Raw genomic sequence first — 112,499 nt, 5'->3', positions numbered from 1 at the left:
TCGTTTCGGTAAAATCATCAAGCCGTTTTCAGAGCTGACGATCAAAGTGCGTCAAGTTGAGGAGCAAGCCTAATGGGTCATAAAGTCAATCCAATCGGCATGCGCCTTCAGGTAAATCGTACCTGGGACAGTCGCTGGTACGCCGACACGAAAGATTACGGTGATCTTCTGCTGGAAGACATCAAACTTCGTGAATTCATCAAAGAAGAATGCAAGCAAGCCGGCATCAGCCGTGTGATCATTGAACGTCCGCACAAAAAGTGCCGCGTCACAATTCACACAGCCCGTCCCGGTGTCATTATCGGCAAGAAAGGCGCGGACATTGAAACGCTGCGCAAAAAGCTGGCTGATATGACCGACAGCGAACTTCACCTGAACGTCGTCGAGGTGCGCAAGCCAGAGCTTGATGCGCAGCTTGTGTCTGAATCGATTGCGCAGCAGTTGGAACGCAGGGTGTCTTTCCGTCGTGCCATGAAGCGTGCTGTGCAAAACGCCATGCGTATGGGTGCCCTGGGCATTCGTGTGAATGTGGCGGGTCGTTTGGGCGGCGCTGAAATCGCACGAACGGAATGGTATCGCGAAGGTCGCGTTCCGCTGCACACACTGCGTGCGGACATCGATTATGCGGCATCAGAAGCCATGACGGCTTACGGTATCATCGGCATCAAGGTCTGGATCTTTAAAGGCGAGATCATGGAACATGATCCGCAGGCCCGCGACCGTCGTCAACAGGAACTCCAGGATGGTCCTGCGCCCCGTGGCGCTGGTGGCCGCCGCTAAGGAGGATTAAGGAATGCTGCAACCAAAACGCACAAAATTCCGCAAGATGCACAAAGGCCGTATTCGCGGCGAAGCAAAGGGTGGCAGCACCCTGAACTTCGGCACATACGGTCTAAAGGCAACGGAACCGGAACGCGTCACTGCGCGTCAAATCGAAGCCGCACGTCGTGCCATGACGCGTCATATGAAACGTCAGGGACGCGTCTGGATCCGTATTTTCCCGGATACCCCGGTGACCTCAAAACCAACTGAGGTTCGGATGGGTAAAGGGAAAGGCTCGGTCGATTTCTGGGCTGCCAAGGTCAAGCCTGGCCGCGTGATGTTCGAAATCGACGGTGTGAACGACGCTGTCGCCCGCGAGGCCCTGCGCCTGGCTGCGATGAAGCTGCCGGTCAAAACCCGTGTCGTGGTGCGCGAAGACTGGTAGGTCTCAGGAAGAATAAATGTATCTTATAAGAGAACCCGGCGATAATTTGTCGGGTTTTCTGTTTAATAACAAAGTTTTTTATTTCATACTAACTCTGTAACTAAGCAGTTCATTTGAATGTCTTAAGAAGAAATTCTTGATTTTGATTAGTTAAACTTTTGGTAATAGAACTGATTATAATTTATTTCTTTTCTAAAATATAACTTATATCATGAATATGGGTGTTTAATGGAGCTTGCTAGGTCGATTTGATGCTAAAAGAAACGGCAATAACTTTTGGAAAACACTTGTTCATTCAAGTCGGTATAGCAATAGCAACTATTGTGGCCACTGCTAGCGCGGTTTTACTAGTAATAAATTCTCAGAATTCTCGACTAGATGATATTGCTAGAACAGTTGGGGTATTGGATGCTCGTATTAACTCAAATGATGATCGCCAAGATTCTAAAATTGACAAAATTGATAACAAGCTCACTGAGGTGCGTTTGGATTTACAAAACCTAAACAATTCGGTTGATGATATATCTGAAGATGTAATTGCGATCCGAAAGGACCTAGGCAATGCTGTTGAAGCTTTAGGTGAAAGCATTGAAAGGATAAATCCTACAGCTGCTAAACCGCTAGCGATATGGGAAAAATCATATCTTGCAAAGTTATCGATTGAAGAAATTTACCAATCGTCAAACGGCGCAGATGAATCCCTTAATGCACCGATTGGTTCTGGATCGCTTAGAAAGTTTTCTCTTATGTTCCAAAATGATCTAAGTGAGGCAGAAGAAAATCTTTTTAAAGCAGATATTTGGAAAAATTTAAGTTCGTCTGATGCAAAATTGCTTTCTGGTGAGGAAGTGCTTTTATATAGTGATGACCGTGCATTTATGTTTCGCGGAAAATCAAAGAGTCATCACTTGAAGGTTTGAAATTAGAAACAGGAGTAGGAATATTAGTATTCGATAAGGAATACATTCTTGAGTTCGTGGACAGTAACGGTATGTCTCTGCAATAAATTTAAAAAAGTCATATTAAGACTGGTTCTCCCTATACCTAAAACGCACCAAAACCTATTCCTCTTCCGCCATATCCCCCAGCCTTAAGCACATTTCAAATGTTCATGCCATAATAGCCAAGGGCCTCTTCAAGTTCGGTTTCTTCGTATTTGAAATGGCTTTTGACGGCGGCCAATAAGGCTTCGAAGATGTTAGCGGCGGCTTGAAAGTTGTTTTCTGAGGGTGTGTGGTTAAGCCTTTCAGCGGATTCATAAAGGCGTTCGATGAGTGTGTGAACAACTTTATGTTCCTCTTTCAGACGCTCGATTATGGCCAGAAACCCTGTTGCGGCGCGTGCTTGCAATGTTGGAAACATATGCGTTTCTTCAATATTATGGTGCATATCCAGGACCAGGCATTGTTGGCCACAAAGATTTCCGAAAGCGCGGTAATTTTCCGACATCTCCATCGACAGCACCACTTGCTTAAGCCGTTCGGGCGGTTCGTCGCCTGCCTGTATGCGTTCCAGAATTTTATGCAGCCGCGCAAGATCCATCAGATAGTGCCGGTGGATCGCAGCAAGGTGGCGACCCGATTGGCGCTGCGTCTCTGTCACCTGCTTCAATCGTGGGGCCGTGGGGCGCTTGCCAAAATCGACGGTTAACTCGGATAGGGGTGTGTCGTTTATTCCCATTTGTAATTGAAACTCACCGAAATGCGTTCTTCTTCGACCATATTCATCGGGACTTCGTGGCGCAGCCAGCTTTCCCACAGCAGAATATCCCCAACAGCCGGGGCGATATAGATGAACTGCTGCAGATCCTGGGGCGCGTCTTTCGCGCGGGCAGGGGCAGCCATCATGAAGGGCAGGCGAGGGTCTTCGAATTTGATCGCACTGGTCCCCGGCGGCATCGCAACATAGGTCGTGCCTGAGATCACAGAATGCGGATGGATGTGCCCGGTGTGAATGCCGCCTTCGGGCAGGATGTTGATCCAGATGTCTTCAAGCACCAGCTTTTTGTCACCCAGATCAAAATGCACGTCTTTGGCAAAAGCCGCGACGTGTTGGTCAATCACACCTACCAGATCCTTGAAGATCGGAAACCGCCAGGGCAGGTCGGTCAGCGACGCATAGGACGTATAGCCGGGATAGCCGTGTTCCTCGCACCAGTTCTGGCCTGCCTCGTCATCATCAGAAATTGTGATGCAGGATGCTTGTAGTTCTGCCTTATCAATACCGCTAAGCTGCGCGTGATAAAGGCGGGTGGCGAAAAGGGATTTGATCGTTTTCATACGGCTTGATAACGCGCCCGTGGCAGATGGAAAAGTGTTTTCAAAGATGCGCACCTGCACAACGCCCCTGAGGTCCCGGATCAGGTCCGGGACTGCGCAGGTGGATCATTTACCGCATTGGGACAAAGCCCGGGGTCAGGCCGCTTTGCGTCGAATACAATCATTCAATGCGTCGGCACCCGCTTGTGTGCCGCCGTCGCCTGGAACAACAGTTGGGCTATTCAGGTCGGTGGATTCATATGTACCCGGTGGTTTGACCTCAAACATACATGATGTCACCAAACCTGGCTTGGGCGATCCGCAGGCTGCAAGCAGCAACAGGATCATAAGCAGTAGTCCGTTTTTCATTATAAAATCTCACTAGATATAGTTTTCATGAAGTCTCATAGAAAGAACTCAAATCATATTCAACTTGAACGTGCGTTGGCGACTTTACGTTAGCTGGAAATTATACGATCCCAGACGCCAATACAAATAAACCAAATCAAGGCGAAACAGCTAACTTTGTGCTTGCTATACTTGTTTCGTAGCCCTATATGAGCGCTTCATCATGAACTCCACTGGAATCAGGGTGACCCTTTGCGGGGCCTACCAGTGATGTTGAAAGGAAGATGGCGATGAACGCCCAGGAACTACGTGATAAAACACCTGATCAGCTGCGCGAGGAGCTGGCCAATCTGAAAAAAGAAAGCTTTAACCTGCGATTTCAGCAGGCCACAAGCCAACTTGAGAATACTGCGCGCATGAAAGCGGTTCGCCGTGACACTGCACGCGTCAAGACAATTCTGAACCAAAAAGCGGCAGACGCCGCAGCGGAGGCTTAAGATATGCCCAAACGCATCCTCCAAGGTGTTGTGACAAGCAACCAGAACGAACAGACTGTCACCGTTTCAGTCGAACGTCGCTTTACGCACCCGGTTCTGAAAAAGACCATTCGTAAGTCCAAGAAATACCGGGCGCACGACGAAAAGAACGCTTTCAATGTTGGTGACGCAGTCCGCATTCAGGAATGCCCGCCAAAGTCGAAAACGAAACGCTGGGAGGTTATTGCTGAATAAGCAGTAATCTTTCGGTTTAATCGAAACCCTGGGGACAAGGCAAAAGCCCCCCACAGGTCGGGAGAAACCAAATGATCCAGATGCAGACCAATCTGGATGTTGCTGACAACTCTGGCGCGCGCCGGGTTCAGTGCATCAAGGTTCTGGGTGGTTCCAAGCGTAAATACGCGTCCGTTGGCGACATCATTGTCGTATCGGTCAAGGAAGCCATTCCACGTGGCCGTGTGAAAAAAGGCGATGTCCGCAAGGCTGTCGTTGTTCGCACCGCCAAGGAAGTTCGCCGCGAAGACGGCACAGCGATCCGTTTTGATCGCAATGCAGCTGTCATTCTGAACAACAATAACGAACCCTTAGGTACACGTATCTTTGGGCCGGTTGTTCGTGAATTGCGGGCGAAAAACTTTATGAAGATCATCTCACTCGCGCCGGAGGTGCTGTAAGATGGCTGCTAAGTTGAAAAAGGGTGACAAGGTCATCGTGCTTGCTGGCAAAGACAAGGGTAAAGAAGGTACAATCACTTCTGTGAACCCAAAGACCGGCAAGGCCATTGTGGACGGCGTGAATATTTCGGTTCGTCACACAAAACAAAGTCAGGCAACTCAAGGTGGCCGCGTTCCACAAGCGATGCCCATTCAGTTGTCAAATCTTGCAATCATCGACAAAGACGGCAAGCCGACACGTGTTGGATTCCGTATGGATGGCGACAAGAAAGTGCGCTTTGCCAAAACGACGGGGGATGTGATTGATGCTTGATACTGCAAATTATACCCCGCGTTTTAAGGCGGCTTTTGCGGAAACCATCCGCGCCGCAATGAAGGAAGAGTTCGGCTATAAGAACGATATGATGATCCCACGTCTGGACAAGATCGTGTTGAACATCGGTGCCGGATCAGAAGCAGTCAAAGACAGCAAGAAAGCCAAATCGGCCCAAGCTGATCTGACAGCGATTGCAGGCCAAAAGGCCGTGATCACCAAAGCCAAGAAATCCATCGCGGGTTTTCGTGTACGTGAAGACATGCCTTTGGGCGCGAAAGTCACGTTGCGCGGCGATCAGATGTATGAATTTCTGGATCGTCTGATCACAATCGCTATGCCCCGCGTCCGCGACTTTCGCGGCGTTTCCGGCAAATCGTTCGATGGTCGTGGCAACTATGCCATGGGCCTGAAAGAGCACATCGTATTCCCCGAGATCGATTTTGATAAGATCGATGAAGCTTGGGGTCTGGATATTGTTATCTGCACCACCGCGAAAACTGATGCGGAAGCAAAGGCGCTGTTGAAGCTTTTCAACATGCCCTTCAACAGCTAAGCGGCGGGGAGAGAGAGTTATGGCTAAAAAAGCAATGATCGAACGCGAGAAGAAGCGTCAACGTCTGGTGGAAAAATACGCCTCCAAGCGCGCTGAGCTGAAAGAGATCGCGAATGACGAAAGCAAGCCCATGGAAGAGCGTTTCAAAGCGCGCCTGAAGCTTGCTAAACTGCCGCGCAACAGCTCGGCCACACGTTTGCACAACCGTTGTCAGCTGACCGGACGTCCTCATGCTTATTATCGTAAGCTAAAGGTATCACGGATTGCGCTGCGGGAACTTGGCTCGGCGGGCCAAATCCCCGGTATGGTCAAGTCAAGCTGGTAGGGGGTATAAATTATGAACGATCCTCTTGGTGATATGCTTACACGGATCCGCAACGCACAGATGCGTGGCAAATCGACCGTCATCACACCTGCGTCCAAGCTGCGTGCTTGGGTTCTGGATGTTCTGGCCGACGAAGGTTACATCCGTGGCTATGAAAACACGACAGGCAAGGATGGTCATCCGGCTATCGAAATCAGCCTGAAGTATTATGACGGCACTCCTGTTATTCGCGAACTCAAGCGGGTGTCAAAACCCGGTCGTCGCGTTTACATGGGCGTCAAAGACATTCCGCAGGTCCGTCAAGGTCTGGGTGTGTCGATTGTCAGCACACCCCGCGGTGTGATGTCGGATGCAAGCGCACGCACCAACAATGTTGGCGGCGAAGTGCTTTGCATGGTCTTTTAAGGAGTTTTGGCAATGTCTCGTATTGGTAAGAAACCGGTCGAGCTGCCATCGGGTGTCACCGCATCCGTGTCCGGCCAGACCGTAGAAGTCAAAGGACCCAAAGGGACCCGCAGCTTTACCGCAACTGACGATGTCACACTGACTGTCGAAGATAATGTTGTCACCATTACGCCGCGCGGCAAATCCAAGCGTGCGCGTCAGCAGTGGGGCATGAGCCGCACGATGGTTGGCAATCTTGTCACCGGCGTCACAGATGGCTTCAAGAAAGAGCTTGAGATCAACGGCGTTGGGTACCGGGCGCAAATGCAGGGCAACACCTTGAAATTGCAGCTTGGTCTATCGCACGAGGTCAACTTTGAAGTCCCACAGGACGTCACGGTTACAGCCCCCAAGCAGACTGAAATCATCGTCGAAGGTATTGATGAACAACTTGTCGGCCAGGTCGCGGCGAACATTCGCGAATGGCGCAAGCCCGAGCCTTACAAAGGCAAAGGCATCAAATACAAAGACGAATATATCTTCCGCAAGGAAGGCAAGAAGAAGTAAGGAACGCAACAATGGCAAACAGCAAAAGAGATCTGTTCTTGAAGCGCCGCCTGCGCGTTCGGAACAAATTGCGGAAGCGGAACACAACTGGCATGCGCCTGTCCGTTCACCGTTCAAACAAAAACATCAGCGCGCAGCTGATCGACGATGTAAACGGCGTTACTGTCGCTTCGGCCTCGTCCTTGGAAAAGGATCTGGGCGTGGTTGGCAAGAACAACGTCGAAGCCGCCACCAAAGTTGGTGAGGCACTAGCAAAGCGCGCGAAAAAAGCCAAAGTGTCCGAGTGTTACTTTGACCGCGGTGGCTTCCTCTTTCACGGTAAAGTCAAGGCCCTGGCCGAAGCTGCCCGTGAAGGCGGATTGAAGTTTTAAGGAGTAAGAGATGGCAAGAGACCAAGGAAACCGGGGCCGTCGCGACCGCGAGGAAGCTCCTGAATTTGCCGATCGCCTTGTTGCGATCAACCGCGTGTCGAAAACCGTAAAAGGTGGTAAACGCTTTGGCTTTGCAGCCCTTGTGGTTGTCGGCGATCAAAAGGGTCGTGTCGGTTTTGGCAAAGGGAAAGCCAAAGAGGTGCCAGAGGCGATCCGCAAAGCAACGGAACAGGCCAAGCGCCAGATGATCCGTGTGCCGCTGCGCGAAGGTCGGACGTTGCACCACGACATGGAAGGCCGTCATGGCGCCGGTAAAGTTGTGATGCGCGCTGCCCCCCAGGGTACGGGTATCATCGCTGGTGGTCCAATGCGTGCCGTTTTCGAAATGCTGGGCATTCAGGATGTTGTTGCGAAATCAATCGGGTCGCAAAACCCCTACAACATGATCCGCGCCACAATCGACGGTCTGCAAAAAGAAGGCAGCCCGCGTATGGTGGCACAGCGTCGTGGCAAGAAGGTGGCTGATATCCTGAAAAAAGATGATGCCCCATCCAAAGCGCCAGCTGAAGAAGCTGCGGTTGAAGCGTAAGGAAACGAAACAATGGCAAAAACCATCGTCGTCAAGCAGATCGGAAGCCCGATCCGCCGCCCCGCCAAACAGCGCGCTACGCTGGTTGGTCTGGGTCTGAACAAGATGCACAAAACCCGCGAACTGGAAGACACCCCTTCGGTCCGCGGCATGGTGAACAGCATTTCCCACCTCGTCGAGATCATCGAAGAGCGTGGGTAAATAAAAACGCGAGGCTTTCGGATCTGATCCGGAACCTCAAATTTAAAGGCACCCTGGGAAACCACGGTGTCTTTTTTGATGTTTAAACTGCGATAGAAAAAGCCTGACGATTTCTGCGTTGCGCTATATAGACAGTTTATGACGCAGAAAGACCAAACCAGTATTATCCGCATCGCCCGTGAAAACGGAACCGAAACCCATGTTGAACCTGTTGATCTGGGCCAGCGGGTTCGCGATTTGCGCAAAGCACGCGCGTGGACGTTGGAACAGGCGGCCAATCAGGCGGGGTTGGCGCGGTCTACTTTGTCAAAGATCGAAAACGGGCAGATGTCCCCGACCTATGACGCGTTGAAGAAACTGGCAGTTGGGCTTGAAATCTCGGTTCCGCAGTTGTTTACGCCGCCCAGTCAGGACCAGGTAACCGGGCGCATGACTGTCACCAGATCGGGTGAAGGCACATCGCAGGCCACCACGACTTATGAACACGACTTGCTTGGCGCCGCGCTGACGAAGAAAAAGATGCTGCCCTATCGCGCACGCGTCAGGGCCAGATCGCTTGAGGAATTTGACGGTTGGGTGCGTCACGATGGCGAAGAATTCTTGTATGTTCTGACTGGCACGATCACCTTGTTCACAGAATTTTACGAACCCGCGCTTATGGGGCGGGGCGACAGTGCCTATTACGATGCGACGATGGGGCATAATGTGATTTCGACCAGTCAGGAAGATGCGATGATCCTTTGGGTGACGTCGCTGTCTTAGCTGTCGAAGATCGAAAGTTATGTTCTTTGCGTCGGGCTTTTGACACAAGCCGTGAAGGGGTAGATGTCGTTAAACGCCCTGTGGTGATCAATGCTGCAAACACAGTCAAAGTCCAGTTAATTCCAATCAGGTTAACCGTTTTAGCCATTTGTGGCTTGGATGATATGACGTGAGCCAAGCACGCAGATTTTCGCGATCATTAACTAATAGCGTTGGCAAGACAGCTTCAAAATCATGATCATCCTTTGCTCTGCAATGCTTGGCTTTGAACAAAAGGACATTAGCCGGCGCCAGATATCTGATCCCATCAGAATTGATCTGTATTGCAGTATTACGCGATTGTTCCAATAATGGCTGACGCTTGTACCTCCAAAGCTCGGGGGTCCCGCGTTCTAACATCATGTCCACACGCCACCGCCCGGCGCTTAAATCTGCACCCCAAAATTGCCAAGCGTTGTTATCAACCGGATTACTTTGGTCCCAATTCTTGAACTGACCAGCTCTTGCTTCGTAAAAGGTCAATTCAGCAAGATGAGATGCTATTTTTGGGGCATCTTCAGGCAAAGTTGCAAATTCCAAGTCTTCATGCGCGCGACTTTGTTCACCAAGCCAAAGATCAATTGCCCACCCGCCCACGATGTACCAATTCGCAGTCAGGCCACTCAGTTTTCCGGCTAACTGACCTGGAGACCATGCATCCCAAGCATTTTCATCTGGCGGTGTCATGTGTTCTAAGTGTCCGAACAGTAAAGAAAGAAACTAACAATTTGTAGTTTATACTTTCAGAAGCCGCCATTGGTTTTTGCACTGTTAATGGTAACGATGTCTCATTAAGCAACTACAGGATTAGAAACACCTGACCATTGATCCAAGCCTGCGTAACAGACCAATTCCACCCAATTCGAATATAAAGTTGTCGAACGGTTCGCATCATATTATCGACCCGTTCTGGCGCGCCAATCGGCCCAGTCTTCAGGCGTGTCCAGATCGCAGCGCGCGTGATTGTCGGGCAGGGGAACAAGGGCGACGTTTTCGCCTGCCTTGCGAATAACTGCTTGCCCGCCGCTATCGCCGGACAAAGTTTCAAAATCATCAAAGACGGATGCATCAAACAAAATGGGATGCCCCGGTTTGCCGTCTGCGGTCGCACCGCGCCAGATAACAGCATTTGGATAACGCAATGGGCTTTGCAGCACCGTTTCGATATCTGCCAAAGTGATTTCGGGCAGGTCGGCCAGCAACAACAAAATGCGACCCGCGGTTTTTCGCAAAATTGAAATTGATTTCCTAAGGGTGCCTGACATGCCTTCGGCGCTGTCGGGGATCGCAATGGCGGTCACATCCAGATCGTGGATCACATCAAATCGTGGGTGTGGCTGCGGGGGCAGGGCCACGATTACCTCAAGTCCGGTCAATGTGCATTTAAGCGCCTGAGCACGCAAAAGGGGTGTGCCATCAACGAGTTGTAATAGTTTATCGGCCCCGTTCATTCGGCGCGACACCCCTGCGGCCAGTATCAAAATCTTTGTTTTCATCACCGCACCATAAGGTGCTTTTGGGGTCAGGAAAACACTGCATTAAATTTTAGCATTTCCGATATGTTGCCTAATTCTCCAGCAAATGGTCTGTTGAATTTCTTGACTGTGCCAACCGCTTTGATAGCGTTGCGGTGTGCAATCTATTCGCGCCGATGTGGCGCAGCAAAGGAAGTCCCATGGCGCTTGATCAAAAACAGCCGAATGATCTGTCGGCCTTTTGGATGCCGTTTTCGGCAAACCGGCAATTCAAGAAGAACCCACGCATGTTCGTTTCAGCCGATGGGATGTTTTACAAAACCTCGGATGGGCGTGATGTATTGGATGGCACGGCGGGTCTTTGGTGTTGCAACGCCGGTCACAAGCGCCCCAAAATCGTCGAGGCGGTTCAAAAACAAGTCGAAGAAATGGACTATGCCCCTGCGTTTCAGATGGGCCACCCCAAGGTGTTCGAACTGGCCAACCGCTTGCGCGATATGGCGCCAGAGCCGTTTAATCATGTGTTTTTCACGAATTCCGGCTCCGAAAGTGTTGAAACGGCTTTGAAAATCGCGCTGGCCTATCATCGTGCCAAAGGGGACGGGGCGCGCACCCGGCTGATCGGCCGTGAACGTGGCTATCACGGGGTGAACTTTGGCGGTATATCGGTCGGGGGTATCGTCAATAACCGCAAAATGTTCGGTAGTTTGCTGACGGGTGTTGATCATCTGCCGCACACACATCTGCCTGAAAACGCCTTTTTCAAAGGGCAACCAGATCATGGCGCACATCTGGCGGATGAGCTTGAGCGCATTGCAGCGTTGCATGGCCCTGAAACGATTGCCGCAGTGATTGTTGAGCCGATGGCAGGATCGACCGGGGTGCTGTTGCCGCCGAAAGGATATCTGCAGCGCCTGCGTGAAATTTGTACAAAACACGGTATTTTGCTGATTTTTGATGAGGTGATCACTGGATTTGGGCGCCTTGGGTCGGCGTTTGGGGCAGACCATTTCGACGTTATGCCTGATTTGATGGTATGCGCCAAAGGGTTGACCAACGGTGTCATCCCGATGGGGGCTGTATTGGCCACGTCGGAAATTCACGACGCCTTTATGCAGGGCCCTGAACATATGATCGAACTGTTCCACGGTTATACCTACTCTGGCAATCCGATTGCCAGTGCGGCCGGGTTGGCCACGCTTGAAACCTATGTCGAAGAGGGGCTGTTTCAGCGTGCTGCGGATCTGGCGGGCTATTGGGAAGATGGTTTGCACAGCTTGCGCGACTGCCCAAATATCATCGATATCCGCGGAATGGGGCTGATTGGCGCGATTGAGCTAGAGCCGATCGCTGGCGAACCCACCCGCCGTGCGTTTCAGGCGTTTCTGGATTGCTATGACAAAGGCAGCCTGATCCGCACCACCGGCGACATCATCGCGCTATCACCACCGCTGATCATTGAAAAAGATCATATAGATCAGCTGTTTGGCACGTTACGAGACGTATTGCAGAAACTGCAGTAGGCGCGGCCCCGGACACGCTCTGGGGCCTTGGGATAACAACAAGAGGTTCCGGATTGGGTCCGGGACGGGACAACGGGGAAAATTGAAATGACTGCACCAGGCGAAAACCTGAAGATCAACGGCGAACGTCTGTGGGACAGCTTGATGGACATGGCCAAAATTGGCCCCGGTGTGGCGGGCGGTAATAATCGCCAGACTTTGACCGATGACGATGCCGAAGGTCGTATTTTATTTCAGCAATGGTGCGAAAAGGCTGGCATGACCATGGGCGTCGACCAGATGGGCACCATGTTTGCCCGCCGCGACGGCACCGACCCTGATGCCTTGCCCGTTTATGTCGGCAGCCATCTGGATACGCAACCAACGGGCGGCAAATACGATGGCGTTCTGGGCGTGCTCGGTGGGCTGGAAATCATCCGCACCCTGAATGACCTCGACATTAAAACCAAACACCCCATCGTCGTCACGAATTGGACGAACGAAGAGGGCACGCGCTTTGCCCCCGCGATGCTGGCCAGCGGCGTGTTTGCCGGGATGCACGACAAGGAATGGGCCTATGATCGGGTGGATGCCGACGGGCTAAAATTTGGCGAAGAACTGGGGCGCGTCGGCTGGAAGGGCGATGAAGAGGTCGGAGCACGTAAAATGCATGCCTTCTTTGAACTGCACATCGAACAAGGCCCGATTTTGGAGGCTGAGGGTAAGGACATCGGCGTCGTCACACACGGGCAGGGGCTATGGTGGCTGCAGGTCACGCTGACGGGCAAGGAAAGCCATACCGGATCGACCCCGATGAACATGCGCGTGAATGCGGGGCTGGGCATGGCGCGGATCACAGAACTGGTCCACCAGATCGCGATGGATAATCAACCGGGTGCCGTGGGTGCCATTGGCCACTGCGATGTCTATCCCAACTCGCGCAATGTGATCCCCGGTAAGGTGGTCTTCACCATCGACTTCCGGTCGCCCGATCAGGCGAAACTGGACGGTATGAAAGCACGGCTTGAGGCCGAAGCCCCCAAAATCGCCGCCGATCTTGGACTGGGGTTTGAGATTGAGGATGTCGGCCACTTTGACCCTGTCACCTTTGACGACGGCTGTGTGGCGGCCGTACGTAACGCCGCTGAACGTCTGGGATACAGCCATATGAACCTGATCAGCGGTGCGGGCCACGACGCCTGCTGGATCAACCGCGTCGCCCCCACCGCTATGATCATGTGCCCCTGCGTCGACGGCCTTAGCCATAATGAGGCCGAAGAGATCAGCCTCGAATGGGCCGCTGCTGGCACAAATGTGCTGTTCCATGCTGTGGTCGAGACGGCGGAGATTGTGGGGTGAGGTTTCGAACTGCGATTTTAGCTGCTATAATATCGTTTGGGTTTACTGCTGTCGTTGCACAAGACATACAGCCGCTATCTAAAATGAACTCTTCAAAATATGAAGAAACTTATCCATTAGTGCGGTGTGCAGGTTTCTATCTTGCTAACGTTGAGTGGTCAGGCCAAATCATTGAAGAACCTATTTTTCAAGAGTTGCAGTTAACAATTCGAACTTTGGTTGCTGTGGCAGCGTTACAGCGCAATAGTAGAGCCAACTCAAGCTTAGAACATCAAATAAATACAGCTGAAATGGATATGCGAACTATAGCTGACATCTATCTGTCCAACTATCGACAGAGCTATGCGCTAACTGGTTCTGCTTGGAGCGAAAACCCTATTTGGAATGGCGACGCCGCTACATGTAAGAACATTGCAGAAACTGCCTTCGCATATAAAGCAGTACTACAAGGAGCTAACGATCAATGACCAAAGTCATCAAAGGCGGAACAATCGTTACCGCAGACAGACAGTTCACCGCGGATGTGCTGATTGAGGGCGAAAAGATCGCGCAGATTGGCGAAAACCTGACGGGCGATGAAACGATTGATGCCGAAGGCGCCTATGTCATTCCCGGCGGGATCGATCCGCACACACATCTGGAAATGCCCTTCATGGGCACCACGGCGGCCGAAACATTCACATCGGGCACCTTTGCTGCGGCGGCAGGCGGCACGACGATGTTGGTGGATTTCTGTCTGCCCGGCGAAGACGGTAGTTTGTTGAGCGCCATTGATGATTGGGACCGTAAATCCAAGGATCAGATCTGCACCGATATCTCGTATCACATGGCCATCACCGGATGGAATGAAAGCATTTTCAATGAGATGGAGCAGGTTGTTAATGCGCGCGGTATCAACACCTTCAAGCATTTCATGGCCTACAAAGGTGCGTTGATGGTCGAGGATGACGAGATGTTCGCGTCTTTCAAACGCTGCGCCGAACTGGGCGCGCTGCCGCTGGTACATGCTGAAAACGGTGACATCGTGCAAGAGCTGCAGCAAAAATATCTGGCCGAAGGCATCACTGGCCCCGAAGGTCACGCTTATTCCCGCCCGCCCGAGGTCGAGGGCGAAGCCGCGAACCGCGCCATCATGATTGCCGACGCTGCGGGCACGCCGCTTTATATCGTCCACGTCAGCTGCGAACAGGCGCATGAGGCGATCCGGCGCGCACGACAAAAGGGAATGCGCGTCTATGGCGAACCGCTGATCCAGCACCTGACGCTGGATGAGACCGAATATTTCAACAAAGACTGGCAATACGCCGCCCGCCGCGTGATGTCGCCGCCCTTCCGGTCCAAGGATCATCAGAACAGCCTGTGGAACGGCCTGGCCGCCGGGTCTTTGCAGGTCGTCGCCACCGATCATGCTGCGTTCACAGACAAACAAAAGCAGATGGGTCTGGATAACTTCTGCATGATCCCCAACGGGACAGGCGGGCTTGAGGAACGCATGGCGATGCTGTGGACAACCGGTGTCGAAACGGGCCGTTTGACGCCCGAGGAATTTGTGGCCGTGACATCGACCAATATTGCCAAAATCCTGAACATCTATCCGATGAAGGGCGCGCTGGTGCCCGGGGCGGACGCCGATGTGGTGGTCTGGGATCCGACAATCAGTAAGACCGTTGCGGTCAGCACCCAGAAATCTATCATTGATTACAATGTCTTCGAAGGGATGCAGGTCACCACCCAACCCCGTTACACCTTGTCGCGTGGCGATGTGGTCTGGGCGTATGGCCAAAACAGCCAACCTCAACCGGGTCGCGGCAAATTCGTGCGCCGCCCTGCCTTTGCCAGCGCGTCTAAAGCGCTAAGCAAGTGGAAAGCCCTGAACACCCCGCGCAAGATCGACCGTAACCCGATGAATATTCCGGCGGGGGTCTAACATTGATTATCAAAACACCGGACAGGATTTTCACAATTCCACGTCTGATCATGGCTTTAATTCTTTTCGGCGTTGCTGCTTTTGGACTGCAAATCAATCCATGGGTGGCTGTGGCTTTTGTTCCTCTTGCCTATTTTATGGGTATTTCTCAACGCAGCAAACCACAGCAAAACCCACCTCAACACCTGGATTTACGGCGTAAAATGACACCGCATACGGTAAGACCGTCTGATAGTGTGACGGCCGACACACTACCAGCGTCGCTGATGGCTGAGTTAGAACCAATTTTGAAAAGCGGAAGCAAGCTGACTGCGATCAAGATGGTGCGCGAGCATTGTAAGATCGGCCTGAAAGAAAGCCACGACATCGTAAGTGAACTGGTTGCGCGCAGAAATGGTTAAGATATTCGATACGTGCATGATTAATAAGAATACGAAAACCATTTGTATTGGAATAGAATGAATACAATTAACCCGATCATCACCGCCCAAGCCCTTGATCTGACTTTTCAGACAAACGATGGTCCGGTCCACGCGCTGAAAGATGTGAACCTGCAGATCGACAAGGGCGATTTCGTCAGCTTTATCGGCCCCTCTGGCTGTGGCAAGACGACGTTTTTGCGTGTGTTGGCAGCCCTTGAACATCCGACAGGCGGCACGGTGACCGTGAACGGCATGACCCCGGATCAGGCGCGTCAGGCGCGGGCGTACGGCTATGTGTTTCAGGCCGCCGGGCTGTATCCCTGGCGCACGATTGGCGGCAATATCCGCTTGCCGCTTGAGATCATGGGATACCCCAAATCTGAACAAATTGACCGCGTGAAAAAAGTCATGCAACTTGTTGATCTAGAAGGGTTTGAACACAAGTATCCTTGGCAGCTTTCTGGCGGTATGCAGCAACGCGCCAGTATCGCCCGCGCGTTGGCGTTTGATGCCGATATTCTGTTGATGGACGAACCTTTTGGCGCGCTGGACGAAATTGTGCGTGACCACCTGAACGAACAGCTTTTGGCGCTTTGGGCGCGGACAGGCAAGACAATCGGCTTTGTCACACATTCTATTTCCGAAGCCGTTTACCTGTCGACCAAAATCGTCGTGATGAGTCCCCGACCAGGCCGGATCAGGGATGTGATTGTAAGCCCTTTGCCTAAAGAACGACCCCTTGATATCCGCGACACACCTGAATTTGCGCAGCTGGCCCACCAGGTCCGCGAAGGACTGCGCGCAGGGCATGATACGGCCATGGCGTAATCACGATGGCATGCCTTATTTCTTTCCAGGACACCCACATCCAACTTAGCAATCGGCATTTCGATACGCTTTTGGAATTCACACTTGAAATTTGTGCCCGAAGCGATCTATCGGGCGCCGAACTGGATGAATATCGTAGAATAAAAGACCAGTGGGACCAAGGGCTTTTTTGGTCAGGTCGTGGTCTGACGATCGAAGAAGATATGCCAGACATTCACCAGCAAAAAGTTTGGGCCCGTATGTTTGCCGACACGGCACGCGCCATTTTCTTGCGACAAGTCGGTTATCAGGGAAATACGTGCTGGCAGACGCGCGCTATTTATCAGGCCATACGGGTGTCTGATCTGTTTATTACGGCTGTACGTGTCGGTGAAAAAGGTTGGTATCCTGAAACGCAGGATCAGATTGAGTCTCGTGAATTGCTATCACGCCAAGAAAGCCATTCATGAAGAAGTTGATGGATATTTCAAGCGCAAGCCATATCAGGTTAGGACGGGTTTGCGAGGCCGAAGCATGTGCCGCGATCCTGAATGACTGGATTGATGCGACGTCGTGGATGCCGCGCGTTCATACACATGACGGGGTTGCGCAATATTTCGAAGATGTCATGTTTTTGCAGCATGACGTTTTTGTGCTGGGCCGCCCCATCAACGGATTTCTTGTGCTGTCGCCAGAAGGTCTGGTGATGGCGCTTTATGTGACGACACCCGGTTGCGGGATCGGATCGAAATTATTGACACACGCCAAAACGCAGCGCGCCCATTTGCATTTGTGGACGTTTCAACAAAACGTCGATGCGCAGCGCTTTTACAAACGCCAAGGGTTTTACGAAGTCCGGCGAACCAACGGGGATAACGAAGAAGGTTTGCCAGATATTCTTTACGAATGGACACGCGCCGCATGAGGTCGATTATCCCGGTTTTGACAGTGATCGCTGTGATCATAGGGCTTTGGTATCTGGCCGTGGTTCCGATGAACATAAAAGAGGCGTTGACCCAAGCCGAACGGGCAGGGGCCACCGTCACTCCGCCGTCGGCTCGCGATCGTCGCGATGCAGGGGCTTTTGGATTGGTGATGCAAAACAGCTTTGCCATCGGCGCGACGTTCAATCAGGATCGGCCCCGTTTGCCTGCGCCGCATCAGGTGATGGCGGAATTATGGGACACCACGGTTGATAAACGCATCACCAGCAAACGGTCGCTGGTCTATCATAGCTGGATCACCCTAAGTGCGACATTGCTGGGCTTTGCCATCGGGACTGGCTTGGGCATTCTGCTGGCCGTGGGCATCGTACATAGCCGTGTTATGGATCTAAGCGTGATGCCTTGGGCCATTGTCAGCCAGACCATCCCGATCATTGCCATAGCCCCGATGATCATCGTGGTGCTGTATTCCATTGGCGTGCAGGGTCTGTTGCCCAAGGCTGTTATCAGCGCGTATCTCAGCTTTTTTCCTGTTGTTGTTGGTATGGTCAAAGGTTTGCGCAGTCCCGACGCGATGCAATTGGACCTGCTGCGCACCTATAGCGCCACGAAAACCCAAGGGTTCTTCAAACTGCGGCTGCCTGCCTCAATGCCCTATCTGTTTGCCTCGCTGAAAATCGGTATTGCGGCATCGCTTGTCGGCGCCATCGTGGGCGAACTGCCAACCGGTGCCCAAAGCGGCCTTGGCGCGCGGATGCTGACGGGCAGTTATTATGGCCAGACGATCCAGATCTGGTCGGCATTGTTCGCCGCCGCTATCGTGGCCGCGGCATTGGTGGGCTTTATCGGATTAGTACAGAAAATGATGCTGCGACGGATGGGGGCAGGGGCATGATCGTGACAGCGCAGCTTTGTCTGGTCTGGGCGCTTGGGTGGGGGGCGAATGTTGCTTTGTCCCGATCGGGTCACCGTATCGCCAGGCTTTTGGTTCCGATGATCTTTGGTCTGACGCTGCTGATCTTGTGGCAAATTGCTGTTCGGGGTTTTGACATTCCCGGTGTTATCCTACCGGCGCCCACCGACATTGCGGCTCGCTTTTCCACAAGCTTGCCAATCCTGTGGGCCGATCTTGTTCAGACCTTTTTCAAAGGCGCATTGTCGGGCTATGTCATTGGCTGCGTTGCCGCGTTTCTAACGGCCATTCTGGTGGATCGTTCGGGTTTTCTGCAACGCGGCCTGCTGCCCGTGGGCAACTTTATCGCAGCGCTTCCTATCGTGGGGACCGCGCCGATCCTGGTGATGTGGTTCGGCTTTGACTGGGAATCCAAAGCGGCTGTTGTGGTTGTCATGGTTTTCTTCCCCGTATTGATCAACACTGTCGCTGGCCTGCAGGAAACCACAGCCATGCAGCGCGATCTGATGCAGACCTATTCGGCCAGTTATCTGCAAACCCTGATCAAACTGCGCCTGCCTGCCGCCATGCCTTTTATTTTCAACGGGCTTAAAATTTCAACAACATTGGCGCTTGTGGGGGCAATTGTCGCGGAATTCTTCGGATCACCCACGGTTGGCATGGGGTTTCGCATCTCAACTTCCGTGGGGCAGCTTGCATTGGATATGGTCTGGGCTGAGATTGTCGTTGCGGCTTTGGCCGGTTCGGCATTCTATGGGGTGATTGCGGCAATAGAAAAGGGGGTCACATTCTGGCACCCCTCGCAACGAAAATAACAAGGAGGTACGATAATGAAAAAACTACTGATGACGGTCGCATTCGCGATCAGTGCAACGGCCGCGGCCGCGCAAGACGAAGTGCGCCTGCAACTTCAATGGGTCACGCAAGCGCAATTCGCGGGCTATTACGTGGCCCTGGACAAGGGGTTTTACGAAGAAGAAAACCTTGATGTGACCATCCTGTCCGGTGGTCCTGACATAGCCCCACCCCAGGTTCTGGCGGGCGGCGGCGCAGACGTGATGCTGAACTGGATGCCCTCGGCGCTTGCGGCGCGTGAAAAGGGTCTGCCGGTGGTCAACATCGCCCAACCCTTCAAGACATCCGGTCTGATGCTGACCTGTTGGAAAGACACCGGCATCACATCCCCGCAGGATTTCCGCGGCAAGACCATCGGCGTCTGGTTCTTTGGCAATGAATACCCTTTCCTAAGCTGGATGAGCCAAGAGGGCATTCCGACCGAAGGCGGTGAAGACGGCGTGACCGTCCTGAAACAGGGCTTCAACGTTGACCCGCTGCTGCAACGCCAGGCCGATTGCATCAGCACGATGACCTATAACGAATACGGTCAGGTCCTGGATGCAGGCGTTGGCGAAGACGAACTGATCACCTTCAAATACGAAGAACAGGGCGTCGCCACATTGGAAGACGGCATGTATGTGCTGGAAGAAAATCTGGAAGATCCGGCCTTTGTCGATAAAATGGTCCGCTTTGTCCGTGCCAGCATGCGTGGCTGGAAATATGCCGAAGAAAATCCGGATGAGGCCGCCGAGATCGTGCTGGAAAACGACGCCACCGGCGCGCAGACCGAAGCGCACCAAAAGCGCATGATGGGCGAGATCGCCAAACTGACCGCCGGATCGAACGGCGCGCTTGATCCGGCCGATTTCGACCGCACCGTACAAACCTTGCTGGCGGGCGGTTCTGATCCCGTGATCACCAAAGCCCCCGAAGGCGCCTGGACCAGCGCGATCACAGACGCAGCACTGAACTAAATGCACCTTGAGGTCCCGGATCAAGTCCGGGACTTCATCTGTTATTTCGGTGGCGACAATTCGTACAGGGTTGAATGCAATAACTGCGGGCGTTCGCCAAAGCGCACAACGACCATGTTATTCTCAGGCAGCAGGTACAACATCTGACCGCCGTGCCCCATGAAATAGGCGAATGGTCCGGCCAGTGTTTCGCCGTCCCGGTCCAAAACGTCATGCCTTAAATGCCATCCATAGGTACTTTCGTGCCGCAGTGAAACGGCAAGTTCTGGTATAATGAAATCACGCCAAAGATCGTCAGGCAAGAATGGTTCATTGGGCGTTCCATTTTCCAAAAGATAGCGCCCGACGCGCAGCCAGTCTTCAGGCCGGGCATAAAGACAACAATAGGCCGATACGCCCTCGGCCTTTGAATACGCCCGCCAATCAGCGTTTGCGGCACCGGCAGGTTTCCAGATTAAATCCGAAAGAATTTGCGGTAAGGGTTGATCATAGGCGGCCTCTAGAACGGCACCCAGAAGCGCGGTGTTTACACTTTGATAGGCAAATTGACCTTGAGCAGTCGGGTTGACCGTAAGCTCTGGCAGAACGGCATCAATCCCAAAGACGTGCAGCCGGGCCAATGGACCAAAGGGCGAAAAGCCTGCGTCGTCGACAGATTTGGGCGGCTCGCCATCATATAGCAGCCCCGACGTCATAGTCAGAGCGTCGTTTATGGTAACATCTGGGGCCTCTGGTCCCAGGTATAGCGCCAGCGGATCATCAAGTGATGTAATGCGCTTGTCTGCCAAGGCACGTATGACAAGGGCGCCGACAAGGCTTTTGACCATTGAAAACGAGTTCAGGCGATCTTGTGGCCCGAACCCTTGGCCATAGCTTTCGAAAATCAATGTGCCGTTTTGCTCTACCAGCATCGCACGGCCGCCAGCATCGTCAAATCGCGTCTGAGCCGCTGCGGGAATTTTGGGACCGTCTATTTCATCTTCATCATTCACGCCTTCGACTGTGAGGTAACGCCCAGAGCCGGCCCAAACCTCGGGCGGAAAGCCTTCGCGCAATAGGATAGGCACTTGTGGGGCAAAGGTGAGAAGACCGCCCATAATGGCTGCGGCCGCAAGCAGACAGATACCTAAGACACGCTTCAGGTTTTTCATATTGGCAAGTTTGTTCCGGGATGTTCCTGCAAGGTCATCAATTTTGCGGTCGTCCTTAAAATCAGTTCATACATCAAACTTTTATCAATATGAAGCCAGCCCTGACATTTGGCAAGGACGTCTGATCACGGTCGCTTAGGGTTCTTCTAAGATTTTGTTTGGCGCGGACGCATTGCTGTTTTTCAAACTTGGATAATGCTATGACGTGAACATCAAAGTCAGCTGACGCTCACTATCGAAATAACGCAGGTCACCAATCAAAAGGGAAAATTGCCGTTACGGCTGATGATTTGGGAAAGATGGGCGAAAGCGATTTTCTTGATCGTATTGTTGCGCTTTCAATTATCGGAAAGAATGCGAAGTCAGAACTCAAAACTTGTCTCGACCGACGAAACGGATGCGGTAAACAGAACAGCTATAAGATCGGCGTCAATCAGTCTGCGCTGACCCTCAGCAAATCTTAACACTATCCCACACCCTAATAAAACCTTTCGCAACCGCTCTTATTGACAGAACCCAAAACGGTCTTCAGCCGTCACGACTCGCAGTTTTGTACAAAAATTTTGGTACAAAACCTCGGTGCAAAATATACAAACGGGTTGGGCTGGCGGGTTACGCTGGAAAGCCAATAACCAGACACCCCGCCGTGCGGTGCATTAAGATCGACCAAGACGTTACGTCAGCCAAGGGCCTAAAACGCCACAATCTTCCCCGGGTTCATAATATTATGCGGATCCAATGCGCGCTTGATCGTAGCCATCACATCTGTCGCTGGGCCTAATTCTTTCTTTAAATACGGTATCTTACCCTGACCGATGCCATGTTCACCCGTACAGGTGCCCTCCATTGAAATAGCCAGATCATTCAGCCATCCGACAAAATGATCCGCTTTGGCAATTTCATCCGGGTTGTCCGTGTCGACCAAAACCAATGTGTGAAAATTCCCATCCCCCACATGCCCCACAATCGGCGCCATAAATCCAAGCTCAACTGTCTTGGCTTGGGTCGCTGTCACGCAATCGGCCAACCGCGAAATCGGCACGCAAACATCCGTAGAAATACCCTTGGCGCCCGGGCGCAGTTGTAACGTCGCCCAATAGGCATCGTGCCGGGCCTGCCAAAGTTTTGTGTGTTCTTCTGGGCTTGTCGTCCATGTGAAATTATACCCGCTGGCGTCAGCTGCGATTTCGCCAAATGTCTTGGCCTGTTCTGCGACGGCAGTATCAGATCCGTGAAACTCGAGTAAAAGCAGTGTTTCTTCGGGCAGCGTCAGTTTCGAATAAGCGTTGACGGCTTTTACAGTCAATGCATCCAAAAGTTCGATCCGGGCCACCGGAATACCATATTGGATCGTCGCAATCACAGCCTGACACGCCGCATCGACTGTTGGGAACGAACAGATCGCCGACGACATCGCTTCTGGAATACCATGCAGTTTCAACGTTAGTTCGGTGATGATGCCCAATGTGCCTTCGGACCCGATCAAAAGGCGCGTCAGATCGTATCCGGCCGAAGATTTGCGCGCACGCGCGGCTGTGCGAATGATCTGACCATCCGGCATAACGGCCTGTAAAGACAAAATATTATCCTTCATTGTCCCATAGCGCACTGCGTTCGTCCCAGATGCACGGGTCGATGCCATGCCCCCCAAACTGGCATCCGCACCGGGATCAATTGGAAAGAACAGGCCCTGATCACGCAGATGCGTGTTCAGCTGCTTGCGTGTGACGCCGGGTTGGATCACGCAATCCAGATCCTGACTATGAACTGCTAAAACCTGGTTCATCTGGCTTAAATCAACTGACATACCACCACCCGGTGCGTTCACGTGCCCTTCAAGGGAAGTCCCGGTGCCAAAAGGGATCACCGGCACTTGGTATTCAGCACAAATTCTAACAATTTCAGAAACGTCTTCAGCATTTTTGGGAAAAACCACGGCATCAGGGGCCTGATTTGTCAGCCATGTTGTCGTATGACCGTGCTGCTCACGGATTGCTTGGCCGGTTTGCAGACGCTCTCCGAATTGTTGTTTCAAGATGCCGATAACGCTGGAAATCCCATCTTCATTGCGGTGAAGTGTTGTTATAACAGCCAAATTTATTCTCCCATCCCAACCTGCAGAAATGTATATCCATATATTGGTGCCATAAACAGATCAGTCCCGGCCCCAATATTTCTAAAAGCAAATGCGCCTTCTGCTTGGCATAAATATTCTCGCCAAAGGCAACTATAGCGCGGCACGCGCGGCCAAATGCGCGCGACCAGCGCGCTCAATCGGATTAGAATGCGACACCTGTTCCCTGAAGAACGCCGTGTTCCATGGCATAGCGGGTTAATCCTGCCGTTGTGCTGATGCCCAGTTTGCGTTTGATATTTTTGCGATGTGTCTCCACTGTTCTGACAGATATATCCAGCGCTGCAGCGACTTCCTTGTTGGATTTGCCTTGTGCCAGTTGCAACAGAATTGTTTGTTCACGGTTGGTCAACGCCTCGCGCCCGTCTGACATTTTAGGGCTTAGCGATCCCTTTGCGCCCGTGCACAGATACTGATCGCCGCCCATTACCGTGTCGATTGCGGTCTTGATCTCATCTGTCGGTACATCTTTCAGCACATAGCCGCGCGCGCCGTGGTTCAGCGCACTTGAGATATATTCAGGGCTGTCGTGCATTGACAGGATCAGAATGCGGGTTTCCGGGCGCCGTTCCAGAATGATTTCTGTCGCCGACAGACCGTTGACGCCGGGCATGTTCAAATCCAGCAACATGACATCGGGGGCCAATGCTTCGACCTGATCAATCGCTTCCTGCCCGTTCATAAGGGTCGCGACCACATCCAGATCATCATAGGTTTCCAGAATGGCGCGGATCCCTTCGGCAACCATGGGGTGGTCGTCAACGATAACAACTTTTGTGATGCTCATGCGGATACCTTTGTCTTGCCTTCGGGGGGCAGCATATGGGTCAGTGGCACTTGTGCTTCGATCACTGTGCCGGTCCGTGTGGACAAGATGCGCAGCACACCGTCCAGCTGTTCGATACGTTCTTGCATATTACGCAAACCAAGCCCACGCGCGGCAGTATTTTTGTTGATAGGGGGTTCAATCCCGGTGCCATCGTCTGCAATACGCAAGGTCGCGCCTTTCTTATGCCCTTTCAGATCAATACGAACTGTATTGGCCCCTGCGTGCCGTTCAATATTGGTCAAGGCTTCCTGTGCGATGCGGTAAAGTGCGATCTTGGCCTCTTGATCCAGACGGTTGCGGAAAACGACGGTTTGGAATTCGGTTACAATGCCTGTTCTGGTGCTGAAATCATCGGTCAGCGCCTGCAGGGCAGGGCCCAGACCCAGATCATCCAGCACGCCGGGGCGCAGATCGCGACTGATGCGGCGTACCTCGCCTATGGCGCTGTTCAGGCTGTCGATCCCGCCATCCAGATTGTCGCTGGCGCGGGTGTCTTGTGCGTTCAGACGGCGCCGGGCCAATTCCAGCGTATAGCGCACGCCGACCAGCATTTGACTGATCGAGTCGTGTAATTCACGCGCCACACGACCGCGTTCTTCTTCCTGGGTGTCGAAAATGCGCTGGGTCAGACCTTTGAGTTTGGCATCTGCCAACCGCCGTTCCCGCACATTGATGACAAGGCCCGACAGAAAGACCAGCATCAGGGCGGCAACAGAAATCGCGATGATGAAAACAAATGTCTTGCGAATGCGCGCTTCCACATCGGCACGTGCCGTAGCAACGGTCAGTAACACATCGTCAATGAATATACCGGTTCCGACAGCCCACCGCCAATCCTGTAGCCCGGCGACATAGGTCACAAAGGGCGCCCGTTCGCCGGTGGATGGTTTGGTCCATTCAAAGCTGTGATAACCGCCACCATTTCGTGCAATTTCAATCAACTCATCCGTGATGGGAACGCCGTTGGCATCTGTCAGGCCGCTCCAGTTTTCGCCAATCAGATAGGTTTGGCGCGGTGAGACCAGATTATTGCCTTCATAATCAAACACAAAGAAATAACCGTCTTGGCCGTACAGCATGGACGACAGCGCCTGTGTGACTTCCAGCTTGGCTGCATTATCATCAGGCGCTGCGCGTCCATAGGTGTTGACGATCGCGGTGCGCGCAATGGAAAGATAATTTTTCAGTTCGGCGCGTTTGGCTTCGATCAACTGGGTTTCCAGCGATTTAATCTCGCGGTCTGCAAGCTGGCGCGACTGCACAGTCACGAGAATAGCGATTGCCGTAACCGCCAGTACAAGCGGAACGGTCGCCAGCAAGAAGATCTTCTGGCTATAGGTGATCCGGGCAAAGGAAAAAAAGCGACGCATAGTCGATTCGATACGCAAGAATCTTGTGAAATCAAAGCCCCATCTGTCAGTTTTATGATGAATTCAGTTCCTAAACTGCTGTTTTATTGATCAGTTTCATTGGGGTTTTTGTCAAAAAAGGGCGGTCTACGCATAACTTGGTATTCCTTAACGTCAAAGCTGACGTTAGGGTTCGACCACTTGCAACGATCCGCCCGGCTTAACGAGGCGGGCAAATTATAATCTTCGGGAGGATCACTATATGGATCGTCGTTCTTTTTTAAGAGCATCCGCAGTAGGCGGCACAGCTGCAGCAGCAACAACGCTTGCAGCCCCTGCATACGCACAAGGCAAACGTACATTAACTATGGTCACCACATGGGGCCGCGGTCTTGCTGGCGTTTTTGACGCAGCACAACGTGCCGCTGACAGCATCACAGCCATGTCGGACGGTCAGCTGACTGTTGACGTGAAAGCCGCTGGCGAACTTGTCGGCGCGTTCGAAGTATTCGACGCCGTTAGTTCAGGCCAGGCCGATATGTATCACGGTGCCGATTATTACTTTGTCGGTCAGCATCCAGGTTACGCGTTCTTTACGGCTGTGCCTTTCGGCATGACCGCGCAAGAGCTGTCAAACTGGTATTACCACAATGGCGGTATGGAAGCGCACGATGAATTGGGTCAGATATTCAACCTGAAATCTTTCCTGGCTGGTAACACAGGCGCGCAAGCCGGTGGTTGGTTCCGCAAGGAAATCACGGGCCCCGAGGATTTCCAGGGTCTGAAATTCCGCATGCCCGGTCTGGGTGGCGAAGCGCTTGGCAAAATGGGCGCATCTGTTCAGAACCTTCCTGGTGCGGAAGTGTATCAGGCGCTGGCATCCGGTGCGATTGATGGCACCGAATGGATCGGCCCCTGGGCTGATGAAAAGGCTGGTTTCCAGGAAATCACCAAGTTCTATTACACCGCTGGCTTCCACGAACCTGGCGCGGGTCTGTCACTGGCCACAAACCGCGAAGTTTTCGAAGATCTGAGCCCTGCGCATCAGAAAATCATCGAAATTGCTGCGTCTGAAAGCCACCAGTGGAACCTTGCGCAATTCCTGTCCAACAACGGGTCAGCGCTGCAGCGTCTGCAATCAGGCGGTGTTAAGGTTCTGGAATTCCCTGACAGTGTTTGGGATGCGATGGGCAAAGCTGCAATGGATACGCTGGAAAGCAAACGTGACGGCGATCTTTATGACAAGATCTATGATGGCGCGATGGCATCTATGCGTGCGTCTTCAGGCTGGCTGACACGTTCCGAAGGTGTGTATCGTACACAACGTGACCGCATTCTTGGCTAAGCCAACCGGCTTTTCCTAACAGATATTCTCGCCCGGGCGCTGTCCGGGCGAGGTTCCTGAATTCAGCATTCAGTACCCAAGCCCCGGGGTTTGGGAGTGTGGGGATACACATGGACGATCAAATCGAATGCAGCGGCTTTTTCGCCGCGCAAACGGAAGAAACAATAAGTTGTCTTGATAAATTTCAAAGCTCTGGCGCACTGCAATGGGTGTCGGGTAATATCCTTGAGGCCTTCTATAGCTTCGGATACGCAGTAACACATCCGGGATCTTGGCTGGCATGGGTTGGCGGGCTGGATACGCCCGAAGACAAACAATCCATGATGAAGTTCATCTTTTACGGTGCCTCGGTTGAATTCTTTTTTGTTGTTTTCACGATTTTTCTTTTGGTCACAATCGCGGGCCTGATCTGGCGGAATTTTATGTGGCGCAGCGTGCGGTTCCTGGAAGGGTTTGCCAACATGTTCGGCCGCTTTTTCGCATGGGCCGGTCTGATTATGGTGCTGCAACAGATTATCATCGTCTTTATGCAGCGAATTTTTACGCGATCTGAAATCGCACTGGTCTATGGTGTTGATTTCCTGACATTCGATGTCAGTTGGTGGTCGGAAGAGCTGAAGCTTTACAATGCTTTGGTTGTCGCACTGTGCTGTACTTACACATTCGTGCAGGGCGGCCATGTGCGCGTTGATCTGGTTTATTCTGCGGTTCGCTTCCGCACAAAACGCGTTATCGACATGCTGGGCAGTCTGTTTTTCATGATGCCGGTTGCACTGGTGACATGGCTTTACGGCTGGTTCTATCTATGGCGAAACCTTGTGGTGCCAAACGTATCAGCATGGAATTATGATCTTGATCAATTGTTGACCAGATCACGTGCGATGCGCTGGAATGTCGAAACAATCGGCTTTTCGCCAAACGGCTTTACGGCCTATTTCCTGTTCAAGATCCTGCTGGTGACATTCGCCCTAATGGTTTTTCTACAGGCAATTGCATTCTTTTACCGGTCCTATCTGGAATGGAAAGAAGGGCCTGAAAGCGAAGGCAAATACCTTGATAAAGATAAATTGGGCGACGCCGATGCGGAACTCGCGGCGAACATCCATTAACAGGCAGGGACGGATATGTTTTTAGGACTTGATGGCGTAGAAATTGGCCTGATTATCGTTTTTCTCTGCCTATTCGCGGGCATTTTGTCGGGCTTTCCGGTGGCCTTTGCCATCGGTGGGTCGGCGGTGATTTCATTCGCAATCATTGCCGCATTGGATAGTTCGGGCTATCTGATCCACCAAGCGATTGATACAGATTCCAGTCAATATGCTGACCTGATCGCTATGGGTGTGCCCAGGGACAATATATCAATATTCCGATACCCGGACTTACCAAGAATTGGCGAACCGGTGTTTGTGACGGGCGTCGAAGATGCACTGCGCAAGGTTATTTCAGGTTTTCCGCTGCGAATGAACGAACGCGTACTTGCGGGTCAATCAATCGAAACATTGCTGGCGGTTTTGATGTTCGTTCTGATGGGTATCACGCTGGAACGGTCCAAGATCGCCGACGATCTGCTGAAAACCATGGCGCGGGTCTTTGGCCCGCTGCCCGGTGGTTTGGCCGTATCTGTTGTGGTTGTGGGCGCGTTCCTTGCGGCATCAACCGGCATCGTGGGCGCAACAGTTGTGACGATGGGTTTGCTTAGCCTTCCGACAATGCTGCGCAATAACTATTCACCGCAACTGGCCACAGGTGTGATTGCCGCGTCGGGCACATTGGGGCAAATCATTCCGCCGTCTATCGTCATCGTTTTGCTGGGCACATTGGCGGGCGATCTTTATTCGGCGGCCCAAGAACAACGTGCGTCGTCAGTCGGATGCTCTGACGCGCTGACTTACTTGGGTGAACCGGCTGTTGTGTCCGTTGGCACATTGTTCCAGGCAGCGCTGTTGCCCGGTATTCTGCTGGCTTTCCTGTATGGCCTTTATGCCTTTGGTTACGCGCTATTCAATCCATCGAAAGCGCCAGCTGTCGAAATGGGCGCGGCCAGCACGGATGGACCAAACAAGGGTCAGGCGATGACCTGGTTCCTGGCGATACCCTTTGCCCTGATCGGCGGTATGATCATGCTGGGACAGGTTAATGTGATCGGTAATCAAGAGATTATTGTCGACAGCTTTACCGATGCGGGTCAAACCGCCAGTCTGCGCACCAATGTATCAGATCAATGTAAAGCCGCTATGATTGATCTGCATGGTCAAGAGGCATGGGATACAGCTGTTGCGGAAAGTGCGGCCATCACAGCAGCCGGCGGCATTCAGGAAAGTCGTGAGTTGACACTGGAAGAAGTGATCAAGGCGCGTGCTGATCTGGTCACGAACGCAGCACCGATTGGCAGCGGTATCGCCATCGGTTTCTTGTTGCTGGCGTTGATGCTGACAACTGCGCGCGGTGTGCGTCCATCTGCAGATAAAACGCCCCTGATGATCGGTGGCGCAGGTGTCGTACTGGCGCTGGCATTCGACGCGTTCTTAGTTGGCCCGCTCACATCACCTGGCAATACTGTTCTGATCATGATCGTTCCCTTGGCGCTGACGCTTTATGGGTGCCGCGAGGCCACTAAGCTTTTGGGTCAAAACGAACTGTTGCGCGTGGTCTTTCCACCGCTTGTCCTGATTGTCGCTGTGCTGGGGTCAATCCTTGGCGGCATCACCAACCCCACACCGGCTGCGGCCCTTGGGGCAGGGGGTGCCATCATGCTGGCTGCATACCGTAAATTGCGCGATCAGGATAAATCCGGCAAGATCATCATCCAGGCAACATTTGCAATTATCATCATGATCCTGGTTGGTGTGAACTTTGATCTGCGGGTCAACCAATCGGATGTCAAAACAGAAAATTGGATTGCATTCATCGTCGCTTACGGCGCGTTTTTGTTCGCGCTTTTCGGTATTCTGTATGCTTGTTGGGTGCTGCTTGCCAGCAAAGTGTTGCCCCCCGTGGTGCGCGAAACGGCCAAGGTGACCAGTATGGTGTTTACCATCCTGATCGGGTCGCAACTGCTGAACCTTGTGGTGATTTCTTTCGGTGGGGAACATTACATCCAGCAGTTCCTGAAAAGCTTTGACAGTGAATTTACGGTATTCCTGATTGTGATGCTGGTTCTGTTTGTGTTGGGCTTTGTGCTTGATTTCCTTGAGATCATCTACATCGTGATCCCGATTGTGGGGCCTGTGATCTATGGCGGCACGATGGACCCGAAATGGGTGACCATCATGATCGCTGTGAATCTGCAGACCAGCTTCCTAACGCCGCCCTTTGGTTTTGCGCTGTTCTATCTGCGTGGTGTTGCCCCGAAAGAGGTCACAACCGGGCACATTTACCAGGGCATTATCCCCTTTGTTCTGATCCAAATTGCGGGACTGGCTTTGCTGTCACTCTTCCCGCAAGTGGTAACTATCGTGCCGAACCTGATTGGGAATTAGACATGGCATCCCGGTTTCGACCGGGGTGCGGCTTTCAATTTTGACAGGTTTATCGGGCGCCCGGCTTTTGTATCTAAAGTCTAACTATTTTGCGTTTGATAATAGCGCAGAATATAAAGCCGAATAGCTGAAGCCAGCCCGATATCTGTTCCGCGATCTGTGTCAATTTCGGCGGCCAGAACATTGATCGGCTTAGCATTTTTATCTGCTATCATTCTAAACGCGCTCCAGAACTCATCCTCAAGCGATACGCTGGTGCGGTGCCCCTTTAGCGTTAGGGATCGCTTTTTCGGGCGGCTCATTGATCAAGGTCCGCGTAATCTGTGCGAATGTGCTGTGCTGTTCCGTATTTCGATGGAATTGAAACGGTATAGCCATCGACTACGATATAGTCTGGTAATGGGCCCATATCTTTACCAGTAAACCCGCTATGCGAATGTGTTCCGTCAAGATTGTGGTGCGCCGTTGAACGCATGCAAAACCATTGGTTGCCAGTGGTTAAAACAGGAATTGGTAAATACCTATCACCGGGGCAGGTTGGATCGTAAAATATGAATTTGTCGTGCAAAATAAGGAAAGCGGCGGGTTGATCGCCGATCGCCCAAAGCTGTATTTCGCCTTCTGCAAGGTTAGAAAAATCTATAACCTGCGGTGGAAACTCTGCTTGTGGACTGCAGCTGCGCAAAAGACCAAAGACTGCAATTGCGACCGCGCCCACTACAGCGGCCGAAGCAAATCCGGTTAAAAAATCGCCTTTTGCTTTATCGGTCATTCTTTGTCCAGCTTATGCTGGTCAAGTTTATCACGTAAAGTCTGGATTTGCTGAGTATCTTTCTGTTTTCCCGCCTTGCTGCGCCCGAATGCCATCGCGTTCTGATCCGCCCGTGCTTTTTTATTTACACGGGCTTTAACTTTGCGATATTTGTTTAGGTTAACTGGCTTCACTTGGGCCCGATCATATGTTCCGGTCGCACCACACGGTCAAAGGTTTCAGCGTCAACAAAGCCCAAAGCAATCGCTTCTTCTTTCAGTGTTGTGCCGTTCTTATGCGCCGTTTTGGCGACGGTGGTGGCGTTGTCGTAGCCGATCTCGGGCGCGAGCGCTGTGACCAGCATCAGGCTTTCGCGCATCAGCTTTTCGATCCGGTCCTTATCGGCCTTGATGCCCACCACGCAATTATCGGTAAACGCCACGGCGGCATCGCCCAAAAGCTGCATAGATTGCAAGACGTTATAGGCCATCATGGGTTTATAGACGTTCAGTTCGAAATGCCCCTGCGACCCGGCAAAGCCCACGGCGGCGTCATTGCCGAAGACATGGGCGCAGACCTGGGTCAGCGCCTCACACTGTGTCGGATTGACCTTGCCCGGCATGATCGAGCTGCCGGGTTCATTTTCGGGCAACATCAACTCGCCCAACCCGCAGCGGGGGCCCGAGCCCAAAAGGCGGATGTCGTTGGCGATCTTGAACAGGCTGGCGGCCACGGTTTTCAGCGCGCCGGACATTTCGACCATGGCATCATGGGCGGAGAGCGCCTCGAACTTGTTTGGCGCGGTGACAAAGGGCAGGCCGGTGATTTCGGCCATGTTCGCCGCGACTTTTTCGGCCCAGCCATGCTGCGTGTTCAGCCCGGTGCCGACAGCGGTGCCGCCCTGGGCCAATTCGTAAATTCGGCCCAAAGCATCACGGACCCGCTGAATGCCCATGGCGACCTGATGGGTATAGCCGGAAAATTCCTGCGCCAGTGTCAGGGGCGTGGCGTCCATCGTGTGGGTGCGACCGATTTTGATGATCCCGTCGAATTCCTGCACCTTTGCCTCAAGGGCGGCGTGTAATTTGGCCAGCCCCGGCAGTAAAACGTCATGCGCGGTTGTCGCGGTGGCAATATGCATCGCGGTGGGGAAGGTGTCGTTCGACGACTGCCCCATATTGCAGTGATCATTGGGGTGCACGGGGTCTTTTGACCCAATTTCACCGCCCAGAATTTCGATGGCGCGGTTGGCGATGACCTCGTTGGCGTTCATGTTCGACTGGGTGCCGGACCCGGTTTGCCAGACCACCAGGGGGAAGTTGTCATCATGCTGGCCCGCGACGACCTCACTTGCCGCCTGAATGATCGCATCGGCCAGTTTGCCGTCCAGCGTGCCCTGATCTTTGTTCGCCATGGCGCAGGCCTGTTTGATCACGCCCAACGCACGCACGATCGCCACGGGCTGCTTTTCCCAACCGATGGGGAAGTTCATGATCGATCGCTGCGTCTGCGCGCCCCAGTATTTATCGGAGGGCACCTGCAAAGGGCCAAAGCTGTCGGTTTCAGTGCGGGTGTCGGTCATGAAAGGTTCTCCGGTATTCGTTTACAGCCCTTTAGCGCGGGCAGCGACCGGGGGCAATCATCGGGTGCTTATTTGCGGAAACTGTCCAGGCTGACGACTTCTGCATCGCCTTTCGGGGCCTCTTCTTTTTCTTCGACAATCGCGGGTTCATGGCGCAATTCAACCGGGGCGGGTGCCGCGCCATCGTTATCTTCGTCTTCCTGGCTTTCAAAGCGCAGTCCGAATTCGACCGATGGATCAACGAATGTCTTGATCGCATCATAGGGAATATAAAGCGGCTCTGGGCTGTCGCCAAAGTTCAGCGTGACTGTGAACCCTTCGTCGGTCACGTTCAGATTATCGAACCAATGTTGCATCACAACAGTCATTTCACCGGGATAACGATCACTTAGCCAATCCGCGATTTCAACATCCGGGTGCAGCGTATCGAAGGTGATGAAAAAATGGTGCTGCCCCGGCAGACCAGTTTCCGCAACATCCGTCAGCACTTGCTGTATCAGACTGCGCATCGCGCGGTGCATCAGGCTTCCATAATCAATGACACCAGACATATCGGTCGTCCCGTCAATTTCGTTCTCTTTAGCATAGGGGATTCGGAACAAAGTAAAAGGGGGCAGGACAGCACATTATGACGCTATGTTACAGAAAGTGAGATCAGCAATGCCAGTATTGCATTCATTGCCAATACTTCAGGCAAACTGCGTTTTAACTTTAGCAATGCACCCATGGCAATCATGGCTAGGATCAGGGCTGTGATATTTAAGCTTTTGATGTCAGGCATCAAAAACGCAATTGGCCCAAATGCAATGGGATTCAGTTTTGCAAAGAAAACATGCAGCGCAAACCAGATCGACAGGTTCAGGATAACGCCCACGACAGCGGCTGTGATGGCGTGCAAAGCCCCCGTCAAGCGCGGTTTGCGTGATAATGCGTCGATGTATGGCGCGCCTGCGAATATCCATAGAAAACAAGGGGTAAACGTCACCCAAAGCGTAAGTACACCTGCGGCGAGTGCCATGCCAATACCGCCTTCGCGAAAGCCAGCAAGCAGTCCTACGAATTCGGTTACCAATATCAATGGCCCCGGCGTGGTTTCGGCCAAACCCAGGGCGTCGATCATTTCGGCTGTGGTCAGCCAGGCGTAATCATTCACAACCTCTTGTGTCATATACGCCAGAACGGCATACGCCCCTCCGAATGTCACAACTGCTAGTTTTGAGAAAAACAATCCCACCTCGGTTAAAAATGTGGCGCCGGTTGCCCACAGAACGAAGACAGGGGTCAGCCATATCACGCCCCATATCGTGATCGTTTGCAAAAGGGGTGCTGATGCATGCGCCGGGGGCAAAGGCGTTTCAATTTCGGTTGGTCGTGCACGCAACGCGCCCCAGACCGCAGCTGCGATGATGATAAGTGGAAAGGGCAGGTTAAGAAGGAATATCCCCAACAAGGCCAACGCAGCCACGATCCAATGACCGCGGGTTTTCAGTGCCTTGTTCCCGATCTTTAAAAATGCTTGCAAGACAATCACCAGAACGGTCGCTTTCACCCCAAGAAACAGGGCTTGAATAAAAGGCAAGCTGCCAAAATACGCATAGCCCAACGCTAGGGTTAGAATGAAAATTGCACCGGGTATGACGAACAAAAGACCGGCAATCAAGCCGCCGAATGTCCCGCGCAACCGCCAACCCGCATAGGTTGCAAGTTGCATCGCCTCGGGCCCTGGCAGCAGCATGCAAAAAGACAGTGCATTCAGGAACTGTTGTTCGGTCAGCCAGTTGCGGTCATCCACAAGCTCTTTGTGCATCAATGCAATTTGCGCGGCAGGTCCACCAAACGATAAAAGGCCAATGCGGCCAAAAACATGAAACAGATCGCGCGTGCTTACTAACATGATCTGTATCCGACATATGCAGCATCCAGAACCAAAGCAGCAGCGTCGAAACCGGCCAGTTCCGAATGTGATGTTTGTTCGATACCGCTTAGCACTGTCCAAAGATCCTGATGCTTTGTTTTCACTTTCTTTTCAAGGCTTTGTAACACAGGTATGTCCAAGTCAAAGTATGCGGTCAAATTGTCTGGTAATATGCAGGCTGCGAATTTTTCTGAGATCAGGTTGACCTGATCCTTGTCGACACAAAGCAAACGCGCACTGCGGCTTACCCATCTACGCAGTATCCAGAATTGAAAAGCACGGTGTGCAAAGCAGGTGTCAGAGGTCAGCCATAAGGTATTAGACTGAACCTTATCTGCTGCGATACGAGCTAATCCAGCCATGCGCCACGCGATGTTTCCGCCGATCAGAAAAGTTGCGACGCGACCAGTGCTGCGCAGCATTGCGGCGGCGCCCTGACTAAGCTTCAAGCCTTTTTGACAGATCACGACTGTTGGTTCGGGGCTGCTGATGTTGGTAAAAGCCTGTCGTTCTGCAGTGGGGATCAAAAAGGGGGCTGCGGCAAAGTCTTCATCTATGCAAACATCAATGATGCGCGGCGTTCGTACGGTTCCCAGCCAATTGAATAAAGCGGTTGGGGTGATCCCGGTTTTCAGAAAATCATGGTGCATGTTGCATCCCTTCTGGCCAAGCCAATGGATGCGAACCTTGGGCACCTGCCTGAAGGGGTGGGTCGCTATACCCCTGTTGTCAGGGTGATAGATTTGGGCGCGTTGGTCAACGGTTTCTTTTTGACCATGCCAACGGGGTGCTGGCACGGTCAGTTTAGGCTGCTGTTTTATCCGATGCCATGGCCGGACAGGGACAACAAGAATGAATCTTCAGGCAGGAAGCCCAATTGTTCAAAGCAGCTTAGCATGTCGAATTGGTTGTAAGCTTCGACAATCTTGCCGTTTGCCACCTTGATCATGACTTGCGCATCAGCCGAGATCGTTTTGCCATCCTGTTTACTTTGCGCTGTGATTGTCATTGCCGCGGCAAGCCAGTCATCGCTTTCAAAATATTGATGGAATTTGACATCGGTTACTTCGACAAGGCGTGCAAAAGCAGGCACAAGCCCTTTAAATTCTTCTGCCGTCATTGCCATATCGTTTACAAGACCTTCGGCGGCCGCCGTGGGGTGAAACAGCTCGTCAATTGCGTCGATATCAGCATTGATCCAGACGCGTTGGTACCAGTCTTCTAAAAGTGCGAAATGTTGCATGATCGTCCCTCCGATTAACAAAGGTTTACGTCATAGGTCTGAAGAAGTGGTAAATGCAGGATCAGCGTCCAAGCGCTTTCATGCCGCGCTCAAGACCTTCTAACGTCATTGGGACCATTTGGCCTTCAAAAATCTCGCGGATCATGGCGATGGAATGGGTATAATCCCAATATTTTTCCTGTAGCGGATTAATCCACAGATTGTCGGGCCATTGGTCACGCGCGCGTGTTAGCCAAGTCTGACCAGCTTCGGCGTTCCAGTGTTCATTCGCCCCGCCGACATAGGCGATTTCATAAGGAGACATCGACGCATCCCCGACGAAAATACATTTATAGTCAGAGCCATAGGTGCGCAGAACGTCATGGGTCGGGGTCTGGGCATTCCAGCGACGGCGATTGTCGCGCCAGACACCTTCGTACAGACAGTTGTGAAAGTAGAAATATTCCAGATGCTTGAATTCAGCGCGGGCGGCACTGAACAATTCCTCAACCACCTTGATATGCGGATCCATGGATCCGCCAACATCCAGAAACAGCAGTACTTTGACGGCATTGCGTCGTTCCGGGCGGGTCTGGACATCAAGATAGCCGTGTTCGGCCGTGGCGCGGATCGTCCCGTCCAGGTCTAGCTCTTCTGCAGCGCCATCGCGGGCCCACCGGCGCAGACGTTTCAGGGCGACCTTGATGTTACGGGTACCCAATTCAACTGTATCATCCAAATTGCGAAATTCGCGTTTATCCCAAACTTTGGTCGCGCGCTGATGGCGGCTTTCTTTTTGCCCAATCCGCACGCCTTCGGGATTATAACCATAGGCCCCAAAGGGTGACGTGCCCGCCGTGCCAATCCATTTATTGCCCCCCTGATGGCGACCTTCCTGATCTTTCAGCCGCTCTTTCAACGTTTCCATCAGTTTTTCAAACCCACCAAGGGCTTCGATTTCGGCTTTTTCTTCGGCAGTCAGATGTTTTTCAGCCATCTTTTCCAGCCAGTCGGCGGGAATGTCGACAGCCTCAAGCACTTGCGACATCTCAATCTGTTCCAAGCCTTCGAAACTGGCCGCAAAGGCGCGGTCGAACTTATCGATATTGCGTTCGTCTTTGACCATAGAGACGCGTGCTAAGTAATAAAATGCCTCAATATCATAGGTTGCAAGCCCCGCTTTCATTCCTTCCAGAAAGGTCAGATATTCGCGAACACTGACCGGAACGCCGATTTTCCTTAGATTATCAAAAAACGGCAGAAACATTATCAGACCCGTGACAGGATTGTCAGGATCAAGGCCGCTAGAACAAAGAATATAATGCCACCAACCAAAGCATAGTGACCGATATCAAAAGCCTCGCCTTTGCGCAGATAAGCGATCAGTCCACCAAACCCCATTCCGATAAATGCCGCGATAATCAGAAGACTAAAAAAGCCCATTTTACACATTAATTCCTTTGTTCGACCGATTTGGGCGACAGCGCTGCTATCTCGCTTAATCTTGCGCTGATTTCACGCGGTTCACCAAACCCATAACGAGCCCACCCCAGACTTTCCAGCCGTATTTCTGCCGCTTCATCCTTGCGTCCGATTTGATCAAGACCTTCCGCCTTCATCATAAGAAATGTGGACAAAAGGGCCGCGTTTTCAGATCGCATGACCGACGGAATGTAAGCATCAGCCAGATCAATTGCAGTTTGGCCATCACCACTGCGCAGCGCAAAGGCTGCAAGGTTCACGCCCACATGCGCACGCTGCAGTTTTGTGGTGGTGCTGGACCCGTAAAAGCGATCTGCATCCTGAAAATTATTCAACGATGTCACATTCGCAACGCCCATATTCAAACGTCCGACAATGAAGTGGCTGAATGCCAATCTGTTATCTGCCCATCCATTTCTTTGGGCAATCCGCAACGCTTTGCGGGCAGATGTCAGGCGGCTTGATGGGCTTCTGGTTGGGTTCAGCGCTGTTTCTATCGCATTGATCCAGGCGCGTTCTGTTTGGGGCGCGCGGGCAGGTATGCCGCGCCCGCCGGCAGGGTTCAGTCGCTGAATAACGCCAGGAAGAACTGACACCACTTGTTGTTGTGTCATGCCGTTTTTCAATACCGGATCGTAGTAGGCGCGCAGGATTAACATATCAAAACCAGTTAACACCGTATGGAAATTATCATCGTTAAAAACGCTGTCCGGCAGACGATAAAGATCATTCAAGGGGCCAAGACCTTGGGCAATTTCTTCGTGCAGACAATCGCGAATTTCCTGTGGGCTGGTTTCAGCAGGAATAAATACAGTAATTCGCGTACGTTTTGTCAGTGTCGCCCAATCGACAATCGCACTGCCGCGACGCTTGCGATAATCAGCCCAACCGCTGACACCGGGAACAACAAAACAGGCGGCATTTGGAACAGTGCGCTGAAGCTGATTGCGGGTTATAATCTCAACCGTGATGTTGGCATCTTTGCGGGTGGTTAGCTGAATTGGAATTTTTGCTTCGGATCGCAAACGTTCCAACAGGGCATTCAGATCCCCCATCAGGCTTGGCGGGGCAGGCTTTCCGCCGACACGAACAGATATCGGACCATCAAACCGGGTCAGTCGCGGCACTGCACGCCCGCTTTCCAACTGAAATGTCAAATCCAGAAAGTCACGCGCAATGGTGGCGTTTGATCTGATGGGTTGTTGCACTGTTGAGGTATTGAAAACCTTCATCGGTGGCAGTCGCATATCCAGCGGCGTGGCACGATCCGTCACGTCCGGGTTTGAACCGGGGCTGCAAGCGGTCAGCAGACCAATCAGGGGTAGGGCAATAAAACGCATCAGATCAGGGCCTTAGATATTTTATAAAGGGTGTCACCACACCGACCCGATCATAAAGCTGTCGTGCGGTTTTGTTGAACTCTTGTGTATTCCAATAAACGCTGTGTGACTCATTGGCATCAGCGGCTGCATAGACAGCTTCGATCAATTTACGACCAACGCCCTGACCGCGCACTTCAGGATCGGCATATAAGTCTTGAAGATAACACGTATTTTCCACTTTCCAGCAGTGTCTGTGAAAGACATAATGGACCAATCCGACAGGCTGATCATCCTGCACGGCCAACAGACAGGTAAAGTCCTGTGGATCATCCCCCAACAGTCTGGTGAATGTCGTTTCATAAACCGTCTCTGGCACAGAGCTTTCGTAAAATTCCAGATAAGCAGTCCAAAGGCGGCGCCATTCGCTGTGATCTTCGTGCGTAAGCGGGCGTATCGTGACGGCCATCTTAGCGTTGACCACGGGCGATAAAGGCCAAGCGTTCGAACAAATGTACATCCTGTTCATTCTTCAGCAAAGCACCGTGCAACTTGGGCAGTGCCGTTTTTCCATCGCGGCGCAGGTCTTCAGCAGTCAGATCCTCGGCCAATAGCAGCTTGAGCCAATCCAAAACTTCGGACGTTGATGGCTTTTTCTTCAGGCCAGCCGTTTCACGCAGTTCATAAAACTGTGTTAGCGCCGTGGTTAACAACGCATCCTTGATTCCCGGATGGTGTACTTCGACAATTTTCCGCATCGTCTGTTCATCCGGAAATTGTATGTAATGAAAAAAGCAGCGGCGCAAAAATGCGTCTGGCAACTCTTTTTCATTATTCGATGTAATGATTACAATCGGTCTTTGACGAGCTTTGATCGTTTCGCCTGTTTCATAGACATGAAACTCCATTCGGTCCAATTCTTGCAACAGATCATTGGGAAATTCGATGTCGGCTTTGTCGATTTCATCAATCAGCAGAACAGTTTTATCGTCAGCGTCGAATGCCTGCCAAAGTTTGCCTTTCTTGATGTAATTACTGACATCTTCAACTTTTGGGTCGCCCAGTTGACTGTCTCTCAGTCGACTAACCGCATCATATTCATACAAACCCTGCTGTGCGCGTGTGGTGGATTTGATATGCCACTCGATCATCGGCAACCCCAATGATCCTGCGACCTGGCGGGCCAATTCTGTCTTACCCGTACCTGGTTCGCCCTTAACCAACAGGGGTCGTTCCAGCGTTACAGCAGCGTTGACAGCGATCGTCAGATCTTCGGTCGCGACATAGCTTTCAGTTCCGGTAAATTTCATCTGCCTCTCGCTTGGGTTGTTTTTGTCAGCCCGACCGACATTAGCAGAGACAGGCAAACAGGCAACTGTGCGGTTTTGACTGGGATTTGCCTAGTGACACGGCTGCCAAGCTGGGTTAAATCGCGCCCGGGAGGGTTTTGAATGACCGATCAAGCAGGTATGTCAAAATCCGGTCTGCATGAGGGAGCAGGTATGAAAGCTGAAGTTTTTCTGCCGGACGATTATCGACCAGCCGAAGACGAACCGTTCATGAACGAACGGCAAGTTGAGTATTTTCGACGCAAATTGTTGAACTGGAAGAATGATCTTCTTTCTGACAGCAAAGATACGATCGAAGGTTTGCAAGACAGCACACGTAATATTCCAGATATCGCCGACCGCGCGAGCGAGGAAACAGACCGTGCGCTTGAACTTCGGACCCGTGATCGCCAGCGCAAGCTGGTCACTAAAATCGATGCGGCATTGCGCCGGATTGATGAAGGTGAATATGGATATTGCGAAAGTACTGGTGAACCAATTTCGCTAAAGCGGCTGGACGCACGACCTATTGCAACACTCAGCCTTGAGGCGCAGGAACGTCATGAACGTCGTGAAAAGGTTCATCGCGACGACTAACGTGCGTCACGGGGTCATCGGCATTTGGATATTCGGATGTCATTGACCGGAAAGACAATATTTATCATTGGCGCGGGTATTGCTGGTTTGGCAGTGGCCCGCGCCTTTGCTTTGCGGGGGGCACGGGTTCGAGTTTTTGAACAGGCCGCCGTCATTTCTGAAGTTGGCGCAGGTTTGCAGATCAGCCCGAATGGTCTGGCGGTTTTGCGTGCGCTGGATTTACAAGATGCTTTATCCAAAATCGCGACCAAGGCCGAAGCTGTCCAATTGCGTGACTACCGGGCAGGTCGTGACGTATTGCGGATTGATCTGACGCAATTACCGGATACCCAGTTCTATTCATTTGTACATCGCGCTGATTTGATTGATTTGTTGGCAACGGCGGCCCGCGACGTGGGCGTTGATGTTCAGGCGGGCGTACGCATTGACGATATCAAGTGTGGAACAACGCCAAGTGTTAGCATCGACGAACAAATACATGGCTGTGATATCCTGATCGGGGCCGATGGTTTGAATTCAGTGGTGCGGCATGTTTTGAACGGTACCGTTGCGCCGTTTTTTACCCATCAAGTCGCTTGGCGTGCGCTGGTGCCTGCAGATGGCGCGGCTTCAAAGCAAGTTAATGTCCATATGGGGCCTGGTCGCCATTTGGTAACTTATCCATTGCGCGATGAATCCTTGATCAATATTGTTGCGGTCGAGGAGCGCGGGGACTGGGCCGAGGAAGGTTGGTATCATCAGGATGACCCAGATAACTTGCGCCACGCGTTTTCAAATTTTTCAAATGATATTAAAGACTTAATAAAAAAAGTTGATGTTGTAAATCTATGGGGTCTTTTCCGCCATCCTGTTGCAGAAAGCTGGCACCGTGGTCATGTTGCGATCTTGGGAGATGCCGCCCACCCAACGTTGCCGTTTCTGGCACAAGGGGCGAATATGGCGCTTGAAGATGCCTGGGTTTTAGCTGCCAGCTTGGATGCGAATGATGAAATAGAGCATGGTTTGGCAGAATACCAAAGCCACCGCCATGCCCGGGTATCACGGGTCATTGATGCGGCCTCAAAAAATGCACGAAACTATCACCTGCGATTTCCACCGCTAAGATGGGCCGCCCATACGGCGCTGCGTTTGGGCGGTTCGATTGCGCCATCTGCCCCGCTTCGCCGATTTGACTGGCTTTACGGTGAAGATGTTACCTTAATAGACGGCAGCGGTCTCAAGCGTAGCTAACGATAAGATTGTATGCGTTTTCCAATCCACGCGATATACGTGTTCATCGATCTGCATATAAACCCAGCCGTCTGTCGCCCTTGGTAACCCATAATATTGTGTGTTCAGCAGCAAGGAATATTTGCCGACCGGTATCACATCACCGTCTTTGTATTTGGGTTCTTTAAAGGCTTTACCATTGTGATAAATCATGCCATCCGACGGATTGCCGTAAGCCACGATACATTTTGTTGCATTCTGAGTTGCGCATGTTTGTTCAGCAAGTGCCATCATTGGCATACACATCAACAGCGCTAAAAAACCAACGTTTTTCAACATTTGTCTATCTTTCTTTATGTTCGAATTTGATAGATTAACGTCGGCAAAACGAAAAAAGTTCCCAGACTTAGATTTTAAATTCACTGCGAATTTGATCAGTGCGCTCTTTGTCTTTTATCAAATGTTGCTGAACATAGCTTACTTTACCATCCATCTTGCCCCGGCGTTCAACCATGTTTTGACCGTGGTTCACCAGATAAAGGGCAGCGGGAAACGGAAAAGGCGCCATCTGAAAACCATAAAGCTGCATCCGGTCGATAATACGACCATGGGCTTTCATTTCATTCAGTAGATGCCGAAATTTTCGCGATGTACGAAAATCATAGCGGACCGCACAGCATGATCCGCAAAGTGCATAAAATGGAACTATGCCAATATCGGGATAGCGCGGTCCAAGTGGTGCAAAATTATCGTTGCTGACATCGTACATATAACCTGTTTCGACGAAATATCCCGCCCCATTGTTATCGCGACACATATGTTCAACAGCTTTTGGGTGCAGGATATCATCTGCATCAAAACGCATGTAATATCCATCCGTTTTAACAGTCCTGGCCACATGGCTGATGATCTGACGGCGCTTATCACCCTGATCGTTGAATTTGTCCGAGGTATAGGATTTCAAAAACTGAACTTGATTATCAAAATCGATGCCCTTTGGTTTGTCTTGACCACAGATGATCGCGCGCCATTGATCGCAAGTTTGAGCGCGAAAGCTGGCGACAGTTTGCGCCAGATTGGCGCAGGTTTCATCCCAATCGGGGGCACGGCGACGCGATACAAGATTGACGGCAAAGATAACCACAGGCTGATCTGACGGGGGATCAAGTGGTGTCGTAGCGCGCCACAGCTTGACCTTTAATCCCATTTGCCAAGCCGTTTTGCCGCGCCATATGTCTTTTAGAATGCCCATTTATGCGGCGAGCTCGACCCAGACAGGCACGTGATCTGACGGTTTGTCACGTCCGCGTACATTGGCATCAATCTGGCAGTCGGTCATCAGATCAGCACATTGTGGAGTCAACAGGAAATGATCGATTCGGATACCATCGTTCTTGTTCCACGCACCTGCCTGATAATCCCAAAAGCTGTATTGTTCAGGGGCATGATTGCGGGCGCGGAACGCTTCGGTAAACCCAAGGTTCAGGATCCTGCGAAAGGCCGCGCGACTTTCCAAGCGAAACAGTGCGTCATCGCGCCATGCGTCGGGCCGTTTTGCGTCCTCGGCCTGTGGGATGATATTATAATCGCCCGCCATAAGGGCTGGTTCTTCCAATGTCATCAAATCTTTTGCGCGGGCGTGCAGCCGTTCCATCCAAGCCAGTTTGTAATCATATTTGGGTCCGGGCGTTGGGTTTCCATTGGGCAAATACAGCCCGCAGATCCGAATGGCTTTTTCCCCGACAACGGTCGCTTCGATCCAGCGGGCCTGTTCGTCATCGTCATCGCCGGGCAGGCCGCGCTGTACGTCTTCCAGTGGCAGCTTGGACAAGATTGCGACGCCGTTAAAGCTTTTCTGCCCGTGGGTTTCGACGTTATAGCCCCTGTCTTCGAAAACGTCGCGCGGGAATGCATCGTCGACCGATTTGATTTCCTGCAAAAGCACGACGTCAGGCTGCGCCTCATCCAGCCATTCCGGCAGTGCATTGATACGGGCCTTGATGCCGTTGATGTTAAAGGTGGCAATTTTCATCAAGTAATCCCTGTTCAGCCTGGTTTAATTACGTCTTTAGAATAGACGTACCCGCATAGATCGCACTTTCACCCAGCATTTCTTCGATACGGATCAGTTGGTTATATTTGGCCAACCGGTCAGATCGTGCCAGCGATCCGGTCTTGATCTGTCCGCAGTTCGTTGCAACGGCTAGATCCGCAATCGTGGCGTCTTCGGTTTCGCCGGAACGGTGTGACATCACATTGGTCATGCCAGCCCGGTGGGCCATATCGACGGCACGCAGGGTTTCAGTCAGGCTGCCGATCTGGTTTACTTTGACCAGCATTGAATTGGCGCTGCCTTTTTCGATACCCATGGACAGGCGGGCAGGGTTGGTGACAAACAAATCGTCGCCCACCAGTTGTACGCGGTCACCCAAGCGGTCCGTTAGCGCCTTCCATCCGTCCCAGTCATCTTCGGACATGCCGTCTTCGATCGAGATGATGGGATAGTCATTTACCAAGGCTTCCAGGTAATCTACATTCGCGTCAGAGCTTAGCGTCTGATTTTCACCGGCCAGCACATACTGGCCATTCTTGTAATATTCAGTCGCTGCGCAATCGAGGGCAAGATAGATTTCCTCGCCCGGTTTGTAGCCAGCTTTTTCGATAGACTTCAGAATGAAATCAAGTGCATCGCGGGTCGAGCTTAGGTTGGGTGCAAAGCCACCTTCGTCACCGATACCCGTCGAAAGGCCCGCCGCTGACAGTTCTTTTTTCAGTGTGTGAAACACTTCTGACCCCATGCGGACCGCTTCGCGAATATTGTCGGCACTGACGGGCATGATCATGAATTCTTGAATATCAATCGGGTTATCAGCGTGTTCGCCCCCGTTGATGATATTCATCATGGGCACCGGCAAGACGCGCGCCGATGTGCCGCCCACATAGCGAAACAGGGGCTGTGCCGTATAATCTGCGGCCGCTTTGGCCACGGCCAATGACACGCCAAGGATCGCGTTTGCACCAAGACGGCACTTGTTATCGGTGCCGTCCAATTCGATCATCGCTTCGTCAATGGCAACCTGTTCAACAGCGTCCATTCCGACCAGATCTTCGGCGATCTCGCCATTCACAGATGCGACGGCATCAAGCACACCTTTGCCCATATAGCGGCCCTTGTCGCCATCACGTTTTTCCACCGCCTCATACGCGCCGGTGGATGCACCTGATGGTACTGCGGCCCGACCCATGGTGCCGTCTTCCAGGATCACGTCGACTTCGACCGTTGGGTTGCCGCGGCTGTCCAGAATTTCGCGGGCGTGGATGTCGATTATCGTGCTCATCAGGGCTGTCCTTTACGTGGCGTCGGTTTGCGCAGCATTAGCGCGATGGAGCAGAAGATGAAACCCCCACACGACGTTCCCGCCACACAGTGAACAGGCCAGAGGCCACAATAATGATAGCGCCAACAATCACCCATCTGTCTGGTTGTTCATCAAAGACCAATATTCCAAGGATCATTGCGAAAACGATCCGCGAGTAGCGGAAGGGGGTCACAAACGATACTTCGCCCACACGCATCGCTGCAACGATGGCGTAATAAGCCAGAACCCCAGTGATCAGCGCAAGGGACATGTAGATCCCGTTTGCCTGTGTCGGCATGATCAATGTTGTTTGATTAAAAGCCATCAACATCAGACCTGCGGGAAAGATGATCGCGAACCCATAGGTGGACAGTTGCATCGACGAAATTGTGGATGGCACGCGCCGTGTGGCAATATCACGTACCGCCAGCCCTATGGCGCCTTGAACCGCGAACAGGGATGCGGGTTCAAACCCGTCAACGCCGGGGCGAATGACCAATAGAACACCCATAAATCCAACGATAATCGCCAACCATCTGCGCCATCCGACCTGTTCTTGTAAAAACAACGCGGCCCCCAAGGTCACGACTAGCGGTGTGGCCTGCAAAATCGTGGATGCGCTGGACAAATCGGTCATGACAATTGCGGTAACATAACCCAAAGTGCCAATGACCTCGCCCAGATTGCGCAGAATGACAGCGCCGTTCAGCAGATCGGATGACCACAATCTGCGGCCCTGCATGGCTGTGATTGTCGCAAAGATCAAAGCGCCGCCAAGACCCAGCATGGCAAGGATTTGCCCGGTTGGTAGCTGATCGGACATCAGTTTGATGAACATATCCTCAATGGCGAAACCCACCATTGCTGCAATCATCAAAAGGGCCCCGCGCAGGTTGTCCAACGGGTCAGGCTTTGTTGTCAGGCTGTGTACCTTTGATCGGTACACCGTATAATTCCAGCCTGTGCCCTTTCAGGGTATAGCCCAATTTTTGCGCGATTTTTTCCTGTAACGCTTCGATATCCGGGTCGACAAATTCGATTACTTCACCTGAATTCATGTCGATCAGATGATCATGATGATCCCGGTCTGCGGTTTCATACCGTGCGCGGCCATCTCCAAAATCATGTTTGTCCAGAATGCCCGCTTCTTCGAACAGCTTGACCGTGCGATAGACCGTCGCGATTGAGATACGCGGGTCAGCCGCACTGGCACGCGCATAAAGTTCTTCGACATCAGGGTGATCGTCGGCATCCTGTAACACACCCGCAATTGTGCGGCGTTGTTCGGTCATGCGCAGGCCTTTTGCCTCGCAGCGGTCTTGGATTGTATCGCCCATCGTGTCCTCGGGTTCATGGTAGGCATGGGTTTATCCAAGCCAACCCACAGTTTCCACCCCCGATGCGAACGACCGTAGATTTATCGCCAATTGGTGCCGCGCATGACGCAGTTTCGTCAACTGTAAAGCGGATCAACACCCATATCATAGTGCAATGCATTCACTGTGGTTTGATCCAGCATCAGCGCTTGTGCCAGATCATTAAGATATCTGGCCTCGGCAGGGGTATCGACCTCGATGGCCATCAGCGACATGGAGTACACCTGTTCGCGCAAATCGACGGGTGTGTCGGCCGCCAAAGCATCAATATCGACGGGGGCTTTTAGCTGTGACTTAACAAAAGCAATATCTGCGTTATCCGCATCATCGTCCAATGTTTCCATGATTTGCGTCTTTTCATCGTCATCAATTACGCCGTCAGATTTCGCAGACTGGATCATCGCGCGCAGCATCAGGCTGGCGACCTGTTCGTCTTCATCTGTTGCAGGTTTGTCGTTGAACTGATCCAGTAGTCCGCGCACATCTTCGCGCTTGCCTTCAGGCGCGCTTTGCGTCGGCAGGGCATGACGGTTCTGAAAACCGCGCATCATACCGGCCAACCCACCAGTGCCGCCTTGACCATTGCCCTTGAACAAAGATGCCAAGCCTTGCCCGCGTGATATCTTGCGAACGCCATGGGCGGCGGCGTATCCAATACCGATTTTAATCAATGTCCGTGTTAGACTCATTTCATATCCCTGTCGTCAAATGTTACGCCTTAACGTCAATATAGGGATAAATTTGCCAACCCCAAAATCAAGGCGTTTGCAAAGCCTGATAGGTACATTGATCATAGTTTTGCAGCCAGCCGGATTTATAAAGCGGTTGCATTGTCACCCTGCGTTTCAAATCATCGCGTATACGTGGGCTTTTGTGATACCGTTCGGTGGATAAAAGCGTTTCGACGGGGCTTGCAAGTTTGATCCAAGATGGTTCGCCTGACAGCGTTGCGATAACGCCAACCATACAACGATTACGATTAACACAGCTGGCTTCACACAGCTTTTGTATCGGACTGTATTCAGGGCGCAGTGCCATCTGTTCGGCCAGCGCAGTTGCAACAATATTGCTTCCGGTCTGACTGGGTAACGGGATCGACTGCAGCAAAATCCGATCTGATGATTGTTCAGGTTGTTTGGTTTTAGAGGTCGTTCCAATCGATTGTGGGGCACCCAGCACACTTTCGATATAAGCTTTGGCAGCACCTGTAACAGCAGGATTTTCATGCAATTTTGCCAATGTTTCAAGATTGCCCTGATTGCCGATTGAGATCAGCGGAAGTAATGCCGATTGTTGTTCGTTAAATTCAAGCAATGTCCCGATCGCATCGGCTTTTTCACCGACTCTGCGAGATTTCAAAAGGGCCGCGGCCAAGGCGCTGTCGTTCTGTGCACGCTCAAGCCAGCTTTTACCCGATAAGCCTTCTGGTTGGCGCAAAAGTGCGATCCGGTCTGCCCGTGACAGACTGCCCGTCACATGAGTATGCAAATGCAACAGCGGTTCCAACTGTCCCAGAAATATCTGTGCGGCCGTATTGTCGTCGCGGGCAAGTTCGGAAAATACAGTCAGGGCTGCGGTGTCATCACCATCCAGCCAAAGATCTATCGCTGCCTGGAACTTTGGAGCATCTTGTCCGGGGATTGTATTGGCCCATGCAAAGACGGGCATGAAAATACATAGGATCGAGGCGAATAATCGCAGCATTATGATGTCTCTGTTTCGGTGCCGACGCGTTTTGCAAGTGGGGCGACTGTCAAACCTTGCACAATTATCGAGAATAATACGATCACATACGTCGCCGTAAGGATGAGTGGTTTCCATTCATTGTCGGGCAAGCTAAGAGCAAGTGCAACCGAAATCCCACCTTTTAATCCGCCCCACGTCATAATCGGCACCACACCTTTGGAAAATTCGCGAAAAGGCTTCAGCATAAGGACTGGAACCACAACTGCGGCAAAGCGCCCTAGTAAAGCCAGACAAATCGCCAGGACACCCGACAGCAGGAAATTCCATTCAAAGGCAATCGCGAAAACCTCAAACCCGATCATCAGGAACAGCACCGCGTTCAGGATTTCGTCGATCAGCTTCCAAAAGGCATCGACATATTGCCGTGTCTCAGCGCTCATCCCGTGTTTTGTACCGATGTCACCAATCAAAAGCCCTGCACAAACGGCCATGATCGGGGCCGAAACATGAAGATAGACCGCCAATTCATAGCCACCAAAAGCAAGCCCAAGGGTGATCAGGACCTCAAGCGAATAATCATCAATCCGGCGCATGACGCGGAATGTCAGCCATCCCAGAACGATACCCAGAACAGCCCCGCCGACCGCTTCTTGTACAAAAAGTAAAGCGGCACCACTGAATGTTGATCCGTGGCTGTCAGCTGCGGGAAAGGCCAGGCTGATCAGGACCAGAAAAACGACATAGCCAACGCCATCATTGAACAGACTTTCGCCCGCGATTTTGGTTTCCAGTGATTTTTTCAGATTGGCGGCGCGCAAAACACCCAAAACCGCAACAGGATCTGTGGGCGACACAAGGCTGCCAAAGACCAATGCGACCAGCAGTGGCATACCTGTGATCCAGGAAAACCCGACGCCGACAATGACCGTCGACAATCCGATGCCAATTGTGGCCATCAGAAAAACGATCACCCATTCTTTCTTCAGATCTGAAAGTTTGACATGCAAGGCGCCGGCAAACAGCAAAAGCCCCAGCATGCCCTCAAGCAACGCATCCGAGAATTCGATGTCCAAAACAATGCCGCGCACTGCATCGGCTGTTCCAAGGGCTGGGTATATAAGATCGACGATCATCACACCAAATGACGCAAAAAGCGCCACAACCATGATTCCGATGGCCGAAGGTAATTTTAGATAAAGATAATTGATCGCGCCAAAGGCACCCGCCAGAACGATCAGTAACGAGGTAATCTGTAAAATATTCATTTTCTACCCAGAATTCAATTCTTAGCTGTTTTAGGTCAGCGTGCTTTACGCCGCAATGCATGCTGTGGCGTAAAGCAATTAAATCACAGATAGATTTGGCATGCGACATTTTGGCCCTAGTTTAAAAGGCGAACACAAAAACCGGAGAAACATCATGGCAGCCAGTACTTCCGCCGCAATGCGTATCAAAGATCGATCCGAATATGCCAGCAAGCCCAGACCGCTGACATTCCCGCCCGACGCGATTGTGTTCGACGCGGTTGCTGCGATGTGTGAAAAAAACTATGGCTCTGTGGTTGTGGTTGACCCTGATGACAAAGTAATCGGCGTCATGACCGAACGCGATATCATGCGTAAACTGGTCCATGGTGGCATGGATGCAAAAACGACGAAAATCAGTCAGATTATGACGGATGAGCCGCGCGTGGCCCGCGAAGATGATGATCTTGTGGATTGGTTGCGGATCATGTCGAACGAACGGTTCCGCCGATTACCGATTGTCGATGATGAAGGTCGGATCAAGGCCGTGTTCACGCAAGGCGATTTTGTATCCTATACATGGCCGGACCTTATGGGGCAGGCGAAAGAACTGGTAAAGGCGTCCATCGGGAAAAACTGGCACTTTTTCCTGATCGGGGGCGGTATCATGCTTTATACGCTGCTGATGATTGTCGTGTTGCGCGGCGTGACCTAGCTAAGCGCCGGTGAGACCTCTGCGGCTTGCGATTCATGTCCCGACATAAACGCCGCAGATCACGTCCCGCAAAAAGTTTGGGTCACGACCTGGTCTGGTTTTGGCGGTTTTGTAAGATTGTGGTCCGTATCGTCGAATGGTGTGGCAAGTGCATTCATCAAACGATCAAAAGGCGCTTTGTCACCTTGGATTGCGGCTTGGATCATGTCTTCGGTGCGATGATTGCGCGGGATAATGGCGGGGTTGGCCAATCGCATGACCTTTTCGGGATCAGGTTCGGATTTGATGCGATCGCGCCATAATTTGGCCCAGGCCTCAAACGGATTGGGTTCGGCGAATTGCTCTGTTGCAGTATCGGTGATCAAACCACGGAATGTATTCGTGAAATCCGCTTCTTGCTGCGTCATAAGATCAAGCAGGTCGTGGATCATCTGTACATCGCCATCCTGCATGTTGGTGATGCCGATTTTTTGTAAGAAGAGAGTTTGCCAGTGTTCAGCAAAAATCGGGGCAAATCCATTTACGGCCTCGGTAAAATCCTCAATCGCCGCATCCCTGTCTGGCATCAGCGGCAGAAGGGCCGTCGCGAACTGCGCCAAGTTCCAGGCCGCAATATCGGGTTGTTTTGCATAGGCATAGCGACCGTAGTGATCGATTGAACTGAAGACCTGCATGGGATGATAATCATCCATAAAGGCGCAAGGCCCATAGTCGATCGTCTCGCCTGCGATCTGGCAATTGTCCGTGTTCATCACGCCGTGGATAAAGCCGACGCCCATCCATTTGGCGATCAGTTCGGCCTGACGGGCCGCGACTTGCTTCAACAGGTCAAGCGGTGTTTCGGCGTCCGGGTAATGGCGTTGAATGACGTAACCGGTTAAATCGCGCAGTGCGTCTGTGTCTTGGCGGGCGGCGAAGAACTGAAAGGTGCCAACGCGGATATGGCTTTGGGCGACGCGGGTCAGAACAGAGCCGGGCAGGGGGCGTTCACGGATCACAGGTTGGCCCGTAGTTACAGCGGCCAGTGCACGGGTGGTTGGAATGCCCATTGCATGCATCGCCTCTGACACGACATATTCGCGCAATACCGGGCCCAACCAGGCGCGGCCATCACCATTGCGGGAATAAGGTGTGGGGCCAGACCCCTTTAGCTGGACATCACGGCGGACCCCGTCACGTCCGATAACCTCGCCCAGCAAAATTGCGCGGCCGTCGCCCAACTGCGGATTCCAGCCTCCGAACTGATGGCCGGCATAGGCCTGCGCCAAAGGGTCAGCATTGTCCGGTAACGCATTACCGGAAAAGACTTTTGCCGGATCCATCCCAGTCAGATCAACATTCAGATCATTCGCCAATGCTTCGTTCACCGCAAAAATCCGCGGCTCTGCCACAGGGGTCGGGCGCAGCTTGCTATAGAACCGGTTGGGCAGGCGTGCATAGGTATTGTCAAAAGGGATCGCGATGCTCATACGGTTTATCTAAGGTGTTTCTTGGGTCATTGACAGAGCGCCTTATAACTTTGCGATTTGGCGCGTCAGCAGATCAAAGAAACCATCGGCATCCACATCGCCCATGAGCGTCGCATTTGGTGGATGATCCGTCACACCCCACCAATCGGCAACGGTCATACCAAGGGTCAAATCAGAACCGGTTTCTATCTGCACATTTATGTGCCGCCCGGTGAACAGATCAGGCTGCAGAAGATAGGCAATTACGCAAGGATCATGCAATGGTGCCCCGTCTGATCCGTATTTTTCCATATCGAACCTATCAAAAAAGTCGATCCAACCGGCCAGGGTTTGACCAACTGGTGTGCCCATTTGACGAAAGGCTTCGATGCGCACGGGCGTGGTCAGAACCTTGTGGGTTACGTCCAGTGGCATGACCGTTAACGAAATACCCGATTTAAAAACGATATCAGCAGCGTCAGGATCGACATAAATATTGAATTCGGCCGCAGGGGTTATATTGCCGACCTCGAAATAAGCGCCTCCCATCAGAACGATTTCCTGAATGCGCGAGATAATATCGGGCGCACGCATCATTGCGGTGGCGATATTGGTCAGCGGACCCAAAGGACAAAGAGTGACAGTTTTGGCAGGTTCAGACCGCAATGTGTCAATAATAAAATCCACCGCATGGCGGTCTTGCAGCGGCATAGTCGGATCAGGCAGATCAGCACCGTCCAACCCCGTTTTTCCGTGAACATGTTCAGCTGTCACCAGCCTGCGTTTCAAAGGCGCATTGCAGCCAGCAAAGACAGGTATATCGGTCCAACCAGCCAGTTCACACACCACACGTGCATTCTTTGATGTCAGCGGCAATGGTACATTGCCTGCAACCGCGGTGATGCCCAAAACGTCAATCGTTTCAGGGGCGGACAATGCCAGCAGAATAGCAACCGCGTCGTCCTGACCGGGGTCGGTATCAATGATGATTTTGCGCAGCGACATGGTGAACCAATTCCAATATTTCCGTGCGTAAGTGGTTGCATTGCTGCCCAATCGCTGCAAGCTAAAACGATCCCTATTCTAGCCAACTGATATACATAACTGCAGATAAAGCGCTTTTCATGAAACAAACCGAAATTCTTGCAATATTAGATCAAGCAGCACATAATTTTGTCTTTCCAATGCTGGATAATGGGTATGTTTATCTTGCAAAGATCAGGCTGAACCTATTTCGATCAGATCATGATTGGGCAATGGTCTTTGAATGGTTTGGCTATGCAACAAGACAGGGTATGCCGGATTTGACGCTGTTCACGATTGGCAGCCACCTTCGCAACCGAAAATCAGCAGATCAATTTATATCAAAGAACTGCTATGAAGAGTACCTTACAAATCAGAAGCATCATGAGGCGACAACGTTTTGGCCGATTTCAAACGAAGACTGGTTAGATCACGCTAATCCAGACCAGGTTCGGAATGTGGGGCAAGTGCATCTGCGTGACAAGATTGTATCCCTGCCCAGTAAAAGTGCCTATGGGCCAGTGGGGATCACGCTTGAAGAAACTCAGCCTTTTGTGTTTGAGTTGTGCCGTTATCTAGCAGCGATTTATCCAGATGATGTGATGGCCACGAAAGCCGAACGCAGGGTCAACGTGCCGCATGAATTTGATCAGGTTATGGTTCTTAATGACTGGCGCCATCCTGATCTTGCATCTAGTGAAAAACCCAGTGATCTTAGCAGTTTTCAACAGATGGCTGCGGTGCTGGAAAGTGGTGATGTTTCGTTTTACTCACCTGATCAGCCGGGTAATACCGCGTGGCAAAACTGGCCGGACGGTGGAACGTTATAGTACAGCCTTTTCCGCCGCTTTCACCTGATCCCAAAGCGCATCCATTTCTTCCAACGTCGATTTTTCGGGCCGTTTACCTTGATCAGCAAGCGCTTTTTCGATCGCATTAAAGCGCCGGATGAATTTGGCGTTGGCGGCGCGCAGGGCCTCTTCTGGATCAACCTTCAGGTGTCGCCCTAGATTGGCCATAACAAACAACAGATCGCCGAATTCTTCGGCCACATCAGCGTGGGTTAATGTATTTCGCGCTTCAACCAATTCTTGTGTTTCTTCTACGATCTTATCCAACACCTGATCGGTCGAAGGCCAGTCAAACCCGACCCGTGCCGCCCGTTTTTGCAACTTCACTGCGCGAAGTAACGCAGGCAGGCCCACGGCGACGCCATCCAATACGCCGTCTTGTGCCTTGCCTGCGCGTTCCGCTGCTTTGATCTTTTCCCAGTCTGCCGTTTGCTGATCTGCGCTTTTATCGCGGTTTTCATCGCCAAAGACATGGGGGTGCCGTGCAATCATTTTGTCGGAAATCGCATTGGCCACGCTGCCAAATGTGAACAACCCCGCTTCTTCACCCATCTGCGTGTGATAGACTGTTTGCAGCAAAAGATCGCCCAGCTCGCCCTCCAGATCGGCCCAATCCTGCCGTTCGATCGCGTCGGCCACCTCATAGGCTTCTTCGATCGTATAGGGCGCTATGGTCTTGAAATCTTGTTGAATATCCCAAGGGCAGCCTGTTTCAGGATCGCGCAAACGGCGCATGATTTCTAACAAACGCGGAAGTCCGCCGTCTGGATCGTTCACTATGGTATTGTTGGCGTTATTCGACATTGCAGCCGCCTTGTCTTTAGAGGATGCTTGCACCATTAAACGTTGTTATCGCGGAGTCCAGTTTTGCCAATTATTAATAGCATTTCAGATTACAAAGACACATTAACCACATGGCGCAGGCATCTGCATCAGCATCCCGAACTTGGATTTGACTGCCACAAGACGTCTGGTTTCGTTGCCGAGCGTCTTCGCGATTTCGGTGTGGATGAAATTCACAACGGATTTGCAAAAACAGGCTTGGTTGGCATTGTTTATGGGCAATCGGATGGCCCAACAATCGGCTTGCGTGCTGATATGGACGCCTTGCCAATCGTCGAGGAAACCGGTGCTGAATGGCAATCGACTGTTTCGGGAAAGATGCATGCTTGTGGGCACGATGGGCATACGGTGATGCTTTTGGGTGCTGCTAAATATTTGACAGAAACACGCAACTTTGCGGGCCGCGTGGCGTTAATTTTTCAACCAGCCGAAGAAAGCGGCGGCGGTGCGAATGTCATGGTGAACGAAGGGATCATGGATAAATTCAATATTTCCCAAGTCTATGCTTTGCACAACGCCCCCGGTGTCCCCGAGGGGCATTTTTACACAACACCGGGGCCGATTATGGCCGCTGTCGATACCTTTGATATTCATATCCAGGGTGTTGGTGGGCACGGGGCAATGCCGCATGAAACCAAAGATCCGGTCGTGGCCGCTGTTGGAGTTGTTCAGGCAATTCAGACTATTAGCAGCCGCAACCATTACGCTTTGGATGATCTGGTCATCTCTGTCACACAAATTCATACGGGTAGTGCGGAAAACATCGTGCCCGACAAAGCATTTATTGGCGGCACGGTTCGAACGTTTGATCCCAAGGTGCAAGCTATGGTGCAAAAACGTATGGCTGAAATTGTGGCGGGGCAGGCGGCCAGTTATGATGTGCAGGCAGAACTGATCTATCAGACGGAATACCCGGCAACGATTAACCATGCCGACCAAGCCGCATTTGCCGCAGATGTGGCGCGCGAAATTTCAGGCGACAAGGCTGTTCTGGATAATGTGGGTCGTGAAATGGGGGCCGAGGATTTTGCCTTTATGCTGCAATCCAGACCCGGCGCGTATTTATTTCTGGGCCAAGGCGAAAGCGCCGGATTGCATCATCCGGCCTATGATTTCAACGACGACATTATCCCTTATGGTGCGTCGTTCTTTGCAAAACTGGTTGAAACAGCGCAGCCAATGGGGGGAAACTAAGTGCAATAGATATGAAGATATTCGTTTAGATTTATCCGCACGCAATTCACCTTTTAGAACTCATTTACGCCGAAGTGATCGTTCACATTTTTATTTATAGGTATGTTCCGAGATTTACGATCAAGAGCATCTCTCTCGACTTCTAAACCTGCATGCGTAGATCGCTGCGTTGTATTTTTGTGATGATCCTGCCCTTGCGTCTGATCTGGACCCGGTATTCACCGAAGGTAAGCTTGCTTATAGTGGCTATATCGTGTGCGCTGAGTCGTCGAAAAGGGGCAAATCGGGGCGTATTCCTGCGTAGAAAATTTGCCCCGCAACAGTTTAAATGTATAAGAAAAATGAAAATAAATCAACACGCTAGACTTTCTATTGCCCCTATGATGCATTGGACAGATCGTCATTGCAGGTATTTGCATCGGCTGATGTCGCGTCATGCGCTGCTTTATACAGAAATGGTCACTGCGCCTGCCTTGGTTCGCGGTGATGCGCGTCATTTATTGCAGTTTAACACTGAAGAGCACCCTGTTGCGCTGCAACTTGGGGGATCAGACCCAAGTGAGTTGGCGCAGGCTGCTGCGATGGCTGCGGATGAAGGCTATGATGAGGTTAACCTGAACATCGGGTGCCCCAGTGATCGTGTGCAATCGGGGTGTTTTGGCGCCGTTTTAATGAAACAACCCGATCTGGTGGCAGACTGCGTCGCGGCGATGCGCGACAGGTGTTCAGTCGAAGTCACTGTGAAATGCAGGATCGGTGTCGATGATCAAGATCCATCACAGATATTGCCGCATTTTCTGGAAACGGTCAGCGCAGTCGGGGTAAATCGTTTTGCCATTCATGCCCGAAAAGCATGGCTGCAGGGGCTAAGTCCAAAAGAAAACCGTGATGTACCGCCGTTGGACTATGATCTGGTATTGCAGATGAAGAAAACCTATCCGCACCTGCATATTAGTATCAATGGCGGTATAGAAAATATTGATAAGGCTGAATATTTTCTGAACCAAGGGATGGATGGGGTGATGATCGGTCGTGCGGCCTATCATACGCCATCGGATATCTTGCTTCAGACAGACCGCCGGATTTTTGGCCAAAGCACCACGCACACTGCAGAAGATGTGGTGCGGGCTATGTATCCTTATATTGATCGGCATCTGGCGCAAGGGGGGCGATTGAATCAGATCACAAGACATATGCTGGGATTGTTTGCGGGGCGTCCCGGTGCGCGGCAATGGCGCCGGACATTGTCAGAACGCGCGCATCGTGACGGCGCAGGCGTTTCGGTGGTTGAGCAGGCGTTGGAATATGTGACATCTGTGCAGGTGGCCCAATAGCAGGGCTGGAACCTTGTCGTCGGTCAGTATAACGGGGGCAAAAAGGGGACCGCCATGCCAGAACTTTCCACACTTCTTCCGCTTGTCGCAATTTTGCTGGTTTTTGGTGCCGTGGCGGGCGTTTTGGCGGGGCTGTTGGGTGTTGGCGGCGGTATCGTTCTGGTGCCCGGGTTCTTTTACGTGTTCACGGCATTGGGTTATGACAGCCCCTATCTGATGCAGATTTGCCTTGCGACATCGCTTGCGACGATCATTGTAACGTCAGGCCGGTCCGTGATGAGCCATCATAAAAAAGGGGCGGTTGAGTGGCCCATTTTAAAGACTTGGGCTATTGGAATTGGGATCGGTGCTGTCATTGGTGTCTTGGTCGCAGCGCAACTTCGGTCAACTGTGTTGCAGGCAATTTTTGGCTGTATGGGCGTTATCATCGGGTTTTATATGGCCTTTGGGCGCAGTGAATGGCGGTTGGGGGCTGAAATGCCAACAGGGATCGCCCGCGCGATTTACTCTACAATTGTTGGGTTTCTATCAGTGCTGATGGGCATCGGGGGCGGATCGCTTGGCGTGCCGCTGATGTCACTTTATGGCAGACCCATTCACAATGCCGTTGCGACAGCTGCGGGTTTTGGCGCGCTGATTGCCATTCCATCTGTTATCGGCTTTTTGCTGATACCCATCCCGGCCGAGGTTCGCCCGCCTTTCACGATCGGTGCTGTGAATTTTCCGACTTTTGGCGTGATCATCGCGATGACACTTTTGACGGCACCGATTGGCGCCAAAATTGCCCATAAGATGAACCCAAAGCCACTAAAGCGTGTGTTTGCTGTGTTTCTGATCCTGGTCGCGGCCAATATGTTGCGTAAAGCGGTTGGCTGGTAATCAGGATATATCTTCAAGTTTTCGGCCAAGACTGGCAGCCCCGACAAATGTTGAAACTGTAATGATCCACGGCATCAAGCTTGTAGCGCCGTCATAAAATCGCTGCGATAGTGTTAAGTCTGTAATCAAAGGATCATCCATCGGCACGGTGTTCAACGCAAATAACACCCCGACAAGCACTGCAAATCCTGCAGCTGTCTTGAAAGGGTGTCGCGCAAAAACACCGGGGCGGATTAAAACGAATATCAACAGCGCCAAAAACACCGGAACAGATGCCCAGATCCCTGCAAGCAGAATGATCAAAAGGCTTTCGATAAAGACAGTCTTGATCGCGTACAGAATATTTAACGTCATCAAGTACGGAAAGCTTAGAACGGCATTGGCAATGGGCAGGGCAATAAAGCCTGCAAAAAGTATACTCACGGACCATGCACGGATGGTCATATCAAGTATACGAAGCGCTTTCATCCGGCTTTGCGTGCGGCGCGTCCACCGCGGCGCTTTTTCAACAAGGGTGCGCGTGTTGGCAGCTCTGCCATCACCGCTTTTCGTGCGTCAGGTGTCATACGGCCCCAGTCTGTGATTTCGTCAATGCTGCGCAGGCAGCCCGTACAGATGCGTTCCTGCGGATGAATGACGCAGATATTGATGCACGGGCTTTCGACCTCGTCGCGTTTCCAGACTTCGTTACTCATTCTGACTGCCTTATATGGTGCATACGGTCTAGGGCACCTTGAAGTATATATCCAGCCGCGACGTGATCAATGACCTCGGCGCGACGTTTTCGTGTCGTATCCGCCTCAAGCAGGGCGCGTTCTGCCGCAACAGTGGACAGTCGTTCATCCCAAAAGCCGATGGGCAGATCAGTTAACCTGTCCAGATTGCGGGCAAATGCGCGGGTCGATTGACACCGTGGCCCTTCTGAGCCGTCCATGTTTCGGGGCAACCCAATAATAATGCCGCCAAGGGTACGGCCCTTGATAATCTCAAGCAGACGCTCGGCATCCACACTGAATTTCTTGCGTTTGATGGTTTCCAATGGGGTCGAAACAGATAGAAAACTGTCCGATACGGCAACTCCGATTGTGTGCGTTCCAAGATCTAGTCCGGCCAGGGCGGCCATGGGTTTAACAGCTTTTGCAAAGTCTTCCAGCGTATCGCAGATCACCCGGCCACCCCGGCTTGCACAGCGGCACTTTCGATGATGTCCAGCGCATCTTCCAGTCCTTCGAACGCTTGTTGCGCGTCTTCCCAGACTGCGCGCGCCCGGTCGGTTTCGCCCAAAACCCCATAGGCGCGGATCAGACGGGCCCATTCTTCGGGCGGCCCGCCCGCACTGCTAAGCCTGTCAGACAACCCATTTACCATGCCGCGGATCATCTGTGTGCGTTCTTCGGGCGTCATGTTTTCTGCAGCGGCCATATCATCAAGCGATGGGCCAAAGGGAATATCTGGTGGGGTATAGCGTACGCCAGCACGCATCGCCATGCCTTCGATCTGGTTCATAATCGGGCGGATCCACGGCGCATCCGGTGGCCCCTGATCCAATTGCTGCCGCCAGATGCGAAAGGCCAGATCCGGACGGCCCGTTTGGCTGAACATCAAGCCTGAATAATACTGCGCCCGCCCGTTCATATTGTCGCGCGCCAGTGCTTGTTCCAACGCGGTTTCAGCCTGGGGCGAGACATAGCCGTTGGCCGCAAGGATTAGCAGCTCGGCCAGATCAGCGTGATCCTCAGCCGTTGCCTGATCGCCCTTAAGTTCAACGACTTTGGCTTGCGCGACATGGGCGGCTGCAAAATTCTGCAGGCGTATTTCGTTACTGACCAACAGCATCTGACCCTGCAAATCATCAGGGTTTTCCTGCAAAATTGCGCGAAGCCTGTCCATCAAAGCAGTATCTTGACCTTGTGGGGGTGTAGTGGGGGCGCGCCGCAGTGCAATTTCGGCTTCCGCCACAGCCTGACTTGGGCGATTTTCCCGCGCGATTTCAGACGCTTCCATGCGGTCACGATGCGGCAGGTCACCGTAACCTGGCGTGCCAATCGCAGTATAGATCGCGAAACTGCCGCCCACGATCACAAGGGCGATAAAACCGACCACAATGCCTGACATATGCGTTTCAGCGGGTGCCTTGACCGATTGCACTTTTTGAAATTTGCGATCCGCTTCCAGCAAACGGCGCGATACTTCGGTGCGCAGGCGGCCTGCCTCATCATCGGTGATCACATTACGTGCCAGATCGCGCTCAATTTCCTTGAGCTGATCGCGATAGATTTGCATGTCATAGGCCACAGCGGGCTGAACGCGCCCTTGTCTGCGTAACAAAGACACAACGACCAACAGTGTGATGGTCAGGGCAAGCAGGGCTGTCAAAATCCAAAATATCATGACGCTATTATCTAAGGCCTTGTTGCCCGGTGCAAAAGCCCAAAACACAAGATGTCGCAGAAATGGGATATTGTGCCGCTGCTGATCGTGGGAGTAACCTGTATCCACATAAAACTTTGATCCATACAGTCTGGGGACGCCGCGCCATGAAACGCTATTCTGCTTTTGCCATCGCCCGAGAGGCTGCGCGATATCACGCGGGCTGGGAACGGGCCTGGGCTGCACGCACGCCCAAAGGAAAATACGATGTGATCATTGTGGGCGCTGGTGGGCATGGTCTGGCCACGGCCTATTATTTGGGCCGCAATCACGGCATTACAAATGTCGCTGTGCTGGAAAAGGGTTGGCTTGGCGGTGGGAACACCGGGCGCAATACGACAATCATCCGTTCAAATTATCTGCAAGATCCATCTGCTGCGATCTATGAAAAATCGCGCAGTTTGTATGAAACGCTTAGCCAAGATCTGAATTATAACATTATGTTCAGCCCGCGCGGCGTGATGATGCTGGCCCAGACCCACCATGAGGTGCGGGGGTACCAGCGCACGGCCCACGCCAATGCATTGCAGGGTGTCAAGACAGAATATATCACCCCAAAACGGGTCAAGGAACTGTGCCCGATCATTGATATCGACGGTCCGCGCTATCCGGTTCTGGGGGCGCTGTGGCAGGCGCGGGGTGGCACCGCGCGGCACGACGCGGTGGCATGGGGGCTGGCGCGGGCGTGTTCGGATATGGGCATGGACATCATCCAACAGTGCGAGGTCACAGCCGTACGTCAGTCCGGTGGCAAGGTCACCGGTGTCAGCACGACCAAGGGCGATATCGATTGCGATAAGATGGGCATTGTTGTGGCGGGTCATTCCGGCGTACTGGCCGACATGGCGGGGTTCCGACTGCCGATTGAAAGCGTGGCGCTGCAAGCGTTGGTGTCAGAACCCATCAAACCCTGCATGGATGTCGTCGTCATGGCCAACACGGTCCACGGGTACATGAGCCAGTCTGACAAGGGTGAAATGGTCATCGGCGGCGGCGCGGATGGCTATAACAACTATACCCAACGCGGCAGTTTTCACCATATTGAGGAAACCGTGCGTGCCCTGATCGAAACCTTCCCGATGATTAGCCGCCTGAAAATGCTGCGGCAATGGGGCGGTATCGTGGACATGACCGGGGACCGGTCGCCCATCATCTCAAAAACTCCGCTTGAGGGCTGTTTTATCAACTGCGGATGGGGCACAGGCGGGTTCAAGGCCATCCCAGGATCGGGCTGGGGCATGGCTGAACTGATGGCCAAAGGCGCGTCACCATTGACCGATGCGTTTACATTAGGCCGCTTCCGAGAGGGCCGGTTTATCGATGAGAGCGTGGCCGCAGGAGTGGCACATTGATGTCAGTCACTTCCGCCGTCAATGCCGTAATTACCTGTCCTATTAGACTGGCTAACCAAATGATTGTCGTCAGGACCGTTAGCATCGCTATTATGCATTTTACAGCTTCCAAGCCTAATAAAAAACACAGCAAATGCAATAACAACAGCAAGCGGCGACAAATTCAAAAACATATCGAACGTCATAAATTACTTTTAAACACCGTGACCACCCGCGCTATCACCACTTGCAGTATTTCCCGCTGTTTTGCTTTGCGCAATTGTCGCCTGATCATATCCTGGGCCGGGGCTATGCGGTCTGTGGGTTTGAACTGGTTTCACACAGCGTCTTGTTTTTATGATCTTCCAAATCACGAAACTGATAACCGCACCCAGTGCAATAAAAAATATCATATCCATAATAATCGCCATATAAACTATAAGCCGCATTTTTTCAAACTTATCAGACCCTTCTTTCCTGCATCTGGGGCGTCGACATGTTGATGCATTGCCATCCTTACATCAGGCAGCGGAACCAAAGCGCGCAGTCTCACGTTATATTGTCTGAAAGCAGCAGAGCAGGAGACGTGAAATGTCCGATACAAATCAGAAATCAGGAAGCAACAGTGTTTTGGCCTTCTTGGTTGGTGCCCTTATTGTGGCGGTCATCGGTTTGGCGTGGTTTGTCTATTCTGGTGAACAGGATGATGGACTTTCAATCACCGTCGAAGGCGTTGATGGTGCGGCCGAAGCAGTCGAGGACGCTGTTACCGGCAACTAATATCAGAAATTATTTCAGGACTTTGGCTGTTTTTTTAGTCAAAGTCTTTTCTATTCTGACGAAACATATCAAAGATATCTATTCTGGATCTTTTCTAACTGTTTTTCCCCATCAAAACATCGCCATATACAATCTTTTCCGCCCTTATTATCGAGGCGCAGTATATGGCATATGCTTCCGACAATATTCACCTAAACGCGCAGATACCTGTGTGACCTGGAAAGGATTAATCCAGTGTTGATGCTGACCTGTCCTTACTGCGGCATAGATGCCGACGAAACTGAGCTGACCCCGGGTGGACAGGCGCATTTGACGCGCGAAACGGTCGGGTCAGATGATGATACCTTTGAAAGCTATCTGTTTATGCGTGAAAATCCCAAGGGCGTGCATTTTGAACGCTGGCGGCACAGCTATGGTTGCGGCAAGTGGTTTCATGCAGCCCGCTGCACCGTGACGCTTGAGGTGTTCGGCACATATTCCGCCCAAACCACGGAACCACCCAAAGAGATTTGCGATAAGATTTCCGGCAAACGTCCCGGCTGGTCATGGGGATCGTTTTCATGAGTACACGACTGGCCCAACAGGGGCGTTTCCTGAACAAAACCAAAACCTTGAAATTCACCTTTAATGGTAAGCAGATGAAGGGGGTCGAAGGTGATACGCTGGCCTCGGCCTTGCTGGCCAATGGGCAGACACTGGTCGGGCGGTCGTTCAAATATCACCGTCCACGCGGGATTGTCGCCAGTGGCGCCGAAGAACCCAATGCGTTGGTCAATCTGGGCACTAACGGTCAATTTGACCCGAACGCCCGCGCCACCACGACCGAGGTTTTCGACGGGCTTCAAGCAACATCGCAAAACCATTGGCCCAGTCTGGAATTCGATGTGGGCGCGATCAACAAGCACCTTAGCCGCTTTTTGCCTGCGGGTTTTTATTACAAGATGTTCATCCATCCGCGGTCGTTCTGGAAACATATATATGAACCCTTCATCCGTCAGTCTGCAGGCCTTGGCAAAGCCCCCAAGGCACGGGATGCGGATACTTATGAACATTTCTATGCGCATGTGGATATTTTGATTATTGGCGGTGGCGTGGCTGGATTGGCGGCTGCCCTGACCGCTGGTAAATCCGGCGCACGGGTTTTGCTGATCGAACAGACCGCCCATTGGGGTGGGCGCGCGCCTGTGGATGGCGGCATCATTGATGGGGTCGAGGCGGAAGAATGGGTAAGCTCTACGCTGCAAGCCCTTGAAAAAATGAAAAATGTGACGCTGCGCAGCCGAATGATGGGTGCCGGGGTTTATGATCATGGTTATGTTTTAAGTTACGAACGCCTGACCGATCATACCTCTGAATCGACTGGTCCGCGCCACCGATTGTGGCGCATTCGGGCCAAGCAAGTTGTCACAGCGACGGGCGCCATCGAACGCCCGCTTAGCTTTGCAGGCAATGATATTCCCGGTGTCATGCTGGCCTCGGCTGTGCGGGATTATGTGGTAAATTATGCAGTGTCGCCTGGCGATCGCACGGTGATCGTGACGAATAATGATGATGCCTATCGCACGGCGCTGATTTTGAAACACGCCGGATTGGATGTGCCTGCCGTGGTTGACGCGCGGCCCGAAGGTGGCGGCGCGCTGATGCAACAGGTCAAGGATCTGGGCGTGCGTGTTCTGACCGGCAAGGGGATCGCCAAGGTCAAGGGTGGCAAGCATGTGGAGGGTGTTGGCATTTGTTCGCAAGCTGGTGAAGGGGCCGTGTTGGAAGACATCGCCTGCGATGCAATTGCCATGTCGGGCGGTTGGTCGCCCGTGGTCCATTTATGGAGCCATTGTGGCGGCAAGTTGATCTGGGATGTGGAAAAAGCACATTTTCGCCCCGATGTCAGCAAAGGTCCCACAGGTGCAGATGGCAAGCCCTTTGTCGTGCCCGCAGGGGCCGCAAATGGCGCAATGTCACTGGCTAATGTGTTGGCAGGCAGCGTGGCTGCGGGCAAAATGGTGGTGGAACAGGCGGGGCTGAAGCCCAAGCGCATCGTCACGCCGGAAGGTGAAAGTATGCCCGAAACCCCGCTGAAGCCAGTCTGGATGATGCCACAGGGCGCAGGGATCAAGCTGCGCAGCAAAATGTGGCTGGATTATCAGAACGACGTGAAAGTGAGCGATGTGCAACTGGCCGCGCAGGAAGGGTTTGAAAGTGTTGAACATGCGAAGCGGTATACGACCCTTGGCATGGCAACAGATCAGGGAAAATTAAGTAATATCAACGGCCTTGCGGTGCTTTCGGATGCATTGAATGCTGATATTCCAGATGTGGGAACCACGACATTCCGCCCGCCATATACACCGATTTCTATGGGCTCAATCGGGGGCGAGGCACGCGCTGATCTGTTTCAGCCCATCCGCAAGACACCGATGCATGACTGGCATGATGAGCAGGGCGCTTACTGGGAACCTGTGGGCCATTGGCGTCGACCCTATTGTTATCCGCGAAGTGCTGAAAACCACCAAGATGCCGTAACCCGAGAAGTGACGAACACCCGCGAAAATTTGGGGCTGCTGGATGCGTCGACACTGGGTAAGATCGTGGTCAAAGGGCCGGATGCGGGCAAGTTTCTGGATATGCTTTACACCAATATGATGAGCAGCTTGAAACCGGGTCGTTGCAGATACGGCTTGATGTGTTCGGAAAACGGTTTTCTGATCGACGACGGTGTGGTCGCGCGGATCGATGAGGATACATTCCTGTGTCACACGACCACCGGCGGCGCGGATCGTATTCATGCGCATATGGAAGAATGGCTGCAGACCGAATGGTGGGATTGGAAGGTCTGGACAGTTAACCTGACCGAACAATACGCGCAGATCGCGGTTGTCGGCCCGAACGCGCGGAAAGTGCTGGAAAAGTTGGGCGGTATGGATGTCAGCAAGGACACGCTGCCGTTTATGGCTTGGGCTGACGGCCAGATCGGTGGGATCGATGTGCGGGCCTATCGCATCAGCTTCTCGGGCGAGTTGAGCTATGAGATCGCCGTGCGGGCCGGGCAGGGGCGTGCGTTATGGGATGCCTTGGTCGAGGCCGGGCAGGAGTTCGGCGTTATGCCCTATGGCACCGAGGCGCTGCATGTGATGCGGGCCGAAAAGGGCTTTATCATGATTGGCGATGAAACCGACGGCACTGTTATTCCACAGGATCTTGGGTTGCATTGGGCGCTTTCCAAGAAGAAAGACGACTATCTGGGCAGACGCGCGCAAGAGCGCGATCATATGACCGATCCAAACCGCTGGAAACTGGTGGGCCTGGAAACGGTTGACGGGTCGGTGATCCCTGATGGGGCCTATGCGGTCGAAGACGATACGAACGAAAACGGCCAAAGGAACATGCAGGCGCGCGTCACATCGACCTATTATTCGCCGACGCTGAAACGCGGCATTGCGATGGGATTGGTCGAAAATGGGCCTGATCGGATGGGCGAACAGTTAGAGTTCCCGAAAATTGATGGCACTAGCGTTTTTGCCAAGATCGTTGATCCGGTTTTCTTTGATAAAGAAGGGACAAAGCAAGATGTCTGATACATTCGCCATGATCGAACAGGTTGGTCCCCGCGGAATGATGACGTTGCGCGGTGACCTGTCGTCGACCAAGCTAAAGAACGCAGCAACGGGTGTTGCAGGCGTTGATTTTCCCGGTATCAGCGAATGCAATTGTGTGGATGAACGGGGCATTGCATGGATGTCCCCCGACGAAGTTTTGGTCATAACGCCATATGATGAGATTGCTAAAGATCTGAAAAGAATGCAGAAAATTCTATCGGGCACGCATCATTTACTGGCTAATGTATCAGATGCACGGTCAGTATTCATGATCAGCGGTGCCAAATCACGCGAAATTATCGCAAAACTGTCCCCGGTCGATCTGCACCCTGATAGTTTGATCCCAGGTCAATTTCGCCGCACCCGTCTGGCCCAGGTGCCGGCTGCATTTTGGATGAGGGATAAAAATACGTTTGAACTGATCTGCTTTCGTTCTGTTGCCGATTATGTTTCAACGCTTTTGCACAACGCCGCCAGCGCGGGGTCTGAGGTTGGATATTTCCAGTAATGAGAAGCTTGGGACTAAAAATTAAGTTCCGATAAGCAAAAGAAATTTATAAACGGCCGCTGAAGGCAAATTTACATAATTAGGTATATAATGAAAATTATAAATATTTTAGTGTTTTTTGCGTTTTTGACAATCTCATCTGCAGCACATGCTATTGATATTAGATGCAAAATTCAATCGACTGGTCCGGATGCGGATTGGATAGCCGAAGACATAATCATAAGTCTTGTTCCAACGGGAACATATACAATTGGTGGGTTGCCAAAATTTGAAAGTATTGAAGCAACAGATCGGATTATTAGAAAAAATAGTGGCCCTAGTGTTCAAGCAATACTTCAAGACCTGTCAGAAAAACGCATGACACTCACTTGGACTGTTGATGATTTTAAAGATGAGACTGGTACTAAGTTACTTAAACTTCGTCATCAATCCTACGATCTGTCTGTTCGATTGACAATATACCGTGAAACAAACAAAGCACTTGTTACGACTGTATCCAGTGCTCGAAATTATCCGGGGAACAGAAATGCCAGAGCGACAGGTAATTGTATCCTGTGAAGTCAAAGGACCAGTAATTTATGCTTAAATTATTCAAAGGCGAGCTTTCTATCGCGGTCACTTTCTGGGTCGGGTTTTTTTTATTCAACGTTGTTACAAATCTAATCCTGGTACAGTTGAATAATCAGTATCTTACGATTGAAGACGACCAAACTCAGACTTTGGATACAGTGATTTTGGTCTTTATGATCTTTTTGCTGCTTTATCTGCTTTTGATGATCGTTGCGATGTATCGGTCCATGCACAAGGAAGGCAAGGCAAGCATTTTGGCTTGGATTGGATTACTTGTGATTTGCTTGGCGGTAATTTTCCGATCCTACAATATTGCGTTGGTTGCATTTCCGACAATCATTCCAAGTGACGCTTTTATTGATATTGAAATTGCGCAATTGAACCAAAGCTTACCTACCGTGATTGGCGATGGTATGACGATGACCAAGGTGACATTGGAAGACGGTGTCATGAGCTATATCATCACAGCAGATTTTCTTGAACGTGATTTTGCCGTTATCAATCTGATTGAAGCGCCGATTGGGCAAAACTTGTGTCGTGATTTCGAAGGGTACTTCAATGGGCCGGTTAATAGCGTTGCTTATGTTTATAATCTTATTGACGGGCAGATGACATCGATCCTAACCGCTGAAGAATGCTTATCATATCTTCAAGGAACCCGCTGAAGGTGTGCTGCGTTTAATGAATATCATGTTCTGACTTGACCTTGGGGCATTGCAGCATCAGGTAAGCAGATATCAAACACGACTGAACCAGAGGGGCCTTAGAAAATGGCATTTGAACTTCCTGATCTTCCCTATTCGCATGACGCATTGGCCGATAAAGGCATGTCAAAAGAAACATTGGAATATCACCACGACCTGCACCACAAGGCCTATGTCGATAATGGCAACAAGCTGATTGAGGGCACAGAGTGGGCCGACAAGTCTTTGGAAGAGATCATCAAAGGCACCTATGACGCAAACTCTGTGGCCCAGTCGGGTATCTTTAATAACATCAGCCAACTTTGGAACCACAACCAGTTTTGGGAAATGATGGGTCCGGGCGAAAACAAAATGCCGGGTGAGCTGGAAAATGCACTGAACGATGCGTTTGGGTCCGTGCAAAAATTCAAGGATGAGTTTAGCGCAGCCGGTGGCGGCCAGTTCGGTTCAGGCTGGGCCTGGCTTGTCAAAGATACCGACGGCAGCTTGAAAGTCACAAAGACGGAAAATGGTGTAAATCCGGTATGTTTTGGCCAAACCGCACTGTTGGGCTGCGATGTGTGGGAACACAGCTATTACATCGATTTCCGTAACAAACGTCCTGCGTATCTGGGTAATTTCTTGGACAATCTGGTCAATTGGGAAAACGTCGCATCGCGTATGTAGAAAACCAAAAAACATCTAACTTCGGGCCTTGCAACGTAAGATGCAGGGCCCTTTTGTTGAAATGACCATCTACTTATTGTTGCAAAGATGCCGATTGATAACAATAATGTAGAATTATTGAACGGTATCGGGATGGATTTTGACCTATCGTAGTGGTCTTGCTAGCATTACCCACAAGATAATGGGGAGTATTCCGTTTGGCCGACAAAAACCGCAAGCCTGTTTTAATTGTTGCTATCAGCCTTTTGATGGCTGTGGCAGGTGGGCTTTTGACATTTTTTCTACTTCCCAAATCTGATCCACAAAATCCACCAGCCGTAACAGCACAAACGACGGCACCATTGGTGCCGGATGCGCCGGATAGCCTTGACGAGATTGCAGTTGAAAGACCTACATTTGACGTTGTCCGTGTGGATGCTGATGGGCGTACTTTGGTGGCGGGACGGTCACTTGCGTCGTCGGATGTCAATATCATGGTCGATGGTATACCCTCAATGACAGGTGTCACCGATACCGGTGGGCGCTTTGCGCTTTTTCTTGATCTTGAACCAAGTAGGCAACCGCGGACTATCAGCCTGATGGCCCAAATGCCTGATGGAACCTTGGTTATATCAACCGAACAGATGATTGTGTCGCCCTTCGATGGGGTGAATGCGGCGGAGGTTGCATCGCAGACATCACCAGACGCGCCTGAGGTCCCCTCGGCCCCGGTCATTGTGGCGTTGGACGAAGACGGGCTGCGCCTTGCGCAGGCGTCTCAAATTCCGCCAGAGGCATCTGATACCGTGGCATTGGATGCAATTGGTTATGATGGTAGCGGCGATGTGCAATTGACGGGTCGGGGCGATGAAGACAGTTTTGTGCGGATCTATGTCGATAACAAACCTGTCACGACGGCCCAGATTTCTGATCAGGGGCAGTGGCAAATGGAATTGCCGCAGGTTGACGCCGGTACCTATACCCTGCGTATTGATGAGGTGAATACCGAAGGCGAAGTCACATCGCGGGTTGAGACACCATTCAAACGCGAAGCGCCGTCAGAGCTTTTGATTATTCAGGAAAATACCCAGCAAGTTTCCGTTCAGACGGTTCAGCCCGGTGCCACGCTTTGGGCGATTGCAGAAGAACGCTATGGTGATGGATACCAATATTTGAAAGTTTTTGAAGCCAATCGCGACCGTATCCGCAACCCTGATTTGATCTATCCCGGTCAGATTTTCACAGTACCGGACTAATTATTTCAAAAGCCTATGGGCCTTTCTTTATGAATGTCCTAGCTTAACTGGCTAGGGCAAACGCGGGATATTTTTAGTGACAGAACAAAGCGATACGGTGGACGAAAAGCGCAGTGGGTGGCGAACCATTCGCAAAGTTGCGCCTTATCTTTGGCCACAGGATGTCGCTTGGGTCAAATGGCGTGTCGTCTTTGCCCTGGCGACACTGGTTTTTGCCAAGGTGATCGCGGTCAGCACACCGTTTTTCTATAAAGGTGCCGTCGATGCCTTGGCAGGCGAAGAGATCAGCAGTGCGTGGATGCTGGCGCTTGGGACGATTGGTCTGACTGTGGCTTATGGTATGGCGCGATTGCTGACCGTCGGGTTTCAGCAACTGCGCGATGCGATCTTTGCCCGCGTTGGTCAGCGCGCTTTGCGCAAACTCGCGCTTGAGACTTTTTCACATATACACCGGTTAAGCATGCGCTATCACATTACCCGTAAAACTGGTGGGTTAAGCCGGATTATTGAACGCGGTGTCAAAGGCGTGGATTTTTTGCTGCGGTTTTTATTGTTCAGCATCGGCCCGTTAGTACTTGAGCTGCTGATGATTGGTGTCGTTCTAGCGATCCTGTTTGATGTGCTTTATCTGGTCGTCGTGATTGTTACGATTGCGATTTACGTCTGGTTTACCTTTGCAGTCACCGAATGGCGGGTTCGCATTCGCAAGGAAATGAACGATCAGGATACAGATGCGAACCAAAAGGCTATCGACAGCCTTTTGAACTTTGAAACGGTCAAATACTTCGGTGCCGAAAAGCGCGAGGCTGAAAGATATGATGTTGCCATGGCAGGGTATGAGGTTGCCGCACTCAAGACATCCTATAGCTTGTCATTCCTGAATTTTGGCCAGTCCTTTTTGATCACCAGCGGATTGGTAGCGGTCATGGTCATGGCGGCGATGGGTGTTCAACGCGGTGATCTGACGGTCGGTGATTTTGTGATGGTCAACGCCTATATGATCCAGATCACCATGCCATTGAATTTTCTGGGCACGGTCTATCGCGAAATTCGGCAATCATTGGTTGATATGGGTGAAATGTTCGATCTGCTGGAACAACCGGCCGAGGTTCAGGACAAATCGAACGCAGCTAATCTAAAGGTCACAGGTGGGCATGTCGAACTACGCGATGTATATTTCGGCTATGATGCTGCGCGGCCTATTTTGAAAGGTGTGAGCATTGATGCCGGGGCAGGTCAGAAAATTGCGATTGTCGGTCCGTCAGGGTCGGGAAAATCTACCATTGGGCGGCTTTTATTCCGGTTTTATGATGTGAACGATGGGGCTTTGTTGATTGACGGGCAAGACATTCGCGACATAACGCAGGAAAGTCTGCACGCACAAATCGGCGTCGTGCCACAGGACACAGTGCTGTTTAACGACACGGTCTATTATAATATTGCCTATGGTCGCCCTGATGCATCGCGCAGCGAGGTTGAACAGGCTGCCAAAGCTGCGAAAATTCATGATTTCATTCACGGCTTGCCGGATGGTTATGAAACCACTGTGGGTGAGCGCGGGCTAAAGCTGTCGGGCGGTGAAAAGCAGCGCGTTGGTATCGCCCGAACATTACTGAAAAACCCACCCATTCTGTTGCTGGACGAAGCGACATCCGCACTGGACAGCGAGACAGAGCGCGATATTCAGGAAAGCCTTCTGGCTATGGGGCAGGGGCGCACGGTTCTGACAATTGCGCACCGTTTGTCGACGATCATTGATGCGGATCGAATTATCGTGCTGGAGGATGGCCTGATCAGTGAAGATGGCACACATGATGAACTGCTATCGCAACGAGGTCGTTATTACAGCATGTGGCAACGCCAGCAATCCGAGGAAGAAGAAGTCATGCCGCTGGAAGACAAGGCAAGCAATGCGTGACGATGTAGGGTTATGATTTACTCAATACGAACGGATACGTTTAATTTGTTTCCATCCAGATCACGGACATAGGCGCCGTAATAATCCGGGTGATATTGTCGTGGTCCGGGTGCGCCTTCGTCTTTTCCGCCGCAGCGTAGTGCAGTGGCATGGAAATTCTTTACTGCATCAATATCAGGTGCATAAAACATGACCTGTGTGCCGTTACCAAAGGTTGCCATTTCTTCGTTAAATGGCAGTACGACGAACAGAGTGATACGACCATCTTGCCCCGCATAGCCCCGTTCAGTCGGCTCGGATAACACGCAACGCATTCCGATCGACGCAAGAACCTTGTCATAAAAGTCGCCTGCCGCTTCGATATTATTCGTGCCGATACAAACCCCTGATAGCATTTTATTCAGCCGCCCGCAGCGGTTGCCCTTTTGACTGACCAGCTTCAGGCAGATCATCCCACAGAATGACCGGCAGTTTCACGCGCTTTGCTTCAATTTGCAGCGCCCAGTCGCGTGCAGCGCGACTGCTGCCGCCCAGTGACATTTTCTTTAACCCCCATGCCGCCCACTGCGCATAGGTTGTGATCCAGATCCGCAGCGCCAACATGGATGGTGTGAAGACCAGCGTCAGAACTGTTGCCACGCCAAGCCCGAATACCACTGCAGTTGCCAGCTGTTTCCACCAAAGGGCTGTGGGGCTGTCGATGGAATAGCCACCATTTATAAAATCTAGGGACAGACCAAACATCATCGGCGCAAGGCCCGCCATGGTAGTGACAGTCGTGAGCAATACGGGACGAATACGGTCTTCTGCAGTCCGAATGATCGCCTCAATCCGCGGCATATAACGGCTGTAATCCTGATAGGTGTCGATCAGCACAATATTGTTGTTCACCACAATACCCGCCAAAGCCACGATCCCCGTTCCGGTCATGATGATCGAAAACGCTTGCCCCATCACCAGCATGCCGATCAGAACACCGGCGGTTGACATCACAACGGCCAGCAAAACCAGAACCGAGTTATAAAATGAATTGAACTGCGCCAGAAGAATGATGAACATCAGCCCAAGCGCGCCCATGAAAGCCGATTGTAAAAAGGCCTGACTTTCCGCTTGTTCTTCCTGGTCGCCGGTCCATTCCCATTCGATGCCTGCAGGCAAAGGGTTATCGGTGATCCATTTGGTCAAAACCTCAATCCGTTCGTTCGCCGTCAATGGGACCAGCCTCAAGGTACTATCATCATCATTCAGCGCAGATCTGATTTTGGAAATTGTCCATCCATCAGACACATCTTCCACAAAGTAATGTGACAAGACTGGTCCAAAAAGCATATTCGCAATGCCAGACCGATCTTGTTGCCATATCAAATTGACCTCTTGTCCGGCTTCCATTTCATCCAGACTGACGGCCTTGCCAATGGCGACAGAATTAGTCGTTGTTTCGTCATCATCGTCAGTTGATGTCAGCTGAAACGTGTTCAGATCGCTCACGATATCGGCTTTCACATCATAGTGACGTTTTTGATCAACGCGGTCGATCTGACCCAAAGTTGGTACTGGACGCCGGCTGATGAAATTAGACAGCGGGATCAGCCCGTCGGACGTACGCACCTTTAGATTATCAAGCGTGCTTAAAACACGGTCCCGTTCGGGTAGACGGACGCGAATCTCGATTTCTTCGTCTGATGTGTCGACACGCATTGTATCCAGCAGAATGCCACGCGTGACCAGTTGTACCATTGCACCCACAGTCGCGACATCAGCGCCGTAACGCCCTGCTTTTTCCACATCAACATTGATCTGCCAGTCAATGCCGGGCAGGGGCAACGTGTCTTCAATCAGGGTCAGCCCAGGCGTTTTGTCAAACTGTGCCCGCACGGCCAATGTGACGTCTTCGAGGGTGTTCAGATCATCGCCCTTCAGCCGTAAGTGCACAGGCTTGCCTGATGCGGGGCCGCGGGCCTGATCCAAAATCTCAATCTGAATACCCGGGATTTCGTTTAGCTGCGCTGTCAGTTCATCAATGACGATATTACCGTCTAAGTCTGGGCGATCTCTGCGATCTTCCCATGCGATGGTTTCAAACTGAATTTGTCCAACAGTATCACGGGGGGCAGCCCCGCCGCTGGTATCGGTATTCAATCCGCCACTGCCAGAAAATGCAAACGCGTTTTTAACGCCGAGATGGGCCAGAACGATCTGTTCGGCCTGCTGGACCAACGCATCTTTTTCATCAAGCGACAGGTTGCCGCGGGCGCGTACAAAGACGATGGCCTGTTCGGGTTCAGATTCCACAAAAAACTCAACACCGTTATTGTTGTTGGCGAAAATCATGAAAGTCATAATGACAAACCCAATGACCGCCACGACCGATACGATCGGCGCAATCGGATTTCCCACAATGGATTTGATAACCTGACCGAATATGGTCCGCACCCGACCACTTCGCACGCGCGTACGCACGCCTTCGGCTTGGCTGGCGCTAAAGGTTATAGAAACAGAAATCGCCCCAGCTAAAAACAAGACCACACCAAGCAAGACGGCAAAAGCGGGCGCGCTTGTCCCCCCATTGCCCAAAAGATAACGCGGATTCAGCAGTTGCATGGCGCCCAGAAATGTCATCATCAACGCGGGCAGGATCAGCAACATCACTACATACTGCGGCACGGAATGCCGCATCCAGTCGGCGGCATGGCCGAACGTGCGGCTCATCCGGCCCGTTACACCGCCCATGACGGGCAGATAAATCAGCGCCACAATCAGGGAGGCTGATAGCACAAAGATCAGCGTGACAGGCAGCATTCCCATAAATTCACCCGGAACGCCGGGCCAGAACAGCATGGGCAGAAACGCACAAAGCGTTGTCGCGGTCGAACTGACGATGGGCCAGAACATCCGCTTTGCGGCTTCGACATAGGCGTGCATGGGCCCGGACCCTTCGCTGATGCGCCGATCTGCATATTCAACCACCACAATGGCCCCGTCGACCAGCATGCCCACAGCCAGGATGAGACCAAACATAACAATATTGGATATGCTGATGCCCATAACGGCCAGAAATCCAAAGCACAGCAGGAATGAGGTCGGGATGGCAAAGCCAACCAGCAGCGACGGGCGTGTGCCCAAAGTCACAAGGATCACAATCATAACCAATGCGATGGCCGTCAGAACGGATCCTTCCAGCTGGCCAACCATGGATGCCACAACACGGGATTGATCATTTGATGTGCCAACCTGAATGGCGGCTTGCAATTCTTCGGGCCAAGTTGTGCGTGTTTCTTCAACAACGATCTTAACCTGATCTGCCGTTTCAATCAGGTTGAAGCCTTTGCGTTTGACGATTTGCAACGCGATGGTGTTGATATTGTTGAACCGGGCAATGCCTTCACGATCTTCGAACGTCAGGCGAATATCGGCCAGATCGCCAAGCGTGATTACTCGGTCACCGTTTGTTTTGACAGGCAGGCTGAAGACATCGGTGCGGTCATCAAATGATGATGGAATTTTCACCCCGATTGACGAACTTTCGGTTTCCACATTTCCCGCTGCAATCAGCAGGTTGTTGTTGGTCACCACACTGATCAATTCTGTGGCCGTGACGTTATAGGCTTCAAGCTTTAGCGGATCGATCACGACTTCAAGCATTTCATCGCGTTGGCCAGTTAAGGCGGCTTCCAACACGGAATCCATGCCTTCGATCCGGTCTTGCAGATCTTTGGCGACCTGAACCAATGTGCGTTCCGGCACGGCACCTGTCAGATTGACGATCAAGATTGGAAATTCGGAAAAGTTGATCTCGTTGATGGAATATTTTTCGGCCCCGTCCGGGAATTGCGCTTCGGCGGTGTTCATGGCGTCGCGCACATCGGCCATGATCTTGGTCTTATCCCAGCCAAATTCGAACTCAAGCGCGACCCCTGCATAACCTTCGGCAGCGGTGCCGGTGATGGTCTTCAGGCCATCCAGATCGGACAGCTCTGTCTCCATCGGTTTGACCAAAAGTTTTTCGCTGTCGATTGCTGAAATGCCGGGAAATGGCACTGAAACAAACAATGCGGGAATTTCGATGTCAGGTTCACCTTCTTTGGGCAACCCGACATAGGCCACGCCACCGGCCAGCAACGACAGTGCGATAAACGCAAGGATCATACGGGCGCGGGCGGCGGCCCAATCGACGATACCGGTCATTGTTCTGGCTCACGATAAGTTACTGTGACGGGCACGCCATCGGTCACATATTCATGCCCGACCACGATCACATCGACAGCATCCGGCAGGCCATTGACCCATACCCCATCAACAGTATCGCGGATGAAATTAACCGTGCTGAAGGCGACTCTCTGATCTTTATTCACAATACGGACACCCAAATCGCCATCGTCATTTAACGTCAGTGCAGACCCGGGCAGAAGATGCGCATCAGCACCGTCAGAGGCAATTAGAATTTCCACAGTTTGACCATCGCGAATGTCCATATTGGGGTTCGGCACGAAAACTTCGACCCGGAAGGTGCGTGTTTCAGGATCAGCGGCGCGCGACAAAAACGTCACCTGACCTGTCACCTGTCTGCCTGAAAGCAATCGCGCGCCAGCCGTTGCGCCGACGGTGATCCGATCAACTTCGGTTTCAGGGGCAAAGCCCACCAGTTTAATCGGATCCAGCTGAATGATGGTCGCGCATTCTGCACCCGGTTGCAGCAAGCTGCCTGTTTCGGCAGTATCCGTTTCCAGTAATCCTGCGAACGGCGCGCGAATGTCCAGACGTTCGATTTCTTTTCGGGCGCCTTTGATGCCAGCTTCGGCGGCCTGCACACTGGCTTCCGCGGATTCCTTGGCTGCCAAGGCTGCTTCAACAGAAGCAGCGGTCGACGCAACTCTGGTCTGTGACGCAAATCCGCCTTCGCTTAACTTTGCCGCAGCGCGATCATTGATCTGGGCTTCAGTCAGACGCGCTTCGGCTTCTCTTTGTCTGGCATAGGCTTCAGGCAGGCGAGCGTTGGCTTCGGCCAAAGCGGCCTCACGCGTCCCAGGATCAAGTTTGCAAAGCAGTTCACCGGCCTGAACACGGGATCCTTTGCGCAAAGGGTCCGACATGACAAGGCCAGAGGTTTCAGATTTAACAACAACCTGCCGCAATGCCTCGGTTCGGCCACGCAATAAAACCGCGCTGTCGATTGATTTCACCTCGGACCGTAATGCAACAACGGATACGCGCCGCAGATTTTCTTCAGCATCTGTTTCATCCTCGACATCGTCTGTACTGTTGGCTGCAACAGCCATGAGTGCGTCACGTTCAAAGACCAGAAAATAAAGAAAGGCTGACACCAGAATTGCCGTCAATATTGAAAATAGCTTCATAGGTGCCTCTGCTCATTTATATCAAGCGTCTGATTCCACGCTATCATATTGGCCGTTTTTCGGCGATTTCGAAAATACAAAACCATTTAACTAAACGAAACAGTTTAAAATACCTGTTTCTGGATCACCAATCAACAACCAACTGTGATATGTGCGCGTTTCGGCAGGAACCGGGCCTTGGCAATGCCAATTTCTTTTCGTAATAGGGGCAAGCAGCGCAGAGGATTATCAAACAGTGTCCAACAACGACAGTTTTATTGAAGAAGTCAGCGATGAAATAAAGCGCGACCGTATGTTTGGCCTTTTGCGCAAATATGGCTGGATTGGGATCGTTGCGATCTTTCTGCTGGTTGGTGGGGCTGCCTTTAATGAATATCGCAAGGCGCAACAGACCCAAGCCGCGCAAGCAACCGGTGATGCGATCATCGCCGCCTTTGAGGTTGAAACACCCGATGAACGTATTACAGCCCTTTCTGCGATTGATACAAATTCAGATGCTGTCGTTATTGCGCAGTTGATTTTGGCCGATAGTCAGATCGGAACAGGCGACACCGACGGTGCGATCAGCACATATGATGCGATCCGGAATAATGATGATCTGCCCGCGATTTATCGTGATTTGGCGACATTCAAATCTTTGCTTTTGCAGGGCGATGCGGTGGATCTGGATCGCAGACGCAGTGCGTTTGCCACGCTGTCTGCACCGGGCAGTGCGTTTCGTTTGTTGGCCGAAGAACAATTGGCTTTGATTGAAATTGAAACAGGCGAACCCGATCAGGCGCTCTTGCGTCTGCAGCGTATTTTAACCGACAGTGATATTACATCAGGACTGCAACGTCGCGTATCGCAACTCATTGTATCCCTTGGCGGCGAGTTAGAGGCGACTTGACCCACTACATTCGTCGTCCATACGGAAGGAACCACAGGCCGTGAAGCCGACCCTTATTATTTCAGTTTGCATCATTATCGGAATATTATCCGCCTGTGCCGAACGTGAAGAACGTCTGCCTGGTGAACGTCTTGATCTGCGCACACCCTTATCTGGCGAAGGCCAGGCAATCGCGTCTGATCCTGTCAATTTCACCCGCCCGATTGCACTGCCGGCGCCTGTAAACCACGCCAACTGGACCCATCGAAACGGCAACGCATCGCACCGTATCCAACATGCCGCGCTGGATCGTGATCTGACGCAGGTCTGGTCGTCCAGTATCGGGCAGGGTGAACGCCGTGGGCATCGTATTACGGCTGATCCAATCGTCGCAGGTGGCCGTATCTTTACATTAGACGCAGAATCCGGTGTCGCAGCGCATTCGCTGAATGGCAACCGACTTTGGGATCGTGATCTGGTGCCCGCAGCTGACCGCGAAGGCGAAGCGTCGGGTGGCGGTATTGCCTATCAGGCCGGGCGCATTTTTGTAACAACCGGATTTGGCCGGTTGACGGCCCTGGATGCGGAAACGGGTCGCACCGTTTGGGAACAACGTCTTGATGCCCCGGCAACTGGCGCGCCCACTGTATTTGATGGGCTGGTTTATGTCGTGACCGAAGACAGCGTGGGCTGGGCCGTTGACGCACAAACCGGGCGCGTGCGTTGGCAGTTGCCTGGCACGCCATCGCCGTCAAATGTTTTTGGCGGTGCGGCACCTGCTGTGAACAATGACATTGCAATCTTTGCGTTTAGTTCCGGTGAACTGCTTGCCGCGTTCCGCAAGGGCGGCATTCGACGCTGGAGCGGAACTGTATCAGGTCAACGACGCGGTCGTGTTTATACCACCGTTTCAGATATCACAGGTGATCCGGTCATAGATGGTGATGTCGTCTATGTTGGTAACCAAAGCGGGCGTATTGTTGCGATTTCAGTCAACAATGGCGAACGACTTTGGACAGCGACCGAAGGTGCCTATAGCCCGGTTTGGCCCACGGGTGACTCCGTTTTTGCTGTCACCGATCAGGGTGAACTGGTGCGTCTTGATGCCGAAAGCGGAAATCGCATCTGGGGTGTGTCTTTGCCTTATTACACACGTGAACGTGCGCGACGTCGCAAGGGTGTCTTTGCCCATTACGGCCCTGTTCTTGCAGGTGGCCGCCTGATTGTCGCGTCAAATGATGGGTTGATCCGGTCTTTCAACCCTGAAAATGGCGTATTGGTCAGCGAAGTACAGATTCAGGGTGGGGCCACAACCAACCCTGTTGTGGCAAATGGCACGCTTTATGTTGTTTCAACGCGTGGGCAACTGCACGCTTTCCGCTAGCGTTTATGTCGTGTAAAGCCCAAAGTTGATCCTGCTTTCGGAGCATTGAAATGAGCTTTACCCTGGCCATCGTAGGCCGCCCCAATGTCGGAAAATCGACGCTGTTCAACCGGTTGGTTGGCAAACGCTTGGCGCTGGTTGATGACCAGCCTGGTGTGACGCGCGATCTGCGTGAAGGGGACGCCCGTCTTGGGGATCTGCGCTTTACCGTGATCGACACGGCCGGGCTTGAGGAAGTGACCGACGAAAGCCTTCAAGGCCGCATGCGCCGCTTGACCGAACGCGCCGTCGATATGGCCGATATCTGCCTTTTCATGATCGACGCACGGGCAGGGGTCACTGCGACCGATCAGCTGTTTGCCGAAATTTTGCGAAAACGTAGCAAGCACATTATTCTTGTCGCCAACAAAGGCGAAGGCCGCGCCGCAGATGCAGGCATGATTGAGGCATATTCCCTTGGGCTGGGCGAACCTCTACGCCTGTCTGCGGAACATGGCGAAGGCATGAGCGATCTTTTAAGCGTACTGATGCCCTTGGCCGACGGTATGGCCAAACAGCACGAGACGATTGAACCTGAAACAGACATCGACATTGACGAAGACAGTCCCGAAATCACGCGAACCAAACCATTGCAAATTGCGGTCGTGGGGCGTCCCAACGCTGGTAAGTCCACGCTGATTAACAAGATTTTGGGCGAAGACAGATTGTTGACCGGGCCCGAAGCCGGGATCACCCGCGATGCAATTTCGCTTAAAATCGACTGGGATGGTTTGCCCGTGCGGATTTTTGACACCGCTGGCATGCGTAAAAAAGCCAAAGTTCAGGACAAACTCGAAAAAATGTCGGTGTCTGACGGGTTGCGTGCTGTCAAATTTGCCGAAGTCGTTGTTGTTCTATTGGATGCCGAAATCCCATTTGAACAACAAGATCTGCGTATCGCTGATTTGGCCGAACGCGAAGGACGGGCGGTTGTGATCGCTGTCAACAAGTGGGATGTGGAAACTGAAAAACAAAGCAAGCTGAAAGAGTTGCTTGAAGAGTTCGAACGTCTTTTGCCACAGTTGCGCGGCGCGCCGTTGGTGACAATTTCGGCAAAAACCGGTCGGGGCATTGATCGCCTGAAGGGTGCTATTGAACGGGCATATGATGTCTGGAACCGCCGGGTCACGACGGCGCAACTGAACCGCTGGCTGCTGGCTATGGTCGATGCACATCCGCCGCCGGCCCCCGGCGGTCGACGCATCAAACTGCGATATGCGACGCAGGTCAAAACACGGCCACCCGGTTTTGTTGTGATGTGTTCGTTGCCAGAAAAGCTGCCTGAAAGCTATTCGCGTTATCTGGTGAACGGCTTGCGCGAAGATTTTGACATGCCCGGCACACCCATTCGACTGACAATGCGATCACAGGCAGATCAGAACCCGTACAAGGACAAGAAGAAATCAACGCCGTCGCGGTTGCGAAAGCATCTTGGCAAAAAACCATTAAGCTAGGCGGGTAATGAACTGCGTGATTTCAAGCCAATCAACAGCAGGATACCAAAACCTGCATATATCTGGATACCAAGGTTTGACCCTGCATTGGCAATGATAATCGCGACAAGCGCCCAGATAATCGTTAGACCATATTCTGGGGCAGATGGCTTTTGGGTCTGTATATAAATCGCAAGTGCCAATGTGCATGTCAAAGATATATAGGCCCATGTTACACTGGTCCCTATGCCGTATCCTGCGCCCAAAATGGCAATTGATACAAGGCTGGCGGCTGTCAACCATCCCGCATAAATCGCGATGGGCGCTTGCAGCCACCAACGATCTTGCGAAGGTGCGCGCAAAAGGGCGATCAACGCACCGGCCAGCATGACTATAATTAATGCTGTGGCCCATTCCGCACTGGAAAGCGCGACTGGTAGCCAAGCGGCGCCAATTCCTAAACTGATAATAAGAGGCAGTCGTGTGCGATCCCATGTATCATCGTCAACACGTTTAATTAAACCGTACACTGCGCTGAGAAGAAGCCATAAATAGATCAAACCCCAGATTGAAAAGGCATATCCTGCGGGTTGGATCGGGGGGTCAATCTGAGGAAACGGCAATTGATCAGATTTAAATCCGCTAAAATCAGCTACAAAAAATGGCATCAATGCGAATGCACTTGCGGTGATTAAGACAAGAATAGCTTTGAGTGTTTTCATGTTTCTTTAACGTTCTATCTTCGCATTTGGTTCAATTTTATTTCACAATCAAAGGGTTGCAAAAGAATCACATTTGTTAATGTGCGCTAACCATAGTGTCAGCAATGCGTTGACAAAAATAGGCTTTCCCGGATGATGGCAAGAAAGTGGCGTAATTGTGGTAACGAGTTCTGTTTGGGCGAACAGCTATTGTATCGGGGTTTGGAATGACAAAATTGATAAATTTAATGGGCGTTGCGCGTCGGTTGCGTGATGTTTCGACGAATGAAGATCGTGCATTCGAAGAGTCAGAACCTTTGATCACCAGGGATGAGCTGAAAAAGCTATTTGCGGTTGAACTTGAAGATACGCCGCAAGAAATGATCAAAAAATCAGCACGTTTTGGGATCCGTGCACGCAAGCAGAAAATCTGATTGTCATTTTGGATAAATCACTTTTTTAAATTTTCTCTGGCACCTTTTTGTATTTTGGTGTGTTTATTGTTGTAGCTTCCAAATTGTTCTGATGAGGGTCCAATGTTCAAATTCCTATTTCGCAAACGTGGAGAAGAGGTCGAGGCCACGATAGAAACGCAACGCGATGCGTTTGAACGTGTGATCGATGAGTTGAACGATCTGATCGGAAAACAGGGAAATAAACCAAAAATCACCGTAGATCCGGCCAGTGGTCACATCAGCCTTGCGTTGCCGGGCCAGCTTCAAGACGAGGCGCTTTCGCTGCCATCGCCAGAAGACAAAGAGGAAATGATCGTCGACGATAACATCGATGAAAATGACCCGCCGTCTGAAGGATCTGATAAAGCAGCGTAATAATACTGTTAAAGCCCCTGCCCATCATCAACGTAAATTACCTGACCTGTCAGAAATCGTTGAGTCGGGTCAGAAAGATACAGGATGGTCTGGTCCAGATCTGATGGGTCGCCAATTCTGCGACGTGGCATCATGGCGGTCATCTGTTTACCTTTGTCGGTTTCAAATGCAGCCTCGTTGATCTCCGTATTGATATAGCCAGGCGCAACAGCATTTACATTGATACCCATATTAATCCATTCGCGCGCCAGCATCTGAGTCATACGGCTGATGGCGGCTTTGGTCATCGCATAGCTTGTCAGCCCCGGAATAGCCCGTGCGACTGAAAGTGAGCTGACGTTGACGATCCGGCCCTCTTGTTTGCGTCCGATCCAGCGGCGGCCCATTTCGGTGGCCAGAAAGAAGGGTGCTTTCAGGTTAACGGTCATGATATGGTCGAAATCATCGGGTGTCACGTCGGTCGCGCGTTGTTCGGTGCCGATGCCTGCGTTGTTGATCAGACAGGTGATCGGACCGGCCATGGCCTCGGCCTTGTCCAACGTAGCGGGGATGCCTGCGATATCGGTCACATCCATTTGCAGGGGATGGGCTTTGCCTCCGGCAGCTATGATCTCTTTACATAAAGCTGTCAGACGATCTTCGCGTCGCGCCGCTGCGATCACCGTATAGCCGTTGGCCGCCAGAACCCTTGAAAACTGCGCGCCAAGTCCCGAGGAAGCCCCGGTCACCAATGCAATCTGCTCTGTCATCTTTTTTCCCCTAGTGTGATGCCGGTGCGTGCGGCGGCGTCTTTGAATTCCATGCGGGCGACGGTGCGGCGGTGAACCTCGTCCGGGCCATCGGCCAGACGCAAGCAGCGTTGCCAGGAATACATCGCTGCCAGCGGTGTGTCGCCCGAGACGCCCTCGCCTCCGAACGCCTGTATCGCATCGTCGATGATTTTCAGTGCCATGGTGGGGGCCGCGATCTTGATCAGCGCGATTTCCTTGCGCGCGGCCTTGTTGCCGACGGTGTCCATCATCCACGCGGCTTTCAGGCACAACAGGCGGGTCATTTCAATCTCAAGCCGCGCGTTGGCCACGCGTTCTTCCCAAACGGAATGCGCCGCGATGGGCTTGCCAAAGACCTGACGGCTGATCAGGCGTTCGGTCATCAGTTCCAGCGCGCGTTCCGCGGTGCCGATGGACCGCATACAGTGGTGAATACGGCCTGGGCCAAGGCGGCCCTGGGCAATCTCAAACCCGCGGCCTTCGCCAAGCAGGATGTTTTCGGCAGGCACGCGGACATCTTTCAGCTCAATCTCCATATGTCCGTGGGGGGCGTCGTCGTAGCCAAAGACAGTCAGCGGGCGCTTCACCGTCACACCCGGCGTGTCGCGCGGCACAAGGATCATGGATTGTTGTTTGTGCGTTTCGGCCTGCGGGTCGGTCTTGCCCATGACGATGAAAATCTCGCACCGTGGATCACCCGCGCCGGACGACCACCATTTGCGCCCGTTGATGACGTAGGTCGCATTCCCCTCAAGCGTGATCGAACACTGCACATTCGTCGCGTCCGAGGATGCTACATCAGGTTCGGTCATCAGAAAGGCCGACCGGATATCGCCCGCCAGCAGGGGGTTCAGCCAGCGGTCTTTCTGCGCGTCGGTCCCGTACATCGCCAGCGTTTCCATGTTGCCGCTGTCGGGGGCGTTGCAGTTGAAGACCTCGGGCGCGATGGGGCTGCGGCCTGTGATTTCGGCCAATGGGGCATATTCCAGAACGGATAGACCAGCCCCAAACCGATCATCGGGCAGAAACAGGTTCCACAGACCGGCGGCGCGGGCTTTGGTCTTTAACGTCTCCATAACCGGGGGGATTTTCCAGCGATCATCTGATGCGTTGAGCTGTTCGTTATAAGTGGCCTCGGCCGGATAAACGTGATCGTCCATAAAGGACGTGACGCGGTCGATATACTCTTTCGCTTTGTCGGAATGGGTAAAATCCATGGGTTAGCCTTTCGTCAGATCATGGGCGCGGCCTAAAAGCATCAGACCAGCATTGCGGAAGGGGCCGTCGACGTCGGGCCCACCTGCAAACCGTACGTGCACCTGAAGCGCGATAATAGCCAGACGGAACAGGCCCATGGCTTCGTAGAACGCCATGCTTTCGGGGCGCTCAAAGCCGCGGCGGGCGCAATAGGCGTTGATCAGGTCTTCGCGGGTCATCATGCCGGGAATATCGGTTGGGCCGCGTTTGAACTGATGGGCGGCGGGGGGATCGGCGGCCTCGATCCAATAGGCCAGCGCATTGCCCAGATCCATCAAGGGGTCACCAAGACCGGCCAGTTCCCAATCCAGCAGGCCGATGATGCGGGTCGGATCATCGGGGTCCAACACCATATTGTCGAATTTGAAATCGTTATGCAGCAGTGAGGTATGGGGGCTGGGCGGCGGTTGGTTCTGATCCAGCCAGTCCACCAGGTCGGTAAAATCCTCGGCCAGGCCCAGCTTGTGATACCGCTTCGTCCAACCGGCGACCTGCCGCGCGACAAAGCCGTCGGGGTCGCCAAAGATATCGCGGGCCGTGTCCGGGATTGGGGCCTGATGCAATGTCGCGAAGACGTCGACGAAACTGTCGCACAAGGCGCGCGCCTGATCCGGTGTGATGTCCAGCTTTTGGCCGGGTTTCAGGATCAGGCCCTCACGCTTTTCCATGATGAAAAAGCTGTCACTGGTCGCGGAAGGGTCATCAGAGTATCCAATCGCCTTTGGGGCGAGTTCGAAGACAGGATGAACAGCTTGCAGCACGCGTGCTTCGCGTACCATGTTATGGGCGTTCCCGCTGCGCGCCCCGGGCGGTGGCGTGCGTAGGATCAGTGGTGTATTGTCGGTTTCAACCAGATAGGTGAAGTTCGATACGCCGCCTTCCAACTTGGTCACATCCGTCACGCGGTGGGGGGCGTCCATGACCATATTCAGCGCGGCCTGCGCCTTTGTTTCGTCCATCGGTCTCCTCCCACGGCGACGACATCACGTCACTTTGCTGAATCTAGGGGTATTTGGTCTTGTCAGCGAGTGCAAAATAAATTTTCATTCCACGTGTCAAATGTTTGCTGTCTGCAAAAAAAAGGGGAGGGATCAGCGGCATGGCCATTTCTCTTTACATAGCGTTACAAAGTTCTGCGGACTTTCCGCGCCTTTTAGGATATTGGTTTTACAACTAGGTGTTGAGCATAAAAACGACCTGCGCCGTAGTCAGGCGCTTCAGACGAACACATCGCGCTGCAAAGGGTTTTGCCTTTGGGCATTTTGAAAAAAGGGGAGGCCAAAGTGGCTGAAGAAGCATATATCTATGACGCGATCCGCAGTCCGCGGGGCAAGGGCCGCAAAGACGGCAGCCTGCATGAAGTCACCAGCGTCCGGTTGTCGGCCGAAGTGCTGAACACGTTGAAAGAGCGTAACAATCTGGACACGACGCAGGTCGAAGATGTGATCTGGGGCAACGTGACTGCAGTTGCTGAACAGGGCGGATGCCTTGCCCGCGCCTCGGTTCTGTATTCCGATTATGGCGAACAGACCCCCGGTGTGTCGATCAACCGGTTCTGCGCCAGCGGGCTAGAGGCCGTGAACATCGCTGCAAATCAGATCCGTGGCGGATCGGGCAATGCTTATGTCGCGGGCGGGGTCGAGATGATGGGCCGCGTGCCGATGGGATCGGACGGTGCCGCGATGGCTGTCGATCCCCATCTGGCAATGAAAACCTATTTCGTGCCGCAGGGCATTTCGGCCGACATCATCGCGACTGAATTCGGTTTCAGCAAGGATGACTGCGACGCCTACGCTGTTGAAAGTCAGAAACGTGCGGCGAAGGCCTGGGAAGAAGGCCGGTTCAAGAAATCGGTCGTGACGATCAAGGATCAGAACGGTCTGCCGATTTTGGATCGTGACGAATACATGCGGCCGCAAACCGATATGCAAAGCCTGGGCGCGCTGAAGCCCGCGTTCAAGGAACAGGGCGAGGTTATGCCCGGCTTCGACGCCGTCGCCATGCTGCGCTATCCGCATCTGGAAAAGATCAACCACGTGCATACGGCGGGCAATTCTTCGGGCATCGTAGACGGGGCTGCGGCGGTGCTGGTCGGGTCGAAAGAATTCGGTGAACGCAACGGCTTGACCCCCCGCGCACGCATTCGCGCCAATGCCAAGATCGGAACTGATCCGACGATCAATCTGACGGGGCCTGTGCCGGTCACGGAAAAAATCTTGCGTGAAAGCGGGATGAACTTCAGTGATATCGATCTGTTTGAGGTGAATGAGGCATTTTCGGCCGTCGTTCTGCGCTTCATGCAGGCCTTTGATGCCGATCATGGCAAGGTTAATGTGAACGGGGGCGCGATTGCGATGGGTCACCCATTGGGGGCGACCGGTGCGATTTTGATATCGACACTGCTGGATGAAATGGAACGCGCGGATAAGGAAATCGGTCTGGCAACGTTGTGTGTGGCGGCCGGAATGGGGTCGGCCACGATCTTGGAACGCGTGTAAGGGGGGACAGATAAATGGCTGAATTTACACATGAAGTCGATGCCGACGGTATTGCAACCATCACATGGGATGTGCCGGGCAAGGCGATGAACGTGATGACCCTGCAAGGGTTTCAGGAACTGAACGATATCATCGACACGGTTCTGTCCGACGACGCGATCAAGGGCGCTGTTCTGACCTCGGGCAAGAAGGATTTTGCGGGCGGTATGGATCTGAACACGCTTGGGTCGCTGCGGTCCGAGGCGGGCGATAATCCGGCGCAGAAACTGTTCGATTTCACGATGCAGGGCCATCAGGTTATGCGCAAGATCGAACGCGCAGGGATGGATCCGAAAACCAACAAAGGCGGCAAGCCGATTGCCTGTGCGATGCCTGGCACCGGTGCGGGCATCGGGCTGGAACTGCCCTTGGCCTGTCACCGCATTTTTGTGGCCGATAACCCGAAGGCCAAGATCGGTCTGCCGGAAATCCTGATTGGCATTTTCCCCGGTGGCGGTGGCACGACCCGCGTTGTGCGCAAGCTGGGTCTGATGAACGCCAGCCAGTTTCTGATGGAAGGCAAGATGGTGTCGCCCGACCGCGCGAAATCTGCTGGTCTGGTGGATGAAGTGGTGCCAGCCAATGAACTGATCGCGACGGCCAAAGAATGGGTCAAAAACGCCAAAGACGCCGATATTCTGAAACCTTGGGATCAGAAAAGCTTTAAATTCCCGGGCGGTACACCGTTTCATCCCGCGGGTTTCATGACCTTTGTCGGCGCCAGTGCGATGATCCATGGCAAGACCCAAGGCGTTTATCCGGCGGCCAAGGCGATGCTGTCTGCGATCTATGAAGGTGCTCAGGTGCCATTCGATACGGCGCTGAAGATTGAGGCGCGCTGGTTCACGAACGTGCTATTGAACCCATCGTCCAGCGCTATGATCAACACGTTGTTCCTGAACAAGACGGCTTTGGAAAAAGGCGCGAACCGTCCCGCTGGCGTTCAGGATATGACCGTCAAGAAGGTCGGTGTTCTGGGCGCGGGCCTGATGGGCGCGGGCATCGCCTATGTCTCGGCCAAGGCGGGGATTGAGGTCGTGCTGTTGGACCAGAAGATGGAAGCGGCCGAGAAGGGTAAGGACTACTCAACCGGTTTGCTGGACAAGGCCATCAGCCGCAAACGGTCGACGCCCGAAAAGAAAGAGGCGCTGCTGTCGCTGATCACTCCGACCGACAGCTATGATGATCTGAAAGGCTGTGACCTGATTGTCGAGGCTGTGTTCGAAGACATGGGCGTCAAGGCCGACGTCACCAAAGCGGCCGAGGCGCAGTTGGATGATGACGCGATTTTCGCGACCAATACATCGACCCTGCCGATCACGGATCTGGCCAAGGCCAGTCGGAATGATGAACGCTTTATCGGCATCCACTTTTTCAGCCCTGTGGACAAGATGAACCTGGTCGAGATCATCAAGGGCAAGGCGACCGGGGATGAAGCCGTGGCCAAGGCGCTGGATTTCGTGCGCCAGATCAGAAAGACCCCGATTGTGGTCAATGATGAACGGTTCTTCTATGCCAACCGCTGCATCATTCCCTATATGAACGAGGGTTGGCGCATGGTGGCCGAGGGCGTTGAACCGGCGCTGGTCGAAAACGCTGCGAAACAGATGGGCATGCCCCTTGGCCCGCTGCAACTGGGTGATGAAACGGCGGTCGATCTGGCAGTCAAGATCATCAAGGCGACCAAGGCCGCGATGGGCGATGCCTATCCTGAAAGCCCGTCGGACGATGTGGCGTTCTTCCTGCATGACAAGGGACGCCTGGGTAAGAAAACCAAGGCTGGTTTCTATGACTATGACGAAAACGGTCGTCGTCAGGGTCTGTGGGACGGGCTGCGCGATCAGTATCCGCCTATGGAAGAGCAGCCCGATGTGACCGAGGTGATGCATCGTCTGGCCTTTTCGCAAACTCTTGAAGCGGTGCGTAGTTTTGAGGATGGCGTGCTGATGGACATCCGTGAAGGCGATGTCGCGGCGATCCTGGGATGGGGCTTTATGCCTTGGACCGGCGGGCCGTTCAGCTATCTGGATATTCTGGGTGCTGGCCGTGCTGTGGAAATCGGTGATCAGTTGACCAAAAAATTCGGTGACCGGTTCGAAGTTCCCAAACTTCTGCGTGATTTGGCCGATAGCGGGGAAACCTTCTATCAGCGCTTCGGAACTCAAAGCGACATGGCAGCGTAATTGAAAAGCCCCCAGCTTAAACTGGGGGCTTTTTACGGATCTGCTTACAGCAAGCTAAGCCAGATTAAGCTGTTCTGTTAGCTCAGAAATAACTTCAGCACTTTTTCTAAGCGCGTTTTCTTCAATCTTATCCAATTCGGGCACCATGTCGGTTAAAACTCCCTGGGCACCAATAATTCGGGGCAGCGAAATCGGAACATTCGGCACGCCAAGAACATCGTCTGTCATGATCGAGACACTTAGAACGATCCGCTCATCATCTAAGATGGCCTGAACGATCCGCGCAACGCCAGCACCGATACCGTAATATGTCGCCCCTTTGCCTTCGATAATGCTGTATGCGGCGTCACGAACATTGGTCGAAATTGTATTTTTTTCTTCCGACAACAAACTGCGACCCATTTGATTGGCAAGCGTGTCAATCGGCACACTGCCAGCCATTGCACTGGACCAGATCGGCACTTCGCTGTCACCATGTTCACCAAGAACGTAAGCGTGAACAGATTGTGCCGCAATTCCAAGATGCTGACCCAGCAAAGTTCGAAAGCGTGCCGTATCAAGAATAGTACCAGTGCCGATCACTTTGCCCACAGGAATGCCAGACAGGCGTTGTGCAACATAGGTCATCACATCAACGGGGTTTGTCGCCACGATCAAAATTGCATCCGGGGCGACTGCGATGATATTTTTGATGATGGTTCGAAAGACTTTGGCGTTGCGGTCCAAAAGGGCCAAGCGGCTTTCACCCGGCTTTTGCCCGACACCGGCTGCCAAAACAACCACCTTGGCGTCTTGCAGATCATCATAATCGCCGGCGTGAACCTGTACGGGCGACGCAAATGGCGTCGCGTGCGAGATATCCTGAGCATGGGCATGGGCCAGCTTTGGGTCTTGGTCAACCAACACAATCTGCGTACCGACCCCCATCAACGCCATTGCGTATGCGGCTGAACTTCCAACCATTCCCGTCCCCACGATGCCAACTTTCATTGGATGCTCCTGTGTTTTTCGCCTGATGTTGCCGATTGTGTCTGAATTTATACAGATGGGGTAGACATGGATGATATTAAAGTCGATATGTTTGAGGGGAAATAACGAAAGCAATTTGATGCCAGATCCACACAAGCAATTACGGCTTCGTATCGTGTTTGGCGACAGTGGTATGATTGGACCCGGCAAGGTAGATTTGCTGCAGCATATTGAGAAAAAAGGATCAATTTCGGCGGCTGGTCGGGAAATGGGAATGAGCTATAAGCGTGCCTGGATGCTGGTCGAAACGATGAATGCGCTGTTTTCTGCGCCCGTGGTTGAAAGCAGCCGCGGCGGGGCCAAAGGTGGCGGGGCGCGCCTGACCGATCTGGGCCACCAGGTTATCGCACATTACATCGCACTGCATCAAAAAGCCTGGTCTGCCGCCCAAGATGATATTCATGCGCTTGAAGATTTATGCGCAAAGGGCGCGCATGATTAGGTTCATTTGCGTCATATGGCTTGCCTTTTCATCACAGGCCATGTCGCAGGACGATATTGTTGTCTTTGCAGCGGCTAGCCTAAAAACAGCGCTGGATCAGGTTGTTCAGGACTGGCCGGACAACAACGTCGTTATCTCATATGGCAGCAGTTCTGCCATGGCCCGCCAGATCAGTCTGGGCGCGCCTGCGCAAATTTTCATATCGGCCAACCCTGAGTGGATGGATTATCTGCAAGAAAAGGAAATGATTGACGTTGGCAGTCGTCGGGATTTGCTTGGAAACTCTCTTGTTCTAATCGCACCTACGCCTGCGGAACCGTTAAGCACCTTGAACGGGGCAGAGCTGCGCGAAAGGTTGGGGCAGGGCAGGTTCATCATCCCGATCACGAATGCAGTGCCTGCCGGGCAATATGGCCGTGCATCGCTGGAAGCTCTTGGAATATGGCATGATGTCAAAGATCAATTGGCCGAAACAGAGAATGTACGGACCGCATTAGCACTTGTTGCACGTGGTGCGGTGCCTGTCGGATTGGTCTATGCGACCGATGCAAATGCGGAACCGCGTGTCGATGTGATTGCTCGACTCCCGCCCGACAGTCATCCGCCGATCCGCTATCCTGTTGCCTTGACGATAAAAGCTACACCCTCAGCGCGTGGGTTTTTTGATTTTTTATCCTCACCCCTTGCGCAACAACATTTCGCAGATCAAGGGTTCATTCTGTTGCCATGAATAGCCCGTTGCCGCCCGAGGCTTTGCAGGCCCTTATGCTTTCTCTCAGGGTTGCCTTTTGGTCCACTTTGGTCAGCCTGCCGATTGGTATATTCGTCGCCTATGCCTTAGCCAGATGGTCGTTTTGGGGCAAAGGGCTGATCAATGGCATTGTGCATTTGCCACTGGTTTTACCGCCCGTTGTGACGGGCTATTTCTTGCTGATTGTCTTTGGTCCGACCGGCTTTGTCGGCAGCGCTTTGGAACAGATCGGCATTGTTTTTGCCTTTCATTGGACGGGTGCCGTTTTGGCAGCCACGATCATGGCGTTTCCTTTGATGGTGCGGTCCATACGACTTTCGATTGAAGCGGTCGATCAAAATCTTGAACAAGCGGCCGCCACATTGGGGGCCTCAAAAATCGGTGCATTTACCACGATCACATTACCGCTGATCACGCCTGGACTTTTGGCGGGTACCGTTTTGACATTCGCCAAAGCTATGGGAGAGTTCGGTGCCACGATCACATTTGTCGCTAGCATCCCAGGACAGACGCAGACAGTTCCATCGGCCATTTACGCATTTCTGCAGGTTCCCGGATCTGAACCGATTGTGTATTGGCTGGTCGGTATATCAGCAACGATCGCTTTGGTGGCGGTCATTCTAAGCGAAGGGATCGCGCGATATTTAGCCAAAAGGATTTCTGGCTGATGTTGGATGTCGACATTTCTTTACGGCGCGGTAGTTTTCAGTTGCAAACGGCTTTTGCAGCACCTGTCGGGATTACAGCTGTTTTTGGACCATCTGGTTCTGGTAAAACCACCCTGATTGATGCAATCGCGGGGTTGATACGCCCGGACGCAGGTCGCATTGATTTGCGGGATACCCGGCTGTTTGACAGCGCAAAGACTATAAACATATCCACTCAGAACCGCCAGATTGGATATGTTTTTCAGGACTCCAGGCTGTTCCCCCATATGTCGGTCAGGAAAAATTTACTGTATTCCACCAAATTTGGTCGTGTCCCATCGCTGGATTTTGACCACATTGTCGATCTTCTTGGGTTGGCCGCATTTTTGGACCGTCGTCCTAAAGGATTATCAGGCGGTGAAAAGCAGCGTGTTGCAATTGGTCGTGCCCTGCTGTCGGCGCCGAAATTATTGCTGTTGGATGAACCCTTGTCTGCGCTGGATCGTAATCGCCGCGATAGTATTCTGCCATATATTGAAAAAATGCGTGATGATCTGAACCTACCCATTCTTTATGTCAGCCATGATGTGTCTGAGATTACGCGACTGGCCGATATGCTTGTACTGATCAACGATGGTGTTTGTCTGGCGCAAGGGCGAACCGAAGATCTTATGTCTGATCCGGCCCTGCTGCCGTATTTTGGCTTGCACCAGGGGGGATCGGTTTTAATCGCAAAGATCGTTAGACATCATATCGATGGCCTGACTGAGCTAGCAACCGATGCAGGATCCCTTTTCGTGCCCAGGATTGATGCCGTAATCGGAACGTTTCAACGGCTTCAGATCAAGGCAAGTGACATTATACTATCAAACAAGCCTATGTTGGGCACCAGCGCGTTGAACAATTTGCAGGGCGTGATCGAAGATATCCATATGGGTGATGGCCCCGGTGTTGCTGTGGCCGTGCGATGCAATGACATACGGCTAATCGCTCGTCTGACGAAACGGTCACTGTCTTCTCTTGGTTTCTCGGTTGGATCGCAGTGTTACGCAACATTCAAATCGACCGCGATAACAGCCACGGGGCGGGCGGGGCGTCGGTAAAATTTTAAGAATTAGTTGCTTCTGGGCAGTTTTTTGAACGCAAGGCTTAAAGGATTTTTCATGCCTTGGCTTCAAACGTGGTCACCAAGACATGTGATTATTGCGTCTGCTGGTTGCGGGCGCTTTGTGATTTACATGAAAACTTAACTTGCACTGACGAACTTTGGAGAACGATTGATGAGTGTTTTCAAAAAGATAAACCTGGTTTGGTATTGGATGGGCTTGGCTATCACAATCGTTGGGGCGACATTTGTTGGGCAAAACCAGTTTGGCTCTGTTGCTGCTGTGGTTTTTGTAGTCATCATGCTTTTTATCAGCACTGCTCTTTATGCTGTTTCGCAGCGTAAAGAGTTGAAAAAATTGAATAATATTGCAGCTGGAATTCAAAAAACGCAAGGAATGGAATTAAGCCACACCGTTGAAGAATCGTTTTCAGAAATCAAAGCTTTACTGAAACAGCAAGACGCCGAATTGGAAAGACTGCAAGTTACAGACACCGGATTTGAAAAGTCCACTCAGGCGTTTATTTCCATTGATCCGAATTTTGCAATTACAAGAATAAATCAAGCAGCTTTAGAAATTTTGCAAAAGTATGACAGTGCATTTGTTATCGCAGACTTTAATGATCTGATTGGGCAATCGTTTAAAGATATCGCTGAGAAAGCGCTTGATTGGGATGAGATTTGCGATCAGTCAAAATCTGAAACACAATATACTGTATATCACACTGATAATGCGTCTTTTGAACTTGTTTTATTATCGAATGATAAGAATGGTTGGATTATTCAGCTTGAAGAAATCAGTAAATCTCAAAAAGACGGACAGCAGCTTGAAGCCGTGAATAGAAACTTCATTTGCGCCGAATTTGACGCGAATGGCCAGTTCATACATGGAAATGATGCTTTTCTCACGATCACCGCCCAAGCGCAGGACGTTTTGGTTGGCATGACCCTATCGCAGCTGTTGACGCCGATTCATGCAAATTATGATATTTCGGAACGCCTTTATGAAAGCCGCGATGTTTCGGACGTATTTTCCGTTTCTGACAATGTCAGTACGCACCATATTGCTGGTTCATTTTCAGTACAGCATGCTTCGAATGGTGCCGTTGAAGCCATAATTTTCATCGGTTCGGATATTACTGACATGACATCGCAGTCTGATGAAAAGCTTGAAATACAAAAAACAGTTATTGAAGCACAAAGTAATGCGCTCGACGCTTTGCGCACTGGGCTTAAAAAGCTGTCAGCTGGCAATCTTGCAGTTGATATCGGGCAGCCGTTTGCAGTTGACTATGATGAGCTGCGGCAAGATTTCAACATGACTGCACGAAACTTATCGGATGCTATGAATGGCTTTTTGGAAAATGCTGATGGTATTCGTCATGAGGCCGCTGAAATCAGCGCCTCTGCCGAAGATTTGTCGCAAAGAACTGAACGTCAAGCTGCAACATTGGAACAAACCGCAGTTGCATTGGATCAAATGACATCATCCGTGAAATCCGCGGCGGATGGTGCCGCAAGGGCAAACAGCATTGTTGTGGATGCAAAAGCCAGTGCTGAAGCCAGCAGTGGTATTGTGCAAGAGACCATTTCTGCGATGGGTGAAATTCAGAATTCATCGGGCGAAATTGCAAAGATTACCGACGTAATTGATGAGATTGCATTTCAAACCAATCTATTGGCTTTGAATGCCGGCGTGGAAGCTGCGCGCGCAGGTGAGGCAGGCAGAGGTTTTGCCGTTGTTGCATCAGAAGTACGTGCCTTAGCCCAAAGATCATCAGACGCTGCGCGCGAGATTAATCAGTTAATTACAACCAGTCGTGATCACGTCAATCGTGGTGTTGATCTTGTCGGTGAAACAGGTGAAGCGCTTCGACAAATGGTCGGCTCAATTTCTGATGTGGCGACCCAGGTTTCCGAAATTGCGGTATCTTCTCAGGAACAATCCAGTGGCCTGGACGAGATAAATACAGCCGTCAATCAGTTGGATCAAGTGACCCAACAAAATGTAGCAATGTTTGAAGAAACAACAGCGGCAAGCCATGCATTGACCAAAGGCGCAGAAGAGCTAAAGCGCACAGTTTCGAAATTCCAGACGGGCGCAAAGACGATCAAACCTGTTCAACTTTCCACCCCGCCGAAAGTTGAACCAAAGCCTGTGGTGGCTAGAAAAACAATGGCGTTTGACGGTAATGCAGCTTTGTCAGAACTTCCCATGGATGACGACGACGATTGGCAAGATTTCTGATCTTATCTATCCTGTTTCAAAAATATTCCTGAGGTTGATATGCAACTAGTTCGCGTCCTTATCGTCGACGATTCAGCGACAGCACGTAGTTTGATAAGAACAAACTTAATGCGAGACCGGCGGTTTTCGGTCGTTGGCGAAGCTGCGACTGCAGACGAAGCGAGGGCTGCTATCAAAAGACTGAATCCAGATGTACTGACACTTGATATCGAGATGCCCAAAATGAACGGGCTTGAGTTTTTGAAACGACTCATGAAGCTGCGCCCGATGCCGGTTCTGATGGTGTCCAGTCAAACTGAAAAAGGCAGCCAGCGCGCTCTGGAAGCCCTTAGTCTTGGTGCTGTCGATTGTATTGGAAAACCCAGTGCCTTTATGAATGATGAGTTAAAGACACTGCCTGACCGGCTTTATATCGCAGCAAATGCTCAAACACGCACTCTTAACAATAATACACCAAAAGCTGCGAAAAGTGATTGGATTTGGAATGGCAAAACCGTTTTTCTCGGTGCTTCAACTGGGGGCGTTGGTGCGATTGAAACTGTTTTGTCAACGATGCCAGAAGACTGCCCCCCTATATTAATCTCGCAACATATGCCGAGTGGTTTTATTGAAAGTTTGGCGCAACGTCTTGATCGGATGTTTGCCCCTGGTGTTCAAGTTGCTGAAGACGGACAGGAAATTACTCCGGGTCAGGTCTATCTGGCCCCAGGTGGAAAGTATGATCTTGTTCTGGATCAAAAACGTGGATTGCACTGCAAAATTATCAACGGCGAACCAAACGCCCTTTATAGCCCCTCTGTCGATGTCATGTTCAAATCGGCCGTTGGGCTTGGAAAAAAATCTATCGGTGTTTTGTTAACCGGTATGGGGCGCGATGGTGCAGATGGCATGAAAGCCATGCGCAATGCCGGCGCACAAACCATCGCACAAGACGAAGGAACTTGCGTCGTGTACGGAATGCCAAAGGCGGCATGCGATATCGGTGCAGTTGTCAAAACGGTAGAGCTGAACAAAACCGCAGACTTTCTAATGGCCGCGACCCGGTCAAGAAGTGAGATAACAACAAAATGACTACAACCGAATTTCACATGGATCAAACAGTCGTTAAACATCTTTCGCAAGGTGATTATGAAGTAAGTCATGATCCCAATGTCATGTTTTCGACGACCTTGGGATCTTGTGTATCGGTGTGTATGTGGGATTCTGTTTTGAAATTTGGGGGTATGAACCACATGCTATTACCCGATCACCAAAAAAATAAAACAAATTGGGAAATAAACGATGTGCACGCGATGGAACTTTTGGTGAATGCGCTTATTAAAAAGGGCGCAACCAAGCGAAATTTGCAGGCTAAGGTCTTTGGTGGGGCCAGAATGGTAAAGGGCCTTTCGGAGATCGGGATGCAGAATGGTGTTTTTGCAATGAAGTTTTTGACACAGGAAAATATACCATGTCTGGCAGAAAGTCTTGGAGGAGATCGCGCAAGACGTTTGCAATTTTGGCCAACAACAGGGCGGGTACGCCAGCGTTTTGTTAAATCAGCTGATCCAATTGTTGCATCCGCAGCGCCGAAACCGATGGCTGCTGGCGGCGATCTTGAACTGTTTTGACCTGGTTTGTTTTAAAATTGCGATGATCGGCATACATTAATAAGTTAATTAACGCCCTAATTTTCAGATGGCGCATGGTTTCAAGCAAAGTAGAAACATTACATTTCACCCTGAACTGTCACAAAGCCGTTAGCTAAATTGCATTTTTGCAGCACTCGGTACACAAGCATCTGACAGGAGGCTGGGAATTCGTATGCTTGATGCTAAGGCGCGTGTAATTATTGATCCAGTTTTGAATACCTTGGGCCGTAAGCTTGCGATGATCGGTATAACGGCAAATGCCGTCACAATCATTGGGCTTTTTCTGGGGCTTTTGGCTGCGGCATTTATCACTGTGGGTTGGTTTGCCTTGGCATTGGTCCCCCTTTTACTTAGTCGCATTGCGGATGGCCTGGATGGCGCTATTGCACGGGCGACGCAAAAAACTGATTTTGGCGGATATCTGGATATTGCTGCGGATTTTTTGTTTTACGGGGCGATCCCAATGGCCTTTGTCTGGTTTGATCCTGCGCAAAATGGTGCTGCGGGGGCATATTTGCTGACCAGTTTTTACTTTAATGGAACTAGTTTCTTAGGCTTCGCAATCTTGGCCGAAAAAAAGAAAATGGTGACAAAGGCCCGCGGTACCAAATCATTATATTTTACAGGTGGTCTTTTGGAAGGTACTGAAACAATTGTATTTTTTGTTATCTTATGCCTTTTCCCTACAAACTTTGCGATACTGGCTTGGGTCTTTGGAACATTATGCTTTATCACAGCGTGTTCGCGAATATTTTTGGCCCGCAAGGTGTTTCCCAATGACGTCACTATGACGCAAAATCAGTCAGAGGATCTGAAATGAGAGTACCCTTTTTAGCCGCCGCGTTTTTCGCGTTTGCGATACCTGCCGCTGCAGACCCAGAACCGTCAGATTGGGATACGGTCTTGGCAGAAGCGCAGGGCCAAACTGTCTATTGGAACGCCTGGGGCGGATCAACCGCGACAAATGATTTCATCATGTGGGTTGGCGAGCGTGTATCAGAAGACTTTGGCGTGACTTTGGAACACGTGAAATTGTCCGATACCGCCGATGCTGTCAGCCGTGTTTTGGCCGAAAAAACTGCGGGCAAAGATGAAGATGGCGCGATTGATATGATCTGGATCAACGGCGCGAATTTCAATTCAATGAAACAGGCAGATTTGCTGTTTGGTCCTTTTGCAGAACAGTTACCAAATTGGCAGTTTGTCGATGTTGCAGGTAAAACCGTTCAAACTGATTTTACAGTTCCGACCGAAGGATTTGAGGCCCCTTGGGCTATGGCACAGGTTGTTTTTATTCATGACACCGCGCGTCTGTCTGAGCCGCTTGGCAGCATGACTGAAATTTTGGACTGGTCAAAATCGAACCCTGGACGATTTACGTTCCCGCAGCCCCCTGATTTTCTGGGGTCTACCTTTTTGAAGCAAGCACTGATTGATCTGTCAGAGGATCCTAGTGTGTTGCAAAATCCGGTGGATGACGCAAATTATGATGCGGTCACTGCGCCACTTTGGTCTTTTCTTGATGAACTGACCCCGACACTTTGGCGACAAGGGCGGGCCTATCCTCAAACTGGACCGCGTCAATTGCAATTGATCACAGATGGTGAGATTGACCTGGCTATATCCTTTAGCCCGAATGAGGCATCAACGGCGATTGCGAATTTCCAACTGCCTGACACCGCACGCACATTTGTTCTGGAAAAAGGCACACTGGGCAACGCTAGTTTTGTGGCAATCCCTTATAATTCAGGCTCAAAAGCGGGGGCTATGGTTGTGGCAAACTTTCTAATGTCGCCAGAGGCGCAGGTACGCGCGCAGGATCCAAGTATTCTGGGTTATAATACGGTTTTGAATATGGCCGTCTTATCAACAGAAGACAGGGCCAAATTCGATGCGCTTGAATTGGGAATAGCCACTTTGACACCTGCCGAACTTGGCACTGTTCAAGCTGAACCGCATCCTAGCTGGATGACCAGGATCGAGGCAGATTGGATCAAAAAATACGGCGTTTCCGAATAGGATCATGTCATGAACGGGCGCCACCAGACGGAACGCTTTAGGTTTGCGTGGCTTCCTTATCTGACACTTTTTGCGATGCTTGGGCCACTTTTGGCTGGGTTGGCAGGCACTGTGGCACCCGCATTCGGTTACATGCCTGCACTGGGAACGCGCGATCTTTCCCTTGATGTGTTTCGCAGTCTTATGGCTTGGCCCGGTTTATATGATGCTGTGCGCCTAAGCGTCACAACAGGCTTTTTGGCAACAGCGATATCGCTTGGGATTGTGACGTTGATCACGGCAGGTTGGGTGGGCACCAAGTCTTTTCGCATTCTTGAACGCCTGTTGTCGCCGTTATTATCTGTGCCCCATGCCGCAGCGGCTTTTGGGTTTGCCTTTCTGATCATGCCATCGGGATGGATTGCGCGCCTGCTTTCGCCTTGGCTAACCGGATGGGACAGACCGCCTGATGTGTTGATCGTACAGGATCCCTATGGTCTGGCGATGACCGCAGGGCTGATCGCGAAAGAGGTTCCCTTTTTATTGCTGATGGTGTTGGCTGCGCTAAGCCAAAGTAATGGAACAAGACGTCAAATTGTTGCGCAGGCTTTGGGGTATGGCCGTGTAACAGGTTGGCTAAAAACGGTTTTTCCATCAATCTATTCACAAATCCGTTTACCTGTCTATGTGGTTTTAGCCTATTCCATGTCGGTGGTGGATGTGGCCATTATTCTGGGGCCGAACACGCCGCCCACTTTATCAGTGCAAATTATAAAATGGATGAATGATCCCGACTTATCGTTTCGATTGCAGGCTGCAGCGGGCGCACTGGCGCAGTTTCTGTTGGTAATCGCCGCCATGCTGGTGTGGCGGATGGGTGAGTTGTTTGTTGCATTTGCGGGGCGACGTTGGATCGTCCGGGGCAGACGGCAATTATTGGACAAAACCCTTCGTACTGTTGGCTTTACCGCAGGGGTTATAACTGCGGCAAGCATAATTTTGGGCCTTGCCGGTCTGGTTCTTTGGTCTTTCGCCGGTTTCTGGAGCTATCCTGATATTTTACCTGATAATCTAAGTTTGCGTAGCTGGGCGCGCAGTGGAGCTGGTTTGTCAGATGCGGCATTTGAAACGATGATCATCGCTTTTGCGTCCACCCTGATTGCGGTTTTCCTGACAATCGGCTGTCTTGAGGCAGAATACCGATACAATCTACGGATCACGCGGCGCAGTCTATTAATTCTTTATTTGCCGCTGATGGTCCCGCAAACCGCATTTTTACCAGGTCTGCAAACTCTTTTGTTAACGACGGGGGCCGATACGGGGCGCTTACCCGTCATTCTGACACATCTTGTTTTTGTTTTGCCCTATGTCTTCCTTTCACTTGGTGATCCGTTCCGAAGCTGGGACACACGATATGCGACGACAGCATCCGCTTTGGGTGCGGGTCCTGATCGGGTCCTGTGGCGGATCAGGTTACCGATGCTGCTGGCACCCGTTCTAACCGCCATGGCAGTGGGTTTTGCGGTATCAGTGGGGCAGTATCTGCCCACACTTCTGATCGGAGGAGGGCGACTGCAAACCCTGACAACCGAAGCCGTCGCCTTGGCTGCAGGTGGCGACCGAAGGGTCATTGGCGTCTATGGCTTGGCACAAACAACGGCTGCGTTACTGCCATTTTTAATTGCGATTTTGCTACCAGCCTTTTTGTGGCGCAACCGAAAGGCACTTCGGCATGGGTGATCAAGGACTAACGCTTGAAAATGTTGAAATCAGGAACGGTCAAAATACGTTGATTTCGATAAATACGCACATCGCACCTGGTGAAGTGCTTACAATAATGGGTCCGTCCGGTGTGGGAAAATCTACGCTTTTATCCTATGTAATCGGTAACTTACCACCTGGCTTTGATGCGAAAGGCCGCATTGTTCTTGATGGTCATGATATAACACATCTGCCCACCAATAAGCGCCGCGTCGGCATTCTGTTCCAAGATGATCTGTTGTTTCCACATATGTCTGTCGGGGAAAACCTTTCTTTTGGCTTGCACGCGGATATCAAGGGACGCGCAGTTAGGCGCATGCACATCGAAGCCGCCCTGACAGAAATCAACCTTGAGGGATTTGCGAACCGCGACCCTGAGACTTTATCAGGTGGCCAAAAGGCGCGGGTTGCCTTGATGCGGATGCTTTTGTCCAACCCTTGTGCGCTTTTGCTGGACGAAGCTTTTGCGCGACTTGATACAAAATTACGCGGACAGGTGCGTAATCTGGTTTTCGAATATGCACGAAAAAGAGACCTGCCCACATTGATGGTGACCCACGATCAGGCAGATGCAGATGCAGCGGGCGGCGAATGTATCCACTTGTTGGAATTTGGGAAACCGAACTAAAAAAAGTGGCTGATATAGTGCTATTTTGTAATAATATTTCTGACTTGAACAGGATAGTACTGACAATGTTTAGAAAAACGATTAAAATACCTCAAAAGGGCTTGCGTTGAAAAAGACTTCGTTCTATTCCGCACGCCACGCCCCTATAGCTCAGCTGGTAGAGCAACTGATTTGTAATCAGTAGGTCCGCGGTTCGAGTCCGTGTGGGGGCACCATTTATCCTTATAAATCAATCACTTAACGCTGGTTCGCGAACGGTAAGAATTATTATAAAAAATCCGGAAGCATATCGGAAGCAGTTATCTAAGCTGTTTGTGATGTGACCGCTTCGCAACAGATTCGATTGACCAACGCGCTGCATTTCGCCAGTCGCACAAAAATGAATTCGATCAGCGTTCAGTCGTAAATTGTTCTACGAAATCCAAGTTCCCCAATGTTAGAAAATATCTCCAAATTTAACCGTTGAGATACGGTAAAATTAGCCAATCAACGGTTCAAATGAATATAGCATCAACAGGAGGTAAAAATGAACATCAAAGCATCAGGACTAGGGCTACTGTTACCCGTAATCGCAAATCCAACTGTTGCCGCAACGATTGGCATCGGTGTTATCAGCCTAGGTATATACAGTCTTTTGAAAGATGACGACGACAGTGAAGTTGATCAAAAGCCAAAAACAAAACTCGATAAACTGTCCAAACCGTTAGAAAATGAGACTGCAACAGTTGACGCCATATCGAGCAGCGAACTGTCAACCGTTAGCAATGCTATTCTTGAACGACAAAATTATGATCCTGAACATACATCTGAAACTAGGTCAGAAGACGAAAGACGAGAACTTATCCGACAAGCAATGTCTGAACTAGGTAAACGAAGTGCGGCAGCCAGAGCCAAGAAAATATCTGAACAAGGTGAAACGGATTGATACGATTTTTCTGAACTATGCTCGGCCCGTCACATGCTGCGCAGTCGGCCCATAAGAGACATTGGCCATCCACTTGAGATGCTGCGGTCGCAGCCCGCTTTGCGGTCATTCGCTGCAAATGCAAATCCAAGGGTGAGCGATGCTGATCGGTAGGGTTGCCAATTAGCACATAAGCGGCGAGTTTAGCATGTGAACCTTCGGATCGCCTCTTTCAAAAATCCGCTTGAACCGTCTACTGTTAGGCATGACAAAAAGGAAAACACCTGAACCGGTCCCTGCTAGAGTAGCAGACAGCCCCCTGAAATTCGAAAATTTCGGAATCGATCCTGAAAAGCATGGTGAATTCAAAGAGGCGATGCTTCAGGCCGCGCATGCCGCAGTTAAGGAATACCCCGCGTTACTTGAGACCATAAAAGGTACGCTAGGCCGTATTTCACCGCCACAAGCACTAGCGGCGTTTTGTTGTTATGGATCGTCCGGATTCGTATCGAACAACGGCCAACAAACAGAAGCTCTACCCGGAATCCTGCAGCATCACTGCGAATTGCTTCATGCGCATGTACTTTCGCTGCCTCCAAACGAATGGGGGGACGAACCTATAACGCCTGACAATATGCAAGTGCTGTTCGACACTATGCCAAAGCTGTCAGACACGTTCTTCATGCAGCGCATCCTAGATGGCGAAAGCAAGTCCAGCAACGAGCAGGAACTCACGGCGCTGTCTCTGCAAGAACGTATCCGTATGCACACCCACACAGTGCGTAACTGGGGTTACTATGAACAGGTTGTCCAAACATCGCGTGAACTATACTGGCCGCTCGACGAAAAGCTGGTAGCCGCGCACGGTTTCAGCGCCACGGACCTCATCGACACGCTTTCAGTACTTCAACGTGAATTTGAAGAAAGAGTAGCGGCGCACATGGATCTTCTGGGGAAGGTTCTACGCGGCAAGACCGCAGCAGGGCTTGTTGAACGTTACTACAAGCTGGTGCCGAACCTCGTCGGCAGTGCCGAAGAAATGCTCGCTGGACTTCCAACCGATCTCACGTGCGAACAGATGTCGGGAATGCTAATGGCACATCTCGACCTTCGCCTGCTCGACACTGCACTCTTCACATTGGAAGGCGTCGCAAATTCTGCAGGAAAACCAGAGGAAGTGGTGTCCGCTATCTTGGGCACGCTTTCGTTTGAACCAGGCGCACTCGAAGAGACCAAACCGGAGTTTCTGTTTCTGGACAATCCAGTTTGGGAAAAGCCTGTGATTTCCCTAGGTGATCATTTCCTAGTGCCACTGCCGCAGGCTGCGTTCAGTCACATTCACAGAATAATGGAACGTCTCGCTCGTGAAGCAGGGTTGGCAAAGGCGTTGGAAGAGCGTCGCTCGGGTTTTCTCGAGCAGAAACTTGAAGACGTTTTCCGGGATGCACTACCTGATGCCGACATATACCCTTCATTCAAATGGAAAAAGGATGGTCAGCAGTTCGAAAACGACCTTGTTGTTGTGATTGACCGTGTGGTCGTGATTGCAGAAGCCAAGTCGCACCATCTTACCGCAAGTGGGTTGCGCGGCGCACCGGACCGTGTGAAACGGCACGTGCGTGACTTGGTGCTGAGCCCATCAATTCAGTCTCATCGGTTGGAAGAACTGATCAACGCCGCGCGAGGCGGCGACGAAGATGCTGCAAGTTTATTATCCAAGAACGGCATTGATGCGCAGAAGGCTGATCGAGTAATCCGGCTCTCTGTATCGCTCTATGATCTTTCTGTTCTCAGTTCATCGGAACAGGATTTCAAGAAAATCGGATGGGTGCCATCAGATCATCTGGTAGCGCCTAGCATTCTGATATCCGACCTGCACTGCGTCTCAGAAATTCTCGATAATCCGATCCTCTTCCTACACTACCTCGGCGAACGAGCATACGTTCAGAAGTCGTTTAACTTGTTGGGCGATGAGCTCGATTTCCTCGGTCTATACTTGGATTCTGCCTTCAATCTCTCTGCACTGGTTGGGGAGGCTGACACGTTCGCTGTGACCGGTATGTCCTCAACCATCGACGTTTACCACGAGGCCATCTCGGCGGGCATAAGACGACCAAAGCCGAAAATGAACCTTCGCCCCCTGTTTCGCGACATCGTCGCGCGTCTTGCAAAGGTTAAGCAACCCGGTTGGACGTTACTCGGTTTCCACCTTCTTGCATGTGCAGACCCAGCGGAGCAGAGAGCAATCGAGCGAAGCCTCATGAAGCTTCGGCGCTTTGTGCAGAAGAATTATCGAGACCCCAAACATACGTCCACCATGTTGATCAAACCGCCAGAGACGCGAAAAGCAACGATTATGTTCTATCTGTTTCCTCAGAAGCTGCGTGGCGAGCATCGCAAGATTATGGCACAACTGGCCACCGAAGCGATTGAAGCGGACAATCTCACGCAGTGTGTGGTTTTCGGGCGTTGCACCGAAGATTGGGGGAAGGCGTTTGAAAGCGCTCTGCTGATCTCGCAGGGTTGACCGCATTCGACGCTCATTGAAGGCAGGTAGGCTTTCTCGACGTCAAGTCCGGGCCGAACGTTGAACTGGAACGGCGAACGACTGCGCGGAATGTGAATGCGGAGTATTACCTGCCATTGTCCGATATCGTCGTGTTCGAGCATCTGCAATGCACCCGCCGCGAACTTCCGCTTTCGCCGCCGAAATGTATCAAAATCAAAACCGATTCACACTATGTAGGGCGGTTTTGTTTTGAATTAACCTTCAACCTCGTCCGATCTCCTTATAAACACATATCTATCTTTTGCATTTTGTAGCTGTTTCGCTGCGCGTTCCGGATTGGCGGTGACTTCCGAAGTCATATCTGCAGATAGCCGTTGAAATACTGTACTTAGTTCTTCCGTCTTTGCATTTGATAAAGCTGCTAAGGTAATGCTGCTGCCTAACAAATTACGGAAAAGCAGTCCGATATGTTCCTCGCGATGAACTTCCTTTATCGGGTTGGGGTCTGCGCCGCTACGCAGTTCTGTTAGGTCATCATTCATCTCGGCACAGACGGTTTCCCACAACGGATGATTTGGCCAACGTGCACGGTTTGGATCGGACGGCAACGGTTCGGTATACCGTACAACTTCGCCGGATTCGCGGCATAGGTCACCGAATTGATCAAAAAACTGCGTCCATGTCCGAATGCCCCAACGATCTTTAAGTAAATCTTTCCCAGCACGAAATTCCACCCGCCAAACTCGATTTTCACCCGCAGAGTTAGGATCGGGGCTGAGCGGTTTATGTAATGTTACATAGGGGGACGATATTTCACTATTTTTACGTAATGTATGGTTCCAGATAGCCCACCAGTATGACTTCTTGTGTGCAATCACCTCGGCGCGTTTATCATATATAATGACCTGTCTGTTCTGTGATCCACCGATGGTGACAGATGTGACGCGGCCCGATTTGCCGTGCGCCACGACATCATCGCTCGTAACATGATCCCGCCGTCCCGCGGCACTGTGCATAACAAAGTGATCAGGGTTCAATTCGAAAGAGGGGGCCAATACATCAACGCAGAAATCTGCCCTAGATATGCTGATGTCATTTGGCACAAACCGAATGCCAAGACGATCTAATACGTGATCGACATGCGCCTTGGCGGCACCTAGACCGTGTGTTGCCATAAAGAACGACCCGAACGACAGTCGGATGCCCCATGGGTCTTTGACATTCGGCTTTTTGAAAAACCACGTGGCCCCATCGTTGCCACCTCGGGCGATGAAACGGTATCCGTTTCCACCATGTGGGGCTAAAAGAAGATCAATTCCATTATAAGACACCAATACGTCGCGTCGATCTTGCTCAGCAATATTGCGTTCGGTTTCCAAGTAATCGAACAGATTATTTGGAATATTGGCTTTGACAGCCAGAGCCAAGGTATCAAAACCCTTGTGCAGCACGGTCAAGTCATTTGGTTCTGATGTATTTCCAGAGGGGGGTGCTACAATCACCCCCCTTTGACCGCTGCTTTCGGATTCTGGTTGGCTACTAAGAGCTGCAATTGTGCCTCCGGCGGGGCAGCTTGGGTTTTGGGGTCGTGAGGGTTGGTGGTTATTTGTTTGCATTGGTTTGTCTCGCAATCCAGATTTCTGCGCGCTCGGCGCATTTGGCGACGTTCAAAAGATCGGTCTGAGAAAAGCTGGTTGTGCTTTGCCAGTCGCAGTTCTGATCCTTGTAAGACCGGGCCAGATCAACGGAATGAAAGCCGTTGTTGTCCCAGATTGTTGCTGTAATCAGGCCAAGTCTGATCTTATGCGCAGGTGTATTCATCGTGATTAAGTTCCTTTCGATGTCGATGGGCAGCAGACATAGAAAGGGCGCGAGTTCGCGTTTGATCTCACGCCCTGTTTAAGACCTTACGGCCCCAAAATCCTCAAAGGTGCTGCTAAGCCCTCTAAGGCAAAACTGAATGTCAGATGGTTTGTGAGGTGTTTGACACCGTCCGGTCGGCGATCCACTTGTCCAGATCAGCGCGCCGGTAACGCACAGACCTCGCTGATACCTTTATGAAGTCGGGCCCACCGCCACGATGCCGCCAGTTCTGAAGGGCGCGAACGGAGTAGCAAAGAATGGATGCTGCTTCACGTTCGTTGAGTAAACGATCATGGTCAATTCTATTATTTGATGGTGAGTGCATGAATTTTCCCTCTGTTGGTCTTCTGACTAAATGAGGCGTAAAATCCACTACTTCAAAGGACAGCTATTTTCGTTTTTGATGATAGCATGTCCTTATGCGGTTATACCCTTAAAACACGGATAATTCTCTTACCCAATGCCGTATGGCTATGATAACTTTTTGGTGCAAAATTATCTAGAATCAGAACGACAAATCTAAAGTATCGACCACTGTAACCATCGATTTTTGCACTATAATAGCATTGTGTGGATGCTTTTTCTTCAGCCCATTCTTCAAAGATGTCGGCCAACTCCATCAAAAAATAATCTAGGTGAGTATTTTTTGTTCGCTTACCATATGACAACTCTTTTTCTATCCCTTTTGATACCCGTTCGGCTGCCCAGGATATCATCTTGATCAGGTTTTTGGTTTTTTGGACAGAATTCTCATTCGCATTCCAATAATCCATTTGCTCTGGAAAATAGAAACGAGAGTTAAATGGAGGTCGATTTAGGATTTCAGAATCAATCTGAGATCGATTTTCACATGTCAGTTTATCTAATGCATTCAAGAACTTCTCCGTTGATTTGTGAAGGTTCTGGAATTCTTTTCTCTGCGGATTTGGATTATAATTGCCTATAAGCTTTGAATCACGCTTAAATCGCCATATGACCTTGGCTAAACGGTTCTTCGACGTCTCAGGAATGATCGTTAAATCATTTAATTTGCAGAGCTTTTTCAGCAATTCGTCCGTTAATCGATCTCGAACGGCATCCAACGTTTCTATTGAATATTCTGAAGAAGTGTTTTGTTGTCGCTTCATACCAATTTATCCAATTTGTCATCAATCGTGCCATCAGTTTTGACCTTTATATCGAGACAACAGGAAATATATCTATTTTCCATCATGGTCTGTTGGCATAAATCTTCAATACAATCATCATAACTAGCCAATAGAACCAAGCCTATTTGCCAGTCTATTCGCAATTTGGCCTGCAGCTTTTTGTACTGCATCATCAGATAAATGCGCATAGCGCAGCGTCGTGGATAGGTTTTTATGCCCCAAAATTTCCTTCAGCATAAACGGATCAATTCCGTTTGTAACGGCGACCGACGCATATGTATGACGCAAATCATGCAATCTGACATCTGTTAGCTCTGCCCTAGTTCGCGCTTTACGCCAAGGTTTCTGCAAGTCGTTGTAATGGCTTTCACCATGGTCGCCTAATATCACATAAGGATTGTCTTCACGGCGTTCTAAAGACTGCAAAAGTTGACACGCTTCACGAGGCAGCGGAATACGGCGACGCCCTGTTTTACTGTCGGGTAATTCCAGATGCGTAGGCGTCACGTAATCCCATTTCAGCTTTTGGATTTCACTCAATCGACAACCCGTTAATAACAACAGGTAGAAAGCGGCAAAGACATAGCGGCTGATTTCTGCGTCTTGAAGCATTTGGCCCAAGACCGCGCCAAGGCGTTCTTGCTCAACATCATTTAGATAGCGTTTCTTTTGCAATTCAGGATATTTCTTAATCCTGCGAGTGGGATTTGAGTTGATTGGGCGCAGACTCCAATCCTCAGCCAAGTTCAACATCTTTGACAACATCATAACGCCGCGATTGGCTTGATACGGTGTCGACTGTCTTTTGAGATGAAACGTGGCGATATCCTCAAATGTAATCTCGGAAACTTGGATCGATCCTAAAATTGGATTGACCACTTTGTCTAACAGATTGCGATAATCATACTGCGTTGTCGGCTTGCAATACAATTCAACGTGGTCGGTCATAAACCGTTTTCCCAATTCTTTAATCGTTGGACTGCGTAAACGCGCCTTACGATCCGCAGAGGGATCCGCACCACGTGCAACATCAGCTTGGATCAACTTTGCATCTTTACGAGCTTCGTCAGCGGTTAGAACACCGTGCTGTCCGAGGTTCTTGCGACGCGTTCGACCGTTGGCACGGTACTGAACGATATAAACTTTGCGACCAGTTGGATAAATCCTAAGCCCGAAACCGCCTAATTCATCATCCCAGATGATGCGCTCTTTCAGTTCAGGCGTTAGACTATCAACCAGTCGTTTTGTCAGTTTCGGCATCTGTAATTCCATTCGAATAATGCAAATCCGGAAGCATATCGGAAGCATCATGCAGCGTTTCATAGCGTAACTGATGAAACGTGAGCGGGCGGTAGGTCAAGAATTAATGTTATAATTCAGGTATTTATGGTCGATAGGCGATGTTGAGCGAAATACAGAGAAATGCCCAAAAGTCGGTTTGTAATCAGTAAGTCCGCGGTTCGAGTCCGTGTGGGGGCACCATTTTACCATCTAAATTTATCCAGTGACATCTGATTGAACCATGTTTACAAGGTCTTTATAAAGATCGTTTGTCCAGTGCTGTTTTGTGACGTCCAGCAGCGTACCCCCCCATATTGGGGGTATTTTTGGGGGTACGATGCAAATTGGAAAAACTGCGTACCCCCACCATGCCCCTAAGTGATATCAAGATTCGAAATTTAAAATCGACGGATAAGGCCTATAAAGTTAGTGACTTTCAAGGGTTATTCATTTTGGTGAAGGTTAGCGGATCGAAGTCCTGGCGTTTCAAATATCGCATTGATGGCAAAGAACGGTTGCTGGTAATCGGCGACTATCCTGCAGTAACACTGGCTAAAGCGCGCCAAGCGCGTGATATCGCTAAGTCGCAACTGGCGAATGGCATTGATCCTAGCGAGGCCAAACAAGAAGAGAAGCGGTTGCGGCAGGAAGTCAACGGTCAGACTTTCGAGAAAATCGGTGCAGCTTTTCTCGCCAAACAGCGTAACGAGGGAAAGTCGGCGGCGACATTGTCAAAGACAGAATATCACCTCAAGCTGGCAAACCGCGATTTTGGCGGCAAGCCTGTAACTGAGATCACCGCGCCCATGATCCTGAAAACCTTGCGCAAGGTCGAGGCCAAAGGGAACTATGAAACCGCGCACCGCCTGCGTGCCCGCATTAGCTCGATCTTTCGCTATGCCGTCGCAAGCGGCGTTGCCGAGATGGACCCAACCTATGCCTTACGTGACGCATTGATCCGCCCAGCCCGTGTTCATCGCGCCGCAATTATCGAACCCAAAGCGCTGGGTCGTTTGATGCTAGAGATTGATAGTTTTGAGGGACAGGCGACAACTAGATCGGTTTGAAATTGTTAGCTTTGCTTGCTCAAAGACCAGGGGAAGTGCGTAATGCTAAGTGGGAAGAGTTCGATCTAACCGAAAAGGTCTGGTCGATCCCCGCCACCAAAATGAAAATGCGCCGCGACCATATTGTTCCGTTGCCAGATCAGGCGATTGAATTACTAGAACAGCTGCGCGCCATGAACAACAAAGGCGACTATTTGTTTCCATCCTTGCGCACATGGACGCGTCCGATGTCTGAAAACACCCTGAACGCCGCTTTACGCCGCATGGGGTATGCGGGTGATGAAATGACCGCCCACGGTTTCCGCGCTTCGTTCTCAACGCTGGCCAACGAAAGTGGCTTGTGGAACCCTGACGCTATCGAACGTGCCTTGGCCCATGTTGAGAAAAACGAAGTGCGACGCGCTTATGCAAGGGGCGAGCATTGGGAAGAGAGGGTGCGTTTAGCCGATTGGTGGGCTGGATATTTGGAACAAGTCTCTTCATCATAAAGGTAAATTGGTCTGCTTTTGCCTAATGAAATTGATCTTGATGAGGGTTTTGAATGGAGATTTTTAAAAGATCTGAAGCGGTTGAGCGATTACTGTCGGATTTAGACATACCAAGACTTGAATTCTTTTACGAACTTAAGCAAGGAATCGGACCCTACGATCCAGAATTTTTTGAGAAAAGCGCCGCTCGTCGTAAAGACTTTGAAGCGAAGGCCAAGCAGGCTTTGCTCGAAATGACCGACGAAGAGCTTTGGGAGCTTAGAGAAACGCCTAGAAGACTAAGTAGCTTTGCGTTGAAGTATTCGTTATTCGATCCTCCGCCATGGTATGCAGCAGGTTTTGGGGTTTGCGTGTATCAGGCTGACTTCGAATACTGGGCTAAAATGGATTTTTGGACGTTGGAAGAGGCAATATGTTTGAGCTTGGGTTTTAACCCTGAGAAGGTACCTAATTACCGAAATAGACCTCATTCACGTTACGAAACAGTTCAACTGTTCCGTCAGCGAATGTCGTTAATTGAACGAGCCCCCTTCAATGCAAAATCTCAACAAAACAGCGTGACACCATCTGTATTTACAAGTTGGGCCGTGAGTAAGGAAATGGAAATACCGTCTGAATTAATAGATGCAGTCGGTATCGCGAAAAAGCCTAATCGCCCCGCTATGTTGACTACCGTTGACAAACGACAGCACGATACTGCCTTGAAAGTAATTCTAGGCCTCTTGGCTTCAATCTACGCTGACGAACAAACTCTCGTTACCAGAGAGGTTAAGAGCGATATTTCATTAGGATTAGCAAAAATCGGCTTAAGTCTAGATCCCAAAACGCTGACTAAATTGTTGAATGAGGCTGTTCTTGCAAGAAAGAGATTTGAGTCGGAGCAGCAAATTAGGGACGATAAGGCTGTGTAATTTTGAGGTATTAGCAATCTTTTCATAGGAATAGCTGGCCTATTCCTCCCTAATCCCTGCCTATTACCAGACAGTTTTGAAAAAATACCATTGGTCTTGCTGCATGTTCCTAAATGCACTGGAGACCTAGAATGTATGATATCCTTCCAACGCCTCCTGAATGATCGAGGCAATCGGCTCATCGCGGGTCAGCAGTTTTCCATGCGATCCGGTCTTCTTGTATTTGTAACCGATGGGCGCGGCGAAGACGGCGTAGCCGTTCATCATGCGGCCCTTCATCCGGTTGGGGGCGTTCGGCGTTGTAGTAGGTCAGCCATTTACCGATCCCAGCCCTCATCTCTGAGCCCTTCTCAAAGGCGTTGAGATAAAGCCCGATTGGATTGCGGCAGATACGGTCTACGGATCGTCCGACACTCTGGTCTGGCTGGCTCTGAAGCGCCAAATCCTCCCCTTCATTCCGGTCTTCGACAAGGGCGAACGGACTGATGGAACCTTCTCACGATCCGACTTCGCATGGGACGATGAGAACGACCGGTACATCTGCCCGGGCGACAAGGAGATGCGGCATACATGGCGGACCTACTCCGATCCAAAACGGAATGCGCCAGCTTGGAAATCCAGAAACTATCGTGCCCTGAAATCAGACTGCACAGGAGGCGAGCTGAAGGCAAAGTGCTGCCCCAACGCTGAAACGCGTTCAGTCCATCGCGACAAATATGAGATCGTCAGAGACTTTGCTCGCCAATGCACAGGATCAGAGTTCAATCCGAAGGCTCAAGCGCGACGAAAAAAGGTCGAGATGCTTTTCGCCCATCTCAAACGCATCCTCGGCTTGGGGCGGCTCCGATTACGAGGCCCAGGCGGCGTCCAAGACGAGTTTACCCTTGCAGCTACCGCCCAGAACCTCCAGAAACTCGCAAAGCTCAAGCCAATACTGCCCGCCGCAGGTTGAAGCGGTCGCTAAGCCTTAGATATCTGAACGAAATCAAACCGGTACCCGAAACAAACGCATCCAAGTCAAAGACTTTTTCCACATGGCGTAATCTGGCTCTGCAATTCGAATGGTACACTGTGCCAGCAACCAAATGGAGGAGCTGATAAA

At 51.5% G+C, this 112,499-nt stretch carries 123 protein-coding genes, 1 tRNA gene and 1 pseudogene (1 of these 125 running past the window's edge); 72 read left to right on the top strand and 53 right to left on the bottom strand.

What is annotated here, in order from left to right:
- From rplV to HRQ87_RS16750, 4 genes are all read left to right on the top strand, one after another.
- On the top strand, window positions 1-73 hold the final stretch of the coding sequence (rplV, locus tag HRQ87_RS16765) for a 50S ribosomal protein L22 (protein WP_174139597.1). 308 nt of this gene lie to the left of the window's left edge; the window shows 73 of its 381 coding nt (coding positions 309-381); its start codon lies off the left edge, out of view; the stop codon is at window positions 71-73.
- Window positions 73-780: a 30S ribosomal protein S3 gene (gene rpsC, locus HRQ87_RS16760; RefSeq protein WP_174139596.1), complete on the top strand. Its 708-nt coding sequence runs from the start codon at window positions 73-75 to the stop codon at window positions 778-780. Before rplV ends, rpsC begins: the two co-directional genes overlap by 1 nt.
- Window positions 781-793: 13 nt before the next feature.
- Window positions 794-1,207, top strand: a complete 414-nt coding sequence (gene rplP, locus HRQ87_RS16755) for a 50S ribosomal protein L16 (RefSeq protein WP_174139595.1) — start codon at window positions 794-796, stop codon at window positions 1,205-1,207.
- Between the two features lie 251 nt (window positions 1,208-1,458).
- Window positions 1,459-2,127, top strand: coding sequence for a hypothetical protein (locus HRQ87_RS16750; RefSeq protein WP_174139594.1), 669 nt, complete (start codon window positions 1,459-1,461; stop codon window positions 2,125-2,127).
- Window positions 2,128-2,308: 181 nt separating this feature from the next.
- Here the strand turns inward: HRQ87_RS16750 and HRQ87_RS16745 are convergent, their stop codons facing one another.
- The 3 genes from HRQ87_RS16745 to HRQ87_RS16735 form a co-directional block, all read right to left on the bottom strand.
- Window positions 2,309-2,887 (bottom strand): hemerythrin domain-containing protein, encoded by a 579-nt coding sequence (locus tag HRQ87_RS16745; protein WP_174139593.1) that lies wholly within the window; start codon window positions 2,885-2,887, stop codon window positions 2,309-2,311.
- Window positions 2,878-3,486 (bottom strand): TIGR02466 family protein, encoded by a 609-nt coding sequence (locus HRQ87_RS16740; protein ID WP_174139607.1) that lies wholly within the window; start codon window positions 3,484-3,486, stop codon window positions 2,878-2,880. The genes HRQ87_RS16745 and HRQ87_RS16740 overlap by 10 nt, the downstream gene beginning before the upstream one ends.
- A gap of 135 nt (window positions 3,487-3,621) precedes the next feature.
- Window positions 3,622-3,834, bottom strand: coding sequence for a hypothetical protein (locus tag HRQ87_RS16735; RefSeq protein WP_174139592.1), 213 nt, complete (start codon window positions 3,832-3,834; stop codon window positions 3,622-3,624).
- Window positions 3,835-4,103: 269 nt separating this feature from the next.
- Here HRQ87_RS16735 and rpmC point away from each other — a divergent pair, with 269 nt between their 5' ends.
- From rpmC to HRQ87_RS16675, 12 genes are all read left to right on the top strand, one after another.
- Window positions 4,104-4,310 (top strand): 50S ribosomal protein L29, encoded by a 207-nt coding sequence (rpmC, locus tag HRQ87_RS16730; protein WP_174139591.1) that lies wholly within the window; start codon window positions 4,104-4,106, stop codon window positions 4,308-4,310.
- 3 nt (window positions 4,311-4,313) lie between these two features.
- Window positions 4,314-4,544, top strand: a complete 231-nt coding sequence (gene rpsQ, locus HRQ87_RS16725; protein ID WP_174139590.1) for a 30S ribosomal protein S17 — start codon at window positions 4,314-4,316, stop codon at window positions 4,542-4,544.
- Window positions 4,545-4,615: 71 nt separating this feature from the next.
- Window positions 4,616-4,984 carry a 50S ribosomal protein L14 gene (gene rplN / locus HRQ87_RS16720; RefSeq protein ID WP_174139589.1) on the top strand — a complete coding sequence of 123 codons (369 nt, stop codon included), beginning with the start codon at window positions 4,616-4,618 and terminating at the stop codon, window positions 4,982-4,984.
- A 1-nt stretch (window position 4,985) separates the two neighbouring features.
- The gene (gene rplX / locus HRQ87_RS16715) at window positions 4,986-5,297 is read left to right on the top strand and encodes a 50S ribosomal protein L24 (RefSeq protein ID WP_174139588.1); all 312 of its coding nucleotides are present in this window, start codon (window positions 4,986-4,988) and stop codon (window positions 5,295-5,297) included.
- On the top strand, window positions 5,290-5,853 hold the full coding sequence (gene rplE, locus HRQ87_RS16710) for a 50S ribosomal protein L5 (RefSeq protein WP_174139587.1): 564 nt from the start codon (window positions 5,290-5,292) through the stop codon (window positions 5,851-5,853). Before rplX ends, rplE begins: the two co-directional genes overlap by 8 nt.
- A gap of 19 nt (window positions 5,854-5,872) precedes the next feature.
- The gene (rpsN, locus tag HRQ87_RS16705; protein WP_174139586.1) at window positions 5,873-6,178 is read left to right on the top strand and encodes a 30S ribosomal protein S14; all 306 of its coding nucleotides are present in this window, start codon (window positions 5,873-5,875) and stop codon (window positions 6,176-6,178) included.
- A 12-nt stretch (window positions 6,179-6,190) separates the two neighbouring features.
- Window positions 6,191-6,583: a 30S ribosomal protein S8 gene (gene rpsH / locus HRQ87_RS16700; protein WP_174139585.1), complete on the top strand. Its 393-nt coding sequence runs from the start codon at window positions 6,191-6,193 to the stop codon at window positions 6,581-6,583.
- A 12-nt stretch (window positions 6,584-6,595) separates the two neighbouring features.
- Entirely contained in the window at window positions 6,596-7,129 is a 534-nt protein-coding gene (gene rplF, locus HRQ87_RS16695) for a 50S ribosomal protein L6 (protein ID WP_174139584.1), read from the top strand.
- A gap of 11 nt (window positions 7,130-7,140) precedes the next feature.
- A complete protein-coding gene (rplR, locus tag HRQ87_RS16690; protein WP_174139583.1) occupies window positions 7,141-7,500 on the top strand; it encodes a 50S ribosomal protein L18 in 360 nt (119 codons plus the stop codon).
- A gap of 10 nt (window positions 7,501-7,510) precedes the next feature.
- Window positions 7,511-8,089, top strand: a complete 579-nt coding sequence (gene rpsE / locus HRQ87_RS16685; RefSeq protein WP_174139582.1) for a 30S ribosomal protein S5 — start codon at window positions 7,511-7,513, stop codon at window positions 8,087-8,089.
- A gap of 12 nt (window positions 8,090-8,101) precedes the next feature.
- Complete coding sequence (gene rpmD / locus HRQ87_RS16680; protein ID WP_174139581.1) at window positions 8,102-8,290, top strand: 50S ribosomal protein L30; 189 nt, start codon at window positions 8,102-8,104, stop codon at window positions 8,288-8,290.
- Between the two features lie 138 nt (window positions 8,291-8,428).
- Entirely contained in the window at window positions 8,429-9,052 is a 624-nt protein-coding gene (locus HRQ87_RS16675; protein ID WP_174139580.1) for a helix-turn-helix domain-containing protein, read from the top strand.
- Window positions 9,053-9,178: 126 nt separating this feature from the next.
- On the opposite strand, the gene HRQ87_RS16670 is transcribed toward HRQ87_RS16675, so the two are convergent.
- Window positions 9,179-9,778 (bottom strand): nucleotidyltransferase domain-containing protein, encoded by a 600-nt coding sequence (locus HRQ87_RS16670; RefSeq protein WP_174139579.1) that lies wholly within the window; start codon window positions 9,776-9,778, stop codon window positions 9,179-9,181.
- Window positions 9,779-9,987: 209 nt separating this feature from the next.
- Window positions 9,988-10,587 carry a nucleotidyltransferase family protein gene (locus HRQ87_RS16665; RefSeq protein WP_174139578.1) on the bottom strand — a complete coding sequence of 200 codons (600 nt, stop codon included), beginning with the start codon at window positions 10,585-10,587 and terminating at the stop codon, window positions 9,988-9,990.
- Window positions 10,588-10,766: 179 nt separating this feature from the next.
- Between HRQ87_RS16665 and aptA the strand changes: the two genes are divergently transcribed.
- The 11 genes from aptA (at window position 10,767) to HRQ87_RS16610 (ending at window position 20,251) form a co-directional block, all read left to right on the top strand.
- Window positions 10,767-12,089: an omega-aminotransferase AptA gene (gene aptA / locus HRQ87_RS16660; protein ID WP_174139577.1), complete on the top strand. Its 1,323-nt coding sequence runs from the start codon at window positions 10,767-10,769 to the stop codon at window positions 12,087-12,089.
- A gap of 87 nt (window positions 12,090-12,176) precedes the next feature.
- Window positions 12,177-13,427, top strand: coding sequence for a Zn-dependent hydrolase (locus HRQ87_RS16655; RefSeq protein WP_174139576.1), 1,251 nt, complete (start codon window positions 12,177-12,179; stop codon window positions 13,425-13,427).
- On the top strand, window positions 13,424-13,894 hold the full coding sequence (locus HRQ87_RS16650; protein ID WP_174139575.1) for a hypothetical protein: 471 nt from the start codon (window positions 13,424-13,426) through the stop codon (window positions 13,892-13,894). The genes HRQ87_RS16655 and HRQ87_RS16650 overlap by 4 nt, the downstream gene beginning before the upstream one ends.
- Window positions 13,891-15,354 carry a dihydropyrimidinase gene (hydA, locus tag HRQ87_RS16645; RefSeq protein WP_174139574.1) on the top strand — a complete coding sequence of 488 codons (1,464 nt, stop codon included), beginning with the start codon at window positions 13,891-13,893 and terminating at the stop codon, window positions 15,352-15,354. Before HRQ87_RS16650 ends, hydA begins: the two co-directional genes overlap by 4 nt.
- A 2-nt stretch (window positions 15,355-15,356) precedes the next feature.
- On the top strand, window positions 15,357-15,755 hold the full coding sequence (locus HRQ87_RS16640; RefSeq protein ID WP_174139573.1) for a hypothetical protein: 399 nt from the start codon (window positions 15,357-15,359) through the stop codon (window positions 15,753-15,755).
- Window positions 15,756-15,812: 57 nt separating this feature from the next.
- A complete protein-coding gene (locus tag HRQ87_RS16635; protein WP_174139572.1) occupies window positions 15,813-16,604 on the top strand; it encodes an ABC transporter ATP-binding protein in 792 nt (263 codons plus the stop codon).
- A 5-nt stretch (window positions 16,605-16,609) separates the two neighbouring features.
- Window positions 16,610-17,053 carry a hypothetical protein gene (locus HRQ87_RS16630; RefSeq protein ID WP_174139571.1) on the top strand — a complete coding sequence of 148 codons (444 nt, stop codon included), beginning with the start codon at window positions 16,610-16,612 and terminating at the stop codon, window positions 17,051-17,053.
- A gap of 8 nt (window positions 17,054-17,061) precedes the next feature.
- On the top strand, window positions 17,062-17,508 hold the full coding sequence (locus HRQ87_RS16625) for a GNAT family N-acetyltransferase (protein ID WP_174139570.1): 447 nt from the start codon (window positions 17,062-17,064) through the stop codon (window positions 17,506-17,508).
- On the top strand, window positions 17,505-18,422 hold the full coding sequence (locus tag HRQ87_RS16620) for an ABC transporter permease (protein WP_174139569.1): 918 nt from the start codon (window positions 17,505-17,507) through the stop codon (window positions 18,420-18,422). Before HRQ87_RS16625 ends, HRQ87_RS16620 begins: the two co-directional genes overlap by 4 nt.
- Complete coding sequence (locus tag HRQ87_RS16615) at window positions 18,419-19,255, top strand: ABC transporter permease (RefSeq protein ID WP_174139568.1); 837 nt, start codon at window positions 18,419-18,421, stop codon at window positions 19,253-19,255. Before HRQ87_RS16620 ends, HRQ87_RS16615 begins: the two co-directional genes overlap by 4 nt.
- Window positions 19,256-19,270: 15 nt before the next feature.
- The gene (locus HRQ87_RS16610; protein WP_174139567.1) at window positions 19,271-20,251 is read left to right on the top strand and encodes an ABC transporter substrate-binding protein; all 981 of its coding nucleotides are present in this window, start codon (window positions 19,271-19,273) and stop codon (window positions 20,249-20,251) included.
- Window positions 20,252-20,292: 41 nt separating this feature from the next.
- Here HRQ87_RS16610 and HRQ87_RS16605 read toward each other — a convergent pair whose 3' ends face one another.
- From HRQ87_RS16605 to HRQ87_RS16590, 4 genes are all read right to left on the bottom strand, one after another.
- Entirely contained in the window at window positions 20,293-21,402 is a 1,110-nt protein-coding gene (locus HRQ87_RS16605; protein WP_174139566.1) for a serine hydrolase domain-containing protein, read from the bottom strand.
- Window positions 21,403-22,093: 691 nt separating this feature from the next.
- Window positions 22,094-23,497: an FAD-binding oxidoreductase gene (locus HRQ87_RS16600; protein ID WP_174139565.1), complete on the bottom strand. Its 1,404-nt coding sequence runs from the start codon at window positions 23,495-23,497 to the stop codon at window positions 22,094-22,096.
- Window positions 23,498-23,681: 184 nt separating this feature from the next.
- Window positions 23,682-24,323, bottom strand: a complete 642-nt coding sequence (locus tag HRQ87_RS16595; RefSeq protein ID WP_174139564.1) for a response regulator transcription factor — start codon at window positions 24,321-24,323, stop codon at window positions 23,682-23,684.
- On the bottom strand, window positions 24,320-25,735 hold the full coding sequence (locus HRQ87_RS16590; protein WP_174139563.1) for a cache domain-containing protein: 1,416 nt from the start codon (window positions 25,733-25,735) through the stop codon (window positions 24,320-24,322). Before HRQ87_RS16590 ends, HRQ87_RS16595 begins: the two co-directional genes overlap by 4 nt.
- Window positions 25,736-25,976: 241 nt before the next feature.
- Between HRQ87_RS16590 and HRQ87_RS16585 the strand changes: the two genes are divergently transcribed.
- The 3 genes from HRQ87_RS16585 to HRQ87_RS16575 all read left to right on the top strand — a co-directional run bounded on the left by HRQ87_RS16585 (window position 25,977) and on the right by HRQ87_RS16575 (window position 30,538).
- Window positions 25,977-27,059 (top strand): TRAP transporter substrate-binding protein, encoded by a 1,083-nt coding sequence (locus HRQ87_RS16585; protein ID WP_174139562.1) that lies wholly within the window; start codon window positions 25,977-25,979, stop codon window positions 27,057-27,059.
- A 110-nt stretch (window positions 27,060-27,169) separates the two neighbouring features.
- Complete coding sequence (locus HRQ87_RS16580) at window positions 27,170-28,168, top strand: TRAP transporter small permease subunit (protein WP_174139561.1); 999 nt, start codon at window positions 27,170-27,172, stop codon at window positions 28,166-28,168.
- Between the two features lie 15 nt (window positions 28,169-28,183).
- A complete protein-coding gene (locus HRQ87_RS16575; protein WP_174139560.1) occupies window positions 28,184-30,538 on the top strand; it encodes a TRAP transporter large permease in 2,355 nt (784 codons plus the stop codon).
- Window positions 30,539-30,618: 80 nt separating this feature from the next.
- Here the strand turns inward: HRQ87_RS16575 and HRQ87_RS16570 are convergent, their stop codons facing one another.
- The 13 genes from HRQ87_RS16570 to HRQ87_RS16510 all read right to left on the bottom strand — a co-directional run bounded on the left by HRQ87_RS16570 (window position 30,619) and on the right by HRQ87_RS16510 (window position 40,119).
- Window positions 30,619-30,840, bottom strand: a complete 222-nt coding sequence (locus HRQ87_RS16570; RefSeq protein WP_174139559.1) for a ribbon-helix-helix domain-containing protein — start codon at window positions 30,838-30,840, stop codon at window positions 30,619-30,621.
- Window positions 30,837-31,310, bottom strand: coding sequence for a hypothetical protein (locus HRQ87_RS16565; protein ID WP_174139558.1), 474 nt, complete (start codon window positions 31,308-31,310; stop codon window positions 30,837-30,839). The genes HRQ87_RS16570 and HRQ87_RS16565 overlap by 4 nt, the downstream gene beginning before the upstream one ends.
- The gene (locus tag HRQ87_RS16560) at window positions 31,307-31,483 is read right to left on the bottom strand and encodes a DUF4169 family protein (protein ID WP_174139557.1); all 177 of its coding nucleotides are present in this window, start codon (window positions 31,481-31,483) and stop codon (window positions 31,307-31,309) included. Before HRQ87_RS16560 ends, HRQ87_RS16565 begins: the two co-directional genes overlap by 4 nt.
- Complete coding sequence (fumC, locus tag HRQ87_RS16555; RefSeq protein ID WP_174139556.1) at window positions 31,480-32,871, bottom strand: class II fumarate hydratase; 1,392 nt, start codon at window positions 32,869-32,871, stop codon at window positions 31,480-31,482. Before fumC ends, HRQ87_RS16560 begins: the two co-directional genes overlap by 4 nt.
- A gap of 68 nt (window positions 32,872-32,939) precedes the next feature.
- Window positions 32,940-33,422, bottom strand: coding sequence for an SspB family protein (locus HRQ87_RS16550; RefSeq protein WP_174139555.1), 483 nt, complete (start codon window positions 33,420-33,422; stop codon window positions 32,940-32,942).
- 83 nt (window positions 33,423-33,505) lie between these two features.
- The gene (gene chrA / locus HRQ87_RS16545; protein WP_174139554.1) at window positions 33,506-34,765 is read right to left on the bottom strand and encodes a chromate efflux transporter; all 1,260 of its coding nucleotides are present in this window, start codon (window positions 34,763-34,765) and stop codon (window positions 33,506-33,508) included.
- Entirely contained in the window at window positions 34,759-35,436 is a 678-nt protein-coding gene (locus tag HRQ87_RS16540; RefSeq protein ID WP_174139553.1) for a rhodanese-like domain-containing protein, read from the bottom strand. The genes chrA and HRQ87_RS16540 overlap by 7 nt, the downstream gene beginning before the upstream one ends.
- Window positions 35,437-35,603: 167 nt before the next feature.
- Complete coding sequence (locus HRQ87_RS16535; RefSeq protein ID WP_174139552.1) at window positions 35,604-36,029, bottom strand: ester cyclase; 426 nt, start codon at window positions 36,027-36,029, stop codon at window positions 35,604-35,606.
- A 61-nt stretch (window positions 36,030-36,090) separates the two neighbouring features.
- Window positions 36,091-37,275: a vWA domain-containing protein gene (locus HRQ87_RS16530; RefSeq protein WP_174139551.1), complete on the bottom strand. Its 1,185-nt coding sequence runs from the start codon at window positions 37,273-37,275 to the stop codon at window positions 36,091-36,093.
- A 2-nt stretch (window positions 37,276-37,277) separates the two neighbouring features.
- The gene (locus HRQ87_RS16525) at window positions 37,278-37,451 is read right to left on the bottom strand and encodes a hypothetical protein (protein WP_174139550.1); all 174 of its coding nucleotides are present in this window, start codon (window positions 37,449-37,451) and stop codon (window positions 37,278-37,280) included.
- An 8-nt stretch (window positions 37,452-37,459) separates the two neighbouring features.
- Window positions 37,460-38,830 (bottom strand): DUF2927 domain-containing protein, encoded by a 1,371-nt coding sequence (locus tag HRQ87_RS16520; protein ID WP_174139549.1) that lies wholly within the window; start codon window positions 38,828-38,830, stop codon window positions 37,460-37,462.
- A gap of 4 nt (window positions 38,831-38,834) precedes the next feature.
- Complete coding sequence (locus HRQ87_RS16515; RefSeq protein WP_174139548.1) at window positions 38,835-39,278, bottom strand: GNAT family N-acetyltransferase; 444 nt, start codon at window positions 39,276-39,278, stop codon at window positions 38,835-38,837.
- A gap of 1 nt (window position 39,279) precedes the next feature.
- Window positions 39,280-40,119, bottom strand: a complete 840-nt coding sequence (locus HRQ87_RS16510; protein ID WP_174139547.1) for an AAA family ATPase — start codon at window positions 40,117-40,119, stop codon at window positions 39,280-39,282.
- A gap of 192 nt (window positions 40,120-40,311) precedes the next feature.
- Between HRQ87_RS16510 and dksA the strand changes: the two genes are divergently transcribed.
- Together dksA and HRQ87_RS16500 are read left to right on the top strand one after the other, a co-directional pair.
- Window positions 40,312-40,734 (top strand): RNA polymerase-binding protein DksA, encoded by a 423-nt coding sequence (gene dksA, locus HRQ87_RS16505; RefSeq protein ID WP_174139606.1) that lies wholly within the window; start codon window positions 40,312-40,314, stop codon window positions 40,732-40,734.
- A 36-nt stretch (window positions 40,735-40,770) separates the two neighbouring features.
- Window positions 40,771-41,964 (top strand): FAD-dependent monooxygenase, encoded by a 1,194-nt coding sequence (locus HRQ87_RS16500; protein WP_174139546.1) that lies wholly within the window; start codon window positions 40,771-40,773, stop codon window positions 41,962-41,964.
- On the opposite strand, the gene HRQ87_RS16495 is transcribed toward HRQ87_RS16500, so the two are convergent.
- The 9 genes from HRQ87_RS16495 to HRQ87_RS16455 all read right to left on the bottom strand — a co-directional run bounded on the left by HRQ87_RS16495 (window position 41,932) and on the right by HRQ87_RS16455 (window position 49,629).
- Complete coding sequence (locus tag HRQ87_RS16495; RefSeq protein ID WP_174139545.1) at window positions 41,932-42,282, bottom strand: hypothetical protein; 351 nt, start codon at window positions 42,280-42,282, stop codon at window positions 41,932-41,934. The genes HRQ87_RS16500 and HRQ87_RS16495 overlap by 33 nt on opposite strands.
- 67 nt (window positions 42,283-42,349) lie before the next feature.
- Window positions 42,350-43,195, bottom strand: a complete 846-nt coding sequence (locus HRQ87_RS16490; RefSeq protein WP_174139544.1) for a glycosyltransferase family 2 protein — start codon at window positions 43,193-43,195, stop codon at window positions 42,350-42,352.
- Complete coding sequence (gene xth / locus HRQ87_RS16485; protein WP_174139543.1) at window positions 43,196-43,975, bottom strand: exodeoxyribonuclease III; 780 nt, start codon at window positions 43,973-43,975, stop codon at window positions 43,196-43,198.
- A 28-nt stretch (window positions 43,976-44,003) separates the two neighbouring features.
- Window positions 44,004-45,281, bottom strand: coding sequence for a phosphopyruvate hydratase (eno, locus tag HRQ87_RS16480; protein WP_174139542.1), 1,278 nt, complete (start codon window positions 45,279-45,281; stop codon window positions 44,004-44,006).
- 37 nt (window positions 45,282-45,318) lie between these two features.
- Window positions 45,319-46,203, bottom strand: a complete 885-nt coding sequence (locus HRQ87_RS16475) for a DMT family transporter (RefSeq protein WP_174139605.1) — start codon at window positions 46,201-46,203, stop codon at window positions 45,319-45,321.
- 4 nt (window positions 46,204-46,207) lie between these two features.
- Entirely contained in the window at window positions 46,208-46,639 is a 432-nt protein-coding gene (locus tag HRQ87_RS16470) for a Fur family transcriptional regulator (protein ID WP_174139541.1), read from the bottom strand.
- A gap of 116 nt (window positions 46,640-46,755) precedes the next feature.
- The gene (locus HRQ87_RS16465) at window positions 46,756-47,367 is read right to left on the bottom strand and encodes a DUF533 domain-containing protein (RefSeq protein ID WP_174139540.1); all 612 of its coding nucleotides are present in this window, start codon (window positions 47,365-47,367) and stop codon (window positions 46,756-46,758) included.
- Window positions 47,368-47,434: 67 nt separating this feature from the next.
- Window positions 47,435-48,382 carry a hypothetical protein gene (locus tag HRQ87_RS16460; RefSeq protein ID WP_174139539.1) on the bottom strand — a complete coding sequence of 316 codons (948 nt, stop codon included), beginning with the start codon at window positions 48,380-48,382 and terminating at the stop codon, window positions 47,435-47,437.
- Complete coding sequence (locus HRQ87_RS16455) at window positions 48,382-49,629, bottom strand: cation:proton antiporter (RefSeq protein ID WP_174139538.1); 1,248 nt, start codon at window positions 49,627-49,629, stop codon at window positions 48,382-48,384. Before HRQ87_RS16455 ends, HRQ87_RS16460 begins: the two co-directional genes overlap by 1 nt.
- Before the next feature lie 154 nt (window positions 49,630-49,783).
- Here HRQ87_RS16455 and HRQ87_RS16450 point away from each other — a divergent pair, with 154 nt between their 5' ends.
- Window positions 49,784-50,323, top strand: a complete 540-nt coding sequence (locus HRQ87_RS16450) for a CBS domain-containing protein (RefSeq protein ID WP_174139537.1) — start codon at window positions 49,784-49,786, stop codon at window positions 50,321-50,323.
- 59 nt (window positions 50,324-50,382) lie between these two features.
- On the opposite strand, the gene HRQ87_RS16445 is transcribed toward HRQ87_RS16450, so the two are convergent.
- Together HRQ87_RS16445 and HRQ87_RS16440 are read right to left on the bottom strand one after the other, a co-directional pair.
- Window positions 50,383-51,792 (bottom strand): protein adenylyltransferase SelO, encoded by a 1,410-nt coding sequence (locus HRQ87_RS16445; protein WP_174139536.1) that lies wholly within the window; start codon window positions 51,790-51,792, stop codon window positions 50,383-50,385.
- A gap of 42 nt (window positions 51,793-51,834) precedes the next feature.
- The gene (locus HRQ87_RS16440; protein WP_174139535.1) at window positions 51,835-52,776 is read right to left on the bottom strand and encodes a nucleoside hydrolase; all 942 of its coding nucleotides are present in this window, start codon (window positions 52,774-52,776) and stop codon (window positions 51,835-51,837) included.
- Window positions 52,777-52,895: 119 nt separating this feature from the next.
- Here HRQ87_RS16440 and HRQ87_RS16435 point away from each other — a divergent pair, with 119 nt between their 5' ends.
- Entirely contained in the window at window positions 52,896-53,624 is a 729-nt protein-coding gene (locus HRQ87_RS16435; protein WP_174139534.1) for a DUF7003 family protein, read from the top strand.
- On the opposite strand, the gene mazG is transcribed toward HRQ87_RS16435, so the two are convergent.
- Entirely contained in the window at window positions 53,619-54,449 is an 831-nt protein-coding gene (mazG, locus tag HRQ87_RS16430; protein ID WP_174139533.1) for a nucleoside triphosphate pyrophosphohydrolase, read from the bottom strand. The genes HRQ87_RS16435 and mazG overlap by 6 nt on opposite strands.
- Window positions 54,450-54,512: 63 nt before the next feature.
- Here mazG and HRQ87_RS16425 point away from each other — a divergent pair, with 63 nt between their 5' ends.
- From HRQ87_RS16425 to HRQ87_RS16415, 3 genes are all read left to right on the top strand, one after another.
- Window positions 54,513-55,682: a M20 aminoacylase family protein gene (locus HRQ87_RS16425; RefSeq protein WP_174139532.1), complete on the top strand. Its 1,170-nt coding sequence runs from the start codon at window positions 54,513-54,515 to the stop codon at window positions 55,680-55,682.
- A gap of 341 nt (window positions 55,683-56,023) precedes the next feature.
- Window positions 56,024-57,016, top strand: a complete 993-nt coding sequence (dusA, locus tag HRQ87_RS16420) for a tRNA dihydrouridine(20/20a) synthase DusA (protein ID WP_174139531.1) — start codon at window positions 56,024-56,026, stop codon at window positions 57,014-57,016.
- Between the two features lie 54 nt (window positions 57,017-57,070).
- Window positions 57,071-57,895 carry a sulfite exporter TauE/SafE family protein gene (locus HRQ87_RS16415; RefSeq protein WP_174139530.1) on the top strand — a complete coding sequence of 275 codons (825 nt, stop codon included), beginning with the start codon at window positions 57,071-57,073 and terminating at the stop codon, window positions 57,893-57,895.
- Here the strand turns inward: HRQ87_RS16415 and HRQ87_RS16410 are convergent, their stop codons facing one another.
- From HRQ87_RS16410 to ccmI, 4 genes are read right to left on the bottom strand one after another with little or no spacing between them, the layout of a single operon-like run.
- On the bottom strand, window positions 57,896-58,318 hold the full coding sequence (locus HRQ87_RS16410) for a hypothetical protein (RefSeq protein ID WP_174139529.1): 423 nt from the start codon (window positions 58,316-58,318) through the stop codon (window positions 57,896-57,898).
- Window positions 58,319-58,359: 41 nt separating this feature from the next.
- Entirely contained in the window at window positions 58,360-58,590 is a 231-nt protein-coding gene (locus HRQ87_RS16405) for a DUF1289 domain-containing protein (protein ID WP_174139528.1), read from the bottom strand.
- A complete protein-coding gene (gene ruvX, locus HRQ87_RS16400; RefSeq protein WP_174139527.1) occupies window positions 58,587-59,063 on the bottom strand; it encodes a Holliday junction resolvase RuvX in 477 nt (158 codons plus the stop codon). Before ruvX ends, HRQ87_RS16405 begins: the two co-directional genes overlap by 4 nt.
- Window positions 59,060-60,286, bottom strand: coding sequence for a c-type cytochrome biogenesis protein CcmI (gene ccmI, locus HRQ87_RS16395; protein ID WP_174139526.1), 1,227 nt, complete (start codon window positions 60,284-60,286; stop codon window positions 59,060-59,062). Before ccmI ends, ruvX begins: the two co-directional genes overlap by 4 nt.
- Before the next feature lie 146 nt (window positions 60,287-60,432).
- On the opposite strand from ccmI, the gene HRQ87_RS16390 reads away from it, so the two are divergent.
- Complete coding sequence (locus HRQ87_RS16390; protein WP_174139525.1) at window positions 60,433-61,677, top strand: sarcosine oxidase subunit beta family protein; 1,245 nt, start codon at window positions 60,433-60,435, stop codon at window positions 61,675-61,677.
- Between the two features lie 194 nt (window positions 61,678-61,871).
- Here the strand turns inward: HRQ87_RS16390 and HRQ87_RS16385 are convergent, their stop codons facing one another.
- On the bottom strand, window positions 61,872-62,075 hold the full coding sequence (locus tag HRQ87_RS16385; protein WP_174139524.1) for a hypothetical protein: 204 nt from the start codon (window positions 62,073-62,075) through the stop codon (window positions 61,872-61,874).
- Window positions 62,076-62,247: 172 nt separating this feature from the next.
- On the opposite strand from HRQ87_RS16385, the gene HRQ87_RS16380 reads away from it, so the two are divergent.
- The 9 genes from HRQ87_RS16380 (at window position 62,248) to HRQ87_RS16340 (ending at window position 71,630) form a co-directional block, all read left to right on the top strand.
- Window positions 62,248-62,436, top strand: a complete 189-nt coding sequence (locus HRQ87_RS16380; RefSeq protein WP_174139523.1) for a hypothetical protein — start codon at window positions 62,248-62,250, stop codon at window positions 62,434-62,436.
- Window positions 62,437-62,670: 234 nt separating this feature from the next.
- Entirely contained in the window at window positions 62,671-63,000 is a 330-nt protein-coding gene (locus HRQ87_RS16375) for a sarcosine oxidase subunit delta (RefSeq protein WP_174139522.1), read from the top strand.
- Window positions 62,997-66,008 carry a sarcosine oxidase subunit alpha family protein gene (locus tag HRQ87_RS16370; RefSeq protein WP_174139521.1) on the top strand — a complete coding sequence of 1,004 codons (3,012 nt, stop codon included), beginning with the start codon at window positions 62,997-62,999 and terminating at the stop codon, window positions 66,006-66,008. Before HRQ87_RS16375 ends, HRQ87_RS16370 begins: the two co-directional genes overlap by 4 nt.
- The gene (locus HRQ87_RS16365; protein WP_174139520.1) at window positions 66,001-66,537 is read left to right on the top strand and encodes a sarcosine oxidase subunit gamma; all 537 of its coding nucleotides are present in this window, start codon (window positions 66,001-66,003) and stop codon (window positions 66,535-66,537) included. The genes HRQ87_RS16370 and HRQ87_RS16365 overlap by 8 nt, the downstream gene beginning before the upstream one ends.
- A 90-nt stretch (window positions 66,538-66,627) precedes the next feature.
- On the top strand, window positions 66,628-67,095 hold the full coding sequence (locus HRQ87_RS16360) for a hypothetical protein (RefSeq protein ID WP_174139519.1): 468 nt from the start codon (window positions 66,628-66,630) through the stop codon (window positions 67,093-67,095).
- Between the two features lie 20 nt (window positions 67,096-67,115).
- Window positions 67,116-67,772: a hypothetical protein gene (locus HRQ87_RS16355; RefSeq protein ID WP_174139518.1), complete on the top strand. Its 657-nt coding sequence runs from the start codon at window positions 67,116-67,118 to the stop codon at window positions 67,770-67,772.
- A 105-nt stretch (window positions 67,773-67,877) separates the two neighbouring features.
- Window positions 67,878-68,477 carry a superoxide dismutase gene (locus tag HRQ87_RS16350; RefSeq protein ID WP_174139517.1) on the top strand — a complete coding sequence of 200 codons (600 nt, stop codon included), beginning with the start codon at window positions 67,878-67,880 and terminating at the stop codon, window positions 68,475-68,477.
- A 197-nt stretch (window positions 68,478-68,674) separates the two neighbouring features.
- Window positions 68,675-69,712 carry a LysM peptidoglycan-binding domain-containing protein gene (locus tag HRQ87_RS16345; protein ID WP_174139516.1) on the top strand — a complete coding sequence of 346 codons (1,038 nt, stop codon included), beginning with the start codon at window positions 68,675-68,677 and terminating at the stop codon, window positions 69,710-69,712.
- Between the two features lie 76 nt (window positions 69,713-69,788).
- On the top strand, window positions 69,789-71,630 hold the full coding sequence (locus HRQ87_RS16340; protein ID WP_343035355.1) for an ABCB family ABC transporter ATP-binding protein/permease: 1,842 nt from the start codon (window positions 69,789-69,791) through the stop codon (window positions 71,628-71,630).
- Between the two features lie 17 nt (window positions 71,631-71,647).
- Here the strand turns inward: HRQ87_RS16340 and HRQ87_RS16335 are convergent, their stop codons facing one another.
- From HRQ87_RS16335 to HRQ87_RS16325, 3 genes are read right to left on the bottom strand one after another with little or no spacing between them, the layout of a single operon-like run.
- Window positions 71,648-72,025: a VOC family protein gene (locus tag HRQ87_RS16335; protein ID WP_174139515.1), complete on the bottom strand. Its 378-nt coding sequence runs from the start codon at window positions 72,023-72,025 to the stop codon at window positions 71,648-71,650.
- 1 nt (window position 72,026) lies between these two features.
- Window positions 72,027-75,815: an efflux RND transporter permease subunit gene (locus tag HRQ87_RS16330; protein WP_174139514.1), complete on the bottom strand. Its 3,789-nt coding sequence runs from the start codon at window positions 75,813-75,815 to the stop codon at window positions 72,027-72,029.
- Window positions 75,812-76,984: an efflux RND transporter periplasmic adaptor subunit gene (locus HRQ87_RS16325; RefSeq protein ID WP_174139513.1), complete on the bottom strand. Its 1,173-nt coding sequence runs from the start codon at window positions 76,982-76,984 to the stop codon at window positions 75,812-75,814. The genes HRQ87_RS16330 and HRQ87_RS16325 overlap by 4 nt, the downstream gene beginning before the upstream one ends.
- A gap of 235 nt (window positions 76,985-77,219) precedes the next feature.
- On the opposite strand from HRQ87_RS16325, the gene HRQ87_RS16320 reads away from it, so the two are divergent.
- Genes HRQ87_RS16320 through der form a run of 3 tightly spaced genes read left to right on the top strand, consistent with a single transcriptional unit; the run spans window position 77,220 to window position 80,729 of the window.
- A complete protein-coding gene (locus HRQ87_RS16320) occupies window positions 77,220-77,873 on the top strand; it encodes a hypothetical protein (protein WP_174139512.1) in 654 nt (217 codons plus the stop codon).
- A 40-nt stretch (window positions 77,874-77,913) separates the two neighbouring features.
- Window positions 77,914-79,236: an outer membrane protein assembly factor BamB family protein gene (locus tag HRQ87_RS16315; RefSeq protein WP_174139511.1), complete on the top strand. Its 1,323-nt coding sequence runs from the start codon at window positions 77,914-77,916 to the stop codon at window positions 79,234-79,236.
- A 50-nt stretch (window positions 79,237-79,286) separates the two neighbouring features.
- The gene (der, locus tag HRQ87_RS16310) at window positions 79,287-80,729 is read left to right on the top strand and encodes a ribosome biogenesis GTPase Der (RefSeq protein ID WP_174139510.1); all 1,443 of its coding nucleotides are present in this window, start codon (window positions 79,287-79,289) and stop codon (window positions 80,727-80,729) included.
- Here the strand turns inward: der and HRQ87_RS16305 are convergent.
- Window positions 80,726-81,430, bottom strand: a complete 705-nt coding sequence (locus HRQ87_RS16305) for a tryptophan-rich sensory protein (RefSeq protein ID WP_174139509.1) — start codon at window positions 81,428-81,430, stop codon at window positions 80,726-80,728. The two genes, der and HRQ87_RS16305, sit on opposite strands and share 4 nt — an antisense overlap.
- 206 nt (window positions 81,431-81,636) lie before the next feature.
- On the opposite strand from HRQ87_RS16305, the gene HRQ87_RS16300 reads away from it, so the two are divergent.
- Both HRQ87_RS16300 and HRQ87_RS16295 read left to right on the top strand, forming a co-directional pair.
- A complete protein-coding gene (locus HRQ87_RS16300; protein WP_174139508.1) occupies window positions 81,637-81,843 on the top strand; it encodes a hypothetical protein in 207 nt (68 codons plus the stop codon).
- Between the two features lie 102 nt (window positions 81,844-81,945).
- On the top strand, window positions 81,946-82,239 hold the full coding sequence (locus HRQ87_RS16295; protein ID WP_174139507.1) for a hypothetical protein: 294 nt from the start codon (window positions 81,946-81,948) through the stop codon (window positions 82,237-82,239).
- Window positions 82,240-82,247: 8 nt separating this feature from the next.
- On the opposite strand, the gene HRQ87_RS16290 is transcribed toward HRQ87_RS16295, so the two are convergent.
- The 3 genes from HRQ87_RS16290 to HRQ87_RS16280 are packed head-to-tail and all read right to left on the bottom strand — an operon-like array spanning window position 82,248 to window position 85,225.
- A complete protein-coding gene (locus HRQ87_RS16290) occupies window positions 82,248-82,988 on the bottom strand; it encodes an SDR family NAD(P)-dependent oxidoreductase (RefSeq protein WP_174139506.1) in 741 nt (246 codons plus the stop codon).
- Window positions 82,985-84,226: an acyl-CoA dehydrogenase family protein gene (locus tag HRQ87_RS16285; RefSeq protein WP_174139505.1), complete on the bottom strand. Its 1,242-nt coding sequence runs from the start codon at window positions 84,224-84,226 to the stop codon at window positions 82,985-82,987. The genes HRQ87_RS16290 and HRQ87_RS16285 overlap by 4 nt, the downstream gene beginning before the upstream one ends.
- A gap of 3 nt (window positions 84,227-84,229) precedes the next feature.
- Window positions 84,230-85,225: a phosphotransferase family protein gene (locus HRQ87_RS16280; protein WP_174139504.1), complete on the bottom strand. Its 996-nt coding sequence runs from the start codon at window positions 85,223-85,225 to the stop codon at window positions 84,230-84,232.
- Between the two features lie 324 nt (window positions 85,226-85,549).
- On the opposite strand from HRQ87_RS16280, the gene HRQ87_RS16275 reads away from it, so the two are divergent.
- Together HRQ87_RS16275 and HRQ87_RS16270 are read left to right on the top strand one after the other, a co-directional pair.
- Window positions 85,550-86,764 carry an acetyl-CoA C-acetyltransferase gene (locus HRQ87_RS16275; RefSeq protein WP_174139503.1) on the top strand — a complete coding sequence of 405 codons (1,215 nt, stop codon included), beginning with the start codon at window positions 85,550-85,552 and terminating at the stop codon, window positions 86,762-86,764.
- Window positions 86,765-86,778: 14 nt separating this feature from the next.
- Window positions 86,779-88,986 (top strand): 3-hydroxyacyl-CoA dehydrogenase NAD-binding domain-containing protein, encoded by a 2,208-nt coding sequence (locus HRQ87_RS16270; RefSeq protein WP_174139502.1) that lies wholly within the window; start codon window positions 86,779-86,781, stop codon window positions 88,984-88,986.
- Between the two features lie 54 nt (window positions 88,987-89,040).
- Here the strand turns inward: HRQ87_RS16270 and HRQ87_RS16265 are convergent, their stop codons facing one another.
- Window positions 89,041-89,976, bottom strand: coding sequence for an L-lactate dehydrogenase (locus tag HRQ87_RS16265; protein ID WP_174139501.1), 936 nt, complete (start codon window positions 89,974-89,976; stop codon window positions 89,041-89,043).
- A gap of 118 nt (window positions 89,977-90,094) precedes the next feature.
- Between HRQ87_RS16265 and HRQ87_RS16260 the strand changes: the two genes are divergently transcribed.
- From HRQ87_RS16260 to HRQ87_RS16195, 14 genes are all read left to right on the top strand, one after another.
- Complete coding sequence (locus tag HRQ87_RS16260; RefSeq protein ID WP_174139500.1) at window positions 90,095-90,457, top strand: winged helix-turn-helix domain-containing protein; 363 nt, start codon at window positions 90,095-90,097, stop codon at window positions 90,455-90,457.
- A complete protein-coding gene (modA, locus tag HRQ87_RS16255) occupies window positions 90,450-91,187 on the top strand; it encodes a molybdate ABC transporter substrate-binding protein (RefSeq protein ID WP_174139499.1) in 738 nt (245 codons plus the stop codon). The genes HRQ87_RS16260 and modA overlap by 8 nt, the downstream gene beginning before the upstream one ends.
- Window positions 91,184-91,876 carry a molybdate ABC transporter permease subunit gene (modB, locus tag HRQ87_RS16250; protein WP_174139498.1) on the top strand — a complete coding sequence of 231 codons (693 nt, stop codon included), beginning with the start codon at window positions 91,184-91,186 and terminating at the stop codon, window positions 91,874-91,876. Before modA ends, modB begins: the two co-directional genes overlap by 4 nt.
- Window positions 91,876-92,958 carry a molybdenum ABC transporter ATP-binding protein gene (gene modC / locus HRQ87_RS16245; protein WP_174139497.1) on the top strand — a complete coding sequence of 361 codons (1,083 nt, stop codon included), beginning with the start codon at window positions 91,876-91,878 and terminating at the stop codon, window positions 92,956-92,958. The genes modB and modC overlap by 1 nt, the downstream gene beginning before the upstream one ends.
- Window positions 92,959-93,135: 177 nt before the next feature.
- Entirely contained in the window at window positions 93,136-95,208 is a 2,073-nt protein-coding gene (locus HRQ87_RS20505) for a methyl-accepting chemotaxis protein (protein ID WP_174139496.1), read from the top strand.
- A 39-nt stretch (window positions 95,209-95,247) separates the two neighbouring features.
- Window positions 95,248-96,279, top strand: a complete 1,032-nt coding sequence (locus HRQ87_RS16235; RefSeq protein ID WP_174139495.1) for a protein-glutamate methylesterase/protein-glutamine glutaminase — start codon at window positions 95,248-95,250, stop codon at window positions 96,277-96,279.
- Window positions 96,276-96,818, top strand: coding sequence for a chemotaxis protein CheD (locus HRQ87_RS16230; RefSeq protein ID WP_174139494.1), 543 nt, complete (start codon window positions 96,276-96,278; stop codon window positions 96,816-96,818). The genes HRQ87_RS16235 and HRQ87_RS16230 overlap by 4 nt, the downstream gene beginning before the upstream one ends.
- A gap of 193 nt (window positions 96,819-97,011) precedes the next feature.
- Complete coding sequence (locus tag HRQ87_RS16225; RefSeq protein ID WP_174139493.1) at window positions 97,012-97,659, top strand: CDP-alcohol phosphatidyltransferase family protein; 648 nt, start codon at window positions 97,012-97,014, stop codon at window positions 97,657-97,659.
- Window positions 97,656-98,858 carry an ABC transporter substrate-binding protein gene (locus HRQ87_RS16220; RefSeq protein WP_174139492.1) on the top strand — a complete coding sequence of 401 codons (1,203 nt, stop codon included), beginning with the start codon at window positions 97,656-97,658 and terminating at the stop codon, window positions 98,856-98,858. Before HRQ87_RS16225 ends, HRQ87_RS16220 begins: the two co-directional genes overlap by 4 nt.
- A gap of 9 nt (window positions 98,859-98,867) precedes the next feature.
- A complete protein-coding gene (locus HRQ87_RS16215; RefSeq protein WP_174139491.1) occupies window positions 98,868-100,577 on the top strand; it encodes an ABC transporter permease in 1,710 nt (569 codons plus the stop codon).
- On the top strand, window positions 100,570-101,226 hold the full coding sequence (locus tag HRQ87_RS16210; protein ID WP_174139490.1) for an ATP-binding cassette domain-containing protein: 657 nt from the start codon (window positions 100,570-100,572) through the stop codon (window positions 101,224-101,226). Before HRQ87_RS16215 ends, HRQ87_RS16210 begins: the two co-directional genes overlap by 8 nt.
- Before the next feature lie 139 nt (window positions 101,227-101,365).
- Window positions 101,366-101,441: transfer RNA gene (locus tag HRQ87_RS16205), tRNA-Thr, on the top strand.
- 311 nt (window positions 101,442-101,752) lie between these two features.
- On the top strand, window positions 101,753-102,151 hold the full coding sequence (locus HRQ87_RS16200; protein WP_174139489.1) for a hypothetical protein: 399 nt from the start codon (window positions 101,753-101,755) through the stop codon (window positions 102,149-102,151).
- A gap of 244 nt (window positions 102,152-102,395) precedes the next feature.
- The gene (locus tag HRQ87_RS16195; protein ID WP_174139488.1) at window positions 102,396-104,657 is read left to right on the top strand and encodes a hypothetical protein; all 2,262 of its coding nucleotides are present in this window, start codon (window positions 102,396-102,398) and stop codon (window positions 104,655-104,657) included.
- 236 nt (window positions 104,658-104,893) lie between these two features.
- Here HRQ87_RS16195 and HRQ87_RS16190 read toward each other — a convergent pair whose 3' ends face one another.
- From HRQ87_RS16190 to HRQ87_RS16170, 5 genes are all read right to left on the bottom strand, one after another.
- Window positions 104,894-106,141, bottom strand: coding sequence for a hypothetical protein (locus tag HRQ87_RS16190; RefSeq protein WP_174139487.1), 1,248 nt, complete (start codon window positions 106,139-106,141; stop codon window positions 104,894-104,896).
- 100 nt (window positions 106,142-106,241) lie between these two features.
- Window positions 106,242-106,460, bottom strand: coding sequence for a hypothetical protein (locus tag HRQ87_RS16185; protein WP_174139486.1), 219 nt, complete (start codon window positions 106,458-106,460; stop codon window positions 106,242-106,244).
- Window positions 106,461-106,602: 142 nt separating this feature from the next.
- Window positions 106,603-106,827, bottom strand: a complete 225-nt coding sequence (locus HRQ87_RS16180) for a helix-turn-helix transcriptional regulator (RefSeq protein WP_174139485.1) — start codon at window positions 106,825-106,827, stop codon at window positions 106,603-106,605.
- 100 nt (window positions 106,828-106,927) lie between these two features.
- Window positions 106,928-107,629: a hypothetical protein gene (locus tag HRQ87_RS16175; protein ID WP_174139484.1), complete on the bottom strand. Its 702-nt coding sequence runs from the start codon at window positions 107,627-107,629 to the stop codon at window positions 106,928-106,930.
- A 123-nt stretch (window positions 107,630-107,752) separates the two neighbouring features.
- Window positions 107,753-108,910, bottom strand: a complete 1,158-nt coding sequence (locus HRQ87_RS16170; protein ID WP_174139483.1) for a site-specific integrase — start codon at window positions 108,908-108,910, stop codon at window positions 107,753-107,755.
- Window positions 108,911-109,299: 389 nt separating this feature from the next.
- On the opposite strand from HRQ87_RS16170, the gene HRQ87_RS20310 reads away from it, so the two are divergent.
- From HRQ87_RS20310 to HRQ87_RS16160, 3 genes are read left to right on the top strand one after another with little or no spacing between them, the layout of a single operon-like run.
- The gene (locus tag HRQ87_RS20310) at window positions 109,300-109,998 is read left to right on the top strand and encodes a tyrosine-type recombinase/integrase (RefSeq protein WP_246252387.1); all 699 of its coding nucleotides are present in this window, start codon (window positions 109,300-109,302) and stop codon (window positions 109,996-109,998) included.
- Between the two features lie 35 nt (window positions 109,999-110,033).
- Window positions 110,034-110,486: a tyrosine-type recombinase/integrase gene (locus HRQ87_RS20305; protein ID WP_343035350.1), complete on the top strand. Its 453-nt coding sequence runs from the start codon at window positions 110,034-110,036 to the stop codon at window positions 110,484-110,486.
- A 53-nt stretch (window positions 110,487-110,539) separates the two neighbouring features.
- Window positions 110,540-111,397, top strand: coding sequence for a hypothetical protein (locus HRQ87_RS16160; RefSeq protein ID WP_174139482.1), 858 nt, complete (start codon window positions 110,540-110,542; stop codon window positions 111,395-111,397).
- Window positions 111,398-111,523: 126 nt separating this feature from the next.
- Here HRQ87_RS16160 and HRQ87_RS16155 read toward each other — a convergent pair whose 3' ends face one another.
- Window positions 111,524-111,661 (bottom strand): hypothetical protein, encoded by a 138-nt coding sequence (locus HRQ87_RS16155; RefSeq protein WP_246252390.1) that lies wholly within the window; start codon window positions 111,659-111,661, stop codon window positions 111,524-111,526.
- Window positions 111,662-111,761: 100 nt separating this feature from the next.
- Between HRQ87_RS16155 and HRQ87_RS16150 the strand changes: the two are divergent.
- Window positions 111,762-112,349 (top strand): annotated as a pseudogene (locus HRQ87_RS16150) (transposase); the annotation flags it as partial.
- Between the last annotated feature and the right edge of the window lie 150 nt (window positions 112,350-112,499).

This window comes from Parasulfitobacter algicola, assembly GCF_013315265.1.
In the GTDB taxonomy this organism is placed as follows: Bacteria; Pseudomonadota; Alphaproteobacteria; order Rhodobacterales; family Rhodobacteraceae; genus Parasulfitobacter; species Parasulfitobacter algicola.
The sequence above is the reverse complement of the archived record's forward strand: the minus strand, read 5'-3'. Positions and strand labels throughout refer to the sequence as shown.

Bases quoted from the DNA above. Each gene is read 5' to 3' on its own strand.
- HRQ87_RS16490 (WP_174139544.1), bottom strand. From the start codon at position 43,195: ATGGGCATTCTAAAAGACATATGGCGCGGCAAAACGGCTTGGCAAATG.
- HRQ87_RS16335 (WP_174139515.1), bottom strand. From the start codon at position 72,025: ATGCTATCAGGGGTTTGTATCGGCACGAATAATATCGAAGCGGCAGGC.
- rpmD (WP_174139581.1), top strand. From the start codon at position 8,102: ATGGCAAAAACCATCGTCGTCAAGCAGATCGGAAGCCCGATCCGCCGC.
- rpsC (WP_174139596.1), top strand. From the start codon at position 73: ATGGGTCATAAAGTCAATCCAATCGGCATGCGCCTTCAGGTAAATCGT.
- HRQ87_RS16330 (WP_174139514.1), bottom strand. From the start codon at position 75,815: ATGACCGGTATCGTCGATTGGGCCGCCGCCCGCGCCCGTATGATCCTT.
- HRQ87_RS16575 (WP_174139560.1), top strand. From the start codon at position 28,184: ATGTTTTTAGGACTTGATGGCGTAGAAATTGGCCTGATTATCGTTTTT.
- HRQ87_RS16535 (WP_174139552.1), bottom strand. From the start codon at position 36,029: ATGCAACATTTCGCACTTTTAGAAGACTGGTACCAACGCGTCTGGATC.
- HRQ87_RS20505 (WP_174139496.1), top strand. From the start codon at position 93,136: ATGAGTGTTTTCAAAAAGATAAACCTGGTTTGGTATTGGATGGGCTTG.
- HRQ87_RS16740 (WP_174139607.1), bottom strand. From the start codon at position 3,486: ATGAAAACGATCAAATCCCTTTTCGCCACCCGCCTTTATCACGCGCAG.
- chrA (WP_174139554.1), bottom strand. From the start codon at position 34,765: ATGTTAGTAAGCACGCGCGATCTGTTTCATGTTTTTGGCCGCATTGGC.
- HRQ87_RS16525 (WP_174139550.1), bottom strand. From the start codon at position 37,451: ATGGGCTTTTTTAGTCTTCTGATTATCGCGGCATTTATCGGAATGGGG.
- HRQ87_RS16530 (WP_174139551.1), bottom strand. From the start codon at position 37,275: ATGTTTCTGCCGTTTTTTGATAATCTAAGGAAAATCGGCGTTCCGGTC.
- fumC (WP_174139556.1), bottom strand. From the start codon at position 32,871: ATGACCGACACCCGCACTGAAACCGACAGCTTTGGCCCTTTGCAGGTG.
- HRQ87_RS16360 (WP_174139519.1), top strand. From the start codon at position 66,628: ATGAAAATTATAAATATTTTAGTGTTTTTTGCGTTTTTGACAATCTCA.
- HRQ87_RS16665 (WP_174139578.1), bottom strand. From the start codon at position 10,587: ATGAAAACAAAGATTTTGATACTGGCCGCAGGGGTGTCGCGCCGAATG.
- HRQ87_RS16735 (WP_174139592.1), bottom strand. From the start codon at position 3,834: ATGAAAAACGGACTACTGCTTATGATCCTGTTGCTGCTTGCAGCCTGC.
- rpsQ (WP_174139590.1), top strand. From the start codon at position 4,314: ATGCCCAAACGCATCCTCCAAGGTGTTGTGACAAGCAACCAGAACGAA.
- HRQ87_RS16385 (WP_174139524.1), bottom strand. From the start codon at position 62,075: ATGGATATGATATTTTTTATTGCACTGGGTGCGGTTATCAGTTTCGTG.
- HRQ87_RS16390 (WP_174139525.1), top strand. From the start codon at position 60,433: ATGAAACGCTATTCTGCTTTTGCCATCGCCCGAGAGGCTGCGCGATAT.
- HRQ87_RS16630 (WP_174139571.1), top strand. From the start codon at position 16,610: ATGGCATGCCTTATTTCTTTCCAGGACACCCACATCCAACTTAGCAAT.
- HRQ87_RS16380 (WP_174139523.1), top strand. From the start codon at position 62,248: ATGTCCGATACAAATCAGAAATCAGGAAGCAACAGTGTTTTGGCCTTC.
- dusA (WP_174139531.1), top strand. From the start codon at position 56,024: ATGAAAATAAATCAACACGCTAGACTTTCTATTGCCCCTATGATGCAT.
- HRQ87_RS16355 (WP_174139518.1), top strand. From the start codon at position 67,116: ATGCTTAAATTATTCAAAGGCGAGCTTTCTATCGCGGTCACTTTCTGG.
- HRQ87_RS16350 (WP_174139517.1), top strand. From the start codon at position 67,878: ATGGCATTTGAACTTCCTGATCTTCCCTATTCGCATGACGCATTGGCC.
- HRQ87_RS16520 (WP_174139549.1), bottom strand. From the start codon at position 38,830: ATGCGTTTTATTGCCCTACCCCTGATTGGTCTGCTGACCGCTTGCAGC.
- HRQ87_RS16155 (WP_246252390.1), bottom strand. From the start codon at position 111,661: ATGAACGGCTACGCCGTCTTCGCCGCGCCCATCGGTTACAAATACAAG.
- HRQ87_RS16170 (WP_174139483.1), bottom strand. From the start codon at position 108,910: ATGCCGAAACTGACAAAACGACTGGTTGATAGTCTAACGCCTGAACTG.
- HRQ87_RS16465 (WP_174139540.1), bottom strand. From the start codon at position 47,367: ATGAGTCTAACACGGACATTGATTAAAATCGGTATTGGATACGCCGCC.
- HRQ87_RS16495 (WP_174139545.1), bottom strand. From the start codon at position 42,282: ATGTTGAAAAACGTTGGTTTTTTAGCGCTGTTGATGTGTATGCCAATG.
- HRQ87_RS16265 (WP_174139501.1), bottom strand. From the start codon at position 89,976: ATGAAAGTTGGCATCGTGGGGACGGGAATGGTTGGAAGTTCAGCCGCA.
- HRQ87_RS16585 (WP_174139562.1), top strand. From the start codon at position 25,977: ATGGATCGTCGTTCTTTTTTAAGAGCATCCGCAGTAGGCGGCACAGCT.
- HRQ87_RS16440 (WP_174139535.1), bottom strand. From the start codon at position 52,776: ATGTCGCTGCGCAAAATCATCATTGATACCGACCCCGGTCAGGACGAC.
- HRQ87_RS16195 (WP_174139488.1), top strand. From the start codon at position 102,396: ATGACAAAAAGGAAAACACCTGAACCGGTCCCTGCTAGAGTAGCAGAC.
- HRQ87_RS16160 (WP_174139482.1), top strand. From the start codon at position 110,540: ATGGAGATTTTTAAAAGATCTGAAGCGGTTGAGCGATTACTGTCGGAT.
- HRQ87_RS16750 (WP_174139594.1), top strand. From the start codon at position 1,459: ATGCTAAAAGAAACGGCAATAACTTTTGGAAAACACTTGTTCATTCAA.
- ccmI (WP_174139526.1), bottom strand. From the start codon at position 60,286: ATGATATTTTGGATTTTGACAGCCCTGCTTGCCCTGACCATCACACTG.
- HRQ87_RS16445 (WP_174139536.1), bottom strand. From the start codon at position 51,792: ATGAGCATCGCGATCCCTTTTGACAATACCTATGCACGCCTGCCCAAC.
- HRQ87_RS16215 (WP_174139491.1), top strand. From the start codon at position 98,868: ATGAACGGGCGCCACCAGACGGAACGCTTTAGGTTTGCGTGGCTTCCT.
- HRQ87_RS16285 (WP_174139505.1), bottom strand. From the start codon at position 84,226: ATGGATTTTACCCATTCCGACAAAGCGAAAGAGTATATCGACCGCGTC.
- HRQ87_RS16570 (WP_174139559.1), bottom strand. From the start codon at position 30,840: ATGAGCCGCCCGAAAAAGCGATCCCTAACGCTAAAGGGGCACCGCACC.
- HRQ87_RS16295 (WP_174139507.1), top strand. From the start codon at position 81,946: ATGTTCAAATTCCTATTTCGCAAACGTGGAGAAGAGGTCGAGGCCACG.
- HRQ87_RS20310 (WP_246252387.1), top strand. From the start codon at position 109,300: ATGCCCCTAAGTGATATCAAGATTCGAAATTTAAAATCGACGGATAAG.
- HRQ87_RS16300 (WP_174139508.1), top strand. From the start codon at position 81,637: ATGACAAAATTGATAAATTTAATGGGCGTTGCGCGTCGGTTGCGTGAT.
- rplF (WP_174139584.1), top strand. From the start codon at position 6,596: ATGTCTCGTATTGGTAAGAAACCGGTCGAGCTGCCATCGGGTGTCACC.
- HRQ87_RS16655 (WP_174139576.1), top strand. From the start codon at position 12,177: ATGACTGCACCAGGCGAAAACCTGAAGATCAACGGCGAACGTCTGTGG.
- aptA (WP_174139577.1), top strand. From the start codon at position 10,767: ATGGCGCTTGATCAAAAACAGCCGAATGATCTGTCGGCCTTTTGGATG.
- rplX (WP_174139588.1), top strand. From the start codon at position 4,986: ATGGCTGCTAAGTTGAAAAAGGGTGACAAGGTCATCGTGCTTGCTGGC.
- HRQ87_RS16515 (WP_174139548.1), bottom strand. From the start codon at position 39,278: ATGGCCGTCACGATACGCCCGCTTACGCACGAAGATCACAGCGAATGG.
- HRQ87_RS16235 (WP_174139495.1), top strand. From the start codon at position 95,248: ATGCAACTAGTTCGCGTCCTTATCGTCGACGATTCAGCGACAGCACGT.
- HRQ87_RS16625 (WP_174139570.1), top strand. From the start codon at position 17,062: ATGGATATTTCAAGCGCAAGCCATATCAGGTTAGGACGGGTTTGCGAG.
- HRQ87_RS16635 (WP_174139572.1), top strand. From the start codon at position 15,813: ATGAATACAATTAACCCGATCATCACCGCCCAAGCCCTTGATCTGACT.
- hydA (WP_174139574.1), top strand. From the start codon at position 13,891: ATGACCAAAGTCATCAAAGGCGGAACAATCGTTACCGCAGACAGACAG.
- HRQ87_RS16220 (WP_174139492.1), top strand. From the start codon at position 97,656: ATGAGAGTACCCTTTTTAGCCGCCGCGTTTTTCGCGTTTGCGATACCT.
- HRQ87_RS16620 (WP_174139569.1), top strand. From the start codon at position 17,505: ATGAGGTCGATTATCCCGGTTTTGACAGTGATCGCTGTGATCATAGGG.
- eno (WP_174139542.1), bottom strand. From the start codon at position 45,281: ATGAGCACGATAATCGACATCCACGCCCGCGAAATTCTGGACAGCCGC.
- dksA (WP_174139606.1), top strand. From the start codon at position 40,312: ATGAAAGCTGAAGTTTTTCTGCCGGACGATTATCGACCAGCCGAAGAC.
- HRQ87_RS16590 (WP_174139563.1), bottom strand. From the start codon at position 25,735: ATGCGTCGCTTTTTTTCCTTTGCCCGGATCACCTATAGCCAGAAGATC.
- HRQ87_RS16415 (WP_174139530.1), top strand. From the start codon at position 57,071: ATGCCAGAACTTTCCACACTTCTTCCGCTTGTCGCAATTTTGCTGGTT.
- HRQ87_RS16745 (WP_174139593.1), bottom strand. From the start codon at position 2,887: ATGGGAATAAACGACACACCCCTATCCGAGTTAACCGTCGATTTTGGC.
- HRQ87_RS16595 (WP_174139564.1), bottom strand. From the start codon at position 24,323: ATGAGCATCACAAAAGTTGTTATCGTTGACGACCACCCCATGGTTGCC.
- HRQ87_RS16610 (WP_174139567.1), top strand. From the start codon at position 19,271: ATGAAAAAACTACTGATGACGGTCGCATTCGCGATCAGTGCAACGGCC.
- HRQ87_RS16580 (WP_174139561.1), top strand. From the start codon at position 27,170: ATGGACGATCAAATCGAATGCAGCGGCTTTTTCGCCGCGCAAACGGAA.
- HRQ87_RS16435 (WP_174139534.1), top strand. From the start codon at position 52,896: ATGAAACAAACCGAAATTCTTGCAATATTAGATCAAGCAGCACATAAT.
- HRQ87_RS16270 (WP_174139502.1), top strand. From the start codon at position 86,779: ATGGCTGAATTTACACATGAAGTCGATGCCGACGGTATTGCAACCATC.
- HRQ87_RS16185 (WP_174139486.1), bottom strand. From the start codon at position 106,460: ATGAATACACCTGCGCATAAGATCAGACTTGGCCTGATTACAGCAACA.
- modB (WP_174139498.1), top strand. From the start codon at position 91,184: ATGAATAGCCCGTTGCCGCCCGAGGCTTTGCAGGCCCTTATGCTTTCT.
- HRQ87_RS16365 (WP_174139520.1), top strand. From the start codon at position 66,001: ATGTCTGATACATTCGCCATGATCGAACAGGTTGGTCCCCGCGGAATG.
- HRQ87_RS16470 (WP_174139541.1), bottom strand. From the start codon at position 46,639: ATGGGCGATACAATCCAAGACCGCTGCGAGGCAAAAGGCCTGCGCATG.
- HRQ87_RS16550 (WP_174139555.1), bottom strand. From the start codon at position 33,422: ATGTCTGGTGTCATTGATTATGGAAGCCTGATGCACCGCGCGATGCGC.
- HRQ87_RS16210 (WP_174139490.1), top strand. From the start codon at position 100,570: ATGGGTGATCAAGGACTAACGCTTGAAAATGTTGAAATCAGGAACGGT.
- rplP (WP_174139595.1), top strand. From the start codon at position 794: ATGCTGCAACCAAAACGCACAAAATTCCGCAAGATGCACAAAGGCCGT.
- rplR (WP_174139583.1), top strand. From the start codon at position 7,141: ATGGCAAACAGCAAAAGAGATCTGTTCTTGAAGCGCCGCCTGCGCGTT.
- HRQ87_RS16325 (WP_174139513.1), bottom strand. From the start codon at position 76,984: ATGAAGCTATTTTCAATATTGACGGCAATTCTGGTGTCAGCCTTTCTT.
- HRQ87_RS16175 (WP_174139484.1), bottom strand. From the start codon at position 107,629: ATGAAGCGACAACAAAACACTTCTTCAGAATATTCAATAGAAACGTTG.
- rplN (WP_174139589.1), top strand. From the start codon at position 4,616: ATGATCCAGATGCAGACCAATCTGGATGTTGCTGACAACTCTGGCGCG.
- rplE (WP_174139587.1), top strand. From the start codon at position 5,290: ATGCTTGATACTGCAAATTATACCCCGCGTTTTAAGGCGGCTTTTGCG.
- modA (WP_174139499.1), top strand. From the start codon at position 90,450: ATGATTAGGTTCATTTGCGTCATATGGCTTGCCTTTTCATCACAGGCC.
- HRQ87_RS16675 (WP_174139580.1), top strand. From the start codon at position 8,429: ATGACGCAGAAAGACCAAACCAGTATTATCCGCATCGCCCGTGAAAAC.
- HRQ87_RS16370 (WP_174139521.1), top strand. From the start codon at position 62,997: ATGAGTACACGACTGGCCCAACAGGGGCGTTTCCTGAACAAAACCAAA.
- HRQ87_RS16200 (WP_174139489.1), top strand. From the start codon at position 101,753: ATGAACATCAAAGCATCAGGACTAGGGCTACTGTTACCCGTAATCGCA.
- HRQ87_RS16605 (WP_174139566.1), bottom strand. From the start codon at position 21,402: ATGAAAAACCTGAAGCGTGTCTTAGGTATCTGTCTGCTTGCGGCCGCA.
- HRQ87_RS16565 (WP_174139558.1), bottom strand. From the start codon at position 31,310: ATGACCGATAAAGCAAAAGGCGATTTTTTAACCGGATTTGCTTCGGCC.
- xth (WP_174139543.1), bottom strand. From the start codon at position 43,975: ATGAAAATTGCCACCTTTAACATCAACGGCATCAAGGCCCGTATCAAT.
- HRQ87_RS16405 (WP_174139528.1), bottom strand. From the start codon at position 58,590: ATGAGTAACGAAGTCTGGAAACGCGACGAGGTCGAAAGCCCGTGCATC.
- HRQ87_RS16225 (WP_174139493.1), top strand. From the start codon at position 97,012: ATGCTTGATGCTAAGGCGCGTGTAATTATTGATCCAGTTTTGAATACC.
- HRQ87_RS16305 (WP_174139509.1), bottom strand. From the start codon at position 81,430: ATGAAAACACTCAAAGCTATTCTTGTCTTAATCACCGCAAGTGCATTC.
- modC (WP_174139497.1), top strand. From the start codon at position 91,876: ATGTTGGATGTCGACATTTCTTTACGGCGCGGTAGTTTTCAGTTGCAA.
- HRQ87_RS16540 (WP_174139553.1), bottom strand. From the start codon at position 35,436: ATGCACCATGATTTTCTGAAAACCGGGATCACCCCAACCGCTTTATTC.
- HRQ87_RS16230 (WP_174139494.1), top strand. From the start codon at position 96,276: ATGACTACAACCGAATTTCACATGGATCAAACAGTCGTTAAACATCTT.
- HRQ87_RS16280 (WP_174139504.1), bottom strand. From the start codon at position 85,225: ATGGACGAAACAAAGGCGCAGGCCGCGCTGAATATGGTCATGGACGCC.
- mazG (WP_174139533.1), bottom strand. From the start codon at position 54,449: ATGTCGAATAACGCCAACAATACCATAGTGAACGATCCAGACGGCGGA.
- HRQ87_RS16450 (WP_174139537.1), top strand. From the start codon at position 49,784: ATGGCAGCCAGTACTTCCGCCGCAATGCGTATCAAAGATCGATCCGAA.
- rpsH (WP_174139585.1), top strand. From the start codon at position 6,191: ATGAACGATCCTCTTGGTGATATGCTTACACGGATCCGCAACGCACAG.
- rpsE (WP_174139582.1), top strand. From the start codon at position 7,511: ATGGCAAGAGACCAAGGAAACCGGGGCCGTCGCGACCGCGAGGAAGCT.
- HRQ87_RS16670 (WP_174139579.1), bottom strand. From the start codon at position 9,778: ATGACACCGCCAGATGAAAATGCTTGGGATGCATGGTCTCCAGGTCAG.
- HRQ87_RS16180 (WP_174139485.1), bottom strand. From the start codon at position 106,827: ATGCACTCACCATCAAATAATAGAATTGACCATGATCGTTTACTCAAC.
- HRQ87_RS16455 (WP_174139538.1), bottom strand. From the start codon at position 49,629: ATGAATATTTTACAGATTACCTCGTTACTGATCGTTCTGGCGGGTGCC.
- HRQ87_RS16615 (WP_174139568.1), top strand. From the start codon at position 18,419: ATGATCGTGACAGCGCAGCTTTGTCTGGTCTGGGCGCTTGGGTGGGGG.
- rpsN (WP_174139586.1), top strand. From the start codon at position 5,873: ATGGCTAAAAAAGCAATGATCGAACGCGAGAAGAAGCGTCAACGTCTG.
- rpmC (WP_174139591.1), top strand. From the start codon at position 4,104: ATGAACGCCCAGGAACTACGTGATAAAACACCTGATCAGCTGCGCGAG.
- HRQ87_RS16290 (WP_174139506.1), bottom strand. From the start codon at position 82,988: ATGACAGAGCAGATTGCATTGGTGACCGGGGCTTCCTCGGGACTTGGC.
- der (WP_174139510.1), top strand. From the start codon at position 79,287: ATGAGCTTTACCCTGGCCATCGTAGGCCGCCCCAATGTCGGAAAATCG.
- HRQ87_RS16260 (WP_174139500.1), top strand. From the start codon at position 90,095: ATGCCAGATCCACACAAGCAATTACGGCTTCGTATCGTGTTTGGCGAC.
- HRQ87_RS16500 (WP_174139546.1), top strand. From the start codon at position 40,771: ATGTCATTGACCGGAAAGACAATATTTATCATTGGCGCGGGTATTGCT.
- HRQ87_RS16510 (WP_174139547.1), bottom strand. From the start codon at position 40,119: ATGAAATTTACCGGAACTGAAAGCTATGTCGCGACCGAAGATCTGACG.
- HRQ87_RS16460 (WP_174139539.1), bottom strand. From the start codon at position 48,382: ATGCTGCGATTATTCGCCTCGATCCTATGTATTTTCATGCCCGTCTTT.